General features: G+C 41.0%; 105 protein-coding genes and 1 pseudogene (2 of these 106 cut by a window edge). 49 read left to right on the forward strand and 57 right to left on the reverse strand.

What is annotated here, in order from left to right; translation table 11 throughout:
• Window positions 1–434, forward strand: partial view of an ATP-dependent sacrificial sulfur transferase LarE gene (gene larE, locus AC5JL8_RS05775; RefSeq protein ID WP_495878928.1) — the 3' portion only. The gene continues 394 nt to the left of window position 1, outside the view; the window shows 434 of its 828 coding nt (coding positions 395–828); the start codon falls outside the window, past its left edge; the stop codon is at window positions 432–434.
• Here the strand turns inward: larE and AC5JL8_RS05780 are convergent.
• A complete protein-coding gene (locus tag AC5JL8_RS05780; protein ID WP_495878823.1) occupies window positions 395–721 on the reverse strand; it encodes a hypothetical protein in 327 nt (108 codons plus the stop codon). The two genes, larE and AC5JL8_RS05780, sit on opposite strands and share 40 nt — an antisense overlap.
• On the reverse strand, window positions 673–1,695 hold the full coding sequence (locus tag AC5JL8_RS05785; RefSeq protein ID WP_495878824.1) for an SGNH/GDSL hydrolase family protein: 1,023 nt from the start codon (window positions 1,693–1,695) through the stop codon (window positions 673–675). Before AC5JL8_RS05785 ends, AC5JL8_RS05780 begins: the two co-directional genes overlap by 49 nt.
• Before the next feature lie 553 nt (window positions 1,696–2,248).
• Between AC5JL8_RS05785 and AC5JL8_RS05790 the strand changes: the two genes are divergently transcribed.
• The gene (locus AC5JL8_RS05790; protein ID WP_495878929.1) at window positions 2,249–2,461 is read left to right on the forward strand and encodes a helix-turn-helix domain-containing protein; all 213 of its coding nucleotides are present in this window, start codon (window positions 2,249–2,251) and stop codon (window positions 2,459–2,461) included.
• Between the two features lie 200 nt (window positions 2,462–2,661).
• Window positions 2,662–2,856: a hypothetical protein gene (locus AC5JL8_RS05795; RefSeq protein ID WP_495878825.1), complete on the forward strand. Its 195-nt coding sequence runs from the start codon at window positions 2,662–2,664 to the stop codon at window positions 2,854–2,856.
• Window positions 2,857–2,906: 50 nt separating this feature from the next.
• Here the strand turns inward: AC5JL8_RS05795 and AC5JL8_RS05800 are convergent, their stop codons facing one another.
• From AC5JL8_RS05800 to AC5JL8_RS05810, 3 genes are all read right to left on the reverse strand, one after another.
• Window positions 2,907–3,812, reverse strand: a complete 906-nt coding sequence (locus AC5JL8_RS05800; protein WP_495878826.1) for a DNA-methyltransferase — start codon at window positions 3,810–3,812, stop codon at window positions 2,907–2,909.
• A gap of 134 nt (window positions 3,813–3,946) precedes the next feature.
• Window positions 3,947–4,387, reverse strand: a complete 441-nt coding sequence (cynS, locus tag AC5JL8_RS05805; RefSeq protein ID WP_495878827.1) for a cyanase — start codon at window positions 4,385–4,387, stop codon at window positions 3,947–3,949.
• Between the two features lie 41 nt (window positions 4,388–4,428).
• Complete coding sequence (locus AC5JL8_RS05810) at window positions 4,429–4,698, reverse strand: DUF433 domain-containing protein (protein WP_495878930.1); 270 nt, start codon at window positions 4,696–4,698, stop codon at window positions 4,429–4,431.
• Between the two features lie 310 nt (window positions 4,699–5,008).
• Here AC5JL8_RS05810 and AC5JL8_RS05815 point away from each other — a divergent pair, with 310 nt between their 5' ends.
• On the forward strand, window positions 5,009–5,560 hold the full coding sequence (locus tag AC5JL8_RS05815; protein ID WP_495878828.1) for a hypothetical protein: 552 nt from the start codon (window positions 5,009–5,011) through the stop codon (window positions 5,558–5,560).
• Between the two features lie 137 nt (window positions 5,561–5,697).
• On the opposite strand, the gene psaB is transcribed toward AC5JL8_RS05815, so the two are convergent.
• Window positions 5,698–7,929, reverse strand: coding sequence for a photosystem I core protein PsaB (gene psaB / locus AC5JL8_RS05820; protein WP_495878829.1), 2,232 nt, complete (start codon window positions 7,927–7,929; stop codon window positions 5,698–5,700).
• 128 nt (window positions 7,930–8,057) lie between these two features.
• Window positions 8,058–10,316: a photosystem I core protein PsaA gene (psaA, locus tag AC5JL8_RS05825; protein WP_495878830.1), complete on the reverse strand. Its 2,259-nt coding sequence runs from the start codon at window positions 10,314–10,316 to the stop codon at window positions 8,058–8,060.
• Window positions 10,317–10,910: 594 nt separating this feature from the next.
• On the opposite strand from psaA, the gene AC5JL8_RS05830 reads away from it, so the two are divergent.
• The gene (locus tag AC5JL8_RS05830) at window positions 10,911–12,539 is read left to right on the forward strand and encodes a hypothetical protein (RefSeq protein WP_495878931.1); all 1,629 of its coding nucleotides are present in this window, start codon (window positions 10,911–10,913) and stop codon (window positions 12,537–12,539) included.
• A 10-nt stretch (window positions 12,540–12,549) separates the two neighbouring features.
• On the opposite strand, the gene glsA is transcribed toward AC5JL8_RS05830, so the two are convergent.
• On the reverse strand, window positions 12,550–13,464 hold the full coding sequence (gene glsA / locus AC5JL8_RS05835) for a glutaminase A (RefSeq protein WP_495878831.1): 915 nt from the start codon (window positions 13,462–13,464) through the stop codon (window positions 12,550–12,552).
• Between the two features lie 42 nt (window positions 13,465–13,506).
• Window positions 13,507–14,289, reverse strand: a complete 783-nt coding sequence (locus tag AC5JL8_RS05840; RefSeq protein ID WP_495878832.1) for an SIMPL domain-containing protein — start codon at window positions 14,287–14,289, stop codon at window positions 13,507–13,509.
• Between the two features lie 275 nt (window positions 14,290–14,564).
• Here AC5JL8_RS05840 and AC5JL8_RS05845 point away from each other — a divergent pair, with 275 nt between their 5' ends.
• The 5 genes from AC5JL8_RS05845 to AC5JL8_RS05865 all read left to right on the forward strand — a co-directional run bounded on the left by AC5JL8_RS05845 (window position 14,565) and on the right by AC5JL8_RS05865 (window position 18,604).
• Window positions 14,565–16,082 (forward strand): thioredoxin-like domain-containing protein, encoded by a 1,518-nt coding sequence (locus tag AC5JL8_RS05845; RefSeq protein ID WP_495878833.1) that lies wholly within the window; start codon window positions 14,565–14,567, stop codon window positions 16,080–16,082.
• Between the two features lie 139 nt (window positions 16,083–16,221).
• Window positions 16,222–16,635, forward strand: coding sequence for a KGK domain-containing protein (locus AC5JL8_RS05850; RefSeq protein WP_495878834.1), 414 nt, complete (start codon window positions 16,222–16,224; stop codon window positions 16,633–16,635).
• A complete protein-coding gene (locus tag AC5JL8_RS05855; RefSeq protein ID WP_495878835.1) occupies window positions 16,632–16,982 on the forward strand; it encodes a DUF952 domain-containing protein in 351 nt (116 codons plus the stop codon). Before AC5JL8_RS05850 ends, AC5JL8_RS05855 begins: the two co-directional genes overlap by 4 nt.
• Window positions 16,983–17,045: 63 nt before the next feature.
• A complete protein-coding gene (locus AC5JL8_RS05860; RefSeq protein WP_495878836.1) occupies window positions 17,046–17,234 on the forward strand; it encodes a DUF4089 domain-containing protein in 189 nt (62 codons plus the stop codon).
• Complete coding sequence (locus tag AC5JL8_RS05865; protein WP_495878837.1) at window positions 17,231–18,604, forward strand: AtzE family amidohydrolase; 1,374 nt, start codon at window positions 17,231–17,233, stop codon at window positions 18,602–18,604. The genes AC5JL8_RS05860 and AC5JL8_RS05865 overlap by 4 nt, the downstream gene beginning before the upstream one ends.
• 148 nt (window positions 18,605–18,752) lie before the next feature.
• Here the strand turns inward: AC5JL8_RS05865 and AC5JL8_RS05870 are convergent, their stop codons facing one another.
• From AC5JL8_RS05870 to AC5JL8_RS05880, 3 genes are all read right to left on the reverse strand, one after another.
• Window positions 18,753–19,760, reverse strand: coding sequence for an alpha/beta hydrolase (locus AC5JL8_RS05870; protein ID WP_495878838.1), 1,008 nt, complete (start codon window positions 19,758–19,760; stop codon window positions 18,753–18,755).
• A gap of 148 nt (window positions 19,761–19,908) precedes the next feature.
• Window positions 19,909–20,415: a GNAT family N-acetyltransferase gene (locus AC5JL8_RS05875; RefSeq protein ID WP_495878839.1), complete on the reverse strand. Its 507-nt coding sequence runs from the start codon at window positions 20,413–20,415 to the stop codon at window positions 19,909–19,911.
• A complete protein-coding gene (locus AC5JL8_RS05880; protein WP_495878840.1) occupies window positions 20,399–20,923 on the reverse strand; it encodes a GNAT family N-acetyltransferase in 525 nt (174 codons plus the stop codon). The genes AC5JL8_RS05875 and AC5JL8_RS05880 overlap by 17 nt, the downstream gene beginning before the upstream one ends.
• 41 nt (window positions 20,924–20,964) lie before the next feature.
• Between AC5JL8_RS05880 and AC5JL8_RS05885 the strand changes: the two are divergent.
• Window positions 20,965–21,866, forward strand: a pseudogene (locus AC5JL8_RS05885) (isopenicillin N synthase family dioxygenase).
• Complete coding sequence (locus AC5JL8_RS05890) at window positions 21,866–23,032, forward strand: NAD(P)/FAD-dependent oxidoreductase (protein ID WP_495878841.1); 1,167 nt, start codon at window positions 21,866–21,868, stop codon at window positions 23,030–23,032. The pseudogene AC5JL8_RS05885 and the gene AC5JL8_RS05890 overlap by 1 nt, the downstream one beginning before the upstream one ends.
• A 12-nt stretch (window positions 23,033–23,044) precedes the next feature.
• Here AC5JL8_RS05890 and AC5JL8_RS05895 read toward each other — a convergent pair whose 3' ends face one another.
• The 6 genes from AC5JL8_RS05895 to AC5JL8_RS05920 all read right to left on the reverse strand — a co-directional run bounded on the left by AC5JL8_RS05895 (window position 23,045) and on the right by AC5JL8_RS05920 (window position 29,554).
• Complete coding sequence (locus AC5JL8_RS05895) at window positions 23,045–23,815, reverse strand: hypothetical protein (protein WP_495878842.1); 771 nt, start codon at window positions 23,813–23,815, stop codon at window positions 23,045–23,047.
• Window positions 23,816–23,823: 8 nt separating this feature from the next.
• Window positions 23,824–25,140: a cytochrome P450 gene (locus AC5JL8_RS05900; protein ID WP_495878843.1), complete on the reverse strand. Its 1,317-nt coding sequence runs from the start codon at window positions 25,138–25,140 to the stop codon at window positions 23,824–23,826.
• A gap of 166 nt (window positions 25,141–25,306) precedes the next feature.
• Window positions 25,307–26,995, reverse strand: a complete 1,689-nt coding sequence (ilvD, locus tag AC5JL8_RS05905; RefSeq protein WP_495878844.1) for a dihydroxy-acid dehydratase — start codon at window positions 26,993–26,995, stop codon at window positions 25,307–25,309.
• Window positions 26,996–27,139: 144 nt separating this feature from the next.
• On the reverse strand, window positions 27,140–28,210 hold the full coding sequence (locus tag AC5JL8_RS05910; protein WP_495878845.1) for a WD40 repeat domain-containing protein: 1,071 nt from the start codon (window positions 28,208–28,210) through the stop codon (window positions 27,140–27,142).
• Between the two features lie 539 nt (window positions 28,211–28,749).
• Window positions 28,750–29,043 carry a hypothetical protein gene (locus AC5JL8_RS05915; RefSeq protein ID WP_495878932.1) on the reverse strand — a complete coding sequence of 98 codons (294 nt, stop codon included), beginning with the start codon at window positions 29,041–29,043 and terminating at the stop codon, window positions 28,750–28,752.
• Window positions 29,044–29,383: 340 nt separating this feature from the next.
• Window positions 29,384–29,554: a hypothetical protein gene (locus AC5JL8_RS05920; RefSeq protein ID WP_495878933.1), complete on the reverse strand. Its 171-nt coding sequence runs from the start codon at window positions 29,552–29,554 to the stop codon at window positions 29,384–29,386.
• Window positions 29,555–30,066: 512 nt separating this feature from the next.
• Here AC5JL8_RS05920 and ald point away from each other — a divergent pair.
• The 4 genes from ald (at window position 30,067) to AC5JL8_RS05940 (ending at window position 34,160) form a co-directional block, all read left to right on the forward strand.
• Window positions 30,067–31,158 carry an alanine dehydrogenase gene (gene ald, locus AC5JL8_RS05925; RefSeq protein WP_495878846.1) on the forward strand — a complete coding sequence of 364 codons (1,092 nt, stop codon included), beginning with the start codon at window positions 30,067–30,069 and terminating at the stop codon, window positions 31,156–31,158.
• Between the two features lie 710 nt (window positions 31,159–31,868).
• Window positions 31,869–31,991: a hypothetical protein gene (locus AC5JL8_RS05930; protein WP_495878847.1), complete on the forward strand. Its 123-nt coding sequence runs from the start codon at window positions 31,869–31,871 to the stop codon at window positions 31,989–31,991.
• Window positions 31,988–32,380, forward strand: a complete 393-nt coding sequence (locus AC5JL8_RS05935) for a type II toxin-antitoxin system VapC family toxin (RefSeq protein ID WP_495878848.1) — start codon at window positions 31,988–31,990, stop codon at window positions 32,378–32,380. The genes AC5JL8_RS05930 and AC5JL8_RS05935 overlap by 4 nt, the downstream gene beginning before the upstream one ends.
• A gap of 310 nt (window positions 32,381–32,690) precedes the next feature.
• Complete coding sequence (locus AC5JL8_RS05940) at window positions 32,691–34,160, forward strand: MFS transporter (RefSeq protein ID WP_495878849.1); 1,470 nt, start codon at window positions 32,691–32,693, stop codon at window positions 34,158–34,160.
• Window positions 34,161–34,231: 71 nt separating this feature from the next.
• On the opposite strand, the gene accD is transcribed toward AC5JL8_RS05940, so the two are convergent.
• The 4 genes from accD to leuB form a co-directional block, all read right to left on the reverse strand.
• Window positions 34,232–35,182: an acetyl-CoA carboxylase, carboxyltransferase subunit beta gene (gene accD, locus AC5JL8_RS05945; protein ID WP_495878850.1), complete on the reverse strand. Its 951-nt coding sequence runs from the start codon at window positions 35,180–35,182 to the stop codon at window positions 34,232–34,234.
• A gap of 603 nt (window positions 35,183–35,785) precedes the next feature.
• Window positions 35,786–36,607 carry a prepilin peptidase gene (locus AC5JL8_RS05950; RefSeq protein WP_495878934.1) on the reverse strand — a complete coding sequence of 274 codons (822 nt, stop codon included), beginning with the start codon at window positions 36,605–36,607 and terminating at the stop codon, window positions 35,786–35,788.
• A gap of 116 nt (window positions 36,608–36,723) precedes the next feature.
• Window positions 36,724–36,993: a hypothetical protein gene (locus tag AC5JL8_RS05955; protein WP_495878851.1), complete on the reverse strand. Its 270-nt coding sequence runs from the start codon at window positions 36,991–36,993 to the stop codon at window positions 36,724–36,726.
• A 91-nt stretch (window positions 36,994–37,084) separates the two neighbouring features.
• The gene (leuB, locus tag AC5JL8_RS05960; RefSeq protein ID WP_495878852.1) at window positions 37,085–38,173 is read right to left on the reverse strand and encodes a 3-isopropylmalate dehydrogenase; all 1,089 of its coding nucleotides are present in this window, start codon (window positions 38,171–38,173) and stop codon (window positions 37,085–37,087) included.
• A 60-nt stretch (window positions 38,174–38,233) separates the two neighbouring features.
• Between leuB and AC5JL8_RS05965 the strand changes: the two genes are divergently transcribed.
• Entirely contained in the window at window positions 38,234–38,695 is a 462-nt protein-coding gene (locus tag AC5JL8_RS05965; protein ID WP_495878853.1) for a PIN domain-containing protein, read from the forward strand.
• Window positions 38,679–38,909 carry a hypothetical protein gene (locus AC5JL8_RS05970; protein ID WP_495878854.1) on the forward strand — a complete coding sequence of 77 codons (231 nt, stop codon included), beginning with the start codon at window positions 38,679–38,681 and terminating at the stop codon, window positions 38,907–38,909. The genes AC5JL8_RS05965 and AC5JL8_RS05970 overlap by 17 nt, the downstream gene beginning before the upstream one ends.
• A 70-nt stretch (window positions 38,910–38,979) precedes the next feature.
• Here AC5JL8_RS05970 and AC5JL8_RS05975 read toward each other — a convergent pair whose 3' ends face one another.
• The gene (locus AC5JL8_RS05975; protein WP_495878855.1) at window positions 38,980–39,588 is read right to left on the reverse strand and encodes a hypothetical protein; all 609 of its coding nucleotides are present in this window, start codon (window positions 39,586–39,588) and stop codon (window positions 38,980–38,982) included.
• A gap of 221 nt (window positions 39,589–39,809) precedes the next feature.
• Here AC5JL8_RS05975 and AC5JL8_RS05980 point away from each other — a divergent pair, with 221 nt between their 5' ends.
• The 5 genes from AC5JL8_RS05980 (at window position 39,810) to AC5JL8_RS06000 (ending at window position 45,054) form a co-directional block, all read left to right on the forward strand.
• On the forward strand, window positions 39,810–40,760 hold the full coding sequence (locus tag AC5JL8_RS05980; protein ID WP_495878856.1) for an ABC transporter ATP-binding protein: 951 nt from the start codon (window positions 39,810–39,812) through the stop codon (window positions 40,758–40,760).
• A gap of 41 nt (window positions 40,761–40,801) precedes the next feature.
• The gene (locus AC5JL8_RS05985; protein ID WP_495878857.1) at window positions 40,802–42,502 is read left to right on the forward strand and encodes a hypothetical protein; all 1,701 of its coding nucleotides are present in this window, start codon (window positions 40,802–40,804) and stop codon (window positions 42,500–42,502) included.
• 213 nt (window positions 42,503–42,715) lie between these two features.
• A complete protein-coding gene (locus AC5JL8_RS05990) occupies window positions 42,716–43,471 on the forward strand; it encodes an ATP-binding cassette domain-containing protein (protein WP_495878858.1) in 756 nt (251 codons plus the stop codon).
• Window positions 43,468–44,100: an ABC transporter permease gene (locus AC5JL8_RS05995; protein ID WP_495878859.1), complete on the forward strand. Its 633-nt coding sequence runs from the start codon at window positions 43,468–43,470 to the stop codon at window positions 44,098–44,100. The genes AC5JL8_RS05990 and AC5JL8_RS05995 overlap by 4 nt, the downstream gene beginning before the upstream one ends.
• Before the next feature lie 54 nt (window positions 44,101–44,154).
• Entirely contained in the window at window positions 44,155–45,054 is a 900-nt protein-coding gene (locus tag AC5JL8_RS06000) for a glycine betaine ABC transporter substrate-binding protein (RefSeq protein WP_495878935.1), read from the forward strand.
• A 102-nt stretch (window positions 45,055–45,156) separates the two neighbouring features.
• On the opposite strand, the gene AC5JL8_RS06005 is transcribed toward AC5JL8_RS06000, so the two are convergent.
• Window positions 45,157–45,372 carry a hypothetical protein gene (locus tag AC5JL8_RS06005; RefSeq protein WP_495878860.1) on the reverse strand — a complete coding sequence of 72 codons (216 nt, stop codon included), beginning with the start codon at window positions 45,370–45,372 and terminating at the stop codon, window positions 45,157–45,159.
• 74 nt (window positions 45,373–45,446) lie between these two features.
• On the opposite strand from AC5JL8_RS06005, the gene ggt reads away from it, so the two are divergent.
• The gene (gene ggt, locus AC5JL8_RS06010; RefSeq protein ID WP_495878861.1) at window positions 45,447–47,276 is read left to right on the forward strand and encodes a gamma-glutamyltransferase; all 1,830 of its coding nucleotides are present in this window, start codon (window positions 45,447–45,449) and stop codon (window positions 47,274–47,276) included.
• A gap of 57 nt (window positions 47,277–47,333) precedes the next feature.
• Here ggt and AC5JL8_RS06015 read toward each other — a convergent pair whose 3' ends face one another.
• Together AC5JL8_RS06015 and AC5JL8_RS06020 are read right to left on the reverse strand one after the other, a co-directional pair.
• Entirely contained in the window at window positions 47,334–47,591 is a 258-nt protein-coding gene (locus AC5JL8_RS06015; protein ID WP_495878862.1) for a hypothetical protein, read from the reverse strand.
• 368 nt (window positions 47,592–47,959) lie between these two features.
• On the reverse strand, window positions 47,960–48,553 hold the full coding sequence (locus AC5JL8_RS06020) for a DUF1802 family protein (RefSeq protein WP_495878863.1): 594 nt from the start codon (window positions 48,551–48,553) through the stop codon (window positions 47,960–47,962).
• A gap of 86 nt (window positions 48,554–48,639) precedes the next feature.
• On the opposite strand from AC5JL8_RS06020, the gene AC5JL8_RS06025 reads away from it, so the two are divergent.
• Both AC5JL8_RS06025 and AC5JL8_RS06030 read left to right on the forward strand, forming a co-directional pair.
• Window positions 48,640–49,599 (forward strand): aldo/keto reductase, encoded by a 960-nt coding sequence (locus tag AC5JL8_RS06025; RefSeq protein ID WP_495878864.1) that lies wholly within the window; start codon window positions 48,640–48,642, stop codon window positions 49,597–49,599.
• Between the two features lie 726 nt (window positions 49,600–50,325).
• The gene (locus AC5JL8_RS06030; protein ID WP_495878865.1) at window positions 50,326–51,045 is read left to right on the forward strand and encodes a hypothetical protein; all 720 of its coding nucleotides are present in this window, start codon (window positions 50,326–50,328) and stop codon (window positions 51,043–51,045) included.
• A 277-nt stretch (window positions 51,046–51,322) separates the two neighbouring features.
• On the opposite strand, the gene AC5JL8_RS06035 is transcribed toward AC5JL8_RS06030, so the two are convergent.
• A complete protein-coding gene (locus AC5JL8_RS06035) occupies window positions 51,323–52,255 on the reverse strand; it encodes an alpha/beta fold hydrolase (protein WP_495878866.1) in 933 nt (310 codons plus the stop codon).
• A gap of 80 nt (window positions 52,256–52,335) precedes the next feature.
• Between AC5JL8_RS06035 and AC5JL8_RS06040 the strand changes: the two genes are divergently transcribed.
• Window positions 52,336–53,217, forward strand: coding sequence for a shikimate dehydrogenase (locus AC5JL8_RS06040; protein WP_495878867.1), 882 nt, complete (start codon window positions 52,336–52,338; stop codon window positions 53,215–53,217).
• Here AC5JL8_RS06040 and AC5JL8_RS06045 read toward each other — a convergent pair.
• From AC5JL8_RS06045 to AC5JL8_RS06055, 3 genes are all read right to left on the reverse strand, one after another.
• Window positions 53,209–54,876: a hybrid sensor histidine kinase/response regulator gene (locus AC5JL8_RS06045; protein ID WP_495878868.1), complete on the reverse strand. Its 1,668-nt coding sequence runs from the start codon at window positions 54,874–54,876 to the stop codon at window positions 53,209–53,211. The genes AC5JL8_RS06040 and AC5JL8_RS06045 overlap by 9 nt on opposite strands.
• A gap of 2 nt (window positions 54,877–54,878) precedes the next feature.
• Window positions 54,879–59,006, reverse strand: a complete 4,128-nt coding sequence (locus AC5JL8_RS06050) for a PAS domain S-box protein (RefSeq protein ID WP_495878869.1) — start codon at window positions 59,004–59,006, stop codon at window positions 54,879–54,881.
• A 128-nt stretch (window positions 59,007–59,134) separates the two neighbouring features.
• Window positions 59,135–59,743 (reverse strand): hypothetical protein, encoded by a 609-nt coding sequence (locus AC5JL8_RS06055; RefSeq protein ID WP_495878870.1) that lies wholly within the window; start codon window positions 59,741–59,743, stop codon window positions 59,135–59,137.
• 274 nt (window positions 59,744–60,017) lie between these two features.
• On the opposite strand from AC5JL8_RS06055, the gene AC5JL8_RS06060 reads away from it, so the two are divergent.
• Window positions 60,018–60,389 carry a hypothetical protein gene (locus tag AC5JL8_RS06060; RefSeq protein WP_495878871.1) on the forward strand — a complete coding sequence of 124 codons (372 nt, stop codon included), beginning with the start codon at window positions 60,018–60,020 and terminating at the stop codon, window positions 60,387–60,389.
• A gap of 108 nt (window positions 60,390–60,497) precedes the next feature.
• On the opposite strand, the gene AC5JL8_RS06065 is transcribed toward AC5JL8_RS06060, so the two are convergent.
• The 3 genes from AC5JL8_RS06065 to upp form a co-directional block, all read right to left on the reverse strand.
• Window positions 60,498–60,776, reverse strand: coding sequence for a YggT family protein (locus tag AC5JL8_RS06065; protein WP_495878872.1), 279 nt, complete (start codon window positions 60,774–60,776; stop codon window positions 60,498–60,500).
• 126 nt (window positions 60,777–60,902) lie between these two features.
• Entirely contained in the window at window positions 60,903–61,259 is a 357-nt protein-coding gene (locus tag AC5JL8_RS06070) for a ssl2009 family thylakoid membrane protein (protein ID WP_495878873.1), read from the reverse strand.
• 76 nt (window positions 61,260–61,335) lie between these two features.
• A complete protein-coding gene (gene upp / locus AC5JL8_RS06075) occupies window positions 61,336–61,986 on the reverse strand; it encodes a uracil phosphoribosyltransferase (RefSeq protein WP_495878874.1) in 651 nt (216 codons plus the stop codon).
• A gap of 469 nt (window positions 61,987–62,455) precedes the next feature.
• Between upp and crtH the strand changes: the two genes are divergently transcribed.
• Entirely contained in the window at window positions 62,456–63,958 is a 1,503-nt protein-coding gene (gene crtH, locus AC5JL8_RS06080) for a carotenoid isomerase (RefSeq protein ID WP_495878875.1), read from the forward strand.
• A gap of 13 nt (window positions 63,959–63,971) precedes the next feature.
• Here the strand turns inward: crtH and AC5JL8_RS06085 are convergent, their stop codons facing one another.
• Window positions 63,972–64,490 carry a putative signal transducing protein gene (locus AC5JL8_RS06085; RefSeq protein WP_495878876.1) on the reverse strand — a complete coding sequence of 173 codons (519 nt, stop codon included), beginning with the start codon at window positions 64,488–64,490 and terminating at the stop codon, window positions 63,972–63,974.
• A gap of 179 nt (window positions 64,491–64,669) precedes the next feature.
• Between AC5JL8_RS06085 and AC5JL8_RS06090 the strand changes: the two genes are divergently transcribed.
• Window positions 64,670–65,533: a dual specificity protein phosphatase family protein gene (locus AC5JL8_RS06090; RefSeq protein WP_495878877.1), complete on the forward strand. Its 864-nt coding sequence runs from the start codon at window positions 64,670–64,672 to the stop codon at window positions 65,531–65,533.
• A 236-nt stretch (window positions 65,534–65,769) separates the two neighbouring features.
• Here the strand turns inward: AC5JL8_RS06090 and purT are convergent, their stop codons facing one another.
• From purT to AC5JL8_RS06115, 5 genes are all read right to left on the reverse strand, one after another.
• Window positions 65,770–66,939 (reverse strand): formate-dependent phosphoribosylglycinamide formyltransferase, encoded by a 1,170-nt coding sequence (purT, locus tag AC5JL8_RS06095; protein WP_495878878.1) that lies wholly within the window; start codon window positions 66,937–66,939, stop codon window positions 65,770–65,772.
• Window positions 66,940–66,988: 49 nt separating this feature from the next.
• Window positions 66,989–67,486, reverse strand: a complete 498-nt coding sequence (locus tag AC5JL8_RS06100; RefSeq protein ID WP_495878879.1) for a pentapeptide repeat-containing protein — start codon at window positions 67,484–67,486, stop codon at window positions 66,989–66,991.
• A 419-nt stretch (window positions 67,487–67,905) separates the two neighbouring features.
• Window positions 67,906–69,834 carry an ABC transporter ATP-binding protein gene (locus AC5JL8_RS06105; protein WP_495878880.1) on the reverse strand — a complete coding sequence of 643 codons (1,929 nt, stop codon included), beginning with the start codon at window positions 69,832–69,834 and terminating at the stop codon, window positions 67,906–67,908.
• A gap of 76 nt (window positions 69,835–69,910) precedes the next feature.
• Window positions 69,911–70,327, reverse strand: a complete 417-nt coding sequence (locus AC5JL8_RS06110) for a DUF1824 family protein (protein WP_495878881.1) — start codon at window positions 70,325–70,327, stop codon at window positions 69,911–69,913.
• A gap of 81 nt (window positions 70,328–70,408) precedes the next feature.
• On the reverse strand, window positions 70,409–71,260 hold the full coding sequence (locus AC5JL8_RS06115; protein WP_495878882.1) for a prohibitin family protein: 852 nt from the start codon (window positions 71,258–71,260) through the stop codon (window positions 70,409–70,411).
• 141 nt (window positions 71,261–71,401) lie between these two features.
• Between AC5JL8_RS06115 and AC5JL8_RS06120 the strand changes: the two genes are divergently transcribed.
• From AC5JL8_RS06120 to AC5JL8_RS06130, 3 genes are all read left to right on the forward strand, one after another.
• Window positions 71,402–73,210 (forward strand): ABC transporter ATP-binding protein, encoded by a 1,809-nt coding sequence (locus AC5JL8_RS06120; protein WP_495878883.1) that lies wholly within the window; start codon window positions 71,402–71,404, stop codon window positions 73,208–73,210.
• Window positions 73,211–73,294: 84 nt separating this feature from the next.
• On the forward strand, window positions 73,295–73,720 hold the full coding sequence (ccmS, locus tag AC5JL8_RS06125) for a beta-carboxysome assembly chaperone CcmS (RefSeq protein ID WP_495878884.1): 426 nt from the start codon (window positions 73,295–73,297) through the stop codon (window positions 73,718–73,720).
• A 149-nt stretch (window positions 73,721–73,869) separates the two neighbouring features.
• Window positions 73,870–74,421, forward strand: coding sequence for a shikimate kinase (locus AC5JL8_RS06130; protein ID WP_495878885.1), 552 nt, complete (start codon window positions 73,870–73,872; stop codon window positions 74,419–74,421).
• Window positions 74,422–74,432: 11 nt separating this feature from the next.
• Here the strand turns inward: AC5JL8_RS06130 and AC5JL8_RS06135 are convergent, their stop codons facing one another.
• The 3 genes from AC5JL8_RS06135 to AC5JL8_RS06145 all read right to left on the reverse strand — a co-directional run bounded on the left by AC5JL8_RS06135 (window position 74,433) and on the right by AC5JL8_RS06145 (window position 76,594).
• The gene (locus AC5JL8_RS06135) at window positions 74,433–74,843 is read right to left on the reverse strand and encodes a helix-turn-helix domain-containing protein (protein WP_495878886.1); all 411 of its coding nucleotides are present in this window, start codon (window positions 74,841–74,843) and stop codon (window positions 74,433–74,435) included.
• A complete protein-coding gene (locus tag AC5JL8_RS06140) occupies window positions 74,824–75,126 on the reverse strand; it encodes a type II toxin-antitoxin system HigB family toxin (protein ID WP_495878887.1) in 303 nt (100 codons plus the stop codon). Before AC5JL8_RS06140 ends, AC5JL8_RS06135 begins: the two co-directional genes overlap by 20 nt.
• A gap of 85 nt (window positions 75,127–75,211) precedes the next feature.
• The gene (locus tag AC5JL8_RS06145) at window positions 75,212–76,594 is read right to left on the reverse strand and encodes a cytochrome P450 (RefSeq protein WP_495878888.1); all 1,383 of its coding nucleotides are present in this window, start codon (window positions 76,592–76,594) and stop codon (window positions 75,212–75,214) included.
• A gap of 327 nt (window positions 76,595–76,921) precedes the next feature.
• On the opposite strand from AC5JL8_RS06145, the gene AC5JL8_RS06150 reads away from it, so the two are divergent.
• Entirely contained in the window at window positions 76,922–77,554 is a 633-nt protein-coding gene (locus AC5JL8_RS06150) for an AAA family ATPase (protein ID WP_495878889.1), read from the forward strand.
• Window positions 77,554–78,291, forward strand: coding sequence for a hypothetical protein (locus AC5JL8_RS06155; protein WP_495878890.1), 738 nt, complete (start codon window positions 77,554–77,556; stop codon window positions 78,289–78,291). The genes AC5JL8_RS06150 and AC5JL8_RS06155 overlap by 1 nt, the downstream gene beginning before the upstream one ends.
• A 117-nt stretch (window positions 78,292–78,408) precedes the next feature.
• Here the strand turns inward: AC5JL8_RS06155 and AC5JL8_RS06160 are convergent, their stop codons facing one another.
• Complete coding sequence (locus tag AC5JL8_RS06160; protein ID WP_495878891.1) at window positions 78,409–79,302, reverse strand: alpha/beta fold hydrolase; 894 nt, start codon at window positions 79,300–79,302, stop codon at window positions 78,409–78,411.
• Window positions 79,303–79,495: 193 nt separating this feature from the next.
• Between AC5JL8_RS06160 and AC5JL8_RS06165 the strand changes: the two genes are divergently transcribed.
• The 3 genes from AC5JL8_RS06165 to AC5JL8_RS06175 all read left to right on the forward strand — a co-directional run bounded on the left by AC5JL8_RS06165 (window position 79,496) and on the right by AC5JL8_RS06175 (window position 82,391).
• Window positions 79,496–79,807, forward strand: a complete 312-nt coding sequence (locus tag AC5JL8_RS06165) for a carbon dioxide-concentrating mechanism protein CcmK (protein WP_495878892.1) — start codon at window positions 79,496–79,498, stop codon at window positions 79,805–79,807.
• 86 nt (window positions 79,808–79,893) lie between these two features.
• On the forward strand, window positions 79,894–80,244 hold the full coding sequence (locus AC5JL8_RS06170) for a carbon dioxide-concentrating mechanism protein CcmK (RefSeq protein WP_495878893.1): 351 nt from the start codon (window positions 79,894–79,896) through the stop codon (window positions 80,242–80,244).
• Window positions 80,245–81,203: 959 nt separating this feature from the next.
• A complete protein-coding gene (locus AC5JL8_RS06175) occupies window positions 81,204–82,391 on the forward strand; it encodes a HetZ-related protein 2 (RefSeq protein WP_495878894.1) in 1,188 nt (395 codons plus the stop codon).
• Here AC5JL8_RS06175 and AC5JL8_RS06180 read toward each other — a convergent pair.
• Window positions 82,348–82,704 (reverse strand): hypothetical protein, encoded by a 357-nt coding sequence (locus AC5JL8_RS06180; RefSeq protein ID WP_495878895.1) that lies wholly within the window; start codon window positions 82,702–82,704, stop codon window positions 82,348–82,350. The genes AC5JL8_RS06175 and AC5JL8_RS06180 overlap by 44 nt on opposite strands.
• Window positions 82,705–83,076: 372 nt before the next feature.
• Here AC5JL8_RS06180 and AC5JL8_RS06185 point away from each other — a divergent pair, with 372 nt between their 5' ends.
• The 3 genes from AC5JL8_RS06185 to AC5JL8_RS06195 all read left to right on the forward strand — a co-directional run bounded on the left by AC5JL8_RS06185 (window position 83,077) and on the right by AC5JL8_RS06195 (window position 87,186).
• Entirely contained in the window at window positions 83,077–84,339 is a 1,263-nt protein-coding gene (locus AC5JL8_RS06185) for a GspE/PulE/PilB domain-containing protein (protein WP_495878896.1), read from the forward strand.
• A 199-nt stretch (window positions 84,340–84,538) separates the two neighbouring features.
• Complete coding sequence (locus tag AC5JL8_RS06190) at window positions 84,539–85,222, forward strand: Crp/Fnr family transcriptional regulator (RefSeq protein WP_495878897.1); 684 nt, start codon at window positions 84,539–84,541, stop codon at window positions 85,220–85,222.
• A 197-nt stretch (window positions 85,223–85,419) separates the two neighbouring features.
• Complete coding sequence (locus AC5JL8_RS06195) at window positions 85,420–87,186, forward strand: M61 family metallopeptidase (RefSeq protein ID WP_495878898.1); 1,767 nt, start codon at window positions 85,420–85,422, stop codon at window positions 87,184–87,186.
• A 79-nt stretch (window positions 87,187–87,265) separates the two neighbouring features.
• Here the strand turns inward: AC5JL8_RS06195 and AC5JL8_RS06200 are convergent, their stop codons facing one another.
• Window positions 87,266–88,003 (reverse strand): 2-phosphosulfolactate phosphatase family protein, encoded by a 738-nt coding sequence (locus AC5JL8_RS06200; RefSeq protein WP_495878899.1) that lies wholly within the window; start codon window positions 88,001–88,003, stop codon window positions 87,266–87,268.
• 393 nt (window positions 88,004–88,396) lie between these two features.
• Here AC5JL8_RS06200 and AC5JL8_RS06205 point away from each other — a divergent pair, with 393 nt between their 5' ends.
• From AC5JL8_RS06205 to AC5JL8_RS06220, 4 genes are all read left to right on the forward strand, one after another.
• A complete protein-coding gene (locus tag AC5JL8_RS06205) occupies window positions 88,397–88,816 on the forward strand; it encodes a BlaI/MecI/CopY family transcriptional regulator (protein ID WP_495878900.1) in 420 nt (139 codons plus the stop codon).
• Window positions 88,816–89,658, forward strand: coding sequence for a M56 family metallopeptidase (locus AC5JL8_RS06210; protein ID WP_495878936.1), 843 nt, complete (start codon window positions 88,816–88,818; stop codon window positions 89,656–89,658). Before AC5JL8_RS06205 ends, AC5JL8_RS06210 begins: the two co-directional genes overlap by 1 nt.
• 275 nt (window positions 89,659–89,933) lie before the next feature.
• Window positions 89,934–91,523 (forward strand): B12-binding domain-containing radical SAM protein, encoded by a 1,590-nt coding sequence (locus AC5JL8_RS06215; protein WP_495878901.1) that lies wholly within the window; start codon window positions 89,934–89,936, stop codon window positions 91,521–91,523.
• A 278-nt stretch (window positions 91,524–91,801) separates the two neighbouring features.
• Complete coding sequence (locus AC5JL8_RS06220) at window positions 91,802–92,761, forward strand: ribonuclease Z (protein WP_495878902.1); 960 nt, start codon at window positions 91,802–91,804, stop codon at window positions 92,759–92,761.
• Window positions 92,762–93,061: 300 nt separating this feature from the next.
• Here the strand turns inward: AC5JL8_RS06220 and AC5JL8_RS06225 are convergent, their stop codons facing one another.
• The 3 genes from AC5JL8_RS06225 to AC5JL8_RS06235 are packed head-to-tail and all read right to left on the reverse strand — an operon-like array spanning window position 93,062 to window position 94,009.
• Window positions 93,062–93,406: a transposase gene (locus AC5JL8_RS06225; RefSeq protein WP_495878903.1), complete on the reverse strand. Its 345-nt coding sequence runs from the start codon at window positions 93,404–93,406 to the stop codon at window positions 93,062–93,064.
• Window positions 93,315–93,719, reverse strand: coding sequence for a transposase (locus AC5JL8_RS06230; protein ID WP_495878904.1), 405 nt, complete (start codon window positions 93,717–93,719; stop codon window positions 93,315–93,317). Before AC5JL8_RS06230 ends, AC5JL8_RS06225 begins: the two co-directional genes overlap by 92 nt.
• Entirely contained in the window at window positions 93,617–94,009 is a 393-nt protein-coding gene (locus tag AC5JL8_RS06235; RefSeq protein WP_495878905.1) for a helix-turn-helix domain-containing protein, read from the reverse strand. The genes AC5JL8_RS06230 and AC5JL8_RS06235 overlap by 103 nt, the downstream gene beginning before the upstream one ends.
• 407 nt (window positions 94,010–94,416) lie before the next feature.
• Here AC5JL8_RS06235 and AC5JL8_RS06240 point away from each other — a divergent pair, with 407 nt between their 5' ends.
• On the forward strand, window positions 94,417–96,621 hold the full coding sequence (locus tag AC5JL8_RS06240; RefSeq protein ID WP_495878906.1) for a GumC family protein: 2,205 nt from the start codon (window positions 94,417–94,419) through the stop codon (window positions 96,619–96,621).
• 272 nt (window positions 96,622–96,893) lie between these two features.
• On the opposite strand, the gene AC5JL8_RS06245 is transcribed toward AC5JL8_RS06240, so the two are convergent.
• The 7 genes from AC5JL8_RS06245 to lepB all read right to left on the reverse strand — a co-directional run bounded on the left by AC5JL8_RS06245 (window position 96,894) and on the right by lepB (window position 108,548).
• Window positions 96,894–98,630, reverse strand: a complete 1,737-nt coding sequence (locus AC5JL8_RS06245) for a R3H domain-containing nucleic acid-binding protein (protein ID WP_495878907.1) — start codon at window positions 98,628–98,630, stop codon at window positions 96,894–96,896.
• 40 nt (window positions 98,631–98,670) lie between these two features.
• Window positions 98,671–99,831, reverse strand: a complete 1,161-nt coding sequence (ldpA, locus tag AC5JL8_RS06250; RefSeq protein WP_495878908.1) for a circadian clock protein LdpA — start codon at window positions 99,829–99,831, stop codon at window positions 98,671–98,673.
• A 216-nt stretch (window positions 99,832–100,047) separates the two neighbouring features.
• Window positions 100,048–101,355, reverse strand: a complete 1,308-nt coding sequence (locus AC5JL8_RS06255) for a hybrid sensor histidine kinase/response regulator (RefSeq protein WP_495878909.1) — start codon at window positions 101,353–101,355, stop codon at window positions 100,048–100,050.
• A 153-nt stretch (window positions 101,356–101,508) separates the two neighbouring features.
• Entirely contained in the window at window positions 101,509–103,344 is a 1,836-nt protein-coding gene (locus tag AC5JL8_RS06260; RefSeq protein WP_495878910.1) for a two-component system response regulator, read from the reverse strand.
• Window positions 103,341–106,421, reverse strand: a complete 3,081-nt coding sequence (locus AC5JL8_RS06265) for an ATP-binding protein (RefSeq protein WP_495878911.1) — start codon at window positions 106,419–106,421, stop codon at window positions 103,341–103,343. Before AC5JL8_RS06265 ends, AC5JL8_RS06260 begins: the two co-directional genes overlap by 4 nt.
• Window positions 106,422–106,961: 540 nt before the next feature.
• Window positions 106,962–107,747 (reverse strand): MOSC domain-containing protein, encoded by a 786-nt coding sequence (locus AC5JL8_RS06270; RefSeq protein ID WP_495878912.1) that lies wholly within the window; start codon window positions 107,745–107,747, stop codon window positions 106,962–106,964.
• A gap of 159 nt (window positions 107,748–107,906) precedes the next feature.
• On the reverse strand, window positions 107,907–108,548 hold the full coding sequence (lepB, locus tag AC5JL8_RS06275) for a signal peptidase I (RefSeq protein ID WP_495878913.1): 642 nt from the start codon (window positions 108,546–108,548) through the stop codon (window positions 107,907–107,909).
• A 244-nt stretch (window positions 108,549–108,792) separates the two neighbouring features.
• Between lepB and AC5JL8_RS06280 the strand changes: the two genes are divergently transcribed.
• Together AC5JL8_RS06280 and AC5JL8_RS06285 are read left to right on the forward strand one after the other, a co-directional pair.
• On the forward strand, window positions 108,793–110,112 hold the full coding sequence (locus AC5JL8_RS06280; RefSeq protein WP_495878914.1) for a dihydroorotase: 1,320 nt from the start codon (window positions 108,793–108,795) through the stop codon (window positions 110,110–110,112).
• A 269-nt stretch (window positions 110,113–110,381) separates the two neighbouring features.
• Window positions 110,382–111,563, forward strand: a complete 1,182-nt coding sequence (locus AC5JL8_RS06285) for a patatin-like phospholipase family protein (protein WP_495878915.1) — start codon at window positions 110,382–110,384, stop codon at window positions 111,561–111,563.
• A gap of 1,468 nt (window positions 111,564–113,031) precedes the next feature.
• Here the strand turns inward: AC5JL8_RS06285 and tsaE are convergent.
• Window positions 113,032–113,541, reverse strand: coding sequence for a tRNA (adenosine(37)-N6)-threonylcarbamoyltransferase complex ATPase subunit type 1 TsaE (gene tsaE, locus AC5JL8_RS06290; RefSeq protein ID WP_495878916.1), 510 nt, complete (start codon window positions 113,539–113,541; stop codon window positions 113,032–113,034).
• Complete coding sequence (locus tag AC5JL8_RS06295) at window positions 113,531–114,901, reverse strand: gluconeogenesis factor YvcK family protein (protein WP_495878917.1); 1,371 nt, start codon at window positions 114,899–114,901, stop codon at window positions 113,531–113,533. The genes tsaE and AC5JL8_RS06295 overlap by 11 nt, the downstream gene beginning before the upstream one ends.
• Window positions 114,902–115,075: 174 nt before the next feature.
• Here AC5JL8_RS06295 and ruvC point away from each other — a divergent pair, with 174 nt between their 5' ends.
• On the forward strand, window positions 115,076–115,343 hold the 5' portion of the coding sequence (gene ruvC, locus AC5JL8_RS06300; RefSeq protein ID WP_495878918.1) for a crossover junction endodeoxyribonuclease RuvC. The gene runs 224 nt beyond the window's last position; the window shows 268 of its 492 coding nt (coding positions 1–268); its start codon is at window positions 115,076–115,078; its stop codon lies off the right edge, out of view.

The raw sequence follows: 115,343 nt of genomic DNA on the forward strand, positions 1-115,343 counted from the left end.
GAATTCAAGCAGCAAAGGAACGAGGCGCGCGATCGCCTTTAGCTGAAGTTGGCGTCACCAAAATGGAAGTCCGCCAACTGTCGCAACAATTTGGTTTACCTTGGTGGGATAAACCCGCTCAACCTTGCCTTAGCTCCCGCTTTCCCTACGGTGAAGAGATTACTGTAGCTAAGTTACAACGAGTCGGTAGAGCAGAAATTTATCTGCGAAAGCTGGGGTTGAAGAATTTGCGCGTGCGATCGGAAGGAGATACAGCACGTATTGAATTACCGCCAGAACAAATCAAAGAGTTTGTATTAACAATAGATTTACAGAAAGTAGTTTCCGCTTTTCAAGAATTTGGCTTTATCTACATAACCCTAGATTTGGAAGGTTATCGCAGCGGCAAGTTGAATCAGGTTTTAAATCGGGAAGCTTTGGGCGTTAAAGTATAAGATTTCGAGGGTTGCTGAGTGGAGAGTGCTACCTCCCCTGCACTCCGAAGTTGCTTCACTTGGGGAGCCACCCCCGTGGGCGGGTTTCCCGGCTTGAGGGGAGTGGCGTCAGACCCCTGCGTACCCGTCACTCTCTCCTGCTCTCTGCACCCTGCTCCCTGCCCCTCTGCTTCCCAATCCCCAATCCCTTTTTCATCGACTTCCATAAATCTATAATTATGATGGCGATCGCTCAATTCTAGCGCTGAGTGAGCTTTAACTCTATCTGCTGTAGTGTTGCTTGCCAAACATCGTAACCAGATGGAGAAAGATGTAATCCATCTGTGGTCAAATCAAGGCGCAAATTACCTTCAAAGTCTGTAAACCATTTGTAGATATTTATATAAGTAGCTTTTTCTTGTTTGGCAATTAGTTCTAGTTGTGTATTGAGATGACGAATGCGTTTGTTAGAAATTGTTGGCAAGCGAGTAGGCAGGATTGATTGGATAATTATTTGAGTTTTTGGATGAGTTTGCCGTAAGCGGCGCATAATCAGGCGATGATTACGCAAAATTACCTCATCACTAACGCCTTTGCGTAAGTCGTTAATCCCCGCCATGACATATATCACATCTGGCCGTGTCGCTGAGAATGCAACCAATCTTTTTAAAACGCCACTGGAGGTATCTCCAGATATTCCCTGATTTAGCCACAACTTACCAGTTGGTAGTTTTTCTTTGGGAAACCACATGCTCAAGGAATCCCCGACTATGATGCTCAGACGATTTGCACCTTGGCCTTGTCCGATGGCTTTAGCCTCCAAAGCTAATAAACTTTTCCAATCTTCATAAGTTAGTTGGCGTTTCGTGTCCGGCTCCCAAAATGCTTGCAAGTTATCATCATCGACGCGTTTGGTAACCTGTCCTGTTTTCAGAGCTGCTAATCTCTGGTAATACAGTTGACTTCCTGTTACTAGTGCGTAGTTAGCTCCTGCGGAGGTTGGGTTGAATTCTGGTAAGGAGATACCAACACGGGGGATGATTTTTTCACCTTCTGTTGGCTGTGAACCCTTTAAAGTTTGCAAAGCCTGGTTGCTGAATTCCGGTAAGGAGATATCAACGCTGGGGATAATTTTCTCACTTACTGTTGGCTGGGAACCCTGCTTTAAATCCCACTGGAACCTAAAATGTTCTGGCATGATAATCGACATCTGTGGAAGAGCCGATGCTGGTATTGCCAATCCTGTTAACAAGCTTGCTGCCAACAGATAAGGGTCCCTCATCGTTTCATCTCTCCTATACTCATTGCTTTTACTTATGACAGTAGTAACTGGCTGTATTCAGGAAAATTTTACTTCGGTCAAGTTCTTATTTTCAATTACCCTGTCTAAGTCTGTAAAGCATGATCACGGGATTAAATTTGATAATTTACAATCTCTTAAAACAAATTTTAAGGGTTACTTACAAGTATAATTTATCGCATAATGTTTCCGCAGACACGGATTCGCTAACTTTACTACTTTGGATCACACTATTTAAGTGCTTTACCGCTTGGTCTGCTCTACAGCAAAATTGAAGCTTAATTTTTCCAAGTTTATTAGATCACCAATTTGTCTATTACGTCCAGAATTGGTGTTTTGTAAATAGTTTTTGTGGTTCTCGTTAGAAGTTTTGTTGGTTTTAATGTTGTTAGCATGGTAAAAATGTCTACCTAATTTTAGGCTGCCTATTTTTAGGAAATTCTGGTGATTGCCTTCAGTTTGTTAGACCAAAAACTGAGAGTTTGTTAATTTTCTCATATAAAATTTATTGATGCTGATGCATCGTTTGTCAAGTATGGGATTAGTAAGATTAAAAATACGAGAACTAGCGCAAGAGAAAGGATGGACGCTAAAGGAGGTTTCTGATCGTTCTGGGGTGATTTACAGTACGGTGCGAAGCTATGCTCGCCGCTCTAGAATGACTACAGTTGATTTTACAGCTATTCACAAATTAGCTCGTACATTTGATGTGATGATTGAAGACTTGGTAGAAATTCTAGAGGAGTAGGCAATTATTGAAAAAATTCTAACTATAGGCGTAGTAAATTTATTTTTATTTTTGCTAGTCAAATTTATAAATACTATAATTAATGCTGCAATGTAAAATATGCATTCGAGCAATTTAAATTGAGTATTAGAGTTATATAGAAGAACCAGATTGAAAGTGCTAAGATTTAGGCGAAGTCATTAATATTCACCTGTTATTTTGTGGCTAGAGCTAGTACAGCGATCGGTGTCAGTCCCATTATTAAAGAGATTGTGCAAAAACAGGCACATTCAACACGTTTAACTTTAAAAGAGGTAATTCTCATGGGAATGTTAGCAATTGATAAACTGGACGATCAAAGTCGTCAAGAACTAGCAAATGAAGTACATAAAATGCAGGTAAATGGTGAAATATGAATTTGCTTACTCGATGCAACATTCAAAACTCCAAAAATATTACTTATTAACTATTCACCAAAACGATAACGACTGGCATTAAGATAATCTTCATTAATTTCAAAAGATATCCATTGGCGTTGCATAGTCTCCGCTACAAATCCTGTAGTGTTAGAGCCAGCAAATGGATCTAATACTATATCACCTTCATCAGTTAAAAATTTGATGAAGAACTCCGCGAAAGTTGCAGGAAATCGCGCTGGATGGGGTTTAATTCCTGCGACTTTACAGCGGCGCAGATAAGCGCTATTTGATTCCGTATTAGCAATTTCTAGTAAGTTAGGTGGAATTGCACCCTGGTTATCCTTTTGAAATTTATCAGAAATATCATGTCCGCTTGGACGTATTTTAGCTTTATAGCCATTTTTGAGTAATCGTTTCATACTTTGGCTATATGGCTTTAAAACTTTTCTATTGTCTGCTTTGGGATTAGGTGTTTTGGACAACCACCAAACTACATTTACTGAATCTTTAACCCGAATTCGCCTAATTGTTACCCACTCAGCAGGAGTAGGTAATCTAGCTGGGTTGTAGTGGTAGAATTCTTGAGCAAGAAAAAAGCCAACTTCTTTGCATAATCTAACTAAAAGCTCATATTGATAGATACTCCGCACGGGATTACCAGGAAGATAAGCACCACCTAAATCTAATACAAATGAGCCATTATCAGTCAGTACTCGTTTAAATTCGTATGCAAAAGGTAGAAACCACTCTAGATATTTTTCAGCACTTTCATTGCCGTATTCTTTTTTGCGTGTAAGAGCAAATGGGGGCGAAGTTAGAATTAAATTAATACTGCTGTCATTGATGAATTTGATTAATTCTAGACTATTGCCTAAATATACTGCTCCGTTATTTTGGGTATAATAAGGGCTAAAATTACCTAATTCCTGTGTTTTTTTAGTTTTGGCTGTCAAGAGGAGTTAATATTTGAAGATTTTCGCGGTTTTATATTGATAACTTGTTTTAAACACAAAAGTTTTGAGTTAAAGAAAATAATATGTACTAGCATAAGGATAGGAATTACCCCATCCTATTTGGAATTAAAAACCTACCATTTTTTGTAAGGTAGAAATTTACCAGACATAATAATTTTCACGCGATCGCCTTTGGGATCTTCTTCTTTCTCTACATCCAAAGTAAAATCAATTGCGCTCATAATCCCGTCGCCAAACTTTTCTTGAATTACATCCTTAATCGGGAAACCATACACTTGCATAATCTCGTAGAAACGATAAATTAGGGGATCGGTTGGTACAACTGGGCCTAATCCTTTCACAGGGTATGCAGTTAATTCTTCTATATAACTTGCATCTAACCCTAATGCTTCCACTAATAATTTCGCTTCTTCTTCAGAAGCACTAGCTTGGCGGTAAAATACAGCAGCAATCCATACTTCGTCGCGTCCGATAATTTTTTCTAAATCAGCAAAACTTAATCCTTTATTTTGCTTTGCTGCTAATAAGTTTTGTGTAATTTCGGGAATAGACATCTAATAGCTCTTCTAGCCAATTAATTTTGCAAGATAAAATTTTAACATAATTGGAATAGGCAATCGCTCTTAGAATTATCTTCACCCGATATTTGCACTTCTTGTTGCTTAGTCAGTTGTGCTGCATAAGCAATGGCAATTTTGATATTTTCTAATGTTAGTGGAGGGTAATACTTGACTATTTCTTCAAATGTCAATCCTTCAGTTAGGTTATCAAGGATGACTGAAACCATCGCTTGTGTACCTTTAATGTGTGGCTTACTAGGACAAGTTTGAGGATTAATACTAATATGTTCTTGCCAGTTAGCAATGGTTTTGAGTGCTTTTGGTTAAAGTGGTTTATAGGCGATCACTTTTTGGTTGTTATTAGGTCAAATAAAATTAATTTTTATTAACTTGACTTGTCACTTTAATATGGTATTTAGCCATTATAGCTAAGTAAATTGTTAACAATAAACTGTATATGGCTGATCTAGAAAGTTTACTTAGTTACCTGCCAAATATAATTGATGAACTTAATCTTAATAACAGAATCAACAATTACAAACACAGATAAAAAATAAATCTCAGAAAACATTTACTTTTAAACTTTCAATCATTATTGGTCTTTGCAGCCCAATATTGCTGTTTTTTTGTGTTTGGATAGGTCAAGATAAATTACCACAAATACAGCAAATTACCTTAAATATTAATCAAGAAGAAAGGACTAAAAATAATTTTGAATCTGCACAAAAGCTTGGCATGGAAGCATCTTTAATCGTTCAAAATCCACCCCATGCCCCAGAAGTATGGGAAAAATCAAGCATTAAATGGCAAGAAGCAATCTCTTTATTAGAGAAAATTCCTGAAGGTACATCTATTTCTGAACAAGCAAAAAAACAAATATCTAGTTATCGTATTAATAGTCAAACCATCTCTAAAAGAATCTTAAATGAAAATCAAGCAAAAGAAAATTTTGAATTTTCCCAAAAACTAGCAATAGAAGCCTCTATTTTAGTTCAAAATCCTCCTCATCCCCCAAAAGTTTGGAAGCAAGCACAATTAAAATGGCAACAAGCAATCAAGTTATTAGAAAGTATTCCGCAGAGTACATTTGTGTCTGAAAAGGCTAAGGAGAAATTATCTAGTTATAAAACTAATTATGGTGCTGTGAGTACACAGGTAAAAGATTAAGTTTTTTTTTGGATTTAAAGAGATGGTAGTAGTTTAAATTCTAAGATTAGTATTAAAACTCGTGAGTCTTTAAAATATAAACAAATCCCCCACCGCAAGGTGGGGGATTTTAATTACCTAAAACACTATTAGCCGGATCAACCGAACTTGCCAGCGGTAGAGGCAATTAAAAAGGCTGCGTAGGTGAGGACATAGCCAACGGTGAAGTGAGCTAGACCAACCAAACGACCTTGAACGATAGACAGAGCAACGGGCTTATCTTTCCAGCGAACCAGGTTAGCTAGAGGAGTACGCTCATGTGCCCAGACAAGGGTTTCAATCAACTCTTGCCAGTAACCTCTCCAGGAGATGAGGAACATGAAGCCTGTAGCCCAAACTAGGTGTCCGAACAGGAACATCCAAGCCCAGACAGATAGGTTATTCACACCGTAGGGGTTGTATCCGTTAATCAACTGAGCGGAGTTAGCCCAGAGATAATCACGGAACCAGCCCATGAGGTATGTGGAATTTTCGTTGAACTGAGCAACGTTTCCTTGCCAAATACCTAAGTGCTTCCAGTGCCAGTAGAAGGTTACCCAACCTACTGTGTTTAATGCCCAGAAGAGTGACAGATAGAAGGAGTCCCAACCAGAGATGTCGCAAGTACCGCCACGACCGGGGCCGTCGCAAGGGAAGGCATAGCCGAAGTCCTTTTTATCGGGCATCAGCTTGGAACCACGAGCATCCAAAGCACCCTTGACCAGAATCAAGGTAGTGGTGTGGAGACCCAAGGCGATCGCATGGTGTACCAAGAAGTCACCAGGGCCAATTGTTAAGAAGAGGGAGTTGGTGCCAGAGTTAATGGCATCCAGCCAGCCACTCAACCAAACGTTACCGTAGTTGGGGTAGGCTGTGTAAGCAATACTATCAGGGTTAGACAGTAGGGTGTTTAAGCCGTACAGTACTTTTCCGTGAGAAGCTTGAACGAACTGAGCAAATACTGGCTCAATTAGGATTTGTTTTTCAGGAGTACCGAAAGCAACCACTACGTCGTTGTGAACGTACAAACCAAGGGTGTGGAAGCCTAAGAAGAGAGATACCCAGCTGAGGTGGGAAATAATCGCTTCTTTATGCTTCAGCACGCGGTCGAGTACGTTGCCTTTGTTTTGTTCGGGGTCGTAGTCACGAACCCAGAAAATCGCACCGTGAGCAAAAGCACCAACCATCAAGAAAATAGCGATGTACTGATGGTGAGTGTAAAGAGCTGCTTGGGTGGTGTAATCCTTAGCCATGAAGGCGTAAGGAGGTAGGGCATACATATGTTGAGCCACCAAGGAGGTAACAGTTCCCAGCGCAGCTAGGTGAATACCCAACTGAAAATGCAGGGAGTTGTTATAGGTGTCGTATAGCCCTTGGTGAGGCAGGTTGAACTGACCTTCACTCTTGCTTCCGGGTACTAAACCAGACTTGGAATTCAGCATTTCTTTGATGCTGTGACCAATTCCGAAGTTAGTCCGGTACATATGTCCGGCAATGATGAAGATAACAGCGATCGCCAAGTGGTGGTGAGCCATATCGGTCAGCCACAAGGATTCTGTTTGCGGATGGAAGCCACCCAAGAAAGTCAGAATCGCCGTACCTGCACCTTGAGATGTGCTGAATACATGACCTGCTGTATCAGGATTCTGGGCATAAACACCCCAGTTACCTGTAAAGAATGGTGTCAAGCCTGCTGGGTGGGGCAGAGTGGTAAGGAAGTTATCCCAACCTACGTGCTGTCCGCGAGATTCGGGGATTGCAACGTGAATCAAGTGTCCGGCCCAAGCCAAAGAACTGACACCAAACAGGCCTGCTAAGTGGTGGTTCAGGCGAGGTTCAGCACTCTTAAACCAAGAGAGGCTAGGACGGAACTTAGGCTGCAAGTGCAACCAACCAGCAAACAAGAACACTGCTGCCAACAGTAGGAGGAACACTGAACCTGTGTACAATTCAGTATTTGTCCGCATACCGATGGTGTACCACCAGTGATAAACACCAGAGTAAGCAATATTTACAGGATTGCTAGCGCCACCTTGGGTAAAAGCTTCGATTGCTGGTTTACCGAAGTGGGGGTCCCAAATCGCATGGGCGATTGGGCGAATATGCAGCGGGTCTTTAATCCACTGTTCAAAGTTACCTTGCCAGGCTACATGGAACAGGAGGCTGGAAGCCCACAGGAAAATGATTGCCACATGACCGAAGTGAGTAGCGAAAATCTTTTGGTAAAGATTTTCTTCTGTCATGCCATCATGGCTTTCAAAGTCGTTGCCTGTGGCGATCGCATACCATATCCGACGTGTAGTCGGGTCCTGTGCGAGATCCTGGCTAAATTTTGGAAATTTTGTTGCCATAGGTTTGATAATTCCTCTGACCTTTAGCCATCAGGTATCAGCATATGGAGTTTTGAGTCTGAGTTCTGAGTTTTGATTGGGCACTCAACGCTCAGTACTCAGCACTCAGCACTCCATATAACTGATTGCTATCCTACTGAAAGAATGTGTGCGTGGAAGAAAGCCCAGGTGGTGGCAATTCCTCCTAAGAGGTAGTGAGCTACACCTACAGCACGACCCTGAATAATGCTCAGAGCGCGAGGCTGTATTGTTGGAGCTACTTTCAGTTTATTATGAGCCCAAACGATGGACTCAATTAGTTCTTGCCAGTAGCCACGACCACTGAACAGGAACATCAAGCTGAATGCCCAAACAAAGTGAGCACCCAAGAACATTAGACCGTAACCAGAAAGTGCACTTCCGTAGGAGTTGATTACTTGTGCAGCTTGTGCCCACAAGAAGTCACGCAACCAGCCATTGATTGTGATGGCACCTTGGGCAAAGTTACCACCAGTGATATGAGTCACATTACCAGCTGCGTCTACAGTTCCCCAAACATCTGATTGCATCTTCCAGCTGAAGTGGAAAATAGCAATTGAAATGGTGTTGTACATCCAGAACAGTCCGAGGAACACATGGTCCCAACCAGACACTTGGCAGGTACCGCCACGACCAGGGCCATCGCAAGGGAAGCGGAAGCCCAAGTTTGCCTTATCTGGAATCAGACGTGAGCTACGAGCAAACAGGAATCCTTTTAACAGAATCAGCACTGTGACATGAATCTGGAATGCGTGAATGTGGTGGATCATGAAATCCGCCGTACCCAACGCAATCGGCATCATTGCCACTTTGCCGCCTACTGCCAAAATACCGCCGCCAAAAGCATAGCTTACTGGTTCGAGGGCATTAGGAGCAGTGCCACCAGGAGCCAGGGTGTGCAGGTTTTGCACCCACTGAGCAAATACTGGTTGTAACTGAATTGCCGTATCCGAGAACATATCTTGGGGACGTCCCAAGGCACGCATTGTGTCATTGTGTACGTACAGCCCAAAGCTATGGAAGCCAAGGAATATACATACCCAGTTGAGGTGAGAGATGATAGCATCTCTGTGACGAAGCACCCGATCCAGCACGTTATTTTGGTTCACTACTGGATCGTAATCGCGCACCATGAAGATGCTAGCGTGAGCAGCACCACCCACAATTAGGAAGGCACCGATCCACATATGGTGAGTGAATATGCACAATTGCGTTGCATAATCAGTTGCCAAATATGGATATGGAGGCATCGCGTACATGTGGTGTGCCACGATGATGGTTAGCGAACCCAGCATGGCAAGGTTAGTTCCCAACTGAGCGTGCCAAGAGGTGGTCATGTTTTCGTAGAGACCCTTATGTCCTTCACCAGTGAAAGGACCTTTGTGGTTTTCTAGGATCTCTCTGATACTGTGACCAATACCCCAGTTAGTACGGTACTGATGTCCGGCAATGATGAAGATAACAGCGATCGCCAAGTGGTGATGAGAAATATCTGTCATCCACAAGCCGCCTGTTACAGGATTCAGACCGCCCTTGAAGGTGAGGAAATCAGCGTACTGGCCCCAGTTCAACGTCCAGAAAGGAGTTAAACCATTGGCAAAGCCAGGGAACAGGTCGATCAACAAGTCTTTGTTCAGGATGAACTCGTGGGGCAAGGGGATATCTTTTACAGCTACCCCTGCATCCAACAGCTTGTTGGTCGGTGCTGACACATGAATCACGTGACCAGCCCATCCCAAGGAACCACAACCTAACAACACTGCTAAGTGGTGATTCAGCATTGACTCTACGTTCTGGAACCATTCCAGTTTTGGAGCGCGCTTGTGGTAATGGAACCAACCGGCAAACAGGAATAAGCCTGCCAGTACCAAGCCGCCAATGGCAGTTACGTAGAGCTGGAATGTGTTTGTAATACCCCAGCCACGCCATACTTGGAACAAGCCAGAGGTGATTTGAATACCGTGGAAGCCACCGCCAACATCACCATTTAAAATGTCTTGTCCCACAATGGGCCAAACGACTTGAGCACTAGGCCTTACATTCAAAGGGTCGCTCAGCCAAGCTTCGTAGTTGGAAAACTTAGCGCCGTGGAATATCATCCCGCTCAGCCAAATCGTCACTATTGCTAAGTGGCCGAAGTGTGCTGCGAATACCTTGCGGGAGATGTCTTCTAGATCGCTTGTATGTGTATCAAAATCGTGGGCGAGGGCATGCAGGTTCCAAATCCATGTGGTGGTTTTGGGACCTCTAGCTAAAGTTCTGTCGAAGTGTCCGGGTTGTGCCCATCTCTCAAATGAGGTAGGTACAGGGTCTTTATCGACTATCACTCTTGCCTTTTTTTCCTCTCGCTCCGGAGGACTAATCGTCATTCGACCTCCTCTCTAGATAAGGAATGAGGAATCATGAAACCACAAAGTGAACCATTATCGCTGCTTCCAGAATTTACCTGGGGGAGCGATGAAGAGCCTATGTGGAAGTTGTTTCTGTTGAATTATAGAGTCTTCACTTGTACATTGTTGGAGAGAAGTTAACAATAATTCAAAATCACTGGAATAATTGTCTAATCTGCCTTTGAAGTTCAAAATAATGGTCAAAAAGTCAAGACTTTATTCATTTTATTTACAAACAAACATAATTTGTAAAATTTATGGTTTGAATGGGTAAACTGAAAATTTTTGCTGTTATTGTTGTTGCCGGCTCATTTAATTTACTACTGACAAAAATCGTCAAAAAAGCACTTAAATACTCAAAAGTCCTTAGTCACTACTAGTAATGGCTGATGACTAAACAACCAAGACAAGGAAAAGTTCATCCCATCCCTTGAAGGAATAGGCTTTCCCGTCGTTTTTCTGTAAAAGTAATGAATCATCAAGGAGGTTTCACCTTTTGGGCTATAGTGCCCTATGGACAGTTTGATACAAAATAATCTGTCAGTTGTTAAAGGCTATCACTGGGTGGAAGGCATGAAAATGTGGCAGAAGACGGTGTTAGAGAATCTCCTTCCCAAGAGATTCGCTCTTTTTAGATGGTTAATAACATTGTTACTAGCCTTGAGTTTGGTAAGCTGTGGCGAGAAAGCTGTAAGCCAAGACGTTTCTGTTAGCAGCTATACAGGAAGTCCACAGCAGATTTCCAAAGAATTTTCGGAAGTTGCCCCACCTAGTACTATTCAAGAACTACGCTCAACCCTAGAGGTTTATCAGCCACAGGTAAGTATAATTACACCGCAAGCTGAAGAAGTCTTGAAAGACAACAAAGTTACAGTTCGCTTCCAAGTTAAAGATTTACCAATATTTAAAGACCCGAAACTCGAATTAGGGCCTCATCTTCATGTAATTGTTGACAATCAACCTTACATAGCTGTTTACGACTTAAATCAGCCCTTAGCGTTACCAGACTTGTCTCCTGGTACTCATACTTTGCGAGTCTTTGCCTCTCGCCCTTGGCATGAAAGCTTTAAAAATGAAGGCGCTTACGCCCAGACAACATTTCACATTTTAAGCAAAACTGATGACAACAACCCCGATCCAGCCCTGCCTCTGCTAACCTACAGCCGTCCTAAAGGGGATTACGGGGCAGAACCGATACTACTGGATTTTTACCTGACTAACGCGCCACTGCATCTCCTTGCTCAAGACAACTCCAAGAATGAATTCAGTGATTGGCGCATTCGTTGCACAATAAATGGTGAAAGCTTCGTTCTTGATCGCTGGCAGGCAATTTACCTCAAAGGCTTCAAACCAGGTAAAAATTGGGTCAAGCTAGAATTTCTCGATAACCAGGGTAATCCTGTAAAAAATGTCTTTAACACCACAGTTGGGCTGATTAACTACCAGCCAAACGGTAAAGATACTCTGGCGAGAATTGTCAGAGGCGAACTCAAAGCTGATGAGGTACGCGGTATTGTAGACCCGAATTATACTGCCAAGATACCAGCGGCAGAACCAGCGCCCACACCTACGCCTACTGCTACTCCTAAGGTTGAAATCACACCCGAAACACAACCACAAGAAGAAAAGCAGCCACTTCCAGAAACTGAGATTCCAATACCTCAAACACAACCAACTGAGTTAAAACAGCCAACGGTTGTGCCATCCCCCAGCTTAAGTCCTACGCCGGAACCAATTAAACCACCAAAGGCGACACCAGAACCACAGCCAGAGGTAACGCCAACACCTGAAGCTACTGAGTTACCCGAAAAAGTGGCTCCTCAACCAGACAAACGAAAATTTGGTGGGTATTTCCAGCGTCGTCCGCGTCCAACTGCTGTACCATCTCCCAGCTTGCCACCGACACTGCCAGAGGTTATTGAGTCTCCTGTACCAGAACCAACTGCACCACCAGAGGCGACACCAGCACCACAGCCAGAGGTAACGCCAACACCTGAGACTACTGAGTTACCTGAAAAAGTAGCTCCTCAACCAGAAAGACGAAAATTTAGCGAATATTTCCAACGTCGTCCGCGTCCAACTGCTGTACCATCTCCTAGTTTGCCACCGACATTACCAGAAATTATTGAATCTCCCGTACCAGAACCCCAGCTAGAGGTAACGCCAACAGGTGAGCAAACTAATGAACAGCAAGGGAGCTAAAGAGTTAGTGTTAACCGAAGATACTCAAATTTAACTTCTGAGATAAAATTTCGAGAAAGGCGATCGCTGCTACAGGATTTCCGATACTATCCAAGGCAGGACTATAGCAAGCGATCGCTCCCTCTTTTGGTACTACTGCTAACAGTCCACCACCAATGCCTGACTTCATCGGTAAACCAATCTTGACTGCAAACTGGGAAGATGCCTGATACAGTCCGCAGGTTAACATTATGGCATTGACAATTTGACGATGTTGTGGTAATACAACACTGTTGTGACAAGCTAAGATTTTTCCTAGTAGAGCTAAATCTTTTACTTGCCCTGAGAGACAACATATTTGCTCGTAAGTATCAAGAGCTACTTCACTATTTTCGATCTGCTGAGTTTCGGCAAGATAGTTAGCGATCGCTTGATTGGCTATTGAGCGTTTTAAACGCACGGAGTCCAGCATGAGTTCGTCTAATTTTAGCTGGCAACCTGCTAATTGGTTCAGCCATTGACAAAATTTTTGAGTGCGATCGCTAGCATTTTTTCCTGGTAACTTATCTGCGAGGGTAATTGCCCCACTATTAATCATCGGATTACGGGGGTGTCCGCGATCGGCAATCAGTTGGTCTAAAGAATTGAATGCTTCATCTGATGGTTCCACCCCTACCCACTTTAAAACCGTCTCTGTTCCCAAATGTGCCAGCAGATAAAGTAATGAAAACGGTTTAATGGTACTCATTAGTGGGAACACACGAGATATATCACCTGCGCTGAAAGTTTCTCCCGTTTCACAGCAAATGTAAACCGCAAACCAACGAGGATCAGCCATAGCCAATCGTGGGGTACGGTCAGCAACTTGTCCTCGTTCAACCTGGGTTTTAGCTTGTTCTACCCAAGCTGATAACTCTGTAGTGGTTAATGCTTTAAGTCCTTTCAAAAGTGATACACGCTAAAACTATTTCTAGTTTATGTAAAGCAGTTACTCAGTAGCAGACTGATAGCGAACTTGTAGCGTTACAAAAGCTTGTATCCGTTGTTCTCCAGCAACAACAGGTGTGCTGGCTAAATCCCCTAAAGCCGCTTTCTGTGCCAAGTTTGTTGTGTCTAGTGCTGTTGGGGTAGGCGGACTAGCACCGTTAATTTGAATGCTGACAATTTCCTGTTGCTTCAGTTGCAAAGCACCCAAAGCTGCATCTGCTTGAGAACGAGCATCTTTCGAGGCTGCATTGATTGCTTGTTTTTGTGCAGCAGCGATCGCCTCATCTGATGCTACTAATGTTACACCATCGATTCTTGTAGCTCCGGCTTTAATCGCTTCATCCAACAATGTACCAATTTTTTCTGGAGCAATTTGGAAGCGCACAATGTTAGTTGCAGAATAGCCAGAGATTACTTGCTTGCCATCTTTTTGGCTATAGCGAGGATTAAGACTGATACTGGTAGTCTCCAATTTAGTCACATCCTGACGTGCTTTCAATAAATTAACTACCGCTGCCGATCGCTTTGCAAGTTCCTGTTGGACAAGTGCAGACGTTTGGGCCTGCACCTCCACACCCAAACTTACTCGTGCAGTTGTTTTAGGAATATCTACGACTCCTCGTCCAGAAACCACAAGTGTTTGAGATGGAAATACCACATTTGGCTCAACTCGGCCCACAGCTGCTTGGCAACCTACCAAACTCAACAACCCTAAAGTAGGTAGTAGCCATTGCAATGGTTTACCAGCATTTAGTCTAAAACTTGGCGAAGAAAATAAATTCATAATTTAATCAAAAAATTTTTGTGTGTTTCCAATGTGGCACTTGAACAGTTATTGTCTGCTGGCGTTACAGTTTTGGAAACTTAAAAAATCGCCTTTATAAAAGGAAGCCTGGATTAGGAGTGATTACGTGACAAGCTTCACAATTATGGAATTAGCTCTTAGTGCAAAGAATATCTTATGACCACAATGTGCAAAAGTATATATTGTTTGATAAACAAGGTAACAGATTCCGCCTGTATCAAGCCTTGTTTTGTATGCCTTAATTACCAATTAATATGATTCCTCGTGTTAGAGCGCCAGAATTACCGCAAAATTATCCTTGGTTTAATACTGATAAACCATTATCTATTAAAAAACTCAAGGGCAGAGTTGTAATTTTAGATTTTTGGACATACTGCTGTATTAATTGCCTGCATATCCTGCCAGACCTAAAATATTTAGAACAAAAATATCAGGATAGCCTGACAGTTATCGGTGTTCACTCAGCTAAATTTGATAATGAGAAAGAAACTGAAAATATTCGCCAAGCTATCTTGCGCTATGAGATCGAACATCCAGTTGTAGTAGATAGTGGTTTTCGGATTTGGCAAGAGTATGCTGTACGTGCTTGGCCTACCTTAATGATTATTGATCCAGAAGGTTATGTAATTAGCTATGTTTCTGGCGAAGGTCATCGTGATGCATTAGACCAGCTAATTGAAAAACTAATTTTAGAACATCGTGAAAAAGGCACAATTAATTTTCAAGAACTCAACCTAAATTTAGAAAAACAGCGCCAAACATTAATTACACCCCTAGCTTTTCCTGGTAAAGTCTTAGCTACGCCAGCAGGATTATTTATTGCTGACTCTGGCCATCATCGTTTAGTAATGAGTAGCTTTAAAGGTGAAATTCTGCACGTAATTGGTACAGGAAAATCTGGTTTAACTGACGGTAATTTTAATAAAGCACAGTTTTCTGCACCTCAAGGAATGGTATTTGATGCAGATAATCAAATTCTCTACGTTGCTGATACAGAAAATCATGCTTTACGGCAAGTTGATTTGCAGCGTCAAGTTGTGGAAATCATTGCGGGAACTGGTGAACAAAGTCCTAGTATTCGTCCTCATGGTGGTGCTGGTTTAGACACAGCGCTAAATTCTCCTTGGGATTTGGTGAAAGTAGGAAATACCTTGTTTATTGCGATGGCGGGATCGCATCAAATTTGGGAAATGGATTTAGAAACTGGGGTTATCAAAACTTATGCTGGTATGGGCGCAGAAGCTTGTATTGATGGTTCATTGATTGAATCTGCTTTTGCTCAACCTAGTGGTATTACTAGCAATAGCGAAGAGTTATATGTTGCTGATAGTGAAGTGAGTTCAATTCGCGGTGTGGAAATAGTGGAACCGCGTTTAGTTAGAACTGTGTGCGGTAGTGGTGATTTATTTGGTTTTGGTGATGTAGATGGACAAGGTGAAAATGTCCGGTTACAGCATTGTTTGGGGGTAGAATATGCTGAGAATTATTTATGGGTAGCAGATACATATAACCACAAAATTAAATTAGTTAGTCCCAACACAGGTAATTGTCAAACAATTTTGGGTGATGGTGTGATGGGTTTGCAGGATGGACAAAGTAAGAATGCTCGATTTTTTGAACCTTCGGGATTGAGTATTATGGGTTCAAATTTATATATTGCTGATACTAATAATCATGTAATTCGTTGTGTTAATTTGAATTCGTTTGAAGTAACAACGCTGAAGTTGGTGGGTTTGTGTGCGCCGGATGTTTGTGTTCCGTCTAATTTTTAGGATGATTTCTCACGCAAAGACGCAAAGGCGCAAAGCTTTTTTAGGAGCTTGATTTCAGTGCTTTTACTGAATTGATGTTAAAAATTGTAGTTTAAAATAATTAGTTAAAATTACCAACTAGATATTAACTGCATTGTGAATGAATAATAACTTTACTCCCTTAAACTGTGATGATGATATCATCCTCATTGCCACAGACAGTTTTACGGTAAGCAGGTTAAAAGAGTTAGTTATAAAAGGAATTAGGCAAAAACAACCTTTAAGTGGTAATAACACTACTCTTCGCACTGATTTACTTATTTCTCATTTTCAAAATTTTAAAATTTATGAACGAGATATTTACTTAAATGAAATTAAGTTCCAAATTTTAGAAAAATGCCAATTACTAAAAATAGGTACTAAAGGTTGGCAGGCAGGAGAAATAATAATAACTTTGTCTATTTCACCGAATGGAAAGAAAAAAGATGATGTTTACCTAGAATTTTGTCCTGATGAACCAATTGAACCTGAATCACCCTTAGACGATATTCGCAAAATGATACAAGCAACATGAGTACTATTTTCCATATTACACAAGCTGAACAATGGGAACAAGCAGAAGTAATGGGCAGCTATCGTGCTGATTCATTGGATACTGAGAGATTTATTCACTGTTCAGAAGCTAGGCAATTAGTTAAGGTTGCAAATAGGTTTTTTCGGAATCAAAAGGGATTGGTATTACTATTTATAGATACTCAGAAAGTTCAACCTGAAGTTCGTTATGAGGAGGCGGAAATAGGCGAGTTATTTCCTCATATTTATGGTGAGTTAAATATTGATGCTGTGTTTCAGGTTATTGATTTTGAACCTGGGGAAGATGGTTTGTTTGAGTTACCGCAAGAAGTTGTAGATTTAGGTTAACGTAGACGCGCAGCGGCTTGCCGCAGGCTACCACAGAGGCGCAAAGGACGCAGAGGAGGAGAAATGGAGAGTCAGGGGTTTGATGTAGGTGGGTATGTGGATCAGATGGCGTTGTTGGTGGATTTGCAACTGAGGGATGAGTATCGTGATGGGGTGGTGGCAAATTTTGAGAGAATTAAAGCGATCGCTCAACTTGTAAATGAATTTCCTATACCAGAAGAAATTGAAGTTGCACCAATATTTGAACCATGAATGATGCTGTATCAATAGCGGCGGCTGTGTGTGAAGGTAGAGTTAGCGCGGTGGAAGTGACTAAGGCTGCGTTAACCAGAATTGCAGCACGCGATTGTGAACTCAATTGTTTTACAGCTGTAATTGCGGAAACGGCTTTAGCAGATGCAGCCAAAATTGACAGCGAAATTGCTCAAGGTAATAATCCCGGTGCGTTGGCTGGTGTGCCTTTTGCAGCGAAAAACCTCTATGATATTGCTGGTTTAACAACTCTAGCGGGTGCAAAAATTAATGCCGAAAATCCCCCAGCTACCCAAGATGCAACAGCAGTCGCCAAGTTGAAACAGGCTGGCGCTATTTTGGTTGGGGCGTTAAATATGGATGAGTACGCCTATGGTTTCGTGACGGAAAATTCCCATTACGGCCCTACTCATAACCCCCATGATTTACAGCGTGTAGCTGGTGGTTCATCCGGTGGTTCAGCTGCGGCGGTGGCGGCTGGTTTGGTGACCTTGGCGCTGGGTTCTGATACTAACGGTTCGATTCGCGTTCCGGCGGCTTTTTGTGGAATTTTTGGACTAAAACCAACCTACGGACGCTTATCTCGTGCTGGGGTAGCTTTATTTTCGAGCAGTTTTGACCATGTTGGCCCCTTTGCGCGTTCTGTGCAGGATATTGCCACAGTTTTTGATATTCTGCAAGGAGAAGACGATCGCGATCCGGTTTGTACAAAACGTCCTGCTGAATTATGTTTACCACAACTCAATCAAGATATCTATGGTATCAAAATTGCTATTGCCGATGATTATTTTGTTAAGGGTGCAGAACCGGAAGCTTTGGCAGCAGTAGAACAGGTTGCCCGTGCTTTGGATATTAATGAGTACGTTACGATACCAGAGGCACATCGCGCTAGGGCAGCCGCATTTGTCATTACAGCCAGTGAAGGAGCAAATCTGCATTTAGATAAATTGCGATCGCGTCCCCAAGATTTTGATCATGCAACACGCGATCGCTTTTTGGCTGGGGCGTTAATACCGAGTCATTGGTATTTGCAAGCGCAAAGGTTTAGAAGATGGTATCGCGATCGCATCCGCGAAATTTTTCAAAATGTGGATATAATTATTGCCCCTACTACACCAATTGCAGCACCATTAATTGGTCAACAAACCATGATTATAGATGGTGAAGAAATTCTAGTTCGTCCCCATCTAGGATTGTTTACTCAGCCATTATCTTTCATTGGCTTACCCGTTTTATCTATACCAATTCAGCATCCAAATTCTCTACCTTTGGGTGTGCAATTAATAGCCGCACCTTATAATGAAGCGTTGATTTTAAAAGTTGCATCTACACTAGAAGCCAAAGGTTTAGTATCAGCACCAGTCGTTTAGACCAGTTGCTGAGAAAAATTTAATATAAAGGAATAAATAAAAGCTTAATGTAGGGTGTGTTATGCCGAAGGCTAACGCACCTTGAATTATTGATGGTGCCGTACTCTCAGCGATAATACACCCTACTCGCATGACTATTATTGCGTAACTAAGGGTAAACAGTATTAGGCGGGGAAAATTTATTAGTGTACTTCTTTGTTTGGGTGATCACACTTACATTTGGATCTAAATCATCACCTGTGGAATATATATAATCAAAAGCAACTTTGTCATTTAAAATAGTAGCACGCAAGAACAATCCACTCCAACGAGCAACGGTTTCTATTGATGCATTTTGGTCGAGGTCAGGCATATTTTTGTCTAGTCTAGCGCCCGTAGGATTGTTAGTATTCGTAATGCCATAGTGGTTCACGCCCAAAATACTAATTAATGTCTTGGGAGGGTGTTGAATTTGTTCATAAGTTGCCTGCGCTCTTTGAGGAATAGCTATACTGTCAATAGTTCCCTGCAATAAAGCTACTTTAATGTGGGAGTTATTGATGGGAATGAACTGTTGAGTAGTTGTGTTGCGAAGATTTGCACCAAAAAATGCTCCTGCTAAGAGTTGTTTGGGACGACTAAAAGAACCTTTACATAGAAAAGGTAGGCAGAGGTTTGCAATAGCAGATAGTCCAACAGCGCCTCCTAGAGAGTGACCAAGCAAACCTAGCTTTCTTGTATTGATAATGTTAGTAATAGGCGAATTAGGGTTCTTATTTTCTAGCTTCATTTGTGCTAACACAGCTTCAATTTGTGAAGTGTCAGCAAAAAGTCCTATACCGACCTTTTGACGATTGGCTTGATGATTGGGAACAACTACAATAAATCCGTAGCTAGCTACTATTCGGGCGAAATTTGAGTAATTTGATTTATCTACATTTGCACCTTGTAATAACAAAGCAATAGGAAATGAGCGATTCCCAATTTTATTATCTAACTGTTTGGGAAAGTAAATGTCGGCTATGTCATTATTTGCAGAAATTTTTGTAGTGTAACTATCGACATCCTTAAATAGAGGTGCAGGACTGTAAATTTCAGCCGTAGCTGTTTTTCCAATACCGCAAACAATCAAGGCTGCGCTAGCCAAAGTTACAGACAAATCTTTTAGGATAGCCACAGAAAAGGCTCCTTAACGTAACTAGATTATTTGTACTTTTTCTCAAAAGTATCCAAATAGCATTTTATCCAGTATTGTAACCAAAAAATTACAATCTTTCTCTCTTACTTCTAACAAAAAAATTACTAACTGAAACGTCTAAAAAGAATTACACCATCTCAAAAGCTGGGGGATAAATAACTTTTCCCTTGTGCATTTCTTGATAGCTTTGCAGTGGCTTAACCATGAAAAACTCTTCTGGTACTGAGAAGGGCGACTCGATTTTATAATTAACTGATGGCTCAAACCCAAAGCGATTATAAAATTGGGGATGACCGAGGACGATGATTATAGCTTCTCCTCTAATATTTGCTATTTCTAAACCGACTTGTACTAGTGCGCTACCGATTCCCTGTCTTTGAAAACGTGGATGAACAGCCATAGGTGCTAAACCAAGCACCTGAAATGTTTCTTTACCTACTAGGTCAATGTAGCTGAGTAGAATGTGAGCAACTACTAAACCTTCAACTTCTGCAACTAAAGAAAGTTCTGGAATATAACGGTCAGAATGGCGAATTTCCTCAATTAATTTAGCCTCGTTATCTTGTCCAAAGGCGAGTATATTCACCTCAGTTATTGCTGGATAATCTGAGATAGTTTCACTGCGGATATTCATGTTTTAAATTCAACTCCATAAAAACCCAGTTAGCCCGATGTTCTAAAGGAATTTCAATTTTTTCAAAATATGCTTCAATATTATAAAAGCCAAGGGAATGATAAAATGACAATGCTGCTTTGGTAAACGGTGCAGTATCTAATCGTAATTTTGCATAATCAATATGGCTTGCTTCATTGATAAGAGCTATTAATAAAGACTTTCCTATGCCTTTTCTTTGAAACTCTGGTCTAACATACATCCTTTTGACTTCGCCAATATTGTCACTAATGTTTCGCAAGCAAGCACAGCCAGCGATCTTATGGTTGTACTCTCCCAAAAGTAAGCGACCTGCTGGTGGCGCAAATTCATCAAGTTGGGTTATGTGTTGTTCTAAGAACTGAGATACATCAAAACTGATACCTAATTCATGGGTAAATATTAAGTTAGACCAGGTAAAATATTCTTCCCAAAGTTCATGTAAATGGGATTGATGTTTGTCAGTCTCAAATTGGATAATTTTTAGCAAACTTTATCCCCCTGCTAATTAACTCCAAAACTAATCTACCAATGGTTGCAATTCCTATAATTAATTTAGCTGCGTTCAGCAAGGATAATACAACAAGGCAAACTGTAGCTAAAGAAATTTATCAAGCTTGTCATGAATTCGGTTTTATGTACTTGCAAAATCATGGAATATCACAAGACCTGATAGAGGAAGTGTTTACACAAAATTAATCTTTATTTAATTTACCTTTAGCTGTTAAGCAGCAGCTAGCTTGGAGTGATGAATTTAATAATACAGGCTATGTAGGTATAGAAAGAGAACGCCTGAATCCTAATAAACCAGGAGATTTGAAAGAGGCGTTTAACATAGGCAAACAAATGAAAGATTTACCTGAGTTACCTTTAAATTCCGCTAGTAAAGACCTTAGTTTTATTGTATTCTATAAAGCTTGTACAGAACTGACTAACACTGTGCTACAAGCTTTTGCTTTAGCCTTGGAATTGCCAGAAGATTTTTTTACATCCAGACACAATCAAGAAAATCATACTCTGCGAACTATCCACCGTTACAAATAACACCATTACTCGGACAAATACGTGCTGGTGAGCATTCTGATTATGGCAGTATTACTTTATTGTTCCAAGATGAAATTGGCGGGTTGGAAGTGCAAACTGCATTTGGTGAGTGGATTGCAGCACCTTCAATTCCTAGTACGGTAATAGTCAATACTGGCGATTTAATGCAACGCTGGACAAATCATGTATTTTGCTCAACTAAGCATCGGGTAATGATACCCAGTGACAGCAGGGTGAAACAGTCGCGCTATTCTGTGGCTTTTTTCTGTCATCCTAATGATGATACAGAAATTGCTGGTCTTGAGAGTTGCCGAAATAATTATTCTCCAATTTATCCTCCCATCCTTGCGGGAAAATATCTGTTGAGCCGTTTACAAGCAACATATTAATGAAGACTTACGACTGGATTGTTGTTGGTGGTGGAATTACAGGTGCTGCACTTTCTTACGAACTAGCAAAGACAGGCTTTTCAGTACTGTTATTAGAGCAAGACGAAGCACTACAAAACGCAACTCGTTATAGTTATGGTGGACTAGCTTATTGGTCAGGTACTACACCACTAACTCGCCAACTCTGCGAAGATGCGATCGCACGTTACCAAATCCTATCTCAAGAGTTAGATGCTGATATTGAATTTCGAGAATTAGATTTATTACTCACTATTCCCGCCATCAGCGACCCCAAAGCAGTTGCAGCAAACTATGCTAATTTTGCCATTCCACCCCGTTTACTCACTATTCAAGAAGCTTGTGAATTAGAACCCTTGTTAAATCGAGATGCGATCGCAGGTGCTTTAACTGTTAAACACGGTCATATCCACCCAGAAAAAACAGCACAAGCATACATCCAAGCTTTTCTGCGTGCTGGCGGTGAAATTCAGATAGCCCAAGTCTTACAAGTATTGCGAAATGGTGTAAAAACTAATACTGCCATTTTCCACAGTGCTAATATAGTTATTTGTGCGGGTGGACTCAGCCGCCAACTATTAAAATCCGCTGGGATTCCCATCAAACTGTATTTTACCCACGCAGAAATTATTAAAACTCCGCCTGTGGATGTGCGCTTAAGTACCTTAGTTATGCCAGCAAACCTGCAACGGTTTCAACTAGAAGCCAAATCTACCCAAGTTGATGAATTATGGGATGAACCAGGTAATGAACCATTACCGCCGATTTTAGATGCAGGTGCAATTCAGTTTCAAGATGGTAGTTTGCGCTTAGGTCAAATTAGCCGCACACTTACAGATCCGAATGCAAAGGTAAATCCTGAAGAAAGTGAACAGTGGTTACGCAAAAGTATCGGGCAAGTTTTACCAGCCTTAGAAAATTTACCAGGAACTTGGCATCATTGCTTAGTTGCTTTTAGTAGCGATCGCGCAGCGTGTCCTAAAGACTCTCGTTTACCTATAATTGGTGCTATTCCTAACTTTGAGAATATTCATATCTTTTCTGGGTTCAGCAACCCTTTAGTGATTGTACCTCCCTTAGCACAGCGCTTTGCTAATTTCGCAACTGGCAAGGAAGATGAAATAATTGCCCAGCTATGTTTAAGGTGATGATTTATTGTGTTACGAATTAGTATTAAACCATTTGGTAGTAGTTAGTTGTTGGTGTATATCATCAGTGATTGTGCCTGAAGCAATCAAGTTTGCGGCCTCTTGTAAAAGCTCATGCTGTTCCTTTTGAATTGCTTCTAAGCGATGAGAAATTTCTGCCAATCTTTGCTGTTTATCTGGATAACCTATTTGATAATTTTCAGGTAATAGATTTGAAATATTATCAGTCTTTTGAACTACCGTAATTTTTTGAAGCGCAAAACTACCAAACTTGCTCACCGATGAAAAACTAACTTTAATAAAAGCCTGAATTAATTTTAATGGAACTTGCAAGATTGACCAACTAGCGGTCTCAATCAAGCGCATTATTGCTTTAATAATGCTCCAAACTAACGCTAAGATAAACAGCAGCAGCACAGAACTAATAATTGGATGATTAGCTGCCCAGCCTAGTATTTGAAATAGTCTAAAAATTGCCGGGTGTTGTGTCAGCCAATCATTCATAGAAGAAGCAATCGCACCTTTTACAGCTACCGATGTTGTAGTCTTAATTTGATCGGCAGTTTGCAAACTTTGTTCTACAGAACCCTTAGTTTGTTCCCAGGTTGTCGTAACTGTATTAATTGCTTTATCAGTAGCTTGATCTGCCGTTTCTGTTAAAGATTGTCCAGCTTGTTGTGCTGAGTTCGTTAAAGACTTAACACTTTCATTGACAAAATCTTTCGCTTGTTGCCAGCGTTGCAAAAGTCCTTGAGACAAATGCATATCTATTTGAGTTGCCATAAAACATCTCACAGGGGTTGAAATCGAACCCGCAACCCATCTTTGGGACGATTGGTAGGAATTCGTACCGACTCTAAACTTTGATTGGGTAATATTTTCCAATCATAGTTACGTAGCAGATGAGCAGCAACAATTTTCATTTCCATTTTGGCAAAGGCTATGCCAATACAGATCCGTGGCCCACCACCAAAACCAATCATACTAAAAGGATACTGTTTGTTTTCTTGACGCTGAGGACTAAATCTATCTGGATCAAAGCGTTCTGGTTCAGGATAAATTTCTTCTAGACGATGAGTTACAAAAGATGAATACAACAGTTGCCAACCAGCCGGAATATGAAAGCCATGAAATTCAAACTCTTTAATCACACCACGAAAACCACCTCCAACTGCTGGATTTAGTCTTTCAACTTCTAACAAAACCTGCTCTAAATAAGGCATTTTTCCCAATTGTTCTAAGCTCAAGCTACCTTGACTAGCAAGTTGCAATTGTTCTGCTCTAGCACGTTCCATTACTTCTGGATGACGCGCTAATTCTAAACACAACCAAGTTAGCATTGAAGAGGTAGTTTCATGTCCAGCAAAGATTAACAGTACTGCTTGGGCAATAAGTTCCTTTTCACTCATCCTATTGCCTTCTTCATCTCTAGCTTGAATTAACAAACTAAGAGCATCTTTAGTGGGGTTTTGCTGGCGTTCTCTAACAACCTGAGTTATATGCTCTAGAATTTGATTGCGAGCTGCTACAGCTTTTCCAAATTTAGTAAATGGTAATGGTAATCTATTAATCGAAAAGAAACCATTGGTTAAAGATTTGAATAACTGGCTCAAGCGAGCATTTTCTTTGCCAGGATTAGTACCTAACAATAACTGACTCGCAATATCAAATGTCAATTGTTTAAATTCATCAAACCAAGTAAACTCCTGTTTTTCTTCCCACTTTTTAAGATAGCCACGTGTAATATCTTCCATTGTCGAAACATAATTGGCTAATGCTGGCCCATGTAAAGCTGGCATCATCAGGCGGCGATTTTTGCGATGTTCTTCTCCGTCTTGCAGAAACAATGATTCGCCCAACAATATTTTGAAATTCTCAGGCCATCCCTCACGCCAAGAAAAATATTCCATGTGACTAGAAAGAACGAACTCAATAGCTTCTGGCCCTACCATCACTACAGTCGGTCTACCCAAAATATTAGTTTGAAATATTGAGCCATAGCGCTGATAGCGTTGTTTGACAAAATTGTAAGGGTCGACAACAAAACCAAGCGTCTCACCTAATATAGGTAAACCAGAGTTTCCAGGTGGTAGTTGAGAACTTTTCATTAGTTAGATTATTTTCTAGCAAGCGCAATAGACCTATCTTCAAAATAACGCAGCAGGCAGATAACAGAATGTTTATGTTCAAAATGAATAAGGGAAGCAGTCCGTCTTCGCTGAACGCCAAAGCCGGAAAGATTCTGCCTCCAGTCAGAGAGTTAATAACTAATTACTATTCAAACAAGTCCAAATCTGTTACAGCACCAAGACTGCTAGAAGCTACCAATTTGGCATATTTAGCCAGCACACCTTTGGTGTAACGTGGTTTAGGAGGTTGCCAGTTGGCACGACGACGGGTTAATTCTTCGTCGGATATGTTCAACTGTAATAGACGAGCAGGGGCATCAATTGTGATGCTATCACCTTCTTCTACAAGGGCGATCGCACCCCCAACTGCTGCTTCTGGCGCAACATGACCAACTACCATGCCGTAAGTACCGCCAGAAAATCGCCCATCGGTAATTAATCCTACCGAATCACCCAAACCAGCACCGATAATTGCTGAGGTGGGAGCCAGCATTTCTCGCATACCAGGGCCACCCTTTGGCCCTTCATAGCGGATGACAAGCACATCACCGGCTTTAATTTTACCTGCGAGAATCGCATCTAAACAGGATTCTTCAGATTCAAATACCCGCGCTGGACCTGTAATTACTGGCCTTTTCACTCCGGTAATTTTAGCAACCGCGCCTTCTGTTGCCAGATTGCCTTTGAGGATGGCTAAGTGACCTTGAGAATACATCGGGTTATTCCAAGGACGGATCACATCTTGGTTCGCGGGTGGTTCGTCTGGTACGTCTGCTAGAACCTCTGCAATTGTTTGACCACTGATGGTGAGACAATCACCGTGGAGTAATCCATGCACAAGTAACATTTTCATTACTTGAGGAATACCACCAGCTTTGTGTAAGTCTGTAGCTACATATCTACCACTAGGTTTTAAATCACACAGAACTGGAACACGGGCACGGATAACTTCAAAGTCATCCAAAGTTAGTTCTACACCAGCAGCGCGAGCGATCGCCAGAAAATGTAATACTGCATTTGTCGAACCACCAACCGCCATAATTACAGAAATAGCATTTTCTATAGATTGGCGGGTAATAATATCACGGGGCAAGATTTGCTTGCGAATCGCTTCTACTAAAACGAATGCTGATTTTTCTGTACTGTCAGCTTTTTCCGCATCTTCAGCTGCCATTGTAGAAGAATAAGCTAAACTCATTCCCATTGCTTCAAAAGCAGAAGACATAGTATTAGCTGTGTACATTCCACCGCAGGAACCAGCACCAGGACAAGCATGACGTTCAACTTCTAGTAGTTCATGATCATCAATTCTTCCAGCGCTGTATTGACCGACAGCTTCAAAAGAACTGACAACAGTTAAGTCACGCCCATCGTAGTGTCCGGGTTTAATCGTGCCACCGTAAACAAAAATAGCAGGAATATTCATCCGAGCGATCGCCAGCATTGCCCCTGGCATATTCTTATCGCAACCACCGATGGCAAGAACACCATCCATACTTTGGCCAGTACAGGCGGTTTCAATTGAGTCGGCAATTACTTCTCGTGATACCAAGGAATATTTCATCCCTTCGGTTCCCATCGAAATGCCATCGCTAATAGTAATTGTGCCGAACAGTTGCGGCATTGCCCCAGCATTTTTAACGGCAACTTCTGCCCTTTGTGCCAGTTTATTTATCCCCATATTGCAGGGGGTAATAGTACTATAACCATTAGCAATACCAACAATAGCTTTCAGGAAATCTTCATCTTGAAAACCTACTGCACGTAGCATTGCTCTATTAGGCGATCGCTGTACCCCTTGCGTTACAACCCGACTTCTTAAATTCTCCGACATCTTCTTTCCTTGTTTGCCATCATCGCAACAGTTGCGATTGTCTCACTGATTTTCTCATGCACAAGAAGCACATAAAAAGAAAGATATCACTTTTGTAGGAAGCGAAAAATACCAGCTATGTTGATATAAGTTTTCGGGTTGTTGCTAATTGTGTTTTGGTTGAGTTCCCCAAATCTTAATTTGTTTATCAAAGCCGCCACTAGCAAGCATTTGTCCATTCGGACTAAAAGCGATCGCACTTACCCAGTCAGTATGCTCGTTAAGTGTATTAATTAATTCACCTGTATTTAAATTCCACAGCTTAATTCCATCTTTACCAGCACTGGCAAGGGTCTGTCCATTAGGGTTAATAGCAATAGCATTTACCCAATTTTTGTTTTCTGCCAGGATGCGGACAAGTTCATTATTATTAATATTCCAAATTTTAATCGTGCGATCGTGGCTAGCAGTAATTAAAGTTTCTCCATCTGGTGTAAAACCTAAACTACTGACGGTATTAGAATGCGCTACAAATTCACGGATTAATTTACCTGTACTTAAGTCCCATAGTTTAATTACTCCCTTGTAGTCGCCACTAGCCAAAATTTGACCATTAGGGCTAATTGCCAAAGTATGAATCAAGTTATCAAAGCTTACTAAAGTAGCAAGGGGTCGCTGCTGTGGCAAATCCCACAAACGTATTCCATCTAAAGCACCACTGGCAAGAAGTTTACTATCAGAGGATACAGCTAAAGACATCACATTACTAGTATGTCCAACAAAAGAACGGCTAAATTTATGATTTTTCAGGTTCCACAGGTTAATAGTATTGTCAGTACTGCAACTAGCGAGGGTTTGTCCATCTGGTGAAATCGCCAAAGATTCCACAGATGTTTTATGGGCTTTGCGAATAGTCCCTACCCTGCTGCCATTTTCTAAATTCCACAAGCGAATTACACCCTCGTTCTCAGCACCACCACTAGCAAGGATTTTGCTATCTGGACTAAAAGCTAAAGATTTAACAGTTCCCGCGTGACCCTTTAAGGTATAAAGTAACTGAGGATTAGCAAAACTTTTTCTAAATGAGAAGTTTAATGCTGTTTCTGTGGCAGCATCAGCAGTATGAATGTAAAACCCCTCCCAAAGGGTGATGGGAAGGGTAACAGATGCCATGAATGCTAGGACAATACATGGACTAAGCACAGAATAGCCCCTACCTCTTCCCTCACTCTTCACTGTTTTCACTCACTTTTTAATATAGAAGCGGGTACGTAAATTATCTTTTTGAGTTATCACTCAGCACCAGTAACCTCAAGCCAGGAAGGGCGTTCGTTTCACCTGCGCGAAACCCTTCTTTTGTCAAAGATGCTTGACAGGTACTTTATCCTAGCCTAACCTCCGGCAAGCTGCGCTCCGCACATCTACGGCTTCTGAGTTGAAAGAGTGCTGAGTAACAGGCAATAGTCATTAAAATTATTCTCTTGTTCCCTTGTCCCTTATCCCCCCGCTCCCAGCCTTTAGTCAAAGCGCCCTTTTTTCATACATGGTGATGAGGCGCGCGGTGAGTGCAATGATCAAGTATTCAAACGGGCATAATATCACATAGCCACCTGAGTCAGGCTAACCCTAACTAAAACACTACAAAATATGCAGAAACTTCAGGGCTACCGAAACAGCGCTGAGTAAGGAAATAGAAATATTTTTAACTCAATACATAAGTCTGAAATCTTAATATTAGATTCACTCAGCACTCAGTACTCAGCACTTCACACTCTTTACTGGGGTGGCTTTTTCTTGGTAACGGTCAGCATGGGTAAAGTTGGACTAGATGAGCGGGAAGGCAAGTAATGTTGCACCACAGGCTCCTCTGACAAGGGACGACGTTGCTGGATACGCCACAACTTAAAACCCAGGCTTATCCCTGCTATCCCCAAGCCAAAAGCGAACAACGACCAACTATCATCTAATCCCCCAATCAGTGCATCTACTATACCCATAGTAATTAATACACTGATTAATGGTTCTTTCCGGTAGGATGACTTTAACAACCGAGGTAATACAGCATTCATCACAGCTTGGTTTAATCCAGTTTAGCTTTTGTGTCAATTTACCGAGAATACCTAGCCCGCGATCGGACTGTTCTTGGCCCTTCTTTCTGATGAAAGGCATCTAAAAGTATTATAATTTTCTTCAGTAGTAGAGGATGTGTAGTAATTAACCACCTTGCTTATAGTAATTGCAAGGCTAGGATAACACTGACGCTTTTTAAGATACCTCATAGCTATAGATGGTAAATCGTGGCAGGTATTTTACTATCAATTTACTAAGTTAAAACCAGCTGGTTGTTCCAGCTGGTCAAAACTCTTCTAATTACTAGCTTACAACTTGAGCGCCTGTGCTTTCACAGCACTACTTCAGACCGAGCCATGATAGCACGCCTTGGTTGGTGACGTATTCAATTACCACCATCAAGATGAAGCCAATCATGGCAGCTCGGCCATTCAAGCGCTCGGCATATTCATTAAAGCCAAATTTAGGCTCCTCTAGTTTGGGCGTAATAGTTGGCTTTGGTTGTGTCATCATCAAAAATTCCTCTCTTGTTTTCGGCAAACGAAACTTGACATTGAGAACTCTGTAGAAGCTTCTGCGGTGAGGCAGTGCGCCCTTGCTTGAAGCAACTGCTGTAAATTCCTACGGGCATGGCTGCGCTTACCGCGTAGGTCTCCGAAGGAGATACCCGTAAAAGTCTTGGGAATTTCCCGCAAAAGTTCGGCTTTATCAATAAAAATAGAGCCGTTAGTCGTCAGACAAACAACTTTCTTAGGTGTCGAACTGAGTAGCTATGCTTGAATGCCAAGACAGCTTGAGGAATTCAGCAGCAGCTTTGTAAAACAGAATTATGTAAACTATTTGTTTACAATTTTTCATTATTCTTTATATATTCTAGAAAGACTGGAGCAATAGTCAAGGGCAAGAGTTGGAACCACTGCAGGTGGAGTTAAGAAGGCAATGATTTAGCTATCCCTAATACGGAAGTAGCCAGTGTAAGACTGGCAGGCTAAAGTTAAACAAAAATTCATCAGAGGCTTTACATGGAAATCGGCGTTCCCAAGGAAACCAAGGATCAAGAGTTTCGGGTAGGGTTAAGTCCTTCGAGCGTGCGGGTGTTGCACGAAAATGGTCATACCATCTTCGTCCAGACGCAAGCAGGTAATGGTGCTGGATTTACTGATGATGAGTACAGAAGCGCTGGGGCTGAAATTGTCCCTAAACCAGAAGCTGCCTGGAACCGGGAATTAGTTGTTAAAGTCAAGGAACCTCTAGCATCTGAGTATAAATTTTTACAAAAAGGACAGATATTATTTACTTATCTGCATCTAGCTGCCGATCGCAAATTGACTGAAAGTTTAATTGATTGTGGCACTTGTGCGATCGCTTATGAAACTGTAGAACAACCCGGTGCTAACAAATTACCGTTGCTCTCTCCCATGAGCATCATTGCCGGTCGGTTATCTGTACAATTCGGGGCAAGGTATTTAGAACGCCAGCAAGGTGGTCGAGGTGTTCTTTTAGGTGGTGTCCCTGGAGTGAAACCAGGCAAAGTCGTAATTTTAGGTGGTGGTGTTGTCGGTACAGAAGCAGCTAAAATTGCCGTAGGCATGGGCGCTGGCGTGCAAATTTTAGATGTTAGTGTCGAGCGCTTATCTTATTTAGAAACTTTATTTGGCTCTAGAGTTGAATTGCTTTACAGCAACTCCGCCCATATTGAAGCCGTAGTCAAAGAAGCTGACTTGCTCATTGGTGCGGTATTAGTGCCAGGACGCAGAGCACCAATACTAGTATCCCGCGAATTGGTCAAACAAATGCATCCTGGCTCTGTAATTGTGGATGTTGCTGTTGACCAAGGTGGCTGTGTGGAAACTTTACGCACTACCTCACACACTAATCCCGTTTATTTGGAAGAAGGTGTCGTGCATTATGGCGTTCCCAATATGCCAGGCGCAGTACCTTGGACAGCTACTCAAGCACTCAACAACAGTACATTACCTTACGTTGTCCAGTTAGCAAACTTGGGCATTAAAGCGCTAAATGTTAACCCAGCATTAGCCAAGGGTTTGAATGTTCATAATCATCGCTTAGTGCATCCTGCTGTACAGGAGGTATTCCCAGATTTAGTAAATTAATGCCATACAAGTAAACTCAATGGTCAAAACACCCACCTACTGGTAACTTTTGAGAGATATCTAGCTTACGGTGACAGAAATCGCTATCAATAACTCCAACCTGCTGAGTAAATAACTCAATCATGTTTACCATGAGTTTATAGGCGATCGCTATTTAGCTAAGAACTCAAAAGGTGGTGTGTATAAGCCTTTGGGTAAAAATTAAAGCTATATCAGGACTTACGCAAATTTATGAAAAAACCTAGACGGAAAGCGTTGAACCAGCGCGGTCTTGAAGGTTTCCACGCCACTTGCTCTACTTGGGGAGACCCCTGCGTACCCGTCAGTGGCTCCCCATGAGCGACTGGCGTAAAGCTCTGTGGACATGGCTGTGCTTACCGCGCAGCGAATTTGTAGGATTCACCCGTTCGGCGTTCGCCCTTGGCGTTGCCGAAGGCTAGCCGTTCTCGTTCGCGTAGCGTCTCCGACAAAAGAAGAGTAGGGCTTCACGACGCGTACCGCAAAGGGCGCAAAGTACACGAAGGATAAGAGTTTCAGAGAGTTTTTGCGTAAGTCCTAATATATCCTACTAACATAAGACTATGGTTATGGCTATGGTCATTATGAAATCAATTTCTAAAAGTAAACTCAAAGCTCAGTTGCTTGAGTTCTGAAGGTTTGTAGAGTCACAAGGGGAAGAAATTATAGTTACCGATCGCGGTAAGCCAGTGGTGAGAATTTCTAAATACGCACAGACACCTTCAACAGAGGATTTATTTGGAGGGATGCGTGGGAAAGTGAAGTACTTTGAAGATTTAACTACACCAACGACTGAGGAATGGACAGAATCGTGAAGATAGTCCTCGACACCTGCGCCCTGATTTGGTGGAGTTTAGACCCAGCAAGACTTTCTCAACGAGCTAAAGAAGCGGGCAACGAGATGGAAAAGGATAAAAATGGTCTTGCCCCATCCATAGCTATCTGGGAAATCGCTATCAAAATCAAAAATCAAAAACTTGATTTAGGAGTTAATCTTAACGAGTACGTAGCAGCACTGAAAAATTCTAGTGTCGTCCAGATTGTAGCCATTGATGAAAATATCTGGATGGAAAGCGTCAAGTTAGAATGGGGTCATCAAGATCCAGTAGACCGAGTAGTTGTAGCCCTAGCCAAAAGTAATCAAGCTGCAATAATTACAGCCGATAAACAGATAACAGATTTCTACACACAGGTAATTTGGTAGATTACTCACTCACCCACCTATTACTTCATCGCCTTAATCTGCTTATTCGCTTCATTCTGTGCATTTAGCATTGCTTGTTTTATAAAGGCGATCGCCATTACGAGTCAGGAAAAGTTACACAACCTGCTTTTGCTCACATATTCATGACTGAATAAGTGTACTTCTCTCTTTCCTCACTTATATCGTCTGTAACTGAGAAATGATATTTAACTCAGCTGTATTTTTATTGAGAAATGCAAGATAAAATAACGAAAAATTATCAGCAACTAGATTTATACTACGGTGCACTATCCGTAAATATATTTAATCTATGACTTCTGTTCAGGTTGAAATACCAGTGCCTTTAACTCTGGAAATCCCCCAGATTAACACACCCCCAACACCACTTTCTCCTAACAAAAAACCAAATCCTCAAGCTTATAAGGATGCTATTCGCACCAGTTTGAGGGCATCAACCGTAGATGCTGTTTTCGCAACAGTTTTCTGTGTTACTACTGGCGGAATCTTACTCAGTAATTTCCTGCTAGAGTTGGGTGCCAGTCCCGTGGTATTTGGGATGCTATCCTCTTTCCCCATGCTGGTGAATTTAATTCAGCCTTTGGGTGCTTATTTTTCCGAACGAACTAGCAGCCGCTTCCAGTATTCTCTTAAAACTCATGGGATAAGTAGGCTACTGTGGCTGATTCTGGCAATTAGCATTATCAGCTCAAGCTGGTTAGGAGTTACTTCTCACCAGTTAATAGTTTTAACACTTGTGATTGTCCTATTTAGTCATCTTTTGGGAGGACTAGGAACTGCATCTTGGTTTAGTTGGCTAGCAATGATAGTACCTCGAAGATTGCGAGGTAAGTATTTTGGCATCCGTAATAGTTTAGCTAGCTTGACCAATTTGCTCTGTGTACCTTTGGCGGGGCTGGCTGTATCACATTGGTATGGTGGAACTCTACAAGGTTACGGTGTAGTTCTGCTTGTAGGCATCGTGTTTGGGATAATTAGTATCGGGTGTCAGTACTTCAAAATGGATATAAATCCAGCATTGCAAAACACTGAGTTTGTGAAGTGCGAGCAAACAAAAAACATTCAACTAGTTAATGAAAGCTCTGACACTGACAAGAAGGAAACTTGTGAGGTAAGTGAGATACAGCTAGATGCCTCATGTCTACTCAATTTGACCATTCCATCAAACCAGTTTGCTAGCAGCATTTGGAATAACTTTAACTTTTTAATGTTTCTAGCCTATTTCGGCTTATGGATGCTAGCTGTTAACCTCAGCGCCCCCTTTTTTAACTTCTACATGCTAGATACTTTGGATCTAGATGTCAGTTGTGTAACACTCTACGGTAGCCTTCAGGCAGGGGCTAATCTGCTGCTGATCATTCTGTGGGGTAAGTTGGCAGATAAGATAGGCAATCGTCTCATCCTGATTTTTATTGGAATTCTAGTCGCACTTACGCCTCTGCTGTGGTTGGGCATTAGTGCTAATCATCTGGATATTTGGCTGTGGTTGCCGCTATTACACATTTTTACAGGAGGGACTTGGGCAGCCATCGATCTATGCATTAACAATATGCAATTGGGAATCGCACCAGTAAAAAATCAGTCGATCTATTTTGCAATCATATCTGCCGTGGCTGGAGCTAGTGGTGCTTTAGGCACAACTATAGGTGGTTTTATAGCCCAATTTGCTGAACATGGAGGTTTACCAACATTGTTTGCTCTCTCTAGTTGCTGCCGATTAGCAGCGATTGTCCCGCTCATATTTGTCAAAGAGCCACGTTAGTGAGTTTTCAAGAGCAAAGGTGCAACGGCGCAGGGGGAGAAAGAATAATTCTTTGATCTCCCCTATTCTACTTACTCAGCAGCTGTGGAACTTAAGCTCATCGTTTCCCACAAAACCATATGGGGCGCTGTTGGTATGGGCTGATGCAAGGCAATCAACTGCGCTAGGGTATTCTTTAACTGAGTCCGAGGCACAATTTCATCTACAAAACCGTGCTTGAGTAAATCTTCCGCACTTTGGAAATCTTCTGGCAATTTTTCCCGTAGGGTTTGCTCAATCACTCGCCGACCAGCAAAACCTATGGTGGCTTTTGGTTCTGCAAGAATGATATCGCCTAACATAGCAAAGCTCGCGGTAACACCACCTGTAGTGGGATTAGTCAAAATTGGAATATATAAAAGTCGTGCATCCCGATGGCGTTGTAGGGCTGCGGAGATTTTAGCCATCTGCATGAGGGAAAGCATTCCTTCTTGCATTCTAGCCCCACCAGAAGTGCAAACGATCAATACAGGATACCGCCGTTGAGTTGCTTGCTCAATCATGCGGGTGAGTTTTTCGCCTACAACTGAACCCATGCTTCCACCCATGAAGCGGAAGTCCATGACCCCCAAAGCTACGGGCAAACCGTTGATTTGTCCTAAACCTGTTTTAACTGCATCTATTAAGCCAATTTTTTCTTGCATTTCTCGGAGGCGATCGCTATAGGGTTTGCGATCGCGAAATTGCAGGGGATCGGTGGGGCGTAGATGCTCGTCCATCGGTCTCCAAGTATTCTGATCTATTAATTGGCGGATGCGTTCATCGCTATCGACGCGATTATGATGACCACATTCGACGCAAACCATCTGATTCGCCCTAAGGTCTTTCGTATATGCCAATACGCCACACTTAGAACACTTGTGCCATAACCCATCAGCAATTTCACGTTCTTGACGTTCGAGGCTGATAGTTCCTGATTTTCGCCGATTTGCAAACCAATCTAATAGAGACTTTAAACCGCGTGTTTCTTCGTTGTTTGCCATTTTTATCTTATCAAGTGGGTAATGAGGTCGAAAACAGGTCAAGAAGTTACGGGGCGTACAGGGTAAAAAGTTCTCGTTCCATAGTCGCTCATTGGGACTTTGGGCTGGATACGGAGTTTTTGGTGGTTCCACTGTGGAAATGACACGCTTGTTTATCCCGTTTCGGATCTTGACTATTGACTACATTGTCAAATTACGCTTGTAAGCAATTCAGACCTGATTTTGCATCTTTGGTTGCCAGCTTAACGAAAATGCTTATGCCAATACAAGTCTCTTGTTAGTCTGATATTGTGAAGGTATCGGCAAAGCCGTTGGAATCTTAACCTCTAAACAGGATGTTCCTTCCCAACCCCTCCAGGGGATACTTGCTCCCAAATCAAGAATTCGTGATGCTAGGTTATGAGCAATCAGCTCGTTAAGAGTAAGAGGGTGATACAGGTCACAGGATGATATTACCAAAATCTGAAGGGCCGATAGCGTAATGACAGTTACAGTCATGGAGGGTAGAAATTTCTTATGATGAGCAATGGAATGGTAAAAGCAGGTATCCTAAATTTTGAATTTTGAATAAGTGAATTTTGAATTGATTTTTACCTCCTATATTTAACTTACTGGAAAAAATAACCGTAGGTAAGCCGATAAAATTGCTTCGCCGCCAAACAGAGCGATCGCAGCTCCTAAAGCGAGAAAAGGGCCAAATGGTATCTTTTGTCCGAATCTGCGCTGGGATAGTGCAATTGCACCGCCACCTACTAATGCTCCCACCGCACAGGCCATAAAACCAGCTAGAAGCAAATACTTCCAACCTAACCAAGCTCCCATCATGGCGGCTAATTTGGCATCTCCTGCTCCCATTGCGGTTTTACCTAAGATCATTGAACCGACTATGGCGATCGCATCAAATAACCACAAGCCCAGTACAGCTCCGACGATCCCCATCATGAGATGTTTGATTAATCCTACCCAGCTAGCTTCAGGGAGAAACCCTACAATCATTTGAAATACAATCCCTAATACCAAACCCGACTGCGTAAGTTGATTGGGTAAGGTCATTGTATCTAAGTCTATAAGTGATAACGCTAATAACCAGCTACAAAAAGCCCAATATCCAATTGTATAAATAGAAACTTTAAATATTAAAAATACTAACAAAAAAATTATGCCCGTTACCGCTTCTACCACAGGATAACGGACAGAAATTTTGCTTTTACAATAACGACATTGGCCTCTTAACCACACCCAGCCAAGCACTGGTACATTATCGTAAGCTTTTAACTGGTTGAGGCAATGGGGACAGCGTGAGGGAGGCCAAAGAACCGACAATCCTGCCGGGAGTCGATAAACTACAACATTAATAAAGCTGCCAATAGATGCACCCAAAGCGAAGACGATAGCGCTCGCCGGGACAATTAGTAAAATGTCCATATAGTCAGTTGTCATGAGTCCTGTGTCATTTGTCGTTTATCTTTTGTGCTTTGTCGAGAGTTAATTAATATCCACTCTTGACAACTGACAACTAACACCTGACAACTAACAACTGACTAATACATATAAGATTCAATTTGACTCAAGGGCACAAAACATTCTTCCGGCAACAAGACTGGATGATTCGTAAAAATCACCTTGCCCCGATGATTTGTGCGGTTAATTGCTACTCCTGTAGGTTGTCCAGCTACTTCAGGATGTACCTCACATAGAGTGTAGTAAATTTTACCAGCAGCCCTAATGACAGCGGGATCAACCAAGGGAGGCTGAAGAGGCTGGTTTTTGGGATTGGTAAAGTTTGCTTGTCCTTGTCGTAAAGCGTGCACTATTTGCTGCTATTTGCTTGCTAGATTTCTCTTTAGTTTATCCGAAAGTTTCCGCAACGGTTGCCAAAATGGTCAAACTGTGGCAGAAAAATTATTTTGCTTGTAGAGCTTGAATGAGTGCGTCGCCCATAGCACGGCAACCTAAAAGTTTGGTTCCTGGTGAAAGAATATCGCCTGTGCGATCGCCCTGTTCTAAAACTTGGAATACAGCGTTTTCGATGGAGTCTGCTGCTTCTGATTGATCTAAACCGTAGCGTAACATCATTGCTGCACTCAAAACCTGTGCTAGAGGATTTGCCTTATCAAGTCCTGCGATATCTGGGGCGGAACCATGAACAGGTTCAAAAACTCCTGGCCCAGAAGCACCCAAACTAGCAGAGGGTAACATTCCAATACTACCCGTGAGCATGGCAGCAGCATCAGAGAGAATATCGCCAAACAAATTGCCTGTAACAATCGTATCGAACTGCCTGGGAGCGCGTACTAGCTGCATGGCAGCATTATCTACATAGAGATGAGATAGTTCAATATCGGGATATTCTTGGGATAGTTTAGTGATGCGATCGCGCCATAACTGCGATACTTCTAACACGTTTGCTTTATCTACCGAGCAGAGTTTCTTACCGCGTTTCCGGGCGGCTTCAAATGCTACTCGCCCAATGCGATCGATTTCCGATTCGGTGTAAACCATTGTATTTACACCACGTTTTTCTCCAGTCTCAGTTTCAAAAATTCCTTTGGGTTTACCGAAGTAAATTCCACCAGTGAGTTCGCGCACCACCATAATATCTACGCCTTCCACAACTTCTCTTTTCAAAGTTGAAGCGTCAATGAGTTGAGGCAAAATTTTCGCTGGGCGCAAATTGGCGAATAATCCCAAACCTGCACGCAACCCCAGCAAACCTGCTTCTGGGCGGCTATGAGATGGTAGGGAATCCCACTTATAACCACCAATCGCAGCCAGTAATACAGCATCACTGTTACGACAAGTATCTAAGGTAGCAGATGGCAAAGATTCGCCTGTAGCGTCAATCGCCGCACCACCAATTAAGGCTTCTTGGAATTTAAACTGAATATCAAATTTTTTCCCTACGACTTTCAGCACGTCTACCGCTACTGCCATAATTTCAGGGCCAATGCCATCGCCAGGGAGTAGGGTAATGCGGTAGTTCTGTGACATAGCTGTTTCTTACTAGGTAAATGCTTGCAGATTAAATATCATACCGAGCAAGATGTACTTATGGAGTTTTCAATTTATTTAGATGTCTGTTGTCTGAATCGCCCTTTCGATGACCAGACACAGGAAAGAATTCGTTTGGAAGCTGAGGCTGTGCGACTCATCTTAACGAATTGTCAACGCGGTGAGTGGTTGCTACTGACAAGCCAAGTTATTGAAGTTGAACTGAAGCGTACCCCTGATAGCGCAAGAAAAGACCAGATGAGATTATGGACTGCTTTTGCGACGAGCAAAATTATGATTAACGAACAAATTGAGTCTCGTGGTTCCCAACTTGCTGAACTGGGATTTAAAAACTACGATGCATTGCATATTGCTTGTGCGGAAGCAGGGAATGCCGATATCTTTTTAACCACAGATGACAGAATGTTGCGTTTGGCTGCAAGGTGCAGGAACTTGCTACAAGTAAGATTAGAAAACCCACTTCAATGGGTAATGGAGGCGACACATGATAGACGTGACTAAACTTTCCCAGGTTGAGATTAGGCGGCTGGGGATAGAAGCCCTTACTAAGGCCCTTGGCCCAGCTGGGATGGCACGATTTATGCAGCAATTTGAGATGGGAAGTGGGGATTACACACGAGACAGAGATCAGATTTTGGGAAACCCCACTATAGAAGAAATAATTTCGGAAATTAAAGAAATGCAAAAAGATGAGCAAGAGCAAGACGAAACGTAAAAAAGCTGTGTTTAGTTGCGATGAGCTGAACTTGAAAAATCCAGCTAATCGCTATAAATACCGCGCTATTTTATGACCTATTCCAAGCTTTGATGAAGGCAATTACTGAATATCCGCAAGCATTCATCATGACCCCATTGACTGTACCACCAACAGCAGACCCTACAAAAGGCATCATTTTTGCTACGTTAACTAAAGTTTTTTCACCTGCTTTGGAGATTAACTTAATTCCCAAAGCTTTATTTATTTCAACAAATGTTTTACCAGGGATAGACATCAAAGCTTTTTGAATAGCTTGTGAGCCAACTTTAGTCCCTAATTCATTAGCAAGTTCTGCTACAGTAATTCCCGCAGCCGCAGCTAAAACTAAAGGACGTGAAGATGGGCTTCTGATATCAATTCCATAAATGGTAAAAAGGGCAGATGCTAGCTTTACTTGAGAATACAACGTAATTGCAATCTCAGTTGGTATTCCTGCGAATCCTAAAACACCATTGAGAATACCGTTGCCGACTGACCAAACAGTTGATTCTAAGATCATCAAGTTTGCAATGTTATCTTTGTTACCTGCCCAATAAAAATTATTAGCAAAGGATTGTCCCCACTGCCTTCCATCTTCGATAGCATAAGCAATAGTTTCCCCGATGACTGGCATCTGCATGAGCGAATCAAAATCCATAACTGTTACAGTTGATTAGCTGTGAAGATCTAGAGTTTTCTTGTTTTAAAATTCCCAATATTTTGATAATATTTGTTAACTTTATTAAGACTTTAATTTAAGTATTTTGCGTAATAAAATTAAGATTGTGTAAACTTGGTTTCTATTTCTGAAACAAGCTCGGCAAAAACTGTAGAGACAGGTTAGTGTAAGCGTTAATCACAAGCCGCACTCTGGCAGCTATGGTAAAAGAATTAGCAATTCGCACCTGTGGACTTACTAAGCAATTTGACCGACATATTGCTGTTAATAACGTGGATTTAGAGATCCAAGCGGGTGAAGTATACGGACTGATTGGCCCTAATGGCGCAGGTAAGACAACTCTCATCCGGATGTTAGCAGCCGCTGAGGAGGCTACTACTGGTGAGATTTATATTAATGGCGATCGCCTGCTACGTGACAAAAGCAACCCCACCCTCAAGCGTCGTCTTGGCTACTTACCTGATGACTATCCGTTATATGAGGATCTGACAGTCTGGGACTACCTAGATTATTTTGCACGACTGTATCGCTTGCGGGAACCGCGTCGTACTCAACGGCTACATGAAGTGTTGGAACTGATACAACTCGGCAATAAGCGTAATAGCTTGATTTCTACACTTTCACGAGGGATGAAGCAGCGCTTGAGTTTAGCGCGAACGATTATTCATGAACCAATTTTACTGCTGCTGGATGAACCAGTATCAGGGCTTGACCCCATCGCTAGGATGCAGTTTCGTGAAATTATCAAAGCTTTGCAAGAAGCTGGGATGACGATATTGATTTCCTCTCATGTTCTCAGTGACTTAGCAGAACTGTGTACTTCTGTCGGAATTATGGAACTTGGCTTCCTAGTAGAAAGTGCTTCGTTAAAACAACTTTACCAGCGTCTTTCTCGCCAGCAAATTGTGTTATCAACTCTAGGGAAATTAGAGCCACTTTTGAGCGAATTGAAAAATCATCCTGCGGTGGATGAGTGGCAGGTAATTACAGGAAAAAATAGTGTACGAGTGAATTTTTCTGGCAAGGAGGAAGATTGTGCAGATTTGTTGCGATCGCTCATTCATGCTGGTATTCCCGTAACTGATTTTCACTGCACCCAAGAAGACTTAGAAACCATTTTCTTGAAATTAGGTCATAAGCAAGCATCTTGATTATTTAATAATTATCACTTCCAATTTACGGAGATTTTTCTATGATGCTCAATTTATTAGACAAGATCGGTGATTGGAATCCCCAACTTTTACGTGAACTCAAAGGCCGTTTAAAATCACGTAATATATTGTTGGCAATTGCTATTTCTCTGCTGGGTCAATTTCTAATTTTTATGGTTTGCCAAATCGAGCTACCAACTCGTAATACAGTATTTCAAGGTTATTCTAATAAATATTGTACGGGAGAGATGCTCTACAATTTACCAAAATGTATTAAGGATGAATTTGGTAATGTGGTTGTCAATTGGCAATTGTGGTCGCTAGATTTATTTACACATTTGAGTATTATTGGCACTTTTACACTTTTAGTAGCAGGAACTTATCTACTAATCAGTGATTTGGCTTCTGAAGAACGGCGTGAAACACTCAATTTTATTCGCCTTAGTCCCCAATCGCATCAAAGTATTTTCTCAGGCAAAATTTTGGGTGTTCCTATTTTGCTTTATGTTGTAGTACTACTAGCTGTTCCTTTGCATTTATGGTCAGCTTTAAATGCTAAAATTTCTTTGCAACTAATCTTAAGTTTTTACGCAGCTGTGGTTGCTGCTAGCATTTTATATTATAGTGGTGCATTGCTATTTGGCTTAGTTAGTTCTTGGTTGGGTGGTTTCCAAGCTTGGTTAGGTAGTGGCGTAGTTTTAGGATTTCTCCTAATCAGTCTGCGATTAGTCATGCCGGAAATATCAGATGATTATCCACTTGTTTTTTTGAGGCTGGTTAACCCTTGTTATTTAATTCCTAATGCAGACATGAGTTCTGTATTCAGGCCGATTAGTTCAAGACTTACTAATTTCCATTGGTTTGCTTTACCTTTAGGCGATAGTGTTGTAAATACGCTTGGCTTTGCTCTATCTATTTACGGTATAGGAACATATTTTATCTGGCAATCTTTACAACGTTGCTTTCGTGACCCTAATACTACTATGTTGAGCAAGCAGCAGAGTTATTTATTAACGGCTTGTTTTACAGTTATTACTTTAGGTTGTGCGAATTGGCAAAAATTAGCATTCGATGATTCTCCTGGTTCATATCTACTGGCCGAAAATATTGTGTGCTTATTTTTCTTGAATTTTTGGCTATTATTATATCTCATTGCTGCTCTTAATCCTCATCGCCAAATACTACAAGATTGGGCAAGATATAAACGGACTTCTACTAGCAAAGGCTTGGTTAATAGTACATTATTTCAGAATTTAATTTGGGGTGAAAAGAGTCCAGGATTAGTAGCGATCGCCATAAATGCAATGATTGCTATTATCGGTTTATGTGGATTAATATTCCTCTCTCGTGTCCCCCTTGATAACAAAATTAATGCTATTTTCGCTCTGGCTTTAGCTGGGAGTTTAGCTATGATATATGCAGCCTTAGCTCAACTACTTTTATTCAGCAAAAATAAGCATAGAGTATTTTGGACTAATGCTACCATCGCTGCTGTAATTGTATTACCAGTGATAATTATGGCCATCTTTTCTTCTTACTCCAGAGACAACAATTTTCTCTGGCTGTTTTCAATACTTGCACCAATTTATGCCATTTCTCCTGAAGCCAACTCACTGTCACCGATAAAAGCATTCCTAGCCATACTTGTTCATTGGAGTACTCTAGGTTTATTAGTTTTTCAACTAAGGCGAAATTTGAGAAAAGCAGGAGAGTCAGCTACAAAAGCACTGCTTGCAAGTTAAGAAAAGTTTGGGCAAACCTAATTCGCTACTACACAAACAAGTAAGTCCTTAATAATTAAGGATTTAAAACCCGCGTAGGCGGCCTTCTCTCCCGAAGCCCCTACGCGTCTTGTTTGCGTGCAAGATTAACTGCGGCTTCCAGTCGTCAAGGAGAGTTTCTAGCGAAATCACCGCATAATGTGACATAAAGCCAATCTCGACTGCTAGTTACCTATGCCGCAGAATCAAATTGCTGTAGAGTTCCGCAATGTCACCTTTAGCCGCAACCATCGTCCTTTAGTATCAAATCTCAATTTCAGCATTCATCAAGGTGAAGCGCTAGTATTACTCGGACGCAGTGGTAGTGGTAAAACTACTACTATGAAATTAATTAATCGCCTCTTCACACCCACCCAAGGGGAAGTTTTATTTGATGGTGTTCCTACAACTCAATGGGATGAAATTAAACTGCGGCGCAAGATTGGTTATGTAATTCAAGAAACGGGTTTATTTCCTCACTTCACAGTTGAACGTAATGTAGGTTTAGTCCCCGCTTTGGAAGGTTGGAAACCGAAACAAATTAAAACGCGGGTTTACGAACTGTTGCAATTGGTAGGTTTAAATCCAGAACAATTTGCTAGGCGCTATCCCCATGAACTTTCAGGAGGGCAAAAGCAACGGGTTGGTGTAGCCAGGGCGCTAGCAGCTGATCCGCCTGTATTATTAATGGATGAACCATTTGGCGCACTCGATCCAATTACACGCTTAGAAATTCAACAGGAGTTTCGACGGTTACAACAAGAATTAGGCAAAACCGTTGTGTTTGTCACCCACGATATTCAAGAAGCTTTTGTTTTGGCTTCAAGAATTGGTTTAATTTATGGTGGAGAATTGGTAGTATTAGGGACAAAGGATGAATTTATCAACTCTCAACATCCAGAGAGTCTTGCTTTTGTTCAATGTCTGCGTTCATTGCAAGACACATTATGAAAGATTTCTTCCTCATCAAGTACGCCCCAGAAATTCTTCAGCATACGCTGGAACATTTATTTATGGTGGGCATTGCTATTAGTATCGCCATACTGATAGGCATCCCCTTAGGTATTTTAATTACACGCCAAACAAACCTCCGTCAACCGATTCTGGGTATTGCCAATATTCTGCAAACTATTCCTAGTTTGGCTTTGTTTGGTTTACTTATTCCTGTACCTGTAATTGGTGGTATTGGCGTAGTACCAGCAATTGTCGCATTAATTTTATATTCTTTGTTACCGATAATTCGCAATACTTATACTGGTATCACTGGCGTTGATTCTGCAATTCGGGAAGCTGGGCGAGGTATGGGAATGACTGATCAACAATTGTTGTTTCAAGTAGAAATTCCTTTGGCGGTGGGAGTAATTTTAGCAGGGGTGCGTGTAGCAACTGTGATTGCTATTGGAATTGCAACTATAGCCGCAGCGATTGGTGCTGGTGGTTTAGGTGTATTTATTTTTCGTGGAATCGCAGTCGTGAATAATCAGTTAATTTTAGCAGGGGCAGTTCCTGCGGCAGTAATTGCATTAATTGCTGATTTGGCTATTGGTTGGATGGAAAAAAGATTAAAAGTTAAAAATTAACCAAGCCTAGAGGTAACTTAGGATAATATGCGCCTAAAATACCCAACAGAGACAATAAAAACATTTGTACTTTTTTGCCTGTTAACTGTTGCTTTGGTAGTTGCGATCGCCAGTTGCAACCCAAATTCAACTACCAATAACAGTGGTGATATTATCGTAGCTTCTAAAGATTTTACTGAACAAGATATTTTAGGTGAACTCTTAGCACAACAAATTGAAGCAACCACTAATTTAAAAGTTGCGCGTCGTCCCCGCTTAGGTGGTTCTTTCGTTTGTCATAGTGCAATTACTGCTGGCAAAATAGACGCCTATATTGAGTATACAGGTACAGCTTTTACTGGCATTTTAAAACAAAAAGCAATTAGTGATCCAAAATTAGTTTACGAAAAATTAAAACAAGCATACGCCCAGCAATTCAATTTAGAAGTAATGCCAAGCTTAGGTTTTGAAAATACATTCGCAATAATTATTCGGGGTGAGGATGCCAAGCGCTACAATCTTCAAACTCTCTCGGAAGCTACTAAATATACACCCCAATGGCGTGGCGGCTTTGGCTATGAATTTTTGGAACGGGAAGATGGTTTTCCGGGATTAGCGAAAACCTATAACTTACATTTTGCTAAACCACCCCAAATTATGGATTTAGGTTTAATCTATCGAGCATTGCTGCAAAAGCAGGTAGATATGGTAGCAGGTAATTCTACCGATGGGCAGATTGCTCGCTTGGATTTAGCGGTTTTAAAGGATGATAAACAGTATTTTCCCCCTTATGAAGCAGCACCGATTGTGCGCAAAGAAACTTTAAAAAAATATCCGCAATTAAGACAAGCGATCGCTCAAGTCGCTGGAAGAATTACAGCAGATGAAATGCGACAATTAAACTACTTAGTTGAGGGCGAATTACAGAATATTAAAGATGTTGTCCACGAGTTTCGTAAATCTAAAAAATTATAAGTTTTTTACACCAAAGGGTGAAAAATGTTCTTTATAAGGTAATTTTTTAACTTGTTTTACACAGGTAGGTATGAGCTATAAACAAATGTGAAATCAAAATTTTTATTGAATACTTGTTGCTGAAAGTGTGTAATAACCAGCAATCAACCTAGAATCTTTTTCTATTAAGACGAAGGGAGCAGCCACACGTTTACGCCCATCTTGTCCTGCTTGCTGTTTTAAATAACGGTCTAGTTTCTCAACACCGCAAGAAAAAGCCGCTTGGTCATGCTTCCCCAGCGGCTCTATTAAATAATCAAAAGTATCAGGGAACGGCACTTACACACCCATATTTTGTTTGTAATGCACTCCCAGGCGCTAGCCTAAGAAATATAAAACACAATGGCATAAAAATGCATATAGTAGGCAATTACCAGCGAGTTGCGATCGCTGTCTTTTCTCTTGGTATTCTGTGTTACAACTCTGTCGCATCAGCCGCCTTCATTTTACCCTTACGTAGCAAAAAGGGAATGGTAGTTTCAGCCCATCCCCTAGCAAGTGAAGCGGGAATTTCTATGTTAGTTAAGGGTGGTAATGCAGTTGATGCAGCCGTAGCTACAACCTTTGCGATTTCTGTAGTAGAACCTTTTTCAGCAGGAATTGGCGGCGGTGGCTTTTTATTGATGCATTCACAGAAAACTGGTGAGATGAAAGCGTTAGATTTCCGGGAACGCGCACCGCTAAAAGCTACAAGAAATATATACTTGGATGCACAAGGTAAGGTGCGTCCGAATGCAAGTGTTAATGGCTATTTGGCAGTAGCGACACCAGGAACAGTGGCGGGAATGTATGAAGTGCATCGTCGCTATGGTAAATTACCTTGGCAAGAGGTAGTAAAACCTGCGATCGCTCTGGCTAAGGATGGTTTTCTTCTCAGCCGTGTGGTAACCTACCGCTCTGTGCAAGTGAATCGAACACGTAAGCAGGTAATTCTCAACAATCCGGCGGCGCGAGAAATTTTTACACGCAACGGTGAATTTTACGGCCCTGGAGAAAGATTGGTACAACGTGATTTAGGGCGAACTTTAGAAGCAATTGCCCAGAATCCGCAAAGTTTTTATACTGGCAGTATCGCCCAGGCGATCGCCTCTGATATGGCAAAAAATGGTGGTTTAATTACACTCGAAGACTTAAAAACCTACAAACCAATTTGGCGTAATCCCTTGTGTGGTACTTTCCGCAAAGCTAAAATCTGCTCTATGCCACCACCTTCATCAGGAGGTGTTCACCTATTGCAGATTTTAAATATTATCGGCGACACCGATTTAAAATCTTTAGGATGGCATCACCCCAATGCTTTACATTTAATCGCAGAGGCGATGAAGATTGCTTATGCGGATCGTTCACAATATTTAGGCGATCCAGATTTTGTCAAAGTCCCTGTACAAGAACTGATCAGTCCAGCATACGCCAAACAACGCCGTCAACAAATCAAGATGGAAAGGGCTAAACCCTCAATGGGGGTAAAGCCAGGACTCTTAAGAAAGCAGGGGGAGTACTTTCTGACGTGGTTAACAAGCGTCCCGCTACGTACTCAACTTGATATTATTCAAAATTCCAGATGTCCTCTTGTTCTATTGTCTTCTTGTTCTAAATATGAATCTCCTGAAACTAGTCATCTAACAGTTGTGGATGAGCAGCATAATGCCGTGAGTTTAACTTTTACAATTAACCTTGGCTTTGGTGCTGGGGTGGTGACTCCGGGAACTGGGATTGTACTTAACAACGAGATGGATGATTTTTCCATAGCGCCAGGAGTGCCTAATGATTTTGGTTTGATTGGTAACGAAGCAAATGCGATCGCACCCCGCAAAACCCCTTTATCCAGCATGACTCCAACAATTGTCACGGAAAACAATCGTTTACGCCTGGCAGCAGGAACCCCTGGTGGTAGTACCATCATTACCCAAGTGCTGCAAGTAGTATTAAACGTGCTGGAATACAATTTGGATGTTGGTGCAGCTGTTTCTGCCCCACGCATACATCACCAATGGCTTCCCGATGAGTTGCGAGTGGAACCTTGGGGTTTAGATATTCTCACTCTGCAAGAGTTGCGTCGTCGGGGACACAATATTAAAGAAACAACTCCTTGGGGCAATGCTAACGCGATCGCCGTCACAGCAGATGGTATTTTAGAAGGAGCAGCCGATCCTCGTGGCGAAGGTTCTCCAAAAGGTTTGTGAAGTGTTTTGTGAAGTTTAAATTAATAGTCCACAGTTATTCAAGTAGACTGTAGACTATTAATTTTGGACTATTGACTCTGAGTAGTGGCTAGCAAACTCCTGTGCCCGTGCGCTAGGAACCAATGTCCAGCCAGCTTTTAACAGTTTTTGATAAGTTGCCCAACCTTTTGAGCCACCTGGTATTTGATAATCTGGCACTGCGTATTGCCCAAAAGCTGTGTAGGGACGCCAGGGTTGATTGGGTGCGATCTGCAAATGCAAAATTTTCTCCCCATCACCACTTGAATTAGATAACCAGCACATTTGTCGATGCATGGTAAACTCCTTTGCGTTTAGCCTATTTTGCATATTGGCAGAAATTTGTCAATACCCGCCTCACCCTTATGGGATAATTTTTGCCCGATAGTTGTGGATAGCTGTCAAACTTAAGGCTGCGTAAAGCAGATTAATACTCAGCAAATTTAACCCCATCGGATGTTTTCCGTGGAATATAAACAACAACAGCCTTAACTAGCATTTATCCCCCTGCCGTGATTAAAGGGTAAGATTTATTAATACTACTTGCGGTTTTCGCCAGAGTATGTAGCGAGAAATACTATTTTGCAACAGACCTAAAGCATATACGATTTGTTTTTCTGGTTACACAATTTTGAATTACTTATACTACCTACTGTTACATCTCTTCAGAAAGCAGGAACATACAGCTTATCACCAACAATGGCGCGAATCTCTGCTACTAACTGCTGATAACTCGACTCAGATAAAGCTGGTTCTGCTTGCTGTACGTTAAGAGATTGAGCTATATCAATCCATGACTTGCAACCACCGTATTCAGCACGGTAAGGAATTTCTTGCGCTTCGGGTAGTTTATAAGTCCGCAACAGGAGAATATACAGTGGCTGACGGGCTTTCCACTTGAGGCGATCGCTAATAAAATGCTCGTTCCAAATATGGAAGGGCAGCAAAGAGTTCACAACTGACTCGTCACTGACTGGCAAAATATCTGTAATTTCAGCCCAGCTACCAATGCGAACCGTCTCTGGATGCCAACCCGATGTCACCGGGCAGACAAGATTGGCATATTCAGCTTTCAACAAAAAAGGTTGTTGATGCTCAAAAGTAGGGTAGAGCAAAACTTGCTCATGAGCAACTTGAAAACGTCCATTTTGTTCATGGATACCACCTTTACGCAACAACATAATTGTGTTGCCTTGTTCTAAAGCATTTATGGCAACTGCCCATTCTTTGAGCGCATGAAAAGTCGTAGTCAATTTCATCAGTATCTACTTTAACTCTGATTTAATTTCACGTTAAGACCGATACAGTATGGAACTATCCAGGGAGATGAATTTAGGAACTAATAATGGAAAAGCGAACACTAGGAACATCAGACGTACAAATCACACCCATCCTCATGGGAACTTGGCAAGCAGGTAAAAAAATGTGGGTGGGAATTGAAGACGCTGACTCGATTAAAACAATCCGAGCGGCATTTGAAGCGGGTATTACTACAATTGATACTGCGGAAGTTTATGGTGAAGGACATTCTGAACGCATTGTAGCTGAAGCTTTATCTGATGTCCGCGAGCGCGTAGAGTATGCTACGAAAGTTTTCGCCAACCATCTTAAGTATGATCAAGTGATTCGGGCTTGTGAAGGTTCTTTGAAAAACCTCAAAACAGACTATATAGACCTTTATCAAATTCATTGGCCCTCTGGCGCTTTTAATAGTGAAATAGTACCAATTGAAGAAACTATGAGCGCTCTTAACTCCCTCAAAGAGCAAGGTAAAATTCGAGCAATTGGTGTTTCTAATTTTTCCCGCGAACAAATAGCAGAAGCAGCAAAATATGGTCGGATTGATAGTTTACAACCACCTTATTCTCTCTTTTGGCGGCAGGTAGAAAAAGATGTAATGCCTTACTGTATCGAAAATAATATTTCTATCCTTGCCTATTCGTCCTTAGCACAGGGATTATTAACAGGTAAATTTGCTCCCGGACATAAATTCGATCCGGCAGATAACCGTGCTAAAAATAAACTGTTTCAAGGCGAAAACTTTGAACACGCCCAACAAGCTTTAGAAAAACTGCGTCCTATAGCTGACAAACATAATGCTACCCTTGCTCAGTTGGCATTGGCATGGTTAATTGCCCAACCTCAAACAAATGCGATCGCAGGTGCGCGTTATCCCCAACAAGCAAAAGACAACGCATTAGCAGCCGAGGTTAAACTTTCTGCTACTGAACTTGCAGAAATTGATGCCATTGGACGCATTGTCACTGATAATCTTGACGAGAGTACAGTCATGTGGGAATGGTAATTAATTACTGCGTTACTAGCGGAGCATTCCAAAAATTTTCCGCTTGTCGCCAATAAGGCCAAATCCCTAATCCCCAATCCCCAGTCCAGACCCTTTTACTAGGGATCTATTCTCAACGGATTTCCAACATTGGGGATCAAATTTCCATCCCCAATAATTGGAAGTTGTAAAACCTGTTTGTGTCAAGATTTTGTTTTGTATTGCAAAATTATACAGAATATCAACTTTAGTAAATAAGGGTTTGCGGCTCATTATTTGAGTGATAGATTATATTTATAGACACCAAATAAAGCAAAACCAAAAAGGGCAAATGACACGGTGTCTCCCGTCAGCAGCCCAAGTAAATTTCAGCAAATTAATGAAGTGGCGCAAAGTCTTTTAAGAAAGGCAAAGCCAAATCCCAAAGCGGAAAAACAAAGAATGCTGAGTTTGCTAGTTGTTATGTCCACCCTAGTTGTTGATTTTTGTAATTACCTAACGAGTTAACGATTTGAAAACTGCGAATTCGAGCGAACCTGGTCACAACTGACCAGGTTTTTGAGTTTTATAGTGATATTTATTACAACTAATAGTATAATCACTGCTCAGTACGGTCAGAATTACCGGAATTTATGATTGAGGAGCTAGCTGTAAGGCTAGGATAATGCTGACCACAAGTTATAAATTTGGGCAATCTTCTAGCAGGGTATAAAATAGAACGGCTAAATATCTTGCTAGGAGATTTTAATGATTCATAAGAAATTTTTGAATAAAATTACTACAGCTATAGTTCTAAGCACATTTACTCTTTCTTGTGAAGCGAGTGTTACTAGAAGAATAGAAAAGACACAAGTAAAAGCTGCTGAAGAACAAAAGCTAGAACCAAATATTATATATAGTGACATCATCATCAAAGAACAATCAGATTATTTGATGATTCCAGTTTATCTAGCAGAACATAATCAAGATAAAGAAAGTAATTATGGACTTTCACGTTCTTATGTTAGAGATAACAAACTGTATAATTTTATTTTTTATCATAAGCAGGATGGCGAAAGTCATCTTTTATTAAATAAAAAAGCAATAATAAATTCTTTCGAGTTATTGGAAACAAAATCAGCAAGTAAATCGCCTATAAGATTTTGGTTATATAAAATCCTTGAGCAGGATACTAACACAGACAAAAAACTCAATTCAGAAGATGCATTAATTGGATATTTATCTGATTTATCTGGTAAAAATCTCCAGCAAATTACCCCGAATAATACTCAAGTCATTAATTGGGTAATTGTCCCCAGCCAAAATGCTTTATTTATCAAAATAATTAAAGATTCTAATAATGATAAAAAATTTACAGAAAGAGATAAGACAAATTTTATTAGAGTTAATCTTGATAAACCTGCTATGGGAAGCGAAATTATAAGTGATTCTATGGAGCAAGAAATTAAATCATATATTTTGAAATAAAAAATATAGGAAAAAATGAGCAGCATCTCGTTTTGAAAAATAGTCGTTACGCTAGAAGCTTTGTCATTAACCACATCTAATAAATCTTTGCTTCGTTGCTATTAGCCTCGGAATTCCATTCCAAGGCTAATAGCGAAAGTCCTCTAAAGCGGACTGAGTGAATCATTTTAGTCCACTTAAGTGGACTAAAGCTCTCAGCCTTGCACTCAAGTGCAAGGCGGGATGTCAATCATTGCAATAGTTTGGTTGTTACAAGTTCCTAATATATTTCCCTACATTACTGGGAAATAGACAATACCCAATCTCGCAAAAGCGGATTCACTTGATCTGGTATTTCATCATGGGGACAATGACCAGCCTTGAGAAAATATTCTTTTAGTTGAGGGTAATATTGTTGAAACTTCTGCGATCGCTCTCTAGCTTTCATCCAAGGATCAGCTTCTCCCCACAATAGTAGTAAAGGGCAAGTTAATTGCTTCAGCAGTACATCAACTTTTTCACCTTGGGGAGTATTAAACACTGAAACAAATACATCCAACGCACCTGCATCATAAGCAGGACGATAAATTTCCTCTATCAATTGGTCTGTAATTGCACTTTTATCTAGATAAACTTTCTCTAGAGTTTGGCGAATTACCCAACGTTGTCGCACGTATTGAAATAATAAAAACTGGGCTAAAGGTTGTTGAAACATCCACTTAACGCTATCACCCAGTAACTTCTGCAATCCAGATTCTTGCTTGGGAGGCTGAATTTGGGTTTGCAAAGCTTCAGGTTCTGATGTAGGTTGCTCATTAAAGGGGCCTGCACTGTTAAGTAAGACTACACCAGCTGCACTATCGGGGCGTTGGGCTGCAACACACAACGAAGCATACCCACCAAGGGAGTTACCTACTAAGACTGCTTTTTGCCCGATGATTTCATTAATAAAATCGTAGAGTTGATCACGCCACAAGTCGCCGCCGTACTGCAATTTCGGTTTGGCTGAACGTCCGAATCCCAATAAATCGATCGCAAATACTTGAAAATCTTGGCACAGTCCTGTGATATTCTTGCGCCAGTGGTCTGTAGAAGCACCAAACCCATGTACTAATAGTAAGGGTGGGCGTTGCGATTTCTCTCCTGCTCGTACATAGTAAACTTTGTGCCCTCGCCACTGCCAGTACTGGCCAGGAATGGGAGTTGTAGAGGGGGCTGTGGTTACCTGCATAATCTAAAGAAGTGTGAAGTAGCTTTTAATAATTGTAGGCTAGTACAGGAATGTAGGAAGACGCAGGGACACGGGGAGTTATGACTAAAGAAATATCAATTACAGGTAAAACTAAGCTTTTAGGAGTGATTGGGCATCCGGTGGAACATTCATTGTCGCCGGTAATGCACAATGCTGCGATCGCTCAGTTGGGATTAGATTATGTTTATCTTCCATTTCCCATAGAACCACAAAATTTAGAAGTAGCGATCGCAGGTTTTGCTGCGGTAGGAGTTGTCGGCTTTAGTGTGACAATTCCTCATAAACAGGCAATTATGCCCCTACTCTCAGAAATTACCCCTTTGGCTCAAGCTATAGGCGCAGTGAATACTGTCACCCGCAAGGATGATCAATGGGTGGGAACAAACACAGATATAGAAGGATTCATCGCCCCACTGCAAACAACATATCAGCAAGATTGGAGTCAGAAGGTAGCAGTAATTTTAGGCAATGGTGGTGCAGCTAGGGCAGTTGTAGCAGGTTGTAGCCAGCTAGGTTTTGCTGAAATTCATGTCGTTGGGCGCAATGAGCAAAAGTTAAAAGAATTCCAAAATAGCTGGGGTACACCCCTAGCTGAGAACTTGCAAGTGCATACATGGGAGAAACTAGCACAACTGATTCCCCAAGCTAACTTGCTAGTTAACACAACTCCTATTGGTATGTATCCCAAGGTAGATGAATCTCCTTTAAGTGCAACGCAAATGGAGAATTTACCAACAGAAGCGATCGCCTATGATTTGATATATATACCTCAACCGACACAATTTCTCCAACAAGCTCAAAAACAAGGTGCAATTGCGATCAATGGATTAGAAATGCTTGTCCAACAAGGAGTAGCAGCATTAAAAATCTGGTTACAACAAGAGAATGTACCTGTAGAAGTGATGCGCCAAGCACTGCGAAATCATTTAGGTTTAGGATGAACGCTCCAACGACAAAGTTAATGGTAGCTGGACTGTGAAGCTTGTCCAGCCTTGAGCGCTAGTCACTGCGATCGTGCCTTGAATATATTTGACTAGCTTCTTCACCAATGCCAGCCCCAATCCTGCACCGCTAGGTTGCCATGTACTACTAATCGGTATCTTTTTAATCAGGTTAGAAATAGGAGGTTGTTCTGTTGTATTCCTATTAGGAATTCGGTAAAACGGTTCAAAGATGCGAGATTGTTCATTGCTAGGAATTTCTACCCCAGAATTGCTGATTGTAATTTGAAAGCTCGGAATTTGAGTATCTTGATTTATTATGCTAGTTGGGTTTTGGACGAGGTGGACAGTTACCGTAATCTGTTCTTGAGGAGGAGTGTATTTGCAAGCATTGTTGAGTAACTCCGACACAATTTGAGTCAGGATACTTAAGTCTGAAATCAGAGGTGGTAAGTCTGGATGAATGTTAAGCTCTAAAATTTGTTGTTTAGCTTGAGCTAGTTCTTGAAAACCTTCAGCAATATGAGGTAGCCACAATTGAAGTTGAATCGAAGTCAATTCCAATGGATACATATCTGCATCAATGATTCGCATCTTCAGCAAATCATCGACCAGATTTAACTCTCGTTCGCACTCAGAACGTAGAATACCCAGGTAGCAAGATACAGACTCAAGTTTAGAAGATGCTTCTAATTGTCCTATTTCCTGCTGATCAAGAATATTTTCTAGTAAAGAAATTGTCATTTTGATATTTGACAAGGGCGTTCGCATTTCATGAGAAGTGGCTGCCAATAGATCCACTTTCAACTGGTTCAGTAGTTGGAGTTCCGTTATTTGCATTTCTAGTTTTCGGGTACGTTCAGCCGCGAGGTTGCGTTCTTCGGTTAACCTGCGTTGGGTGTCATCCCGAAAAACCATGACAGCGCCTGTAATCGCACCGTTGTTGTCTCTTAGGAGAGTAGCGCTATCAGCTACAGGTATCTTTGTTCCATCCTTGGCAATTAGTAGAATGCGATCGCTTAAATAAATAGTGGTTTCTTGTTGGAAGGCCCAGATGATGGGATTTTCTACTCTTAGCTGAGTTTGTTCATCAATGAGTTGAAAAACATCGTCTAACATTTGGTCTTTCGCTTCATCCAGTCGCCACCCTGTGAGTGCTTCCCCTGCCTGATTCAAGTACTTGACGCGTAACTGTGGATCTACCACAATCACCCCGTCCCCCATACCTCGAAGCACACTACTCAAAAATTGCTCGCGTTCATAGCGATTGAGTGCTGTTTGAATAGCAACATACAGTTCTTGCTCCCTCACAGGTTTGAGAATGTAACCAAAAGGTAATGTCAGCGTTGCCCGCTCTACAGTACTTTTATCAGAGTGCCCTGTAACGTAGATAACGGGAATTTGTAAACGATTCCAGATGTGTTCTGCTGCTTGGATGCCGTCCATTTCGCCCCGCAGCCGAATATCCATTAAAATCAAGTTTGGGCGCAGTTTGTTTGCTTTCTCAATTGCTGCTTCTGCGGAATCTGCGATATCTACGACCCTGTATCCTAAAGACTCTAAGCTTTCTTGTAAATTGATAGCCAGAATATACTCATCTTCAACAACAAGAACCCGAATCGTCTTTGTTGTCTGCGTGTTTGATGAGATATTGGTCATGTTTATGCCCTATTTTTTGTAAAAGTAATTTTAAATTCTGTTCCCTGCTGGCATTTAATTTCAAGCGTTCCCCTTAGTTGCTTGACTAACCCCTGAACAAGGTTTATACCCAGTGTTTTAGCTTTCTTGCTATCAAAGTTTTCAGGAAGCCCAACACCATTATCTCGAATAATGAGTATCAAATTTTGGTTGTATTGTTGATATAATCTGACCTGAATTTCACCTTCACGATGAACAGGAAAAGCATATTTCAAAGCATTAGAAACTAGTTCGTTGATAATCAAACCACAAGGAATGGCAGTTTCAATGTCTAACTTAGCATCATCAACTTGAATATTCAATCGAATATCGCTGGATCTGTCATTATAGGAATCGAATAAATGAGTTGTTAAATCAGGAATGTATTGAGCGAAATTAATATCGGCAAGCTCTTCAGAACGGTATAGTTTTTCATGAACCAAAGCTATAGAAGCAATTCTGTTTTGACTATCGCGCAGGATTGCAATTGCTTGCGGCTCTTTTGTACGTCTGCACTGCATCTCCAGCAAACTGCTGACAATTCCTAAATTGTTCTTCACGCGATGGTGGATTTCTTGAAGTAATACCTCCTTTTCTTTGAGAGATGCTTTAATTTGTTCGTCTGCTTGCTTGTGTTCGGTAATGTCTTGTTGAACGGCAACAAAAACGTTTCCAAATTCAGGATGCTCAAAAACAGATGTGGCGGCGCGACACCAAAAGGAAGTGCCATCTTTCTTCACATTATGGACTTCGTAACTTGCTTCACCGTGTTTCAGAATCGTAGCCATAATCGCCTCTGTCACCTGTTCAGAAGTACTGTATTCCTCTTCGTAGTTGAGAATTGATACATGCTGACCTGTGAGTTCACCATCTTCATAGCCAAACATTTGCTCAAATTTATGATTGGCGTAGACAATAATTTTATCAGCGGCTCGAATTAAGCAAATTCCCTCTGCTACATTGCGAGTGATGATTGCTTGCAACTCCAACATCTTTTCAGCACGTTTGCGTTCTGTAATTTCTACCACAACAATGCCCAGACCAATGGGTTGATCGGCTTCAGACTCAATTGCAAAGTAAGAAGCTAGCCAAGTCCGGATCACACCAGGCAGTTTTGGAGTTTCTCCACTGATCTCAAAATCTAAAATTGGTTCACCCGTTGTCAGAACATACCGGAAGACCTGTTCCTGCTTTGGTGCTATATCAGGGACAATCTCCCACACTGTCTTGCCAATATGCATTGCTGCTGGAATGCCATTCATTTCCGCCAATGCCTCATTGATTAACGAGTAACGCAGTTGCTGGTCGAGGACGGTTATACCAACAGGTGCGCTAGTGATAAAGGCATCCAACAACTCTTGCTTGTGAGCTAGTTCCCGCTCTAGAATTTTACGCTCTGTAATGTCAATTGCTACTCCTCCAACTAATTTTTGTTCAGATAATCCAGGAATCGGAAATTTATATACCAAGAACTCACCGAGGGTGCCGTCTGTTCGGGGAGCTACCTCAATCACCCCAAGAACCTGATTTGTCTCAGCAACTATTAGACTGTTACTCATAAACTGTTGAGCAATCTCAAGCGGGTAGAGGTCAAAAATAGACTGTCCGATCGCCTGATTAGGTAATAATTCAAATGTCCGCAGGTAGCTTTGACTTAAGTAAACTACACGCCCAGTTGCATCCGTAATCCAAGCTAGTGCTGGGCTGTTGTCCATAAATGCCTGAAAGCGAGCTTCACTTTCTTGCAAAGCTTCTTCTGTACGTTTGAGTTCAGTCATGTCCCGAATGCTAACTAATACACCTGAGATGGTTTGGTCTGCTTCGAGGTAAGGTGCATAGGTAATATTTAAAAATTGAGATTCTTTATCTGGATAGTTAAACCACATTTCATATTGAATCTTCTCTCCAGCCAAACACTTATTTAACCGGGGTTTAATGACGCTCTCAAACATCTCCTGCCCCACAATTTCATCCAGACAATGCCCGACAATTTCTTCTTTAGGCTTGCCACACCAATTCTGATACGCTTGATTCACCACCTGATAAATATAATTGCGATTCAGCAGCGAAATAGCATCCGTCGTTGTAGCTACAATTCGCTCATATCGCCGTAGTGATTCTTCCGCCAGTTTTTGCTCGTTGATATCAATGATTACACCTAGCATCCGTATTGGGTCGCCTGCTTCGTTGTAAATTCCGCGTCCTTTGCCAAGCAGCCAGTGAACCTTGCCACTTGGATGAATTACACGATGTTCGGCTTCATAATTAGTATGTTGTTTCAGCGCCTTGAACAAAATCTGTTGAACTTGGTCAACATCTTCTGGATGAATAGAATCACGCCATAGCTCAAATGAGGGTGTTGCTGTTTTTGGCTCTAACCCTAGCAAGCGAAAGTGGTTGTCGTTCCAAATTACTTCTCCTGTTTGAAGATTCCAATCCCAGATACCAATGTTTGTAAACTCCAAGGTTAGCCGGAATTGCTCTTCACTTTTGGCTAAGGCTGATTCGGCTTGTTTGCGATCGCTAATATCCCGATGAGTACCAGCCATTCGTAAAGCTCTGCCATTGTCATCACGCATTACAACCTTGCCATAGTCTGCAATCCATTTCCATTCACCAGACTTGGTTCCCAGTCGATAGTCAAATTTGTAGGGTACTGAGTTGTCCTTGAGATGGGCTGCCAAAATTTTCTCAACCCAAGGTTTATCATCTGGATGAACTAATCGCTCCCAGGTACTCAAATTCTTTGGGAGTTCATCGCAGCTATATCCGAGCATTTCCAGAAAGCAGGGGCTATAATACACCTCTTGAGTTACGAGATTCCAGTCCCAAAAACCATCTCCAGAAGCTTCAAGAGCCAGTTGCAGACGTTCCTCACTTACTTGCAGGGCTATCTGTGCCTGTTGGCGTTCGGTGACATCCTGGGCAGTTCCATAAAGACGGATGACCTGTCCTTGTGCATTAAATTCTACATTTCCAATGGCCTCGAAATAGCGATAAGAGCCATCTGGCTGAGGTACACGTAGAATTAGCTTGTAGGACTCGCCAGTTGCGATCGCTCGTTCTACGGCTTGGTGGAGTTTTTGCCGATCCTCTGGGTGGTATAACTCAAGCAGTTCCTTATAGTTTGGCTCTAGTTGGGCTAAATTTCGATTGAAGAGGCTGAAAAGCTCTTTTGACCAGGTAAGTTTGCCAGTGGCAAGATTATGCTCCCAATTACCAAGGCGAGCGACTCGCTGAGATTCTTCTAGGAGGGCTTCACTTTTTCGTAGTGTTTCTTCAGTATGCTTGATTTCGGTTACATCCACCACCAATCCATCGCATACCACACGTCCATTCGGCAACTGACGTGGGGTGGAACGGAAATGTAACCATTTCAGCTGACAACTGGGTGTTTTGATTTGCAGTTGAATATCAAATACAGATAGATTCCTCACAGACTCTTCAACGCCTGCCTGAAAGCGGGCAGTATCCTCTGGGATAAACTGGCGATACAGCAAACTTGGATCTCTAAGAGCATCTTCAGCACTGACTTCCATCAGTCTTTCAATCCCTGCACTGAGGTAAGAGAAGCAATCGCTGCCATCCAGTTCGCGGATCGCCTGATAAACTGCGCCATTGGGCAGGTTATCCCCAATTCTCCGCAACATTGCTTCACGCTCATACAAGGCGAGTTCTGCCCGTTTGCGATCGCTGATTTCACGCTCTAGTTCTCGGTTAGTTGCTTCCAGTTGTGTAGGACTGGGGAGGGCAAGTGCCTTTGGCACCAATGGTATCAGAGCAAAAGCTGTATACAGTGAAATTAATGCGGTGATGGCTTTAATAGAGCCACTTAGCCAATAGGTGGGATGCCAGAGTGTCCAAATTTCCATTAAGTGGGTGGTACCACAAGTAACGATAAATGTGGCAAACAGCAGAAACATCCAGTTAAATGGTAAGCTTTGGCGCTTGCGGACAAGATAAAGCAGCGTGATGGGAATTGAATAATAAGCAAGTGCAATTAAACAGTCGGATACAATATGTAGCCCTACTAACTCCGGTTTCCAGAGGTAGCAATGACCGTGGGGAATAAACTGTTTAGAAGTAAGGAAAGTTCTTAAAAGTTCCAGCATCAAGTGGTCTCAAACACCAGTTGCCTCAAATAATTAGTCGCTAATTCTACTATTTTGACAAGCCGGGAGTCTGGAGCGATCGCAGATCATCTCAAAGCTTAGAAAAACTTCTCAATTTCTCTGTTCCCCTACTTCTGCGGCCAGCGCCAATTGTAGCGATTCCATTCATAGATGCCTTGAATTTCATACTCACCGCCGTTATAGAAGCGAACAACGCAATTGGTGCATGAATCATTGCCATCCCTGATTTCATCCACCTGAATCACAATGCAGGGGAACCATTCACGCTTACAGGGGCCATCATCTTGTACCCATTCCCATAGTGCATTGGAAATTTCAATGCGATCGCCTAGTCTCAGTTTCAGTGCATCCTCAAAATAAGCATATTTATCAAAATGATATGACTGAACACGATTTAACCACTGTAGACCATAGCGCTCCCGGATAAATTGTACTTCTCCAGAGTCATTCTCATGCAGCCAATCGTTGAGTAGTTGCACTTTCCAAGTGCGGTTGTATTGTTCCTGTGTCTTGACGAACTGTAAAAATGCTTCCAATTCTTCTGCGGTAAGATCGTCTAAGGGATTGGCAATATCTGACACCCCATTAGAATTTCCCTGAATTTGCTCGACCGCTTGCAGTAATATCTGTTTCTGCCTATCAGTGAGAGGACAGCTGGCTACATCACAACTTTTAAAGGCTGCTTGCAAAGCTGCTTCAATCTCATCTGGAGTCATAAGTTAATAGCAACTAAGGGTTGATTTCCCTAATTATTGCAAAAGTTATATTAAAGTCTCTAATCTCTAAAGTAATGAAATTCAGGTAAGCTGAATTTAAAAACAGTTTTTAGATATGGAAAAGAACAGCAGCATAACATCTTTGTTGAATTTACTAGCTTTAGCTAGGACACAATCCTCTATACTGAAGCAAATAATTACAAATTTTCAGTATTTATACTTAATAAACCTGAAAGTAATCTTTGTTGCCAGTTTTTTCGGGGTTCTATCTTGGATGTTTACTCCCTCTGCTATAGCGCTGACACAACTTAGACTATTTGATATTTCTTATAAAGATTGTCCACCAGAACTAGCACAAGGAGCTGTGATAAGTAGTGGTTCTGGGGCTGCTAACTGTTTTATTGTCACAGGTAAAGCTGAAAATGCTACTTACAAAACTGTCTACGACGCAGACATTTTTGGCCGCATTTATGATGCTAACAACGACTCAGTGATGCAAAATCGTACCCGTTTAGGTTCGATTGCTGAAGTACCTCCAGGCATCAGTGATTTTGAATTGAGAATTTCTGTACCTGCAAATCAGCCTACTCCCTTGAAGCTGAAGCAGTTTAAAGCTGCTGGGTTTAGCGGTCAGGTACGTAAGTAAGCCGTCCTTATGAGCTAATTAAACTATATTAGTGGTTTAGAAAAACGAGAAACTGTAGAGACGTTTTCATCTTTAACGTCTCTACATCAGCCTGTATTTGAGTGTTAACTAAAACCCCTGTACAAATGGCAGTCTAGTTAGATTTTGCAACAAGTCACCAGCTAAACTAAGTACAATGAAGGCTAAGATTGGAGAAAAATCCATACCTCCCAAAGGGGGGATGATTGAGCGGAAAAGATTCAGATACGGATCGGTTATCTGAGCTAACGCGGCAAAGGGTTGACTATAAAAGTCGATATTCGGGAACCAGGTTAATAGCACGCGAATAATCAGCAAAACATTGTAAATCTGGATGAAAGTAACCAGTGTGGTAATCAGCAAATTCATGGATGGTTTGGTTTCCTGCTAAGTGTCGAAAGAAGTCTTATCATAGATTTTAATTTAGTCTGTGTGATGGCGTCTGCTGCTGCGACACCTACCAAAGTTCGGTTATTTCGCCACTGGATAAGTGTTTTAAGCATCTTTGGTAAAGGAGCGCTCATTCATGGCTTGCGGTGAACTGCCATTCACATTTCCGAGCTGCTTGCGTACATCATCTATTGTGGCATTGAGTTGGGCAATTTTATCTTCTAGCGATCGCCGTGCCGTTTCCATTTCCATGCTTTGATTTTCGGAGGCTTTCATCTGACGTCGCTTCGCTGATATTCTCTTGCCTTCATCTGAGTTATTAGTCAGTTCTGTCTCCTCATCTGCTAATAATTCTGAATCATCGCGTCGGGAAGCAATCAAGGCACCTAGTACGCCCCCCACAACACTACCAAAAACTGCCCCTGCTAAAAAACCACTGGCAAAACCATCACGCTGACTCATATCCTTAACCGCCTTGAAGAAACTTGGTGACTTTTACACTAGTTAAGTTATTTTTCTGCTCTAGCTGCATACTAGCTTAAGTCCCAAAGGTGCGATCGCCTGCATCTCCCAATCCCGGTACAATATACCCCTGGTTGTTGACTATTTCGTCGATAGTAGCAGTGTAAATAATTAAACCTGGATAAGCAGCACTCAGTTTTTGTAAAGCTGGTGGAGCTGCTACTACACATACAATTCGTGTCAAGGCTGGGTCAACACCCCGCTGTGTCAATTCTGCCATTGCTGTCATTATTGATCCTCCCGTTGCTAACATTGGATCGGTAATTAACACTCTAGTTTGCGAATCAAATTTTTCTGGCAATTTGTTCAGGTAACACGAAGGTTGTAGTGTTTCTTCATTTCGCACTAAACCAAGATGGTAAATCGAGGCTAAGGGCAGCAAAGTTTGCGCTCCCTCTAATAATCCTAATCCTGCCCGTAGAATCGGCACAACTGCCACAGGCACTTGTGGATCAATCAACGTTGCAGGAGCAGAATCTAAGGGACTCTGCACAGTTGTCTCTTGAGTTGGTAACCACTCTCGTGACGCTTCATAAGTCAACCATCTCCCCAACTCAACCATGGCACTACGAAATAAAACTGAAGGTGTGCCAGCATCACGAGCAACTGCCAGCCAATGCTTGATTAGGGGATGGGGTGGAACATAAACACGCAGTTGTAGCGTCATAGCCAGAATTAGGCAATTTTTTATTATATAAGAACTGAAACATCATAATACTCTTTCCTGCCTACGACTGACAGCGAAAATCACTCATCTAAAAATTATTGATAATTACTTTCATTAATAGTTGACATCTATTCTCAACCAAGGTTATATTGTTATCCAGTGTTCTCCTCTCTTTAAGGATCGGCAGACGGGATTGGCCAGCAGTAGCAGGCTTGTCCCTCTTTTTTTGGGTAGAAACGAACAAATCTAAAATAGAAAAGCTGAATTTCATAGGAATTTCGCCTATTGAATTTATATAAACCAAATCTGCAACAGCAATTACGCATTATTTTAATAATAAATGTAATCTAGATTACATTTATTATATAATTTTATGCAAGTCTTGACATCTGCTTTTAATTGCTGAATTTGCATCAATCAAAGTTACCAGTATGCTGACAAAGATTAAGCTTTTTAATTTTTAATTGTTATGTCTCCTAATTCCCTATTTGATGTGATTGTCATTGGCTCTGGAATTGGTGGGTTGGTGACAGCAACCCAACTGGCAGCAAAGAAAGCTAAAGTGCTGGTATTAGAAAGTTATCTAATACCAGGTGGTAGTGCTGGCTACTTTGAACGTCAAGGCTATCGCTTTGATGTGGGAGCATCAATGATTTTTGGGTTGGGGCATCTAGGCACAACTAATTTACTTACCCGTGCCTTTGACGCTGTTAACGTCAACCTAGAGACAATTACCGATCCTGTGCAGATTCACTATCATCTGCCCAACGGCTTTGAGCTTAAAGTTGACCGAGTTTATGAAAAATTTTTGCAAAATCTTACTGCTAATTTTCGCCATGAAGAACAAGGTATTCGTCACTTTTATGACGAATGCTGGAAAGTATTTCATTGCCTTAACAGTATGGATTTGCTGTCATTGGAAGAACCTCGGTATCTGATGCAGACATTTTTCCAGCATCCTTTAGCTTGTCTTGGTTTAGTAAAGTATTTGCCTCAAAATGTTGGGGATGTGGCAAAACGCTACATCAAAGATCCCCAGTTATTAAAATTCATTGATATGGAGTGCTATTGCTGGTCGGTAGTTCCAGCTAACATGACACCAATGATTAATGCTGGAATGGTATTTTCTGATAGGCACTATGGCGGAGTTAATTACCCAAAAGGCGGAGTTGGAAGAATTGCTCAAACACTGGTAGCAGGACTAGAAAAGGCTGGAGGTCAAATTCAGTATCAAGCTAGAGTTACAAAGATTATTACAGAACGAGGGCAAGCCGTAGGCGTGCAACTGGCTAATGGTAAAGTCTATCGGGGTAAACGCATAGTTTCTAATGCTACACGTTGGGATACATTTGAAAAATTGTTACCTGTGGAAGCAATGCCACGTAATGAGAAAAACTGGCAACAGAGTTATCAAAAATCACCCAGTTTTCTAAGTTTACATATGGGGGTAGAGGAGTCAGTTTTGCCTAAGGGGACGGAGTGCCATCATATTTTGCTGGAAGATTGGCAGCAAATGGCAGCAACCGAAGGCACAGTTTTTGTTTCAATTCCCACTTTGCTTGACCCAGATTTAGCACCAGCAGGATATCACATCATTCATGCCTTCACGCCTGATTGGATAGATAATTGGCTGGGGCTTACCGAGAGTGAGTACGAAGCACGTAAAGAAGCAACAGCATGGCGAATTATTGACCGACTAGAGAAGATTTTTCCGGGTTTAGATGCTGCATTGGATTATTTAGAGGTAGGGACACCTCGCACCCATCGCCGCTTTTTGGGGCGACAAGATGGCACTTATGGGCCAATTCCTCGGCGTAAGTTGCGGGGGTTGTTGGGGATGCCGTTTAATCGCACGGCGATTCCAGGATTGTATTGTGTAGGAGATAGTACCTTTCCCGGCCAGGGATTGAACGCGGTAGCATTTTCCGGGTTTGCCTGTGCCCACAGAATTGCTGTAGATTTGGGCTTGTAGATTATGCTCATTTTCAAAAGAACATAATCCAGAGTATAAAAAGGTTAAGTAAGTTCAGTAGCAGTCCCACAATGACTTTCCATCGTCTATTTTGACTAATGCGGCGACGGCGGGAAACTAGTAGACGCACCAACAGCCACAGCGAATATAGTTGAAAGGGTAGAAAAATCAGAATTAAACCAATGACGGCAGATCGAAATGCTCTATCTGCTGTTTTATCTGCCGATGAAACTTTTACTATATTATCTTCATCTTCTTGAAGAAACAACTGTTCTGCTGTACTTTCATCAGCCTCAGAAACAGGTTGATTATCCAAGTTGCCTGATTCCAGAATGGACTTAGCTAGGGCTGCGTCTGATTCATGAACTTGTAATTTAATCCAGCCTACCGCTACAGTGAGATGCCAAGCCAAATCTACAGTAGACTCGTTAGCTAAATAAGACCTGATACCTTCAGCGTCTAGAAGCTGCTTTGCCAAGTTAGCCTCAATAGAGTTGTTAAAGGTGGCTACTGTCACAAAATGATTAGCCATAAGTTTCAGCTAAATTTTTCCGGAAATTGCGATCGCCTACTTAGTTACTTCTAGCTCATGCCAAGTTTGCAACACAATAAATTGAGATATCTATAGATCAATAACTATATATATATGATTTATTATTTATCGGTGAAAATTTACAGCAGTTGCCAACTTAGTAAAGGATAGTAACAGCAATGGGTGAAATAATTAATAGTGCTGTCAACGGCGATCGCATAAATTATTTTGTACATATTCAAGAAATTTATCCTCCCTTAGGCGCTTACATTACTCTTTATATGCTGGAAAGCTTTGGCACTACAGTTAAGATAAAGAGCCAATATCAAGCCCAAGAAATAAAGATACAAATTTGGACAAATGCCTTAAATAAATTTAACAGTGAAGGTTTTTGGCACGCTATAGACTTAGACTACCAATCCCAAGAAGAAAAAGATACATATATTTTCCAAGGTTCATTTCTGCCTACCAGTCCAGGACAGTATCAATTTACTTACAGAATCGGGCTGAATCATGGTGATGAACAATGGCAATGGGCAGGAAGCTTTGGAGAAAATGGCTATCTCGTAGTTGAACCTCCATCTCCTACTATGACATGGACACAAGGAGCAAACCATGTTGAGTTTTTGCCTGGGGTTTATGTTGGTAACTTAATAGCAGCTTCTCAAGCGGAACAGTTGCAATTTGATGCGGTGTTAAACTTAGCCTCTGAATTTACTTTAGCTTTTGCATCTACTGCTAATCTTAATTATAAAAAGATTGGTTTAACAGATGGAGCGCACAATTCTATATCTGATTATGCGTTGTTAGAATCTATTAACTGGATAGAAAAACAAGTTAAGCAAGGGAAGAAAGTTTTAGTCAATTGTCGAGCCGGGATTGGTAGAAGCGGCTCTGTTAGTATTGCCTATTGCTTCTACAAAAATCCTACTTGGATTTACCAGCAAACTCTAGAATATATGTGGAGCAAGAAAGCAGATATTTATCCTCACAAACATCTCCAAGAAAGCTTGGAAAGTCTATTTCCCCGCAGTAACTTGTAAGTGAAGATTCAGATGTATCTGGTGTTGAAGAAGGCAGAAAAAAGTGCAGGCTTGAGGTTTCCCCAAGTAGAGTAACTCCAAAGAGGCAGAAGGAATACTGCCCTCTACCTTTTTTGATAATATTGTATGGAGTTAAGCTTATACAAATTCAAATAATGTTTACGACACATAAATTAATCGTAAGCACAACATTGTTCCCTACCCATCTGTCGCATTCTTTTTTTAAATTGGTTAAATTAAATCAATTTAATTCTATTAGCTGCTCTAGTAGCCTTTTCCCTGGCTTCTTGTACATTTAGCCCTTTAGCCAAAGCTACTCCCATTCTGCGATAAGGATGGGCAGTTGGTTTACCAAATAATCTGATATCTACATCTTTTTCAGATAAAGCATCTGCTACACCTGCAAATGCAATAGAATCTGATTTTTCTGAAGCTAAAATTACGGCACTAGCTGATGGGCCGAATTGTTCTATATTAGGAATAGGCAAGCCTAAAATAGCTCTTAAGTGTAATTCAAATTCGTTGAGATTTTGAGATATTAATGTCACCATTCCTGTATCGTGGGGTCTGGGTGATAGTTCCGAAAAAATAACTTCGTCTTTGGTAATAAAAAACTCCACGCCAAAAATTCCAGCTCCACCCAAAGCATCGGTAACTTTTTTAGCAATTTCTTGAGATTTTAATATCTTATCTTCTCCAATTTCTGCTGGTTGCCAAGACTCTTGATAATCTCCTCTTTCTTGGCGATGGCCAATAGGAGAACAGAAAATTGTTGGTGCATTCCACTGCTTAATTGTCAGTAGAGTTATCTCAATTTCAAAGTTAATAAATTCCTCAACAATTACCTTTTGGGTATCACCACGAGAATTTGCGATCGCATAATTCCAAGCTGTCTCAACTTCACTTTTACTTTGCACTACAGACTGACCTTTACCAGAAGATGACATGACAGGCTTAACAACATTAGGAAACCCAATATCATTAGAAACTGCTATTAGCTCTTCCAAAGTTTTGGCATAACCATATTTAGCGGTTCTAATGCCTAATTCCTTATGCGCTAATTCCCTAATTCTGTCACGATTCATGGTGTAATTCGTAGCCGCCGCCGTAGGAATAACTTTAATCCCACGCTGCTCAAATTCCACAAGTTTTTCTGTTCTAATTGCTTCTATTTCCGGTATTATAAAATCAGGTTTATGTTTGCCAACAATAGTTTCTAAATCATCGCCACTGAGCATAGAAATTACTTCCGAGCAGTCAGCAACTTGCATAGCCGGAGCATTTGCATAGCGATCAACAGCAATTATATAATTACCAAGGCGTTGAGCTGCAATCACAAATTCTTTGCCGAGTTCCCCCGAACCCAGCAACATCAATTTTTGGGGTAACTTAATTGAATTATTCATAAATTTATCCAGACTAAATTATTAACCAAAATTTTATATTATTTGGCGTTTAATTATCATCTTTTAAACTGCTAAACCTAGCTCCGCGTATTTGTAAATCTTTACGTTGTAGGTTAGATAAACCAGTACCTGTACCAAACTCACATCCCTCTACTAGTGCATCTAACCAAATAGTCTGGTTCAGGGTTGCACCTGTTAAGTCTGCATTTATCAAGTCGGCTTTTGTAAAGTTGGCAAATATGAGGTCTGCATTTACTAAACTACTGCCTTGCAGGTTTGCACCTGATAGGTTACCTCGAATAAAGTTTACTCCATCTAATTTTAAATCGGATAAATCTGCACTGCTTAAATTCGGAAACTTTAGCTGACTAGGCTTTTCCAAAAACCGCATTATACAAATTATATTCGCATCATTGAGACGCATTTTAGTTAAAAAATCATAACGAGCTATACCAAGTTCTTGGAGAATTTCTAGACGTTGTACTTTGGTTTGTTCTAAAAAATGAATAGCGTTATGACGAAGATTTTGAGTTGGGTTATTTAACATAATAAAATCAAAATATAATTAATATATTTTAATCTTAATTATGCAACATTACTATTTATTTTTTCAATTATTTAGATAAAGGTTTTGAATCGGGCGATTGCAGTTGAGTAAGATAGCGTAAACTTTTATCAGAACTGAACAAACAGTAACACAGGGTAATTACATCTTAATCTTCAGCCGAACTATAATCTGTTCAAAATCGAGAGTTTATTATTTTTCTATGCTAACGCTTGAGCAAATTAAATCTGCTATTCTTCAACTTCCACCTGATGAGTTTCAAAAATTCCTAGAATTGTTTTCTGATCTTGATTACCAGCGATGGGATGATCAATTAGAGAGATATTGCTGATGGTAAATTAGAAGCTTTAGCACAGGAGGCGATCGCTGCTCTATCTGTGGCTACTAACATTAACATTAATTTAAGATTCAATCTCAGCTAATTCCAACCACCTCTCAGTCGCCGTATCAATAGCTTGCTTAAGCGCTTCCACCTGCTCGTACAATTTTTGTACTTGAGTATAATTCCCTGGCGTAACATTCAATAAAGCTTTTTCTGCTTCTGCTTTCTCAGCCTCTAACTGAGCAATTTTACCTTCCAACTGCTCAAATTCTCGCTTTTCCCAAGTTGAGAGCCTGTTCCGCTTTTTATTATCTGATTCTTTAGGTAGGGATGCAGTTTTTTCTACTTCTACCTTGATAGCTTTTTCTTGATTAACAGTTTCTTGCTGTGCCGCTTCTTCAGCTTTTTTATAGTCAAGATAAACTGAGTAATTACCAGGATATTGACGAAGAATACCACCTTCCTCAAAGGAAAAAATTGTATCTACAGTCCGGTCTAAAAAGTAGCGATCGTGAGAAACTACAATTACAGAGCCGGAGAAATCTTCTAAATAATCTTCTAATATCGCTAAAGTTTGTACATCCAAATCATTAGTCGGTTCATCTAAAATCAAAACGTTTGGCGCACCAATCAGTACACGCAACAGAAATAACCGCCGTTTTTCACCACCCGAAAGTTTATGAATTGGCGCATACTGCTGGTTACCTGGAAATAAAAACCGCTCCAACATTTGGGAAGCAGTAATTTTAGTACCATCGGCAATTTGAACAAATTCACCTTCTTCTTTGATGTAGTCAATCACGCGCTGATTTTCATTCAAAGCGGTGAGTAATTCTTCAGAATGTTGGTCAAAATAACCGATGTGAATTGTCGCCCCAATTTCTACATTACCTGAATCTGGCTGAACTCGCCCGGTGATGATATCCATTAAAGTGGATTTACCTGCACCGTTACCACCAATAATACCAATCCGGTCTTCTGGGCTAAATTCGTAGGTAAAATCTTTAATTAAGGTGCGTTGATTATATGCCTTAGTAATATTATTGATTTCAATAACTTTTTTGCCAATCCGACGACTAACTGTAGAAATATCAACTTTACCGTTAGCCTGTTTAAATTCAGTTTCTCGCATTGCGTGAATGCGATCAATTCTAGCTTTTTGTTTGGTACTCCGAGCTTTAGGGCCGCGTTTGAGCCATTCTAATTCACGCCGCAACACGCCTTGATGTTTACGTTGAGTGCTAACGGCAGATTCTTCAGCTAAAGCTTTCTTTTCCAGGTAATATGAATAGTTACCTGTGTATGTGTAAATATCACCTCTGTCAATTTCGATAATCCGATTAGTGACACGATCCAAAAAGTAGCGATCGTGAGTAATCAAAAATAGCGCACCACGATAGCGGTTTAAATAACTTTGTAACCACTCAACAGAAAGAGCATCAAGATGGTTTGTCGGCTCATCCATGAGCAAAACATCTGGTTCTGATAGCAAAGCTGTTGCTAGAGCAATACGCTTGCGATAGCCTCCAGATAAAGTACCTATTACTGCATCAAAGTCTAAAATACCTAACTTGGTGAGGATGATTTTGGCATTAGTTTCTAATTCCCAAGCACCAGTTGCATCCATTTGCTGCATCACCGCAGATAGGCGAGACATCAGTTGACTATCTTCTGGGTAGTGAGCCAGTTTATCAGAAAGTTCTTCATACTCCCGCACCAAAGCCATGTGTTCGCCACTATCCGCGAAAATTTGCTCTAAAACTGTGCGATTTTCATCTAAGTCTGGTTGCTGAGGCAAGTATATAATTTTGGAACCAGAGTTAACTAAAATTTGTCCACTATCAATCGGTTCCAGTCCGGCAATCATTTTTAATAGAGTTGATTTACCAGAACCGTTAGTACCAATTAAGCCGACTTTATCAGTAACATCTAAGCTAAAACTAGCATCTTTTAATATTTCTTTGATGCCAAAGTCTTTTTTAACTGATTGTAGTGTAATAATACTCATAATTTATGGCGATTCCAATAACATTAGTAGGTAAGGCATATACCCTACCTATAGATAATTTAACTTTTGAGAAATTCTATACAAATAAATCGATGGGTAAATGTCCATACATTTCGTTGATTCCTCCGGCATCGTAAGATTGACAAGAGACTAATACGCCACGATGATGTCCTGAGTAAGAATCGATATAACACAAGCCATTTTTACCATTTAATTTAATATAAACTGGGCCTTCGGTTTGAGGTAGATTATTTGGTGCTTCATAACCAAACGCCTGGGAATAAGTTTTCATAGCAAGTATGCCTTCTTCGGCTGTATCAGCACAAATTCCCAAAATTAAGTAATCAGACATTCTAGCTACTAAAATTAATGCCCGACGAATTGAAACTTTTTCTGATGGCTTGAGGATAGGTGCAATATCTAAGCAGTTGAATTTGTTAAGGATTTTTTTTGCTTCGTCGGCTGTCAGATTGTGATTATTGGAAGTTGACATAAATCTAGTTGATTATTTTCCTTGTGGTTATTTCGTATTGGAGGTGGGGATTACCCACCTACTAAACAGATTTTACTCAAATTAAGAAGGCTGATTTTGGCTGTTCCCAAGATTAAAAATAAATGGGACGCTGCTTTTTGAGTCATTACCCATTACCAAGACATTGGGCATTTGAGCGCCGCCAGTTTTCCAAGCTTCGATTGCTTCTTTTTGCAGAACTAATTGCCCACCTTGGGCTTTCAGAGTTTCTGCCAAGAGCCTTTGAGCCTCCGCTTTACCTTTAGCACGATTAATTTCTGCCTGTGCTTCTTGTTCAGCTTCTCTTGCTACATAAACGGCTCTTTGTGCCCGTTGTTCAGCGATTTGTTTTTCTTCCACTGCTCTAGCAAATTCTGGAGAGAAAGTTAAGTCAACTACGCTAGTATCTAACACAATTATCCCATATTTATCTAGGCGATCGCCTAAAGCATTATCAAAGTCTTCCTTTAATTCACTACGTTTGGTAATTGCTTCTTCTACTGTTCTTCTAGCAGCTGCAATTTTAAATGCTTCCTGTGTTTGGGGAGCAATAATTTTCGAGACAATATTTGCTAAGGTTCCTTGTTTTCTTCTTACCTCAACTACTTGGATAGGATCAAGGCGAAAGTTAATTGCAAATCTTGCAGATAAATTTTGCAAATCTTTAGTAGAACTTTCGGCTGGCACTTCAAATTTTTGTACAGTTAAATCATATACATCTATAACCGAAATGAACGGTGGTTTCAAGTGTATACCTTCCAGTAACGCACCATCTCTCGCTTTACCCAAGATGCTGATCACTCCTGCTTGTCCTGGGTTAATAATGATAAAGGAATTTAGTCCAAGACTCACCAGTATTGCCAAGAAAATTCCTAAAGCTGTGGTTTGCCAATTCGCAAATTGCTGAGTTTTCAAGTTTTCATCTCCTTTTGTCTCCTGAGGCAACTCCTGTATTATGGGGGCAAGTGGTCAGCCTGACTACACAGGCAAATAGCTACAAAAGTGAGATGCTCCCTCTATCGTGGTAATATCAGTTTCACGCAACTGTGACGAACTGTGGCTACAGCATTTAAATCTCATCAGATATCAAGAAGGCGTAGACATTCTGAGCATCCCCTCCAGCGCTTGCTTGACTATGGGCATAAGTATCGTAAAAAAATTTGGCTGGCGGCTGGTTCTTCGATTCTCAATAAACTTTTTGACTTAGCTCCACCAGCATTAGTTGGGATTGCGGTAGATGTAGTCGTCAAGCAGCAGGATTCTATCATTGCTCAGTTGGGAATAAAAGATATATTTGGGCAATTTTTAATTCTTTCTCTACTCACCGTCATTACTTGGATACTAGAATCGATTTTCGAGTACCGCTACAAGTTGATTTGGCGGAACTTGGCACAGAATATTCAGCATAACTTGCGACTGGATGCATATAATCACCTACAAGAGCTAGAGTTGGCTTATTTTGAAGAACGTAGCACTGGCGGTTTAATGTCTATCCTCAGTGATGATGTTAACCAATTAGAGCGCTTTTTGGATGTGGGAGCTAACGATATCATCCAGGTAGTTACAACTATTGTAGTAGTTGGCGGTGGCTTCTTTATTTTGGCTCCCAGTATAGCGTGGATGGCAATATTACCAATACCTTTTATTCTCTGGGGTTCGGTATTCTTTCAGAAATTACTAGCACCTCGCTATGCTGAGGTGCGCGAAAAAGTCGGTTTACTCAATGCACGGTTGTCTAATAATCTCAGCGGAATCACGACAATTAAAAGTTTCACTGCTGAAGATTATGAATCTGCGCGTTTAGAGAAAGAAAGTGATGCTTATCGCCAGAGTAACACCAAAGCGATCGCCCTTTCAGCCGCCTTCATCCCGCTAATTCGGATGCTAATTTTAGCAGCCTTTACGGTATTATTGCTATTTGGCGGTATGGAAGCAGTTGCAGGCAGAATATCTGTAGGTGCTTATAGTTCTTTAGTATTTTTAGTTCAGCTTTTACTTTGGCCTTTAACTAGATTAGGAGATACATTCGACCTATATCAAAGAGCGATGGCTTCTACTAATAGAGTTATGGATTTGTTGGATACTCCCATCGCCATTCACACAGGAAATATCACCTTACCCGTTGAGACAGTGCGTGGCGAAGTAGAATTTAAAAATGTCACTTTTGCCTATCACGAAAGATTGCCAGTCGTTAAAAATTTATCTTTGCAGATTCCTGCAGGTCACACCATTGCGATTGTGGGTTCTACTGGTTCCGGTAAAAGCACGTTAGTTAAACTCTTGTTACGATTATACGAATTGCCAGTCGGCAGCATCACTCTTGATGGCATTGACTTACAAAACTTAAATTTGCGAGATTTACGCCGTTGTATTGGCTTAGTCAGTCAGGATGTATTTTTATTTCATGGCACTGTTGCTGAGAATATTGCTTATGGTAGCTTTGAGGCGACAGAACACGAAATTATGATGGCGGCTAAGGTAGCTGAAGCCCACGAATTTATTATGCACCTGCCCCAAGGTTATGAGACAATCGTTGGTGAACGAGGGCAAAAGTTATCTGGTGGACAAAGACAAAGAATAGCGATCGCTCGTGCAGTGTTAAAGAATCCACCAATTTTGATTTTAGATGAAGCTACCTCGGCAGTAGATAATGAAACAGAAGCCGCAATTCAGCGATCGCTCGAACGGATTACAGTCAATCGAACTACAATTGCGATCGCTCATCGTCTTTCTACTATCCGCAATGCCAATTGCATTTATGTCATGGAACATGGAAAACTAGTAGAGTTCGGAACCCATGAACAATTGCTAGAGCAAGATGGCATTTACACTAGCCTTTGGCGTGTACAATCTGGTTTAAGGTAAAAGTCTCACGCAAAGGCGCAAAGGCGCAAAGTGTCTCTGAGTGTCTTAGCGTGGGGTTAAATATTTTTTGAGTTTTAAATTTTTATGTTTTTTGGTAGTACTCAGCCGGAATCAGCAGATAACAAGTGGCGTGGTCAGTTGGATAGATTTGTCAAAGAAAATCAACAAGAATTAGCGGCACTATTTTGGGGATTATGGTTAGCAAATGGTAATAGCCAGGGTACTATCGGTATTGATTTACAACCAACACCGCATTTTGTTTATTGTCCTCAAGATCAGATAGAGAAATTAAATAGTAAAGTTGAGAACCGGCTGCAAGAAATTTTGGGAATTATCGAGAATCACAAACCAGAAGTAGAAGTTGTGATGATTGGTATTGGTAAGGGTGAAATTAAGTTAATTCAGTTTGCACCGGAACCACCACCACCGACTTGTTTTGAGCAAGTTGGTAAAGATGTCGATGATTTATTAGAACTGCTAGAACAGCGGATGAGTGAAAAATTTCACTGAAATATATAGCTTTTGGTAAATGAATTAAATTTTTTTGGGATCACGCAGAGTTGCAGAGTCGCAGAAAAGAACGCAATAGTGCGTTTTTGGGCGGAATTTATTTATATAGATGCTGTTTTTCATTGCCAGGGCTTTACATCATAAATCCTATGATTTCAGATATTGTTCTCATCGGCCCAATTCGTACAGGTAAAAGCACTCTTGGGAAACTTCTCGCTGAGAAACTAGGAATTCCCCAGTGTTCGATGGATGATTTGCGATGGGATTATTATAAGGAAATAAATTATGATGAACAGTTGGCGAACTCTCTACGAGAAAAAGAAGGATTTCTAGGGATTTATCGCTATTGGAAACCTTTTGAAGCCTACGCTGTTGAAAGATTACTTTCTGAACATAGCAATTGTGTCATTGATTTTGGCGGCGGTCATTCTGTTTATGAAGATAATGAACTTTTCAAACGCGTACAAAAAGTTTTAGAACCATACATAAATGTTGTGTTGATTTTGCCATCTCCAGACTTAGAAGAATCTATCCAAATACTCAATGAACGAAATGGTGGAATTGTGAATAATGGATTAGATTTTAACGTACATTTTATTAAGCATCATTCAAATCATGATTTAGCAAAATTCGTTATTTATACAAAAGATAAATCTCCTGAAGAAGCACGGGACGAGATACTTAAAATTGCTAATTTTTAAAATTTTCTTTCTCATCCTGACTCAAAAAATGCAGCAGGAGAAATGTGAAAAAAATCCGCAAGCAGTCGAATATGGTTAACTGTCAGATTACGTTGTCCGCTTAAGACCTCAGATACTATAGACTCTGTTTTAAAAATAGGAACTAAATCCTTTTGCCGCAAATCAAATTCGACTATCAAAGCTTTGAGCAGTTCTACACCAGAAATATCTGGTATAGGATGATGTTGTTCTTCGTACTCATAAACTAGAGTACCTAAAACATTTATATAGTCTTGTTCGTCTGATGTTAATTCACCTTTATCAATCAGTGAGTCGATTACTTTTTGAGCTGCAAATAGTTCTTCTTCAGTAGTAATAGGACGAGGAGGAAAAGACTTAAGTAATTCGATATAAGTATTGCTATTATGTGTTCCAGGGGTCATTTTTCCAGTCCTCTGTATCATACTCTGCATGGGTGAGGACATGGCGGATAAAAACTTTTTGATATTTGTAATCGACCAAAGTAATGAGTCGATAGTTATTACCGCCTATGTTAAAAATCGTGAGATTACCGACTTGATCTGCTGAGGGGAAAATTTGCCGTAAATCTACAAAGTTTTGCCATTTAGCTAGTGATGTAAGTTTGTACCATTGCCGCAGGCTTGTTTGTGCATTAGGATGCTTTTCCCAGAACTCAGAAAGTCTGGAACGGGTTATGATATGCATTTTTTAATGGACTGCTTGCGGCAGGAGACATTTATTATCTTAGCAAATTGCGAAGTTATTGGTGGGCAATGCCCACCCTACTTGCTTACACTGCCACTGGCGTACTTGCACGCTTTACTTGAGGTGTTGCAACCATCCGCATTCCTGCTGGTGTGGCCATAGTTAAACCACGGCGTACAGGATGCACAGGACGCTTGCTCATCAGCGATACTTGGAAACGCGACAGAATTGTTGCCAAGACAATTTTCATTTCATACTGAGCAAATGCCAAACCTATACAGCGACGATTACCGCCACCAAAAGGTAAGTATTCATAAGGAGAAAACTGCCTTTCTAAAAAGCGTTCTGGTCTGAATTGTTTTGAATTGGGGTAAACTTCTTCCCGATGGTGCGCTAAGTAGATACTAGGGATGATGACATTTCTCTCTGGGATTTTGTAACCCATAATTTCAACTGGGGATTTCACAATCCGTGGCACACCATTCATTACAATTGGGTAAATCCGTAAGGTTTCTTGACAAACTGCTGTCAAATACGGCAACTTAGCAATGCTACTTGGATCTGGATTCACACCAAGGGTATCCAGTTCTCGCAATAACTTTTCACCCACTTCTGGTAATTGGTCAATCCAATAAAAAGCCCAGGTCAATGCAGAAGCAGTAGTTTCATGCCCTGCTACTAATAATGTCATCAATTCATCACGTAACTCTTCATCGGACATTGGTTGCCCATCCTCATAACGAGCAGCCATCATTAAGCTGAGGATATCTTGCCGATTTTGCTGAGTTTCAGTGCGTCTTTCTGCAATCAGCGCATAAATCAGTTGATCAATTTGTTGCAATAGGCGCATCACCCGTCCCCACGGACTCCAAGCACCTAAATCTTTTTGCACAAAATTAAAAAACAAAGCAGTGGACATTAACGGTGAACCACCCATGAAGTCTAGTAAGGAACTGAGCAATTGCTGAAGTTGTTGGAAACGCTGTCCTTCATTTAAGCCAAACACAACCCGTAAAATAACGCGCAAGGTGATTTCTTGCATCGAACTACGGATATTGAAAGGTTTGCCAATACTCCACTCGCTACTTACCTGCTGAGTTATTTCCCGAATGTCCTGGCCGTAAGCCCGCATTCTTTCGCCATGAAAAGGAGGGGTTAATAATTGACGTTGGCGCTGATGGCGATCGCCATCTAGTAAAATCAAAGAGTTACTGCCCAACAAAAATCCTAAACCTCCATTACCCACCCCAGACTCAAAATGCTTGGGATCGGCAGTAAAAATCTGCTCCAGTGCTTGGGGTTGGCTAAAGTAGATAATATGAGTATCTTTGCTACCCCAGATAGTAAAGTGATCGCCGTAGGTTTTGGCAAAATCTTCTACATATTTCACTGGTCGAGTAATAAATTTCATTAGCCGCAGAAAGCGCGGCAATTTTGGGCCATGAGGTAGGTTGTTAGTCACTGTCATAGAAATCTAGAGGAGTTGATGAGCTTCGGATTTTATTGTTACAAGTTTTTCTGTTCTTGAGGGCTAATATCGTATCTGCTTAAAGGCTTATCATTGCGATCGCACAGGAGTAGAGAAGCAACAAACAGAGTTTGAGGTTTTTGCACAAATGCAGAAATAATCAGAAATTAAATCTAGATTGATAAGTATTTACTACTAAATAAGCAGTAAAACCTTTTATAATAAAGTTAGATTGTTAGCAATCTTAGATTGTAAGCAAGTGTTAGCAAAATAAGTATTAGACGCACAAAGCAGTATATTCTTATATGGCAGCGTCGGAAGTAAGCAGTGCCAAAGATCATCGCTATCCTTAACGGTAAAGGCGGAGTCGGTAAAACGACTACCGCAGTCAATTTGGCTGCAAACTTTGCTCAAGAAAAAAAGGTGATTCTAATTGACGCAGATATTCAAGGATCTGCCAGTTGGTGGTTTGGGCGCAATGAGAATGGTATGGGATTTGATCTAGCTCAAGAAACCGATCCACAACTTTTAGGTGATTTACGAAAGCTAACAAGTTACGATTTAGTAGTAGTAGATACGCCTCCGGCGCTGCGCTCTGAAGCATTAGCGGCGGTAGTAGCGATCGCAGATTATCTAGTTTTACCTACACCCCCAGCAGCAATGGATCTAGCTGTCCTGATTGAGACAGTCAGAAAAGCTGTCACTCCTGTGGGAGTTCCCCATCGGGTGCTGCTAACCAAAGTTGATACGCGGAGTTTAGGTGAAGCAATAGAGGCCCAAAACACTCTCATGCAATTAGGAATTCCTGTTTGTAAAACCTTGATCCGCGCTTATAAAGCTCACGAACGATCAGCACTTGAGGGTGTGGCGATTACTCAATGGCGAGGAAAAAATGCACGGGAAGCAGAATCAGATTACCGCCGTGTTGCCGATGAATTACAGCATGACTGGAGGAAATAATGGTTAAGAAACGCTCTGTCTCCGACTTATTACAAGAAGAAGTACAAAAATTTACGCCTTCCGAAGGTGAACCAACCATTGAAGTTACTGCGGAAGCAGTTACTGAAGAAAATGCTTCCGCAGAAGAAACGTTAGCACAGACAAACGGGCCAGCAACTTCTAAGCGTACAAATCAGACTAAGGCCGATTTAGAAGTAACCCTTAAAGAGTTGAAAGACAAGCTGGAAAAAGCTCATCAACAAGAAGCCTCTTTCCAAGAAAAAATAACTGATTTAAACTCGGCTGTGTCTGAACAAAAAGCATCAGCAGAACGGCTAAAAAAAGAGCTTGACGAAGCTAAAAGTGCAGCCGTACACTTGGCAGAATCTAATTCTAAGCTTATAGAAGAAATTAACTCTTTAAAGCAAGAAAAGGAAAAGTTTACACAAGCTAATTCTAAGCTCATAGAAGAAATTAACTCTTTAAGACAAGAAAAGGAAAAGTTTACGCAAGCTAATTCTAAGCTCATAGAACAAACTAACTCCTTAAAGCAAGAAAAGGAAAGCCTTGCAGAAGCTAGTTCCAAGCTTGTAAAAGAAAGTAGCTCCTTGAAGCAACAAAAGGAAATCTATAAACCAGTAAAAGAACCCTATAACCCAATCAACTACAGAAAATCATATCGAAGTTCGGAAAGACTGGCTACAACACAACCAGACGAGTCTGAAGATACTTCTTCGCAGATGTGGTTGCTTGACTAGAGTTTAAGCAAGTTGATACAACTTCCAGGTAAATAGCAACTGCATGGAGATATCAGGTATTGGGAAATCGCAAATATAGCCTTTTTGATTAGCGATTCTCCCAGCATCTCAATTTATCTATGATTTACCTTGAAATTCTAAAATATGTTGGGCAGTAATTTGTGGTTGTTCTAGGTGAGGAACATGACCACAATCTTGAATCCAGATGAGTTTGCTATGGGGAATTGCCCGTTTAAATCTATAGGCATCTTTAGTACCCAAAATTTTATCCGAATCTCCCCACAAAATCAGCGTTGGCTGTGAAATTGTTGCTATTTTCTTAAATCTAAAAGCACGGTAACCACCACTTTTAGTGAAAGCAATTATAGCTTGACTCCAACTAGGCGTTTGTAGATGTAATGCTGCACAATCTAGAGCATCAACAGAGTAAAGGTGTTGACTTTTATAAGCAGCGCGGGAAATGCGATCGCGGATTTTGGGATTACGTAAAAATTCTGTGGCTAAATAATCTAATGGGGGAATCATCAATCTGCTTAACGGTGAACCGCTCTTCAAACCAGCGCTATCGATTAACACCAATTTCTGCACTACTTCTGGATAAGTAAGTGTAAAATCAATCGCCGCCGCACCCCCCATCGACGCACCCACCAAAATTACAGGTTGGTTAATCAGGGTTTTCCAAAAATAATAAAGATGAGTTTTAATTGCAGTTGGGCTATAAGTAATACCAGTAGGTCGATCTGTAAAACCAAAACCTAACAAATCCACAGCCCAAGTTTCATTATCTACTGCAAGCAGCGGTAAAAGCCGCCTAAATTCAAATACAGAACTATCAAAACCGTGAATTAATAAAATCGGTGTACCACCACTACCTTGATGTACATAAGTTGTAGTGATTGGTTCATTATTTAGGGGAGTAGCGATCGCTTGAGATTGAATACTCTGCGCTAGTGCGATCGAGGCTGGTTCTGTCAGTCGCCCAACTGCTGTAGGTAAAAAACTAGGAAACATAAACCTTAGTTTACCGTAGTGTGCCGAACAGTGATGAATCGTAAGTGCTGAATCCTGAGTGCTGAGTGCTGAGTATGAATACTAATGCCCAATGCCCTATGCCCAGTTCAAAAAAATTGTCCAGAATGTCAAAATTGGGACTAAAGCCTCGTACAATAAATATCACTTATCCTTAACTCAGGAGAGTATAGCCATGCCAATGGCGGTTGGCGTAATTGAAACTTTAGGTTTTCCTTCGGTATTGGCAGCAGCAGATGCCATGGTGAAATCTGCCGCAGTCACACTGGTATATTATGGTATAGCAGAAAGCGGCCGCTTGATAGTCGCTGTTCGGGGACACGTTGCTGAAGTTAGAAGAGCTGTTGAAGCAGGAATTGATGCGGGAGAGCAAGTAAAGGTCGATACAGTAATTACCCATTACATAGTTCCTAATCCCCCGGAAAATGTGGAGACTATTTTACCAATCCACTTCACCGATAAAAGCGATCCTTTTCGCATCTTTTAAACAAGTTCGCCATTAAAATTTGGTAGCGAAGCTTCGTACAATTAACTTGTAACGCCATATAAATTTATTCATACAGGAGATTAGTAATGTCACTACAGGCAGTTGGATCACTAGAAACTAAAGGTTTTCCTGCTGTACTAGCAGCAGCAGATGCTATGGTAAAAGCTGGTCGAGTTACCCTTGTTGGGTATATCAGAGTAGGTAGCGCCCGCTTTACAGTAAATATTCGTGGGGATGTTTCTGAAGTCAAGACCGCTATGGCTGCTGGTGTTGAAGCTGCTGAGAATGTTCATGGTGGTACTTTAGAATCTTGGGTTATTATCCCCAGACCTCATGAAAACGTCGAAGCTGTTCTGCCCATTGCTTATACAGAAGCAGTCCAACAATATCGAGATTCTGTGGAAAACCCAATCGTTAGATCATCGAACGGGCGATAAAGTTAGATTTGTTGATTATTTAGCCAAAACCCCAGAGTCAAAAGTTCACAATGGCAATAAATTATTGACCTATACTTCTTGACCATGAAATATCAAAATAGACGCGAGTAATCGCGTCTCTATTCATTGATTACTAACTGTTAATCTTGAGATGATTTTCAAAAGTTTGGAAGTTTTAACAAATACAAATGGGTAATAATTTAATTTTTAAGTCGTTTTATTCTGCGAGTTTAGCTGTAAAAAATAGTCGAAGTTCACCATTATATCTAATAGCCAAGCAAGATTAAAAATCTACATTTATTCGCAGCGTCCCTAATGTATTGCGTCATGAAAGTAAATGTAAATGCAATTATATTTTAGGTTGCTGTGCAGTCTAGCTTTAACGCTTACTTATAAGAAGCGTCTAAGAAATATATGAAAATAGTACCTTAATGGGTACTGTTATATTTTCAGTGGGATTTTCAAAATAAGGTTATATATCTTACGTTTGTCCCTTACACAACAAAATTACAAAAGGCGCTGTTGCAAGAAGCTTAAGGATGGTTATGGAAACTTACAAATTTTTTATATTTTTACTGAGAAACTTTAGAGAAGTGAAACTTATATAAAAGCTACAACGTCTGGATGAAAGTGAATCGTCTTCACTTTTTTATCAGGTGCAAAATGCCAACTCTTGCAAACCCTTCCACAACATAAGGATATCCTCATCAACTATAGGCAAATTGTTTTTCTTAGTTACCCAGTGATAAGTTTATAAAAATTTATAATTTGTGTAATTGAGTAAAAATGCTTCAGATAGGGGGATTTACAGTACTTGGAGACTAAAAGTAAAACCAGCAATAGAGAATTTTTGCATAAAGTTGGTCATTCCAGACGTAATAACTATGGAATCACTGAGATGTCTTCATGAAGAAGATGAATTTAGGGGCAACTGCCAGTTAATAAGTTAAGTGGGGTAAATGGGGGTTGTGATGCAAACTTTAAAACAGGGTTTCGAGGAGCGCAATCTCGCTATGGCAACAGAAGCAGAAAAACTGGCGCAATATTGGCGAAAACGCCTGGTAGCAGAGTGTCCAGAACAAAGCGTAGCTGCCAAAGAAAGTATAATTCTGTGGCTGTTGGGACGTGACTTTCAACGGTTTGATCTGCTCAATCCGAAAGACCTAGAGATTGCCAAGCAAGCGATGGAATATCGTTATCGAATTCTATTGCAACGTTACTTGGGCATAGCAAGAGAACGTGCTTATCGCAACCTAATAACCCGGTTGGCGAGTTTAATGACATTACGCAATAAAATTCAAACTTGGGTTTCCCTCAGCCGCGATCGCCAGCGTAGTGTAATTGATGTATTACAAGAAGTGATCCAGGAGTTACTCCAAAGTGATAGCTACATCCAAGAGCAAATGGCTGCTATCGCTGAAGTTACAGGCGATAAGCGACTGCGAGATACTCTACTGTTTGCCAGTATCGAAGAATATTGTTTGCGACCAGTACGGAATCAACCGCTTCTGGTTTACCGTTTTGTGAACTACCTGCGCCGGACTCAGCGTGGTGGTTTAACTCAAGTGCCTAGCAGTGACATGATTAGGCTAGTTTCAGAAGAAATTCTCACAGACGACAGCGACAATCGAGTTAACTTAGTTGATAGTCAGGCGATCGCAGAATATCAAGAGGCGCAAGAAATAGAAGAGCAACAAGTACTGCGCCAGGCAGTACAACAAGAATTTGAAAACTATTTACAACAAAATCTTGGAACAGAAGCAGTAGAATGGCTACGACTGTATCTGCAAGGCAAGCCTCAAGATGAGATCGCCAAGAAACTCAATAAACCAATTAAGGAAGTATATCGGCTACGGGAAAAAATTAGCTACCATGCTGTGCGTGTTTTTGCCCTCAAAGGTAAACCAGAACTCGTGGATAACTGGCTTTCAATTTCCTTACAAGAACACAACCTGGGATTAACCCAGAACCAGTGGCAGCAACTTTACCAACAAGTAAGTTCTGTTGGGCGGCAAATCTTAGATTTGCGTAAAGCAGGTAATTCAATAGAGGCAACAGCCCAACAATTAAAACTCAAAACTCATCAAGTAATGGGTGAATGGGCTAAAGTCTATCTTGTAGCCCAAGCTTTAAGAACTCAGGAGTAAAGGACTTCCAAATAAAAAAATATCCCATCGCGTTTAGGGCAGGCGAGGCAGCGCGTTGCGGAGGACACTGCGTTGGTGTTAGCGTAGCGGTAGCAACGTAGGACGCGTCGGCAGTCGCTACAACGGTGGTCTTTGCGCCACTTGCTCCACTTGGGGAGCCACCCCCGTGGGCGGGTTCCCCGACTTGAGGGAAGTGGCGTGAAACTCCTGCGTACCCGTCAGTGGCTCCCAAGAAGGAACTGCCAAAAGACTTTGCCGATTTGTTCGCTGTAAGCGTTCCCGCAGGGAAGCAAGTGTCCGTTGGGTTTCCCACCGTTGTAGCGACTGCCGTGAGCAGGGGGGAGGAACAGTCGTGTTGAGTCCAGAAATTTGGATAATTTATTTTTTGGAGTTCCCTAACTAGATTAAGTCATCAGCCTAGTTGAGATAGTAATTTACTAGTAGAGAACTGCATGAAAGGGTGGAAATTATATGTATAAAATAGTACTACGACTTAAGTAATACCAAGCGGACTTTTCCTTTGAAATTCTGGATTGGCGATAAATCCCAAATCCATAATCCTAAATTAAGTTTCTAGATTTTGGTATTTAATTTAACTTTTAAAAATATTGGATGTATCTTTATTTACTACTAAATAAGTTAGAGGCAAAATAGTACTACCATTAAATACCAAGTCATCAAACCTATGTTGTCTTCAGAGGGCGAACTTACCGATCATGAAGAAATTGAGCCGCAAGTGCTAACTGCTACTGCACGTCAAGGGGAGCAAGAACGCGATCGCCTCACGGAGTCTCTTTATGAAAGAAAGCAAATATTTGAACTAATTGATAATCTTTTATCTTTTGAAGCTTGCCTTTACCATCAAATTTTGCCCTTGGGATTAGAAGACAATCAGCTCTTGCTGGGTATGGTTCATCAGCAAGACAGGGAAGCACTAGATTACGTTAATCGTATTTTGTCTTATATTCATTGCTCAATGGTGATTGAGGCGATTCCTGCTGATATTCACCGTACCATCCTCTCAGCCTATCTCAACTACAAGAATACATCCCACTCAGATGCTAAAAATGAGTATCAGCCAAGGCTGAACTTTACCTCAAAAAAGAATGTAGCAAGTCTTACCGACAAAGCTAATTACTCTGAGCTAGATCAGCAAACGACATGGATTGATTCTCAGGCAGAATTATTACAACCTGCTAGGTTACAGGTAGATTATTCCTTTATCCCTACTGCAAATAATGTGTCTCCCACTAGCACTGCTTTTCCCCCTATCCAAGAAAGCGAAGAGGAGAACAATTGTGAGCCAGTAACTCCGGAAAATTTAACTATTTTGCCAGTGCCAATTTCAGATACCTTCAGTTCGATTGAGGGACTAGTAACGCTATCACCCAAGAAATTACTAGAAGAATTATTAGGGAGAGTTGTGGCTGGAGGAATTGGTCGCCTATATTTGGAAAGGCAGTCTGACCAAGGCAGAATACTCTGGAGTGACAATGGAGTCTTGCAATCTGTCATCGAAGATTTGTCCCTATCTCTTTTTCAAGGGGTAATTAACGAATTGAAGCAATTTGCTGGATTACCTGTTGATACCGTTACAGAACCAAAACAGGTAGAGACAGAATGGCCAGATCAACAAAACAGTTTATTACTACGCTTGCGGGTGATGCCTGGGATCTATGGTGAAGAGGCTACACTACAAGTGCTGCGGGGAGCAGCATTAAAATTCTATCAACAGCAGCAGTTGGATCGTCTTAGCCGCGATACTTTAGGAATAACTCAGCAACTAAGCTTGAAGTTGCATGAATTACAAAAACGGCTACTGCTCAATCCCAGCCTTAAATCTGAGCAATTAGAGGCTGTGGTTGCTTTGAATCAACTAGTGGAAAATTTAAATAAACAAATTAACATCCTGGCTGGTGATAGCCAACCACCAAATAAGAGTAAATAAATTTCTGTCAGTAAAACCGCTGATTGCGATCGCATACATAATTGTTATGTTGTACTTAGGATAACAGACCTAAAAAACTGAACATTCTTAATTAAATTGGTAGCAGAATTGCTACCGTATTCAGTGAATGATTACAGTTTAAAACTTATAATAGTCAACTTAATTTTCTCCCTCTAAATCCATTTTTTGCGGATATTTCATGCAGACTGAGGTTTTTAGTGAACTTTTCCCCTTACTGAGTACAGCCAACCCCCAGACTTTGGAATGGCTGCTTAACGTTGCAATTGACCACGAATACCCAGCTGAACGAGCCGTTTTGATGGAAGATGCTTGGGGTAATGCAGTTTACTTTTTAGTTTCTGGTTGGGTTAAAGTCAGGCGCACCTCTGGAGATAATTTTGTAACTTTGGCAATTTTAGGTAAAGGTGATTTTTTCGGAGAAATGGCCGTTTTAGACGAATCTCCGCGCTCAACTGATGTGATTGCTTTGTCGCCTGTAAAATTGCTTAGTGTGGCCAGAGAGCGTTTTATTCAAATTTTATTTAAAGATCCGCACTTACATCACCGAATGCTACAACTGATGGTGCGGCGATTACGACAGGTAAACCTGCGCTTGCAAATGCGGTCTTCACCGCCAGCAGTTAAACTAGCCCAGACCCTAGTTAGTTTGGGTGAAAGCTATGGTCAAAAATCAGACAAGGGAAGAGAAATTTTTAATATCCCTTTTAAAGATTTGGCAGAGGTAACAGAAATCAGCCTTGACGAAACCGGCAAAATTATGGAGAAGCTACATGAAAAAGGCTGGATTGAAATTGACACCACCAGCAATATCATTTATTTGGTTAACTTCAAACAGTTAATAAATTTAGCTGGCAAAGTCTAATCAGCGCCGAATAGTAAGTGCTGAACTTACACAGTGAAATGAAAATTAAGCATTTAGAAGAGGCGTAGGCGTTTAATAGCCTGACATCTCCAAACTCTTACGTCCTTCAACCCAGCCTCAAGGGACAAACTCGGTGCGTAAGTCCTAAACTATTCACTATTAACAAATAACTCAGCACTCAGGACTCAGCACTCAAGATGACTGAAGTAATAGCTCCTCGTCCCGACACCCACGTCCAAAAACGCTTGCCGACTATTCATTACTTGGTGACAATGCCACAACCAGAAACGCATCTGTTTGAGGTAACTTTGCACCTTATAGGCTACCCATTGCCTATTCTCGATTTAAAATTCCCGGTATGGACACCTGGTTCCTATCTGGTGCGAGAATATGCCAAGAATTTACAAGATTTTGCCGCTTTTGCTGACGATAAACCTTTACCTTGGTGGAAAATCAGTAAAAATCATTGGCAGATAGAAACAAGCGGTATTTCAGAATTAACCATAAGTTACCGCATTTTTGCTAACGAACTATCAGTACGGACAAACCATTTAGATGCCACTCACGGCTACTTTAATGGTGCAGCACTGTTTTTTAGAGTACCCGGTTGGGAGAAACAACCAATCCGCGTGACAATTGTACCTCCACGTTCTGAATGGCAGATCACTACCGCTTTATCACCAGATGCTGGACAAGCCAATACTTTCTGTGCTGCCGATTTTGACACCCTTGTAGATAGTCCCTTTGAGATTGGGAACCACCAGTTGTATAAATTTGAGGTATTAGGAAAACCTCATGAACTAGCAATCTGGGGAGAGGGAAATTTCCAACCACATGAAATCATTTCTGATATCGAAAAAATTATCCAGGTGGAAGCGCAGTTATTTGATGGTTTACCCTATGAGCGATATGTGTTTCTACTACATTTATTTAACCAAGCTTATGGTGGTTTAGAGCATAAAAACTGCTGCTCCCTAATCTATCAGCGTTTTGGATTCCGCGCTCAGGACAAGTACGATCGCTTTATCCAATTGGTAGCACATGAGTTCTTTCACTTGTGGAATGTCAAGCGAATTCGCCCCAAAGCCCTAGAAGTTTTTGATTACGACCAGGAAAACTATACACCCTCCCTGTGGTTTTGTGAGGGCACTACGAGCTATTATGACTTGCTAATTCCTTTGCGGGCAGGAATTTATGATGCTAAGTCGTATTTGAATCATTTAAGTAAGGAAATTACCAGATTTCTGACAACCCCAGGGCGCAAAGTTCAACCACTTTCTGAGTCGAGTTTTGATGCTTGGATTAAACTCTATCGTTCAGATGCTAATAGCGGCAATTCCCAAATTTCTTATTATTTAAAGGGAGCATTGGTTTCCTTGCTACTCGATTTGTTAATTAGAGCACAACATAACAATCGCCGCTCCCTGGATGATGTCATGCGAAAAATGTGGCAGCAATTCGGGCAAGCAGAAATTGGCTATACTTCAGAACAGTTACAAGCAGTAATTGAATCGATAGCGGGAAGAGATTTAAGTGATTTCTTTAAATCTTATATTGATGGCACAGAAGAGTTACCTTTGAATGAATATTTAGCTCCTTTTGGCTTGCAATTAGCGACGGAGCAAGAAGAAGAACCTTATTTAGGTGTAAAGGTAAATACTGAGAATGGAAAAGAGATGATTAAGTTTGTCGAGGCGGGTTCACCTGCACAGTTAGCAGGAATTGATCCAGGTGATGAGTTACTAGCAATTAATGGTATTAAAGTAACAGCAACTGGGTTAAGCGATCGCCTGAAAGATTACCAACCAAAAGATACCATTCAAGTGACTGTTTTTCACCAAGACCTACTCCGTTCTCTAACGGTGACTTTGGCAAATCCGCGTCCCATAAGGTATCAAGTGATTGCAGTAAATAATCCTGATTCTGTGCAACAAAAAAACTTAGCTGGATGGTTAGGTGCATAGCTGACAATTTAAGGAAGTAGAAAATTTGCCCCTTTCCCGGCTAATGCTGAGAAGGGGACAAATATTAAAAGGTAAAGTGTTAAATTTGTTTTTTCAAAACCCCCGCTTCTTGCTGTATGGGTAAAACATCTAAAATATCGGTTTGGGAACAATATTTTAAATCTTCATGGCATTCCAGGCGCAACAAACGTTTGCCGTGACTAGCTTGGTGTAAAAGTCCTAACAAGTTATCTTGCCACTGAGAGTATAAAGATATCGCACTAATTAATTCATCATTACCAGCTAATTCCTCTTGTGACAGATGAGTTTGCTGTAAAATGCTGTGGGCGATCGCACCGGCACAAACTGTATCCTCTAAGGAAAAACTGCCTTCCCAACCTGAACCAACAAGCCAGACAGTCTCTGGTTGCTTTTCTAGGAGAAATTTCACCACCGCAGCTCGATTGATTAAGGCTGCTGCTAGTACAATTGGGGCATCTTGTACCCGTTGTAAAGCACGAGTGCCATTGGTGGTACTGATAAACAAGCGACATCCCTGTACCAGTTCTGGTGTGCAGTCGAGGGGAGAGTTACCCAATTCAAAGCCAGCTACTTTTGCACCACCGCGTTCTCCGGCTCGCAGCCGTTTTGCAGGGGGCCATTTTTCGCTAACTTCCATGAGTTGATCTAAATCGCTGAAGACTTGTACAGCTTCGCCTCCAGCTGCTAAGACTGTCGCCATTGTACTAGTGGCTCGCAGAACATCGATTGCGATCGCACATTCTGGGGCTGGATCTTTTGGAGTCAATTCCGGGGTGTGATAAACAAATAGCTTCACGTCTTAGATACGCCTGATCTAATACTGCCGAGATCACATTTTAACCACTTAGTGTCATCTAAAGGATGAAAGATTCAGTAAGAAACAACAGCGGAAGATAATAAGGTTGCTCTATACATCTGGCTTTGTGTGTCTTTATACAACTTCCTCTTAACTCAAAATTCAGCACTCAGCAATATTTTCAAGCCAGCCATTCATGGGCTTTTGCCCACAACCAGGAAATGAAAATCTTTCCTCCCCAGTCCCCAGTCCCTATTTTCAAGCTAGGAGTTGCAATCAAAGGTAATCTGAAAAAAGATAGATATTTTCAGGCACTCACGTTAAGCCTACTCAATAGAGAGGGGAATTTTTACGTCTAATTCACTTACCTAAAATCTCAAATCCAAAATTGATATGGCTCCTTTACCCGACTATCGCCCTAAACAACTGTCTGTAGGCCCTTTGGAAGCAGAAATTTTGCAGATTATCTGGCAACTGGGTTCGGCTACAGTCAAGGATGTACACGATCGCATTTTGTCTGACCCTAACCGAGAGTTAGCTTACACTTCTGTAACCACCGTTCTGCGCCGCCTTACCGATAAAGGTTGGCTAGCCTGCGACAAAAAAGGGCGGGCATTCTATTGGCGGCCAATGCTGACAAAGCAGCAGGCAGAGGTAATCAAAGCGCATGAGCAATTGCAGCGATTTCTGGCAGTAGGTAACCCCGATGTAATTGCTGCCTTCGCAGATAGTTTGGATGAAGCCGCCAGCGAGCAAATAGAAGCGATCGCCAAACGCATTCAAGCCGCACGACAAGCCAGGGAGGGACAATGATGCATTTGATGATGATTTTGGCTGCTTTGGCAGTTGCTTGGTGGTTAAGATCCTCCTGGACTGGCTCTCACGGTAATTGGAGTCTGCGGTGGCGGCGATCGCTATTTTTATTTCTGTTTCCGCCCTTACTGCTATTCATGACTGCGATCGCTGTACTGTGTATGGGCCCCCAAGGCAAAATGGGCGGAATGTATACAGGCTGGATCAGTTATATTTTAGCGTTGATGTATCTTGCATTCTTTAACATTTTATGTATTAAACTTGCTTTCCAAGGATGGCAGTCTGTGAAAGCTGCCCGGAACTCTCCTCTGGTTGATTTTGGCACTAGGCAAGTCCGGCTACTCAACACAGGCGCACTTTTCGCAGGCCAAATAGGTTTTTGGCAACCTGAATTAGTAATTAGCCAAGGATTACTGCAAACTCTTTCACCTGCTCATTTAGAAAGCGTCTTGGCACATGAGCAAGGGCATTACCATTACCGAGACACGTTTTGGTTTTTCTGGCTGGGTTGGGTGCGTTACTGTACTGCGTGGTTACCAAATACAGACTCTTTGTGGGAAGAACTCTTAATCTTGCGCGAATTACGAGCCGATGGTTATGCTGCATCACAGGTAGACCCCCTATTACTAGCAGAATCATTGCTTTTGGTAGTCAGCACCACCCCCGTACTATCATCAGAGATTTGCTGTGCTGCATTAGGTTCACCAGGGAGCGATCGCTTAGAGCAGAGAATAGATGCTCTCTTAGCGCCACCAGAACCCACCCCTGAAGTTCAATTGCAATCTTGGAATAATTTTCTATTGGCATTTCTGCCTTTAGTAAGTGTGATGTTTCATACCTAAAACAGGTAATGGGTAATTCCTTACCTGTATTACCCATTGCCTTAATGCTTTGACTACGACACCCAGTAATATTCGATGCTAGGATAACTATTAATTTTTGAAAATTGCTTGACAATTACTGAGTGTTATGATTATTCAAGCGATCGCTCTATAACTAGACAAATAATCATAAACCTTTTGCTGCACTTAGTAGGAGTGCCGAAAATATCGCCCCCTGTTTAACCTTTGTATAAACTAAACCAGCAACAAAAATTTAGGCATTACAATCACCTTTGATGAATATTTTACTTGTATATCCTCGCTTTCCTAAAAGTTTTTGGTCTTTTGAAAAAACACTGGCTTTGTTAGACCGCAAGGCGATGCTACCGCCTCTGGGCTTGGTGACTGTAGCTGCGATTTTGCCTCAAGAATGGCAATTCAAGCTAGTAGACCGGAATGTTCGGCAGATCACAGAAGCAGAATGGGCTTGGGCAGATTTGGTTATTCTGTCGGCGATGATTGTGCAAAAAGAGGATTTGCTAGACCAGATTCGAGAGGCAAAGGAACGGGGTAAGCGTGTGGCTGTGGGTGGGCCTTATGCTACAGCACTACCCCATGAAGTGACAGAAGTTGGAACAGACTACTTGATATTGGATGAAGGGGAGATTACGCTGCCGTTATTTGTGGAGGCGATCGCACGGGGCGATCGTACAGGCGTATTTCGCTCTGGTGGTGAAAAACCAGATGTTACCAACACTCCGATTCCGCGCTTTGACTTGCTGGAGTTTGATGCCTATGCGGAGATGTCGGTACAATTTTCGCGTGGATGTCCGTTCCAGTGCGAGTTCTGCGACATTATTGTTCTCTATGGTCGCAAACCACGCACCAAAAGCCCAACTCAACTGTTAGCAGAACTTGATTACCTCTACGAACTGGGGTGGCGGCGTAGCATTTTTATGGTGGATGACAACTTCATCGGTAATAAACGCAACGTCAAATTATTTTTGAAGGAACTCCAGCCTTGGATGGTAGCACATCACTATCCCTTCTCTTTTGCCACAGAAGCTTCAGTTGATTTAGCCCAAGATCAAGAACTGATGGATTTAATGGTAGCGTGTAATTTTGGGGCTGTTTTTCTAGGAATTGAAACCCCCGACGAAGAAAGCCTCACCTTCACTCAGAAATTTCAGAACACGCGAGACTCCCTCAGTGAAGCGGTGCATACAATTACGCGCTCAGGGCTGCGAGTCATGGCAGGCTTTATTATTGGGTTTGATGGCGAAAAACCAGGAGCAGGCGCACGTATCGTTAAGTTTGTAGAGCAAACAGCGATTCCTACTGCCTTATTTAGTATGCTGCAAGCGCTTCCTGATACAGCCCTTTGGCATCGATTAGAAAAAGAAGGACGACTCCGTAGCAAATCTGCCAACATCAACCAAACCACGTTGATGAACTTTGTGCCAACTCGACCGTTAGCAGATATCGCCCGCGAATATGTAGAGGCATTTTGGGAACTGTATGAGCCAGAACGGTTTTTGGATCGTGCATACCGTCACTACCGTATTTTGGGCGAAGCAACCTACCCCAAAAAAGGCAAAGGTGCTAAGAAACCATTGAACTGGAAAGTACTCCGGGCCTTGCTGATCATTTGCTGGCGACAAGGTGTCCGTCGTCAGACACGCTGGCAATTCTGGCGTAACTTGTGGAATATGTATCAGCATAATCCGGGTGGAGTAAGTAGTTATTTATCTGTTTGTGCCCAAATCGAGCATTTCTTGGAGTATCGCCAGATTGTCCGGGATGAAATTGAAGCTCAAGTAGCTGAGTTTCTAGAGGCAGAAGCCAAGGTACAGTCAGAGGTTAAAGCAGCGGAGGTGTTAGCGTGACATCTCCCACCATTAAATGGGAGTACAAATTATAACGGGGGACTTACGGCGTAATAGTTAAACCCTGTCTTAAGAAAGCAACTTCAGTCGTGGAGAAAAAAGAAATTTTTCTTTGTTTGAATCCCGCAGATTTATCTGTGGGATTTAAGTGCGTCTTTATGTCCCCCGCTCAGAGCGTTCTCTTCAATTCTTGCTTATCAAAAGTATGAAAGCTCAACAACCATGCCACTATATAAAATAGAGCGTCAAACTGAGCAAGAGGAAGGCTAAAAAACGCTGTGCAGATAACATTTTTAGGGACGAGTTCCGGTGTGCCCACAAGAGCGCGCAATGTTTCCAGTGTTGCGCTGAGATTACCGCAACGGGCAGAACTGTGGTTATTCGACTGTGGTGAAGGCACTCAACATCAAATTTTGCGGAGTGACCTAAAAATCAGCCAGCTATCCCGAATTTTCATTACCCACATGCACGGCGATCACATCTTTGGCTTGATGGGACTTCTTGCTAGTTGCGGCTTGGCTGGTAATGTGGAACGAGTTGACATTTATGGCCCACCTGGATTAAATGAATATATCCAAGCAGCCTTACGTTACTCCCACACGCACTTTTCCTATCCTGTGAAAGTTCACGCCATTCGTCCAGGAGTAATTTATGAAGACGATGAGTTCACGGTTAGCTGTGGCCCTTTGCATCACCGAATTACAGCTTTTGGCTACCGCGTAGCAGAAAACGACCGAGCAGGACGCTTTGATATAGAAAAAGCTAAGGCATTGCAGATTCCTCCTGGTCGTGTTTACGGTCAACTCAAGCGTGGTGAAACGGTAACTCTTACCGATGGACGAGTATTTGATGGTAAAGAATTGTGTGGCCCTACAGAAATAGGACGCAAGATTGCTTACTGTACAGACACAGTTTATTGCGAGGGTGCGGTGGAATTAGCACAGGATGCAGATGTGTTAATTCATGAGGCGACCTTTGCCCATCAAGATGCAGATATGGCATTTCAGCGGTTGCATTCCACAAGCACAATGGCAGCACAAACAGCTTTAGTTGCTAAAGCACATCGGCTTATTATGACTCATTTCAGCCCCCGCTATGCTCCCGGAAATCTTTTAGAGTTAAAGGATTTACTTCAAGAAGCCCGTGCAATTTTTCCTAATACGGATATGGCACATGATTTCATGGTTTACGATGTACCGAGGCGGCGAGAGTCCCAGTTAACAAAGGCTGGTGTATAACAACAATCATCTAGAATTATTATCAGCTATATAATTTTCTTTGAAAGAACATAATTTAGAAATATGTAGTAAAGGCTTTAGTCATGCTCTCAAGACTAAAATTTTTACTACATTTTTTTATTTCAATACTTCGTCAATAAAAAGTACAAACTAACCTTACATAACTTCCGATTCTAAAATTAATAAAGCAAAATTTTATCTGCTACATCAGTCTTGTATCTACATATTATTATTTAAAATTAATTTAAATTTTTATCAAAATATAACCTATAAATAGCGTATATACAGCATATTTGGAGTTTATGAGGTACAGTAGCAGCAATTTGTAAACCAATTTTTGAGATGTTCAGGATTAATTAATTGAAGCGCTATTTTAATTAAACCATCGACTCCAGATGCAGTTTTGGGAGAAAATTGTTTCAAGAACGCTTTTAACTGTGACCACCAATGTTCAATGGGGTTAAATTCCGGGGAATAAGGAGACAGGTACAGAACACTTGCACCAACTCCTTCAATTAAGGGTTTAATTTCTGCGACTTGATGTGCAGGAAGATTATCCATCACAACTACTGCACCAGTCCATAATTGTGGAAGCAAAAAATGTAAGGGTAAAGACTTTATATACATCCCCGTCCATTGAACCATTTAAAGTCATGACAGCTAAAACTTTCTTTAAGCTGATTCCCCCGATTACACTGACTTTCGCACCTCGATAATATGGTTTAAAATCATACACCCTACTGCCCTTGTCGCTTCTGGCATGAGTCCGAGTTAAACCAAGTAAAACACCCATTTCATCAATAAAAACAAGGTCTTCTGGGTCTATGTGTTTTACCTTATCCCAATACTCTATTCTCAGCCTTTGGACTCTTTCTGTTTTCGCTTGGCTACTGCGTAAAGTCTTTTTTTTCGTGTTATTTTTTGTTTTTGTAATGCACAGCACATTACACTTGCACATACCCAAACGTTATATTTTTCTCCAAAATACTCGCAGTATTCTGATAAAGTTGCGTCTGGATGGCTTTTAACCATTTCGGCTAATTCGCTACCGTACTCATCCAATTTACCCTTAATTGTCCCACCTTGCTTTTTAGGTTCTAGATGACCTTGGGTTTTCTGTAGCTGGAGGAGCTTTTGTACATAGCTTTTTGCTACACCAAATTGAACAGCAACTTTTCTGATTGACGTGCCACCTCTTTCGTATGCATTTACTATTTTTTCTCGTAGGTCAACTGAGTACGGTTTCATTGTAATTCTTGATGCACTAATATTTAGTGTGCCTCATTTACCTCAAATCTGCTGTAAGTTTTAATAATAGTTTTATTGAATTATAAATAATATGTTTAAAAAATATTATTTGGTTCTAATTATTATATTTAAAATTACTCTAACAGCAATATGCTAAAACGTACTTTTATAATGTTGTGTAATTTGATTCTCATAACTTAGTAGCAGCTATCGCATTATTTGATAATGTATAAAACTTTAGGCAGATTAGCTACATTTGTCTACGTAATTGTATGCAGTAGAAACATTTTTTCCATCTTGGAATCATTTTAGTTAAAGTTTCGTCTATAGGTTCAGAAAAATTCACTTCAAATAAATTTTTTGATAATTTTCCTGATTTATTATTTTGATATTAGAGGAATTTTATCATGAATAACACTAGTTTAAATCAAGGGCAAATGTCCATAAACTCTTCACAAAACTCAGTTGACATCAAACAATTTACTACAATTCTGTCCCACAGACGCCATCTGATATTGGGTATTTCCTGCATAGTGATGTTAGTTGCAAGCATCTTAGCTGCTGTTGCTAAACCGACGTACCAAAGCTCTATGCAGTTATTAGTAAGTTCCAACTTATATGAGGGGGTACGCTCAAGTAATATCGAGAGAGATGCAGACAGCGAAGTTACAAATTCTAATTTTCAAGTTATTGATTATACATCTCAGCTAAAACTGATGCTGAGTTCAAAGTTGATTCAAAAAGCTGTAGATTTGCTGCGTCCTAATTATCCAAATATTACCTTAGAAGATATCAAAGGGAAAAAAGGAAAAGGTAGAACATCACCTTTGAATATAACTCAAATAGAAAGTGGTACAGGAATCAATAAAATTCCTAGCCAAGTATTTGAGATTTCTTTCAAAGATAATGATCCAGTAAAAGCACAAAGAGTGCTGCAAGCTTTACAAACTACTTATCAAAAGTACAACATAGAACAGCAAAAAGAGCGTTTAGATAGAGGGCTTTCTTTCGTAAATGCTCGTCTGCCAGAAATTAAAAAAGCAGTAAGTAAATCTGAGAAGAATTTAGAACAATTTCGCAAAAAGCATAATTTAGTTGATCCGGAAATACAAAGCAAAATTATTTCAGAATCTCTTGCGGACATTCAAAAACAGTTACAAACTACTCGCGCACAGCTTCAAGACACACGTGCTCGCCACTCTAACCTAGAGCAAAAAATGGTGTCTTCCTCCCGTTTGAGTCAGTCAGCACGCTACCAATCTCTACTCGATGAGATTCAAAAAACTGAACTGGCTCTAACTCAGGAACAGTTGCGCTATACAGAAAATTCCCCAACTGTGCAAAAACTCAAGCAGCAACGTCAAAGTCAACTAGCGTTGCTACGACAAGAAGCGGGAAGATCGCTAAAAGACAAAGTTGCCAATCCAGGCAATTCTAAACAACTACTATTAACCCAAGGGCAAATGGTAGGCGTTGGCTCAAAGTTAATCGAAGAGGTTATTCAAGTCCAAACGGCTGCTCTAGGGCTAATTGCCAATCAAAAAAGTCTAATTGATTCTGAAAAGCGACTTCGCTCAGAACTAAACAAATATCCCAGCTTAATAGCAGAGTATAATCGTCTCTTGTCAGAGGTACAAACGAATCGCAAAACACTTGAACAGGTGCTCCAGGCGCAACAGTCGTTGGGGCTGAAAATTGCTCAAGGAGGGTTTGATTGGCAAGTCTTGGAAGCACCAGATCTGGGTGCTTATACAGGTAGGGGCAGATTATTACTTTTACTTGGGGGAGTAATAATAGGACCAATTTTAGGTGTGGTGGCAGCACTAATTTGGGAACTGTCTGATAATAAAATTTATTCTTTGCGAGAATTACAAAAGCTAACGAACCTCTGGCTACTAGGGACAGTACCTAAATTAGTTACCGACCGTGAAATGAAGAAGCGTCTTCCACGCTTATCTTGGAATGGACGGCGAAATTTAGCTCCCTCAGTGGTAGAGACTAGAACTAAATTGCCATATCACGAAAATATGGATATGGTCTACCAAAATATTCAAATATTAAAGTGTCCTTTGCCTTTTAAATCTCTGATGTTGACTTCAGCACTAGCTGGTGAAGGAAAAACAACCTTGTCACTAGGACTTGCGGCTAGTGCTGCTCACATGCATCAACGGGTACTAGTGATTGATGCTAACCTGCGGTATCCCTGCTTGCACAAGATTCTAGAAATCTCTAATGACTGGGGTTTATCTTTATTATTGGTTGATGAAACAAATACATCTGTTGCAGATTATATCCAGCCGATTCATCCTGCCATTGATATTTTAACTGCTGGGCCTGTTCCAGAAGATGCAGTAAAATTGCTCAGTTCTGAGCGGATGAAAGAACTTCTCGAAGTATTTGAGCAAACCTATGACTTAGTAATCATAGATACTCCTGCTATTTTAGACAGAGTTGATGCCAGTATCGTAGCATCTTTATGTAATGCAATTGCAATCGTAGTACGTATTGGTCAGATTACCCCAAATGAACTAACTCAAGCTCAAGAAATTTTGAGTAAGTTGAATTTAATAGGCATCATTGCTAATGAAGTGAAAGCTTCTTCAAAGGGATAAGCATTAATTTGTAATTAGGAAAGTCAAGTTGAATGTGGGCTATCAAGTTTATATCTTTCGATGATGTTTGAAAAGTCTCAAAAAGCCCATGTAAAATGATTCAGTTAATGCGCGAAGGCTTGCTTGATTAATTCCTTTAATACTTTTATAACGTCCTCTGAGCATCTGTTCTACTGGGAATAAAGTATCCAGTAACAGAAGTTTCTATAAGACATGAAGTTTGTGTTGTTAATTCCCCTCTCCTGATAGTAGAAGAGGGGATAAGGGTGAAATTACGCCGGATAAATTCTTAAGCGGCGATTTGGTTCTTCACCAAAACTATGGGACTTGAGCCGATAATGTTCTACCAACTCATGTTGCATTTTGCGGACTTGGGGAGAACGAGGCAATAACTCGACTGGTTGTCCTTTGGGAATTACTATCTGTTCTACTGCCAGCCTAGCTTCTTCTAGGGCGTCCATTTCATCATCGCTGCCACTGTGCAAAAACAGTTGCAGTTCTCGGTCATCGGCCATGTCTGGATCATCAATGTTCAGCAACCGCCGCAAGCCACGGGTAATTTGCGGAATCGTGCTGGACTTAATGACGTGGATCGGTACATGACGGGCTTTGGCCATTTGCCTTAATTTGGCGTGGTTTTTGACGTGCGATCGCAGTGCCAAAATTGCATCGGCACTATCAATATCTTTTGTCAATATCACTGGCAAAGTTAGCACGTTGATTACTTGTTCGAGTTGGTGGCGACTGACGCCATAGGGGTAAACGTGCAGTGGCAAATCTTCACCATTTGGCCCTGGCTCTCTGGTGGCTTTAAAATCAATCGTTTCCGAGTAATTGAAAGATTCATCCAGCAAGCGGTCAAACTCAGTGCGCCCAGTCACTCTCTCCCGCTCTACAGACAATGGCGGTAAGGCTACCATTTGCCCAGATGAGCGCCAACCATTGGCTGGCCGCGCTGCTGAAGAAGAGTCATCGGCAACTGTGAGGTGCCCACCGCGACCGTTAACCACAGCCAACTGTCGCGTAATCGAGACTTTTCCCTGCTCATCCACGGTTCTCGTTTGTGGGTTAGGCTGTCGTCCCCTAAGCAGATTATCTACCGTGTCAGCAACGCTTTCGTGTACTACCCAACGTTGCCGTTCTAACATTTCCACAGCAATCTCGAATGTGGGAGGAGCTTTACGTTCTAAAACAGTCTTTTGACTGCCTCGGCGTCTCGCTTCATCATCTCCTAACGTCACCGCTTGGATACCCCCAACTAAATCAGAAAGTGTGGGGTTTTTGATCAGGTTTTCTATCTGATTACCATGAGCAGTACCTACCAGTTGCACACCCCGTTCAGCGATGGTACGAGCTGCCAACGCTTCTAGTTCTGTGCCAATTTCATCAATTACGATGACTTCTGGCATATGGTTTTCTACTGCCTCAATCATCACCTGATGTTGAAGTTCTGGATGAGCTACTTGCATCCGTCTGGCGCGACCAATGGCGGGGTGGGCAACATCACCATCCCCAGCGATTTCGTTGGAGGTATCGATAATCACTACTCGCTTATTGAGATCATCGGCCAAAACACGGGCAATTTCCCGCAAGGCAGTAGTTTTACCAACCCCTGGCCGCCCCAGCATGAGAATCGATTTACCAGTTTCTACCAAATCACGAATCATGCCAATTGTGCCAAATACCGCCCGCCCGACCCGACACGTCAAGCCAATAATCTTACCAGTGCGGTTGCGGATAGCGCTGATTCGGTGCAAAGTCTGCTCAATTCCTGCTCGATTATCTCCGCCAAAAATTCCGACTCGCTGAATGCAATCATCTATCTGTTCTTGAGTGACGGGCTTCTCGCTCAGATACTCAGCTTGATTAGGGAAGCGAGCCTCTGGGCGACGACCCAGATCCAAGACCACTTCGACTAAACTGTCTCGTTTAGGATGATCCTCTAGTACTTGTCGTAGGTCTTGGGGCAAAATGTCTAACAACTTTTGGAGATCGTCTGTAATCGTCATGCTTTCTATGGTGACGTTTTTAGAGATAACGAACGAGCGATTAGCGCTCCTGTTGTGACTTGATCTGGGAAACGAGAGAATAGGCAAGCTCTACAGCTTCCCAGAGAAATACTTCGTCTTCTTCCAGGCGGACAGTCGCCTTAACACTGGTGTTACTCACCTCCTTATTTTCCAACTGCTCAAGAATTGGTGACAGCAGTACACGGGCGTAGCTACCGTAGGCTACTCCGGCAATTGAGGCAGAGGGGCAGGAGGCAGGGGGCAGAGGAGAGGAAATTTCGCCCTTGCTCCCTTCTCCCTGCTCCCCTGCTTCCTTCAGCAGTCCCATTGCCTTCAACTTGGCAACGGTGTAGCTGTTAGTGCCACCTGCTAGCTGCACATATCCCGGTAACTTAGCTGCCAAAACTTTTTGTCCTAATTTTACTGCTGCTAAAGTAGTGCCATCGCCAATATCACCACTCATAGGACGACCATCAGTCTGCCAAATTAAGGCGCTAGGACATGGGGCAATTAGGTCATAGAGTGCATGAAGGTAGTCAATCATCCCCTCGCCATCGGGACAACTAATGGCTAATACTTTTAGTTGATCAGCCCAAGGTGAAATGGCTTGCCACAATCGTTGAAATTCTGCTAAACGCCCTACTTTTGTATGAATTTCTACGGCATCCACTCCTGTTGACATTACCAATGGTGCGATCGCTCCTGGCGTTGACATATATGAGCTTGTATAAATTATATCATATGGGCAAACGGGTATGCAACGACCACAGCCATAGCACTTTTGGGATATTACACCTAAGTAGTTTTCTTTTATACCGTTAAACACAATTGCTTGTGCCGGACAAATTTTTTCACAAGGTCTAGGACAGTCTTTGGGGCACTCAGCAGAATTAAACTCTGCTTTGCGAAAATGGGGATCTTCTCCATCATTCAGGCTGACCATTAAAAACGGTAAGTTTCCTTTGTAGCCAAAGCCTCTGTTTTGAGCATCTCCTGCTAAATTACTGGCTACTTGCAGTGCTTCTTGCGCTGCTGTAATCACTGCCGGATCAGCTGCCACATCTATGCAGTCAGCACCCGCCAAAGTGTAGGCTAATGTTAAACTTCTGACCGCAGGCAAATGTTGGAAACTGGCTCCACAAATGAGCTTGAACCAGTGACCTTCTTTCAGGGATTGTAAAGGGGCAAACAATTCAGTCACATTTCTATTATGCTTTTATGCGACTGAAAAATGTAGTCTGTTACAAATAAAAAGTCCCGATTTCCTCATTTTTACTTCCGAGGCGCGTTACTCTCCAATTACAAGTTCGGTTATCAACACATTTACTAGGTTATTATATGTAACATTTGTCACTAATGAAAGCAAATATATTTAGTTTGGTATTAAGTAATACAAGCACTACCAAAGAACTTAATACTAAGCTTGCTCTACAGGAATTTCGAGTACAAACTCTGCTCCTTGCCCTGGTGATGAAAAACAAGTAATTAGCCCGCGATGTTTTTGCACCACAATCTGATAGCTAATCGACAAGCCTAGTCCGCTGCCTTTGCCTACAGGTTTTGTGGTAAAAAATGGATTAAATAAGCGTGATTGCAAAGACTTATCCATACCAGGGCCATTATCAGCGATCGCAATCTTCACCTGGTTAGGCTCTGTTACCTGTGTATGAATTTTAATGCTGGGAATAGAGGATTGAGAACCTTCCCCACTTCCTAGCCCCCAGTTTCCAGCCCCTTGTTCTAATGCATCAATCGCATTATTCAACAAATGCATAAATACTTGGTTCAGTTCACTGGCATAGCAGGTAACCAAGGGTAGGTTGCCGTAATCTTTGATAACAACGATGTTAGGACGATTTGCTGTTTCCCTGAGTCGATGCTGTAACATCACTAAGGTGCTATCAATGCCTTCATGGATATTTACCTGCTTCATCAGCGCTTCGTCGTGCCTAGAGAAGTTTTGTAGTGCTAGCACAATTTCTCGAATGCGATCTGCACCTCTATACATTGCACCCATCAAGGTTTGCAGATCCTTAGTTACAAAATTGAAATCTATGTCCTTAAATATTTTCTCAATTTTAGAAGTTGGTTGTGGATATTCCTGCTGATAGGCCTCAATAATATCCACTAAGTTTTGTATATATTCACCAGCATATTGGAGATTGCCATAGATAAAACTGATTGGGTTATTAACTTCGTGAGCAATCCCAGCTACCAACTGCCCCAATGCTACCATCTTTTCGTTTTGAATTTGTTGAACTTGAGAGGTTTTCAAATTGCCAAGAGCCTCTTGTAATAAAAAATTCTGTTCTTGAAGTTTAGTTTGGAGCAAACGTAAATTAATTTGATTCTCAATTCGTGATATAACTTCTGCCCCATGAAACGGTTTAGTAATATAATCAGCGCCTCCGATATCAAAGGCTTTAACCTTATCTAAAACATCATCCAATGCACTAATAAAAATTACTGGCACTACAGAAGTTGCATCGTCGGCTTTTAGTTGTTGGCAAACTTGATAACCATCCATATCTGGCATATTAATATCCAGCAAAATCACATCAGGTAAAACAATCCGGCAGGCAGTTAGGGCCATTTTACCGTTTAAGGCTTTGCGAACTTCATAACCTTGTGCCGTTAACATTGCCGATAAAAGCCGCAAGTTGTCTGGAGTATCATCAACAACCAAAATATTACCTTTATAATTGTTATTTTGGTTTAAGTTCATTTTAGGTTTAAGTATTTTCAAATTATCAATTTAATATTTAATAGTATTAGACTAGATAGCCAGATTCTCTAACTGCTCTTTAACTATGTTTTTTTATATGTATCATTCAACCGAAACTTAAGTAATTAAGTTGCTTCATTGGATAGATATTAATTACCATTGAGGTGCTGCCGCGAGTAAATTAATAACCGATTTTTGTTCTATAGGTTTAGAAAACAGATATCCTTGAGCAAACTCACAGTTTAAACTTCTCAAGAGAGCTAACTGTTCTATAGTTTCGACACCTTCAGCAATCACCCTCATTCCCATTGATTCAGCAATACCAATCATAGCGGGAACTAAACCCATATCTTCTTGATTTTCCTGCATACGTTTGACAAATGATTTGTCAATTTTCAGACCATTCAAAGGAAAGCTATGTAAATAACTAAGGGACGAATAACCTGTACCAAAGTCATCCATAATTAACTTAATCTCTCGCTCTTGTAATTGCTGAAGAACTATTTTAACTGCATCTCTATTTTCCATAATTACACTTTCTGTAATTTCCAACTCTAAGTTGGCAGGATTTACTTTAGTTGCGTCAATAATTTCATCAATTTGTGCTATCAAGTTAGGTTGTGCAAATAACCTTGCGCTCAAATTAACGCTAATAGTTAGGGTTTCTGAGATTGCTGGATGATGTTGCCATGAGCGTAATTGTTGGCAAGCTGACTGCAATACCCAAGTATTGATGATATTAATCAAACCTGTTTCTTCTGCTACAGGAATAAATTCGGTAGGAAGAATTAATCCTCGAATTGGATGTTGCCAGCGCACCAGTGCTTCAAATCCAGCAATTCTGCCTGTTATTAGCGAAACAATTGGTTGATAGTAAACAATAAATTCTTGTCGTGCAACAGCTCTTCGCAGATCATTTTCTAGCTCTAAAAGCTGGATAGCTTCTTGATACATTACTGGATCAAAAACGTGGTATCTAGCTCTTCCTAAAGCCTTGGCACGATACATTGCTGTGTCAGCATCTCGTAGAACATACTCTGGACGCTCATAATCTCGATTTCCCCAAGCAATGCCAATACTGGCATTCATAAAAACCTCATATCTCGATAATTTAAAAGTGAGGGATAGTTGTTTTAGAATCAGTTCAGCAACTTTAATTACCTGATTAATATCTATTGGGTTTTCTAGAAGAATGGCAAATTCGTCACCACCTAATCTTGCTAGAGTATCAGTAGACATTAAAGATGCTTGAAGACGGTGAGAAATGCTTAAAAGTAATTCATCTCCCACCAAATGCCCAAGAGAATCATTGACTACTTTGAAGCGATCGCAGTCTAAATAAAGTATAGCAAATTGATAATCGGATTGTTGTTTAGCACGGTTTAAAGCTTTTTCTAATCGTCTGATAAACAAAACTCTATTTGGTAAGCCTGTGAGCGAATCATGTAATGCTATGTCTAACAGCTTACTTTGTAATTGCTGGCGATAAGCGATTTCCCCTTGAAGTTTTTGCAGCGCTTTTTCTAGCTCCGTAGTGCGTTGTTTCACCCTTTGTTCCAACTCAACATTGAGCTTAATAATTTCTAATTTTGCTGTTCTCAACGCCAGTTGATTTTGCACACGTACTAAAACTTCTTCTAATTCAAATGGTTTGGTGATGTAGTCTACACCTCCGACTCTAAAAGCTTTCACTTTGTCAAAAACATCATCTAACGCACTAATGAAGATTACGGGGATATCAGCAGTTAGCTCCCAAGCTTTCAAACGCTGACAAACCTCATAGCCATCGACCTCTGGCATCATAATGTCGAGTAAGATTAGATCTGGTAATACTGTTTGACAAGCAGTCAAAGCCATTTGCCAGTTCAAAGCTTTACGAACGTTATATCCTTCTCTTGCTAGGAGCGAGGATAAAACTCGCAGGTTATTTGCCATGTCGTCGATGAGCAAAATATCTTTTTTATCAGAATCTAACCGCTCGTAATTCATTCTGCGTTTGTTCTAATTAATTCCATAATTTTCTCAAACTGATAGTTGTTTGCTAAATCCCTGAAAAGTCGGAAAAGATGACTATTTTCTGAGGGAATTTGCTCAAGCAACTCTAAAATCATGTCATCGCTACAGCTAGCTGCGGCATAACGTAGATGTTCTAGCCACTGAGGAGGCATCTGTGACAAATGCTGCATAATATCAGCTTCACTGAGAAATATCTGTGTCTGTTGGCTAGCAGATGTATTTAAAACTTCTATTGGACTGACATATTTTACACCCAGATGTTTGCTGACCTTTTCTAGTAATATTTGTTGAGTAAATGGCTTGCGAATAAAATCATCGCAACCGGTTAATAAAATTTTCTGCCGTTCTTCCTCAAAGGCGCTAGCAGTCAAGGCAATAATGATGGTATGGGTATGGCAGGTTTGTTCACAGGTGCATACTGGCATCATTAGACACTGAGAAGCTAGTTGTATCGATGAGTTTACTGACTGGTACATACTGGCATAAAGCGGCAAAATTCCTTCTCCATGCCTTCTTTCTCTAGCTTTAATCACTCTCGTGGCTTGATAGCCATCCATAACAGGCATTCGCATATCCATAAAGATCAGGTGTGGTTGCCATTCCATCCATTGGGCGATCGCTTCTTGACCATTGGTAGCTTCGCGGACTGCAAAGCCAATAGCTGTTAGTAGTTTAACTAACACAAGACGGCTATCTTGGGCGTCGTCAACCACTAATATGCGGTATTCCGCTTGAGCAGGTGCTAAACCAATAATCTGGCGTTGACTTTGCTGAATCTGAATTTGACTAGCTGAGGCTAGGCTGATTTGAATATTAAAGGTAAATCGACTTCCCTCACCGACAGTGCTAGTAGCGCTTATATTTCCGCCTAACATTTGTATATATTTGCGGCTAATTGCTAAACCTAGCCCTGTTCCTTGTTGCGATTTCCTTCCGGTTTCGGTTTGCCCAAAAGCTTCAAAAAGTAAGTTAATTTCTTGAGGGGCAATACCAGACCCAGTATCTTCTACTTCAAAAATTAAAAATCGAGAAGATTCTTTCTTAGCCATCAGTTTCCTATTCTCTTCTACTCTCACTCTCAGTGTTACGCTTCCAGTATCAGTAAATTTGATGGCATTTCCCAAGAGGTTGAGCAAGACTTGACGCAGTTTGCTTTCATCTGTTTGCACATATTGGGGAAGGTCAGGAGTAGATTCAAATATTAGTTGTAAGTCTTTAGCAGCAGTTCGGAAGCGCAACATTTCTTCCAAGCTTTCTAAAAAGCGAATTAAGTCAAAAGTTTTAATATTTAAGGTGATTTTACCAGCCTCAATTTTAGACATTTCTAAAATGTCGTTAATTAAATTGAGAAGATGCTCACCAGCACGATTAATAATTGCCAAGCTTTCTTGATGTTCAGTAGATAAAGAATTATCATGGCTCATGACTTGAGTGAAACCCAGAATGGCATTGAGCGGGGTGCGTAGTTCATGGCTCATGTTGGCAAGAAATTTACTTTTGGCACGGTTTGCCCGCTCCGCAGCTTTTTTCTCCCTGGCTGCGATTTTTTGAGATTGAATCAGTTCTTGTTGGGTGCTTTGAAGTTTTTGAATAACTTTTAAAAGTTCTTGAGTACGTTTTTTAACTTGTGATTCTAAGATGCAATTGTATTCTGCTAATAACTTTTCTGTTTGTTTGCCTTGAGTATTTTCTGATATTTTAGTGTTGCCAAAAGCAATATTGTCCTCTAATTCTATTTCAGTATATTTCGCTTTCCAGGCAGCAAAAGACTTTTGCAATTGCTTTTCCATGCTATGAAATGAATTGACTAGTTCCACCAGTTCGTCGAAACGTTCAGTTTTTGTTGCCTGTTCCAATTTATCTGTAGCAATTTTTTTAGCTGCTTTATTTAATTGCACAATTGAATTGGTTAACCACTGAGCAGTCAAAAGGCTGAATTGTGTTGCTGCTAAAAAGGTAACTATGCATAATAGAATGGTGGCGTTGTTGCTAGCAGTAATTTGTTGCATAAAGTCGGCTTCGGACATCACCACTACAATCAGCCAATCCAGACCAAGCTCGTCTCTCCAATTTTTTAGCTGCACAAAGTAACGGACTCCATTGCTGGTAAAGCTCAAGTGTTGCTTACCAACAACGAATCCCAAGCTACCAAAATGTTTGAGTAAATACTCAGTTGTTAGTTTGAGTAAAGAATCTTTACTATCTGATGCAAAAAGGCGTTGAACCTTTCCCTTAATGACAGTATATTGTGGTTCGGAAGTTGAGGAAGCTACTATTAGCCCAGAACGCTCTAAAATAAAAGTTTTTCCCGAATGGCCAACTTTTAACTTGGCTAAAAAGTTATTAATTTGTGACAATATAATATCAATACCAATTACCCCAACTAGCTTGTTAGTACGATCATAAAGGGGATAGCTAGAAGATATGGCTAAAGTTTCTGGTTTATCTTGCCATTGATAAATTGGACTCCAGATGGGCTTACCAAGATTAACTGCCTTTGTATACCATGCTTCTAAGTGGGGATTGTAATTTTTAATTTCCTTGAGATAGCTACGATTTCCCTGGTCATCTGTAGCGTAAATATAAACTTGACCAATGCCATTCTTTTCAGAAATTTCTTTAATTAAAATCTTGCCGTTATTTAGGCGTTCAATACCAATAAATTCACCTTTGGAATTGGCAAAGCTATTGTAGCCAATATCAAAAACTTGCATTTGTTTCCAAAAGTAAAGTCCGGCTGTTTCAAAGTCAGAAAGATTGAGCAATCCTAGCTGAAGCGCATTTCCGTTAATTTGATTAATTTGTTGAGGGGTTGTAATGTATCTATCAAGGTTTTGTACGATGCGATCGCAGATTTCGCTCTCTAGCTGAATCGCAAGTTCTTTTACCGCTTTTTGTCCGTTTTGAAACGAAAGATAGCCCACAAGCCCCACTGATCCAAAAATTTGCAATACCATTGGCACAATGACAATGAACTTGAGGAGCATACTGATACAAGCTTTTTCAACTAAGCGGTTGAGAGATTTTACACACTGAAGTTTAGATAACATTTTTGTTTGATTTGATCCCCAGTTGTTAACCAGGAAAATTTTGTTATACAATATACAATGGCATTAAAATCTAGTAGAATTGTTACTCAAAAAACTCTGCTGTAAATTGTATAAAAAATCACATTAAATAATTTGCTATTGTTCTTTGGCTGTCCTAGTTCCTCTTATATTAAATCTCCAAGTTTTGTTATAACACCTTAATTTGCTAAGTTTCATCTAGCAAGGAATCAGTAGGTTTTATCAGATGAACTGTAAAATATATTCACATTCATTTACAATCGGATTGATGCTAATTGAAATTTAACCAATCAACTACAGTATTAACTTTTTGGTTAATAGTTGCTATTTACACTACGTTTCAAATCAAATTCTGAATTGGTTATATTTTAGTTTCCAGCCTGAGAAATCTCTCGTCTTCTGCAAACATTTGAATGCAATTATAAAAATTTAAAAATTATCAGATAAATAGTTTTTTAACAAGTAAAAAAATACTAAGATTTTTCTATTTTTTAACTTGCATATTTAAAAAAATTAAGAAAATTATTTAAATATTTCAATTTTGTTACCAATTTCTAAAATTCTTTCGGATGCTGAAGTGAGTAATCGTGTATTGACGCCCAAGCTGTAAAAATGATTAAAACAAGATGAGGCTACCCAGTCTGGTAAGGTTGCTTGCCGCTGTTTCACAAATATTTTTTGAAAGTTTGGGTAAGGTATTCCTGAGTCAGGATCGCGTATTGGGATGACACACCGTTCACACGGTTGAACTCCAAAAAAACAAACATTTCCTACGCGAAAAGAAATTGTATCGCCTGTTTGTGTACTAAATAGCTGGTCTTCCCAAAAGGGTGGCACATCTGCAATTTCGATGTTGGCACGTATCCGACGGCGCATTTGGTCAACACTCATACCGGGGAACCAGGAAGCCACTTCTGTCAAAGTTGCTGTACTGATTACTGTTGGCCCAAGTAAGTTTGTATTATCGGGGAAGCCAATGTGAGAATTTTGCTGTAATGTTATGGTCATTCCCAAAAAATCACTCAAAATCGCTGCTAGTGCTTGTCGTTCTTTATCAAGATGAAATTGTTGTAGTGAGTTGCTACCTGGGATTTGTAGAGATACAGTTCTGTTTAAAAAATTAAATTGCGATCGCACTAAATGAATCTTTGCATTGGACTTGCCATTAACCAACTTACCTTGTTGATCAACAATGGCAAACTCACGGTCAAATTCTAGCGCGCCACTAGGAAAAACTTTTGCGTGTTCAACATCTACGCCATTAAACGACTTGATGGGATAAAGTAAAATCTTGGCTAAGTACGGCATCAAACAAGATAAATTCAGAGCAGCTAATTGAGAATCTGGGATTTTAGAATGCTATTTTCATCCAAAATCCCAAATCAACAGTTCTGCCGTTACTGATCTACTTTAGCAAGATTAGGCAATCGCCAAGAGCCAAAGCTCCAACTCAATGTTCACTTTTAACTATTTATAAACTGGCGATTTATCAATTCCGCCAATGTGATTAAGTGGCCAGAAACGAATCACAGCACGACCGATAATATTTTGCCGTGGGACAACACCCCAGCAGCGGCTATCGTAGCTACTGTTACGGTTATCACCTAGTACTAAATATGAATCTGAAGGTATAGTCTGGGATTTTGCTAAGAAAGGCGGTTGCTGTCCTGATGTGCAAACATCAATGGCTGTGCGTTGTTGTAAGCCGAGGTACTTGTCTTCTTGGAGGGGTTTGTTGTTGATATAGACTTTGCCATTCCTGAGTTCTACCTTTTCCCCAGGTAAGGCAATTATACGTTTAATAAAGGCATCTTGGTATTGTTCTTTTTGTAGCTCTGCTGTGGGCGAAAAGACTACAATATCTCCTCGCTGCGGTTCCGAAAACTTATACTTCAATTTATCCACAATGATCTTGTCTGCCTCCCACTGGTTTGGAGTACCATGCAAGGTGGGTTCCATTGAACCAGAGGGAATCCAGCGAGCTTCGGCAACAAAAGTACGAATTCCCAAAGCTAGAACGATACTTAATACAACAGTTCTACCTAGCTCTGCAATCCAGGAATTATCAGGTTGTTGACTAGAATTTTTATCAGACACTTGATTTTGCATGAAATTACTGAAGTAAAGATAAAGATGCGGGTAATGAACTCGCTAAGGAAGACTGTATCTGTCAATTTTAACGGGAGAGCTTTGATTTTTGATTATGTCGGCATGTTAACAAGGTTATTTATAGTTAAAAATAAACGTTTTTTTAACCTACGGCAAAAATTTATTACCAAAGAGCGCAACCAAGTTTAACCTAAAAACATAGTTGTCTGTTACCCATAGTCCTCTGTCTTAACGTTGTTAACCTATGTCATCTACACACAGTTTACTAATTCGCCGCGCTCGTATAATTCTACCCAATGGGGAATTCATGGTTGGGGATGTGTTGACGCGCGATCGCCAAATAGTCGAAGTTGCACCAGAAATCTTAGCTACAACGCCAACCAGGGAGATTGACGCACAAGGGTTAACTTTGTTGCCAGGAGTCATCGATCCCCAGGTGCATTTCCGAGAACCAGGACTAGAACACAAGGAGGATTTATTTACGGCTAGTTGTGCCTGTGCCAAAGGAGGGGTAACCTCGTTTTTGGAAATGCCAAATACGCGTCCTTTAACCACTAACCAGCAAGCTTTAGATGACAAGTTACAACGTGCCTCCACTAAGTGCTTAGTTAATTATGGTTTTTTTATCGGGGCAACAGCCGAGAATTTGCCCGATTTATTAACCGCAAAACCGACACCAGGAATTAAGATTTTTATGGGGTCAATGCATGGTCAATTGTTGGTTGACCAAGACACGGCATTAGAAGCAATATTTGCTCAAGGAGACCGCCTAATTGCTGTTCATGCTGAAGACCAAGCCAGAATTAACCAACGAAGGCAAGAATTTGCAGGTATTCATGATCCGGCAATTCACTCACAGATTCAAGATAATCAAGCGGCATTATTAGCAACTAAGCAAGCCTTAAGGCTTTCTAAAAAATACCAACGTCGGCTGCATATTCTGCATATGTCAACAGCTGAAGAAGCCGAATTGTTGCGTCAAGATAAACCAAGTTGGGTAACCGCAGAGGTGACACCACAGCATTTAATGTTGAATACCAGTGCTTATGAAAAGATTGGGACTTTAGCACAGATGAATCCACCTTTGCGATCGCCTTATGATAATGAAGCCCTTTGGCAAGCTTTGCGAGATGGGGTGATTGATTTTATCGCCACAGACCATGCACCCCACACCTTAGCAGAAAAAGCTCAAGAATATCCCAATACTCCCTCTGGGATGCCTGGAGTAGAAACTTCTTTACCTTTAATGTTAACTGCGGCTATGCAAGGAAAGTGTACCATTGCCCAAGTTGCTCACTGGATGTCCAAAGCTGTAGCTGTTGCCTATGGTATCCCCAATAAGGGAGCGATCGCTCCTGGTTACGATGCTGATTTAGTGCTGGTAGATTTAAATACCTACCACCCAGTCCGACGTGAAGAACTTTTAACCAAGTGCGGTTGGAGTCCTTTTGAAGGCTGGAACCTTACTGGATGGCCTGTCACAACTATTGTTGGTGGTGAAATTGTTTATGAAAAAGGCCAGTTAAATACGTCAGTGCGTGGTCAAGCTTTAACTTTCTCGTAGCCGATATTTAAGACCTAAGTACTGTACAAATATAAATCATTTACATCAAGCTAATGGTTGCGCTACAACCGTGGCTAGATTTTATTTGATCAGATAAACTTGTCGCTTGAGGAAAATTTGTATCTTACAACTCCGAATATTGGAGTCTTGTTAAGAAACAAATTCCGCCTGCGGCTCATTTTGTTATGCAAGCACTTTATCAGGGTAATCCATTCCCTAAAATACTATGCCCGAAACAACCACTATATATGTAAGTTAGGAGAATCACTATGTCATTCAAAATCCTCTGTTTGGATGGTGGTGGTATGCGTGGAGTCATCACAGCACGTATCCTTCAAGAAGTTGAACGCCAGATCAAGAAACATAAAGGTCAGGCTTTACATGAATACTTCGATATGATTGCTGGTACTTCTACTGGTTCAATTCTAGCAGCAGGAATTTCTTTAGGCAAAACGAGTGCAGAATTAATCGACCTATATGTTAACGAGGGTCAACATATATTCCCTATTCAACGAAAAAACCGCTATAAAATATTTCCTGCCGCAATACAACCTATTCTTGAAGCACTGTCACCAACTAAATATTCTCATCAGGGCCTAGTTAAAGTTCTGATAAATAATTTAGGAACCAGCACAATTCAAGATATTAGTAGCCCCATTATTTTAATTCTTGCTTACGATACGCTTTATCGCAACACAACATTCTTTACGAATTGTCACCCAGATTTGGGATACCGTTGGTACGATGAATGTTCTTTATGGGAAATATGTGCCGCTTCTTCATCAGCGCCTACGTTTTTTCCACCTTATAAATTACAACCTGTCAATAAAGAGAAGTTTGGTAATTGGGTATTTCCTCACATTGATGGTGGAGTATCGGCTAATAACCCTGCTTTGGCGGCCCTCAGTTTAGTGATGCGGATTAGTCAATCTTCAGATAAGCTTGTCTCTTCAGAAACGAAGCGAAAATATAAATTGGAGAATCTACAGCTTGAAGATATTGCTATCCTTTCTATTGGTACTGGTCAAACTGGTGAACCATATCAATTTGAGGATATAACCCGATGGAAACCATTAGATTGGGCACAACATATTACTGATATCTTTATGGAGCCTACATCTGAAATTAATAGCACTATTTGTCGGCAAATCATGGGTGGATATGAGTCTAAACGTTACTTACGTCTTCAATTTGAATTAAATGAAAAATTTAAACCTAAATTAAATGAGACACATAAAGACACTCGCGTTGTATTGCCACCAGACGAGCGTGTAAATAAGTATATAGGTAAAAAACTTAGTGAAGATATGGATAATGCTCATCAGGATGTTATTCAGCAATTTCTAGACGCTACACATGCATTTATTAATGAAGGCCGTATTTACTATACTAGAGACAATTTTGGCCCTAGAGTAAAAGATGCGATCGCTTCTTTTATTGCTGTTAATTAGTGCATATACTTATATAGCAATCCTAAATGATTTGTAAAATTAATCGTTGAGGTAGGTAACAGGGAACAGGGAAGAAGGATTTACAAATGTAGTTTGTAAGTATATTAGCAACATATACATTTCACCTTGTTTGATAAAAATCTCGTAAACTACGAGATTTTTGCGTATTCATACGAGCTAAAATAGTTAGTTTTGCTTTTACTGCACTACTCTATATATAATATAAGAATATCTTCTCAAAAAATCTTAATAAATTAATTTCATTAATCATTGATATGGAGTTTTATATATAGCTCCTGAGACAATACGCTTCAATTAACGGTAGCCGTTACCCTCAAGGATCGGCTGGTTTTATCAAGACAGCCCCAGGTATTGGTTCCTGCGGGTTTATATGAAAACTGAAAATTACTAACTGAAGCATATTAGTTTAATTTATAGATAAATAAGAATGTTTACCTAGAATTTGTTATTTTTTTAACTTTTCTTAATTAGCTTTCGGTATTCAGGTATTTAAATTTGCTTTCTAAGTAATTATATAAGAGCTAACTAGAATAAATAAATTAATAAAGTTCTGTAAAAACTCTGTTTTCAAGTAATCCTGAGTTTATATATCCTGAATACATACACCTTAAATCTGCCTTTAAGCTTCTAAATAATAGCTGCCTCTACAAGTATTGCACTAAGTAAATTGTTAGTGTTTGGTAATTTATACCAATAGAAAGCTAACGATTATCTCAACACCCAATCATCCATATGATGAAATCATTAAGGATGGACAAGTATCATCGCAGATTACAAATTTGAGAAATATTGGAAGGAGAAATGTAACTAATTTTTAGCCGAAATTTTTCTGAAATGCAGGTATTGATAAAGCTGGTATTACCTAGATGCCGCCTGCCAAAAAGAACACTCTTGAGATGTTTTTGAGAAATTTACACTGCATCTACTAAGAATTCCTGAACTGAGCAAAAAACTTAGTAGATATTAGTGTGTGTCCAATTACTGTTAATCACATAAATACGGCAACAATGTTCAATAATATGTGCGATGAGCGTGGTAGCGGCAGATAGAACGAGTATAAAATCCTTTCTTGACTATTTGCCAAAGTTGATAAAGTAAGTAAAGATTTCTTAGCTGTAATGCTGATCGTTGGCTCGAAAAATTGCTGAGTCATTGAAGTTCGAGCAGCAGAAGCCGCCGTTCTAACTTCTCGCTGAGTAAAAATATTAGTGCCAATTCTCTTTTTGACCGCTACAAATTATTTACTCCAGCCCCCCTGCTGCCTATTTGTAGCGACGTTAAAGTGAAATGGTCAGGACTTATGCATGAAAACGGAAAATCAAAGGTTTGGGTGGGTAGGGTATGAAGATGTAGGGGTGTATTTGTGCAAAAGCCTTGCAACCTCATACCCTTAGACTCAGCCTCAATGAAGTGGTTTGCAAGGCGCGGGCTGGAGGTAAAGAAAACATTACAGAGTAGCGATTACTTCACTAAGGGCGCAATTGCAAAGAGTAATTTCAGCTTGGCGATCGCCTTCATTGCCGTAAGTCAAATATACGCTAATATAACTACTTGGTTTGTAGGGCATCCTTTCTGCCCACTCGATCGCCACAATTCCCGGCGTAACCTCAAAACCTTCCCAATAAGTTTCCAAGTTTAAGGTAGCGACTTCTGGTGATTCTAAGCGATATAAATCCAAGTGGTAAAGCGGGAGACGTCCCTGTGTGTACTCATTAATCAGAGTAAAGGTAGGACTTACAATCGATTCAGTAATTCCCAAACCTTTGCCGATACCTTGCACCAAAGTAGTTTTGCCAGCACCTAAATCGCCTTCAAGTAAAATTACACTGCCAACCGTTAAAGATTGACCAAAAGCAATACCTAAATTGAAAGTTGCCTCTGCATCTGCAAGCACAATTTTTTTAGTGAAGTTGAGATGCGATCGCCCTGTTTCCTCAATTTTGAATTCATCTACCATGATGAGCTCCACTGTACCACCGTAACAACACCCGTGCTAATTTTTGAGGATTGTGACGTACACAACCAATTTCATCTTCAAACAAAATATTAGCCGGGACAATTCTTCGCCCTAACAAAGTTACAGCTTCGCGATCTAAAAAGACGGGATGGGAATTCTGCTGGGCATAGCGAAGCAGTGACTTAGCAGAAGGTGGTTTTTTGTGTACCAGTACAGCATCAAATAATCGTCTTTGACCGCAAGCTGCATCAATTGATCTGATGTGGTCAGAAACAGTGTATCCCTCTGTTTCTCCTGGTTGAGTCATGATGTTGCAGACATAAATGCGGGGGGCATCTGTTTGGGCGATCGCGTCAGCTATCTCTGGCACTAACAAGTTAGGAATCAAACTAGTATAAAGGCTCCCAGGGCCAATGATGATGTAATCAGCTTCTTTAATCGCCTTAATAGCTGCTGGTAAAGCTGGCGGATTAGCAGGAATGCAACCAATCTTCACAATTCTACCCCCAGCCTTGGGGATACTCGATTCTCCCTCAATCCGGCGACCATCGGCCAATTCTGCCCAGAGACGAACATCGCTGAGGGTTGCTGGCAAGACTTGTCCCCGTACCGCCAGCACTTTGGAACTAGCTGCAACTGCTTGTTCCAAGTCACCAGTAATATCGCTCATCGCTGTTAAAAACAGATTGCCAAAACTATGACCACTTAAGCCATCTCCAGCACGAAAGCGGTATTGAAATAATTCTGTTAGTAACTTTTCTTCATCTGCTAGTGCTGCTAAACAATTGCGAATATCTCCTGGTGGTAGGACTCCAAATTCTTGGCGTAATCGACCAGAAGACCCACCATCATCAGCTACAGTGACAATTGCTGTAATATTGGCACTGTAAGTTTTCAATCCCCGCAGTAAAGTAGAAAGACCTGTGCCACCGCCAATAACGACTATTTTCGGGCCTCGATACAATCGGCGATGTGCCAGAAGCACATCAATAAGTTCTTCTTCGCCTTCTGGTCTTAGTACTTTAGTAATTGAACCTACAGTGCGACTTTGCCCCCAAAGTAGCAACAGTAAACCGAACAGCAGTACCAAAGGCCCACTGATATAGTTGGGTAAGATATCGGTGATGAATCCCAGAAACCCTCTAAGCAACTCTATTGTCCAAAAAATGGGGGTCAGCTTAATCCAAATAGCTAACCCCAAACTCGCAAGCAGTACACCCCCGACACTAATTAATAACCAGCGTTTGACCGATAGCCCAGGGGATAACCACTTGAACCACTGGTTAACACGATAGGAAGTGCGGCTGCGTGACTGTTGTTGCAAGGCGTGGAGGGCTTGTCTGAGAAAACCGATTGACATACCTGATTCGGAGCAATGGTACAAACAATAATTAACAGAAAATGTACACTACGTGGTTTAAACACCAAGCGTAGAGTTATTACAATTTTCAATTCCCTTAGACTTTGAGTAAACCGTCAAAGTTGCCAGTATTCCCAGTAAGACAACACCCTTGTTTGGTAAAAGTTAAGTGTAATGGATAAACGAATTTTAGGATTAGATCCGGGACTGGCGATTTTAGGATTTGGAGTCATTACCTGCCAACAAAATCAAGCCAAGGTACAAGACACATCTGTCAATATGCTCGATTTTGGTGTCATCAGTACGCCTGCAAATGCGGAAATGGGGCAGCGGCTGTGTACCATATTTGACGATTTGCACACTCTGATAAAGGAATTGCAACCTGATTTGGTTGCCATTGAGAAATTGTTCTTCTATCGTATGTCAAATACTATCTTGGTTG

This window comes from Mojavia sp. (assembly GCF_059505145.1).

Bases quoted from the DNA above. Each gene is read 5' to 3' on its own strand.
- AC5JL8_RS05785 (WP_495878824.1), bottom strand. From the start codon at position 1,695: ATGAGGGACCCTTATCTGTTGGCAGCAAGCTTGTTAACAGGATTGGCA.
- AC5JL8_RS05790 (WP_495878929.1), top strand. From the start codon at position 2,249: ATGGGATTAGTAAGATTAAAAATACGAGAACTAGCGCAAGAGAAAGGA.
- cynS (WP_495878827.1), bottom strand. From the start codon at position 4,387: ATGTCTATTCCCGAAATTACACAAAACTTATTAGCAGCAAAGCAAAAT.
- psaB (WP_495878829.1), bottom strand. From the start codon at position 7,929: ATGGCAACAAAATTTCCAAAATTTAGCCAGGATCTCGCACAGGACCCG.
- psaA (WP_495878830.1), bottom strand. From the start codon at position 10,316: ATGACGATTAGTCCTCCGGAGCGAGAGGAAAAAAAGGCAAGAGTGATA.
- AC5JL8_RS05830 (WP_495878931.1), top strand. From the start codon at position 10,911: ATGAAAATGTGGCAGAAGACGGTGTTAGAGAATCTCCTTCCCAAGAGA.
- AC5JL8_RS05840 (WP_495878832.1), bottom strand. From the start codon at position 14,289: ATGAATTTATTTTCTTCGCCAAGTTTTAGACTAAATGCTGGTAAACCA.
- AC5JL8_RS05845 (WP_495878833.1), top strand. From the start codon at position 14,565: ATGATTCCTCGTGTTAGAGCGCCAGAATTACCGCAAAATTATCCTTGG.
- AC5JL8_RS05850 (WP_495878834.1), top strand. From the start codon at position 16,222: ATGAATAATAACTTTACTCCCTTAAACTGTGATGATGATATCATCCTC.
- AC5JL8_RS05855 (WP_495878835.1), top strand. From the start codon at position 16,632: ATGAGTACTATTTTCCATATTACACAAGCTGAACAATGGGAACAAGCA.
- AC5JL8_RS05860 (WP_495878836.1), top strand. From the start codon at position 17,046: ATGGAGAGTCAGGGGTTTGATGTAGGTGGGTATGTGGATCAGATGGCG.
- AC5JL8_RS05865 (WP_495878837.1), top strand. From the start codon at position 17,231: ATGAATGATGCTGTATCAATAGCGGCGGCTGTGTGTGAAGGTAGAGTT.
- AC5JL8_RS05875 (WP_495878839.1), bottom strand. From the start codon at position 20,415: ATGAATATCCGCAGTGAAACTATCTCAGATTATCCAGCAATAACTGAG.
- AC5JL8_RS05890 (WP_495878841.1), top strand. From the start codon at position 21,866: ATGAAGACTTACGACTGGATTGTTGTTGGTGGTGGAATTACAGGTGCT.
- AC5JL8_RS05895 (WP_495878842.1), bottom strand. From the start codon at position 23,815: ATGGCAACTCAAATAGATATGCATTTGTCTCAAGGACTTTTGCAACGC.
- AC5JL8_RS05900 (WP_495878843.1), bottom strand. From the start codon at position 25,140: ATGAAAAGTTCTCAACTACCACCTGGAAACTCTGGTTTACCTATATTA.
- ilvD (WP_495878844.1), bottom strand. From the start codon at position 26,995: ATGTCGGAGAATTTAAGAAGTCGGGTTGTAACGCAAGGGGTACAGCGA.
- AC5JL8_RS05915 (WP_495878932.1), bottom strand. From the start codon at position 29,043: ATGAATGCTGTATTACCTCGGTTGTTAAAGTCATCCTACCGGAAAGAA.
- AC5JL8_RS05920 (WP_495878933.1), bottom strand. From the start codon at position 29,554: ATGACACAACCAAAGCCAACTATTACGCCCAAACTAGAGGAGCCTAAA.
- ald (WP_495878846.1), top strand. From the start codon at position 30,067: ATGGAAATCGGCGTTCCCAAGGAAACCAAGGATCAAGAGTTTCGGGTA.
- AC5JL8_RS05940 (WP_495878849.1), top strand. From the start codon at position 32,691: ATGACTTCTGTTCAGGTTGAAATACCAGTGCCTTTAACTCTGGAAATC.
- accD (WP_495878850.1), bottom strand. From the start codon at position 35,182: ATGGCAAACAACGAAGAAACACGCGGTTTAAAGTCTCTATTAGATTGG.
- AC5JL8_RS05950 (WP_495878934.1), bottom strand. From the start codon at position 36,607: ATGGACATTTTACTAATTGTCCCGGCGAGCGCTATCGTCTTCGCTTTG.
- leuB (WP_495878852.1), bottom strand. From the start codon at position 38,173: ATGTCACAGAACTACCGCATTACCCTACTCCCTGGCGATGGCATTGGC.
- AC5JL8_RS05965 (WP_495878853.1), top strand. From the start codon at position 38,234: ATGGAGTTTTCAATTTATTTAGATGTCTGTTGTCTGAATCGCCCTTTC.
- AC5JL8_RS05970 (WP_495878854.1), top strand. From the start codon at position 38,679: ATGATAGACGTGACTAAACTTTCCCAGGTTGAGATTAGGCGGCTGGGG.
- AC5JL8_RS05975 (WP_495878855.1), bottom strand. From the start codon at position 39,588: ATGGATTTTGATTCGCTCATGCAGATGCCAGTCATCGGGGAAACTATT.
- AC5JL8_RS05980 (WP_495878856.1), top strand. From the start codon at position 39,810: ATGGTAAAAGAATTAGCAATTCGCACCTGTGGACTTACTAAGCAATTT.
- AC5JL8_RS05985 (WP_495878857.1), top strand. From the start codon at position 40,802: ATGATGCTCAATTTATTAGACAAGATCGGTGATTGGAATCCCCAACTT.
- AC5JL8_RS05990 (WP_495878858.1), top strand. From the start codon at position 42,716: ATGCCGCAGAATCAAATTGCTGTAGAGTTCCGCAATGTCACCTTTAGC.
- AC5JL8_RS05995 (WP_495878859.1), top strand. From the start codon at position 43,468: ATGAAAGATTTCTTCCTCATCAAGTACGCCCCAGAAATTCTTCAGCAT.
- ggt (WP_495878861.1), top strand. From the start codon at position 45,447: ATGCATATAGTAGGCAATTACCAGCGAGTTGCGATCGCTGTCTTTTCT.
- AC5JL8_RS06015 (WP_495878862.1), bottom strand. From the start codon at position 47,591: ATGCATCGACAAATGTGCTGGTTATCTAATTCAAGTGGTGATGGGGAG.
- AC5JL8_RS06020 (WP_495878863.1), bottom strand. From the start codon at position 48,553: ATGAAATTGACTACGACTTTTCATGCGCTCAAAGAATGGGCAGTTGCC.
- AC5JL8_RS06025 (WP_495878864.1), top strand. From the start codon at position 48,640: ATGGAAAAGCGAACACTAGGAACATCAGACGTACAAATCACACCCATC.
- AC5JL8_RS06030 (WP_495878865.1), top strand. From the start codon at position 50,326: ATGATTCATAAGAAATTTTTGAATAAAATTACTACAGCTATAGTTCTA.
- AC5JL8_RS06035 (WP_495878866.1), bottom strand. From the start codon at position 52,255: ATGCAGGTAACCACAGCCCCCTCTACAACTCCCATTCCTGGCCAGTAC.
- AC5JL8_RS06040 (WP_495878867.1), top strand. From the start codon at position 52,336: ATGACTAAAGAAATATCAATTACAGGTAAAACTAAGCTTTTAGGAGTG.
- AC5JL8_RS06045 (WP_495878868.1), bottom strand. From the start codon at position 54,876: ATGACCAATATCTCATCAAACACGCAGACAACAAAGACGATTCGGGTT.
- AC5JL8_RS06050 (WP_495878869.1), bottom strand. From the start codon at position 59,006: ATGCTGGAACTTTTAAGAACTTTCCTTACTTCTAAACAGTTTATTCCC.
- AC5JL8_RS06055 (WP_495878870.1), bottom strand. From the start codon at position 59,743: ATGACTCCAGATGAGATTGAAGCAGCTTTGCAAGCAGCCTTTAAAAGT.
- AC5JL8_RS06060 (WP_495878871.1), top strand. From the start codon at position 60,018: ATGTTTACTCCCTCTGCTATAGCGCTGACACAACTTAGACTATTTGAT.
- AC5JL8_RS06065 (WP_495878872.1), bottom strand. From the start codon at position 60,776: ATGAATTTGCTGATTACCACACTGGTTACTTTCATCCAGATTTACAAT.
- AC5JL8_RS06070 (WP_495878873.1), bottom strand. From the start codon at position 61,259: ATGAGTCAGCGTGATGGTTTTGCCAGTGGTTTTTTAGCAGGGGCAGTT.
- upp (WP_495878874.1), bottom strand. From the start codon at position 61,986: ATGACGCTACAACTGCGTGTTTATGTTCCACCCCATCCCCTAATCAAG.
- crtH (WP_495878875.1), top strand. From the start codon at position 62,456: ATGTCTCCTAATTCCCTATTTGATGTGATTGTCATTGGCTCTGGAATT.
- AC5JL8_RS06085 (WP_495878876.1), bottom strand. From the start codon at position 64,490: ATGGCTAATCATTTTGTGACAGTAGCCACCTTTAACAACTCTATTGAG.
- AC5JL8_RS06090 (WP_495878877.1), top strand. From the start codon at position 64,670: ATGGGTGAAATAATTAATAGTGCTGTCAACGGCGATCGCATAAATTAT.
- purT (WP_495878878.1), bottom strand. From the start codon at position 66,939: ATGAATAATTCAATTAAGTTACCCCAAAAATTGATGTTGCTGGGTTCG.
- AC5JL8_RS06100 (WP_495878879.1), bottom strand. From the start codon at position 67,486: ATGTTAAATAACCCAACTCAAAATCTTCGTCATAACGCTATTCATTTT.
- AC5JL8_RS06105 (WP_495878880.1), bottom strand. From the start codon at position 69,834: ATGAGTATTATTACACTACAATCAGTTAAAAAAGACTTTGGCATCAAA.
- AC5JL8_RS06110 (WP_495878881.1), bottom strand. From the start codon at position 70,327: ATGTCAACTTCCAATAATCACAATCTGACAGCCGACGAAGCAAAAAAA.
- ccmS (WP_495878884.1), top strand. From the start codon at position 73,295: ATGTTTTTTGGTAGTACTCAGCCGGAATCAGCAGATAACAAGTGGCGT.
- AC5JL8_RS06130 (WP_495878885.1), top strand. From the start codon at position 73,870: ATGATTTCAGATATTGTTCTCATCGGCCCAATTCGTACAGGTAAAAGC.
- AC5JL8_RS06135 (WP_495878886.1), bottom strand. From the start codon at position 74,843: ATGACCCCTGGAACACATAATAGCAATACTTATATCGAATTACTTAAG.
- AC5JL8_RS06140 (WP_495878887.1), bottom strand. From the start codon at position 75,126: ATGCATATCATAACCCGTTCCAGACTTTCTGAGTTCTGGGAAAAGCAT.
- AC5JL8_RS06145 (WP_495878888.1), bottom strand. From the start codon at position 76,594: ATGACAGTGACTAACAACCTACCTCATGGCCCAAAATTGCCGCGCTTT.
- AC5JL8_RS06155 (WP_495878890.1), top strand. From the start codon at position 77,554: ATGGTTAAGAAACGCTCTGTCTCCGACTTATTACAAGAAGAAGTACAA.
- AC5JL8_RS06160 (WP_495878891.1), bottom strand. From the start codon at position 79,302: ATGTTTCCTAGTTTTTTACCTACAGCAGTTGGGCGACTGACAGAACCA.
- AC5JL8_RS06165 (WP_495878892.1), top strand. From the start codon at position 79,496: ATGCCAATGGCGGTTGGCGTAATTGAAACTTTAGGTTTTCCTTCGGTA.
- AC5JL8_RS06170 (WP_495878893.1), top strand. From the start codon at position 79,894: ATGTCACTACAGGCAGTTGGATCACTAGAAACTAAAGGTTTTCCTGCT.
- AC5JL8_RS06175 (WP_495878894.1), top strand. From the start codon at position 81,204: ATGGGGGTTGTGATGCAAACTTTAAAACAGGGTTTCGAGGAGCGCAAT.
- AC5JL8_RS06185 (WP_495878896.1), top strand. From the start codon at position 83,077: ATGTTGTCTTCAGAGGGCGAACTTACCGATCATGAAGAAATTGAGCCG.
- AC5JL8_RS06190 (WP_495878897.1), top strand. From the start codon at position 84,539: ATGCAGACTGAGGTTTTTAGTGAACTTTTCCCCTTACTGAGTACAGCC.
- AC5JL8_RS06195 (WP_495878898.1), top strand. From the start codon at position 85,420: ATGACTGAAGTAATAGCTCCTCGTCCCGACACCCACGTCCAAAAACGC.
- AC5JL8_RS06205 (WP_495878900.1), top strand. From the start codon at position 88,397: ATGGCTCCTTTACCCGACTATCGCCCTAAACAACTGTCTGTAGGCCCT.
- AC5JL8_RS06210 (WP_495878936.1), top strand. From the start codon at position 88,816: ATGCATTTGATGATGATTTTGGCTGCTTTGGCAGTTGCTTGGTGGTTA.
- AC5JL8_RS06215 (WP_495878901.1), top strand. From the start codon at position 89,934: ATGAATATTTTACTTGTATATCCTCGCTTTCCTAAAAGTTTTTGGTCT.
- AC5JL8_RS06225 (WP_495878903.1), bottom strand. From the start codon at position 93,406: ATGGTTCAATGGACGGGGATGTATATAAAGTCTTTACCCTTACATTTT.
- AC5JL8_RS06230 (WP_495878904.1), bottom strand. From the start codon at position 93,719: ATGTGCAAGTGTAATGTGCTGTGCATTACAAAAACAAAAAATAACACG.
- AC5JL8_RS06235 (WP_495878905.1), bottom strand. From the start codon at position 94,009: ATGAAACCGTACTCAGTTGACCTACGAGAAAAAATAGTAAATGCATAC.
- AC5JL8_RS06240 (WP_495878906.1), top strand. From the start codon at position 94,417: ATGAATAACACTAGTTTAAATCAAGGGCAAATGTCCATAAACTCTTCA.
- AC5JL8_RS06245 (WP_495878907.1), bottom strand. From the start codon at position 98,630: ATGACGATTACAGACGATCTCCAAAAGTTGTTAGACATTTTGCCCCAA.
- AC5JL8_RS06255 (WP_495878909.1), bottom strand. From the start codon at position 101,355: ATGAACTTAAACCAAAATAACAATTATAAAGGTAATATTTTGGTTGTT.
- AC5JL8_RS06260 (WP_495878910.1), bottom strand. From the start codon at position 103,344: ATGAATTACGAGCGGTTAGATTCTGATAAAAAAGATATTTTGCTCATC.
- AC5JL8_RS06265 (WP_495878911.1), bottom strand. From the start codon at position 106,421: ATGTTATCTAAACTTCAGTGTGTAAAATCTCTCAACCGCTTAGTTGAA.
- AC5JL8_RS06270 (WP_495878912.1), bottom strand. From the start codon at position 107,747: ATGCCGTACTTAGCCAAGATTTTACTTTATCCCATCAAGTCGTTTAAT.
- lepB (WP_495878913.1), bottom strand. From the start codon at position 108,548: ATGCAAAATCAAGTGTCTGATAAAAATTCTAGTCAACAACCTGATAAT.
- AC5JL8_RS06280 (WP_495878914.1), top strand. From the start codon at position 108,793: ATGTCATCTACACACAGTTTACTAATTCGCCGCGCTCGTATAATTCTA.
- AC5JL8_RS06285 (WP_495878915.1), top strand. From the start codon at position 110,382: ATGTCATTCAAAATCCTCTGTTTGGATGGTGGTGGTATGCGTGGAGTC.
- tsaE (WP_495878916.1), bottom strand. From the start codon at position 113,541: ATGGTAGATGAATTCAAAATTGAGGAAACAGGGCGATCGCATCTCAAC.
- AC5JL8_RS06295 (WP_495878917.1), bottom strand. From the start codon at position 114,901: ATGTCAATCGGTTTTCTCAGACAAGCCCTCCACGCCTTGCAACAACAG.